The following is a 110472-nucleotide window of genomic DNA, read 5'->3' on the forward strand; positions in this document are numbered from 1 at the left end:
CGACACGTACCTGCCCACGGTGAACGGCGTCACCTACACCGTCCAGGCCTGGCGGAAGCGCTGGCTCGACCGCGGCGGCCGAATGGACGTCGTGTTCCCCGGCGCGCCCGACTACGACCCCGAGGACGGCGAGTACACCACCCGGAGCTTCGGCTTCCCGTTCTACGAGGGGTTCCGCTTCGGCCTGCCGGGCGTGCCGGACGAGGTCGCCGACGCCGACGTCGTTCACGCCCACACGCCGTTCGCGCTCGGCCTCTCGGCGCTGTATCTCGCGTGCCGCATCGACGCGCCGCTGGTCGCCTCCTACCACACGCCGACCTCGGAGTACGCCGACTACATCGCCAACGGCCGGCCGGCCGACGCCCTCGAAGGCGTCGCGCGCCGGTACGAGCGCTGGTACCTGAACCGCGCACGGGCCGTCGTCGTTCCGAGCGAACCGGCGCGCGAGCACCTCCGCGACATCGGCATCGACGCGCCCGTGTCGGTCGTCCCGAACGGCGTCGACACCGAGTTCTTCAGCCGGGTGGCGGACGACCGCGAGTTCCGCGAGCGGTACGGCCTCCCGGACGGCCCGCTCGTCGGCTACACCGGCCGTCACGGGTTCGAGAAGGATCTGACCGAGATCCCGGCGGCGCTCGCGCGGGCCGACACCGACGCGACGTTAGTGGTCGGGGGCGACGGCCCGGCGCGCGGCGCGCTCGAGGCGGCCGCCGCCGACCACGGGCTCGACGCACGCTTCCTCGGGTTCCTCCCCCGCGAGGACCTGCCGGCGTTCTACTCCGCGCTCGACGCGTTCCTCTTCCCGTCGCCCGTCGAGACGCAGGGGCTCGTCGCGCTGGAGGCGAACGCCTGCGGGACGCCCGTCGTCGGCGTGAACGACGGCGCGCTCGCGGACACGGTCGTCGACGGCCGTACCGGCCACCACTTCGCCCGCGAGGACACGGCGGACTTCGCGGCCGCCATCGAGCGCACGCTCGCGGCGACGGACTCGCTCTCGGAGGCGTGTCTCGACAGGCGCGAGGAGACGAGCGTCGAACACGCGGTCGACCGGCTCGCCGAGGTGTACGACGACCTGTGACGTCCGACGAGTCGGGTCGCTGACGGACCGTCACTGCCGATGAAAACTGCATCGGTGGGTCGCCGAACGACTCGCGTCGCCCGGCCGGACCCCGTCTAGTCGTCCTCGATGGCCTGGGCGATGCGCTGGAGCTGTCGGGTCGCGTCGCGCACTTCGTCGCGGAGCTGTCGCACTTCCCGCACCAGTTCCTCGTTGCCCGCCGACTCCTCCTCGCCGCCGGGACCGCCCATCCCCGGCGGGCCGCCCATGCCGCCACCCATGCCCCCGCCACCGCCCATCATGCCGCCCATCATCTGGGCGAACGGGTTGCCGCCGCCCATGCCGCCCGGGCCGCCCTCGCCCATCATCTCCTCGGGCGAGGGACCCTCGCCGTCCTCGCGCTCCTGCTCGCGTCGCTCCCGGATCTCCTCGACGCGCTCGCGGAACGACTTCTCCTCGCTCTCGGCTTCCTCGCTTCCGGTGGGCTCCCCGTCGTCGGTCGGCTCGGTTGACTCGTCCTCACTCATGGGAACCGGTTCGGCCCCGGCTCCGAAAAGGGTTGTCTCTCGGGAGGGGTCCAGCCGGCGCGGATCCGGTCCCGACTCCCCTCCAGCCGGCATCGCCACAAACCGTGCGTTCTTATTTCGTCGTCCCTGAGGTGGCGGCGTGTTCACCGACCGGTCCGACGCCCTCGCGAACGAGCGCCCCCACCGCGGCTACGGGGTCGCGGTGACCCCCGGCGAACGGGGCCCCTGCGCGCTCGTCACGGGCTACGGGCCGGCGAACCGCCTCCTCTCCTGGCGCGACGGGGCGCTCCGCGACGTCGCCTCCCCCGCCGTCGCCGACGAGGGACGACACGCCATCGGCGTCGCCGCCGCCGACCTCGACGCCGACGGGCTGGAGGAGCTGTACGTCCACAACACGGACGAGTACGGCGGCCACACCCGCGACACGGACCTGCTGCTGGATCCGGTCGAGTGCCCGCCCGACGGCGACGGCATCCGCTGGCGCGACCTGTACGGGCTCGGGATCAACGCCGACCGGGGGAACTTCCGGGCCGGCCGCTCGGTCGCCGCGATGGACCGCTACGGCACCGGCCGGTACGGGATCTTCGTCGCCTCCTACGACGCCCCGTCCCGCTTCTACGAACTGGGTGACGACGGCGAGTTGACCGACATGGCCGCCGCCGTCGGGCTCGACATGAACGGCTGCGGGCGCTCGCTGCTCGCGGGTCCCATCGTCTCCGACAGCATGGACCTGTTCGTCGGCGTCGAGCGCGGCCCGAACCGGCTGTTCCGGAACGGCTCGGGTCACTACGAGGAGGTCGCCGCCGAGGTCGGCGTCGCCGACGCGGGGACGGACGCCCGGGGCGTCACGATGGCGGACGGCGGCCTCGCTTACGGCACCTGGGAGGGACCGAACCGCATCTTCGAGCCGCAGGGCGACGGCACGTTCGTCGACGCCGCGCCGCCGGCGTTCGCCGAGCCGACGCGCGTCCGGACGCTCGCCTGCGCCGACTTCGACAACGACGGCCGGGAGGAACTGTTCGTCCACAACATGGGCTCGCAGAACCGGCTGTTCCGGCGCGAGGGCGGGGCCGACGACGGCCCCGACGGCACCGACGGCGAGTGGACGCGAATCCATCCCGGCCCGGCCGAGGAACCCCGCGGGCTCGGCACCGGGGCGGCGGTCGCGGACTTCGACGGCGACGGCACCGTCGAACTGCTGCTCGTCCACGGCGAACTCGCCGCCCAGCCGCTCTCGCTGTACGCCGCCGAGAACGACGACGACTGGCTCCGGGTGCGGCCGACGACCCAGTACGGCGCGCCGGCCCGCGGCGCGTCGGTCACGCTGGAGACGGACGAGTGGAACCGGACGCGGATCATCTGTGCCGGCTCGGGGTATCTCTGCCAGATGGAGCCGGTGGCCCACTTCGGGCTCGGCGACGCGGCCCCCGAGCGCCTGACGGTGCGCTGGCCGGACGGCCGCGAGGCGACGATGGAGCGACCCGCGGAACGGGCCGAACACGAGGTTCCACACCCGATGGCTCCGAGATTCTGAGTCGGGGACGAACCAACCATCCTGACGTGCGGTCGGTGCGCGGCGGCCGCCCCCCGTGGGCGGCCGAATCGCGCGAGGGATGAGAGAGCGACGGCGAGCGGAGCGAGCCGAGCGAACGAATCGGCTGGGGAGGCGTGTGGCTGTGCCGTGCGGTCGCGATGGGTGGACTGAAAGGGGCCGGCTGGCTACGCTCCCGCGGCACGCTCTGCGCTCCTCGTTCTCTGCGGTCGCTGCGGTGCTTGAGGCGCCGGGGATCGCGTAGCCAGCCGGGGGCTTTCCAGGCGGTCTTCATAGCCAGACCTACTCATCCAGAGTTGCCAACCACGGAACGGACGAAACGCGGACCGCTTTTCACCCACGCCATCGCACAGTTCGATAATGACCGAGCGACTCGGAAAGGCCGACCGCACGCTGTTCGAGGGGGCCATCTTCCCCAACCTGGGCGCGGACCGGGACGACGTCGCGCTCGGCCCGGCCCACGGCGTCGACTTCGGCGTCCTCGACGTCGGCGGGCGGGCGCTCGTAACCGCGACCGATCCCATCTCACTGCTTTCCGAACTCGGCTACGCGCGCGCCGGGCGCTTCGCGCTGTCGTTCGCGCTCGGGGACGTCGCCGTCTCCGGGGTCGCCCCCTCCCACATCGCCCCCTCGTTCGCGCTCCCGACGTCGATGACCGACGGGGAGTTCGAGGAGCTGTGGACCGCCATGAGCGACGAGTGTGCCGAACTCGGCGTTTCGGTGCTCACGGGCCACACCGCGCGGTACCCCGGCGCGGCGCTCCCGTGGGTCGGCGCGATGACCGTGATGGGCGTCGGCGACCACGGGGACGTGATCCGGCCCGACGGCGCGCGCCCGGGCGACAGGCTGCTCGTCACGCGGGGGCCGGGAATCGAGACGGCCGGGGTGCTCTCGACGCTGTACCCCGAGGCGTTCGACGGCCTGAACGAGGCGACGCTCCGCGAGGCGCAGGCGTGTCTCGACCGGACGAGCGTCGTCCGCGACGCGCTCGCCGCGGCCGACGCGGGACGCGAGGTGACCGGCGGTGGCGGGACTGGCGGTGACGGGACCGTCGGAAACGGGAACACTGGCGGCTCGTCCGCCGCCGACCCCGTCGGCGTCACCGCGATGCATGACGCGACGGAGGGCGGCCTGCGCGGCGCGCTCTGTGAACTCGCCGACGCTGCGGGCGTCCGCATCGACGTCGATTCCGAGCGGACGCCCGAGAACCCGGCCGCACTGGCTGCCTGCGAGACGCTCGGGCTGGACCCGTGGGCCTGTACGACCTCCGGGACGCTGCTGGTCGCCGTCCGGCCCGACGCAGTTGATTCAGTTCTCGCCGCGCTCGAGTCCCGGGGAACACCGGTCGGCGTCGCGGGCGAGATTCGACGGGGTGAGGGCGTGTTCCTGGACGGTGAGCGCGTGGAAGCGCCCGCGGAGGACGAGTCCTGGGCGGCATACGAGGCGCTCTCCGGGGAATCCGGGCGCGAGTGAGCGACGGGTTTCCGCGGATCTGCGCCGGCGGTCGGTGGCGAACGGGACACATGCGTCCCCAGACGCGGCGCCGCTCAGAACCGATCCCAGACCGCTCGGGCGGTCCCGGCGGGATCGGATATCGACCGCCGAGCGGCGGGGAGCAGGTCGTACTTCACGCCCCGGACGCCCACGATGCCGAGTCCCGCGACGAGCAGTCCCGCGCCGACGATGCCGGGAACGCTCCCGAGCCCCTGCGTGAAGTCGGGTGCGACGACGGCGAGCAGGCTCACGAGCGCCACGAGCGCCAGGCCGACCTTCAGGAGGGCGTCCGAGATTCGCTTCCACCGGCCTGGTCGGTACTCGTCGGCGAGTTCGACCGCGACGTGCTCTCGCCGCTCCTCGCGGGTCCGTAGCGGCACCCGTTCGAGCGTCGCCGTGTCGTCGGCGTCCACCTCCGCGCGCCGGTCGCGGGCGGCTTCGACCACGGACTCCCGGTCGACGTCGTGGAGGGCTCGGATGCGTTCGACCGTGAGGGTCGCGTCCGCCAGCCGCGCCCGAAGTTCCGCTTGCGAGTGCTCCTGGAACGCCAGTTCGAACTGTCGGTCGGGATACTCGACGAGGAGTTCGAAGTCGTCGACTCCCGCCGAGACCCGGGCCCGAATCTTCCGCTCGTCTCGTCGGCGTTTGGCTCCGTCGACGCCTTCGAACGCGGAGCGAAGGCGGTCGCGCTGAGTTCGGGTCAGGATCGAGGGGACCGGATCAGCCATGGGTGCGTCCAGTCGAGTCGCATATTTCACTCTACTGTTCGGCCTGACGCGACCGAACCCCGGGCGATCAACGGGCCCGACCGGACGCTTCAGGCCCCCGGGTGTATGGTCGTACACGATCTCGAATACTTCCCGTGTACGGCCGAACACGGCCGAAAACTGGAGATAACTGTCTCCGGGATCTATCCCGGTTCCGGCGGGAGGACGATCCGCCGATGTCAGAACTTCATGACCGACTCGAGATGCTGGGGGCAAGCGCCGAGCGCGGGTCGCGGGCCCGGGCGTTCGCCGGCGCGCTCCTGCTCACGATCGTCGGATCGGTGCTATCGCTCGTCGTTTACATGCTGTTCCGACCGGCCGTGACGGGGCTCTTGGAGCCGTCGTTTCCGGCGCTCGGGGCCCTCGTGCTCACCAAGGGATCACAGGTCGGGTTCGCCCTCATCGTCGGTGCGTACCTCGGACTCACGCGACGCTGGGACGAGTACGTTCAGCTGCGGTGGCCGAGCCTGCACGACCTGCTGTGGGTCGTTCTCGGGACCGCCGGCCTCGACCTCATGGCCGAAGCGAGCCAGCTCGTTCTCCCGCTTCTCGGGCTCTCCATCGGGCTGTTGTCCGGAACCGGTTCCGGCGGACTGGACGTCGGGCTCGAAACGTGGCCGGTGCTGTGGCCGCTCGTCTTTCTCGCCCTGTACCTGCTTCCCGCACTCGCCGAGGAAGGGTTCATCCGCGGCATCGTTCAGGGACGGCTCCGTGACACGTTTCATCCCGTCTGGGAGGTGGTGCTCGGCGCGGGGCTGTTCGCGCTCATGCACGGGCTGTACGGGGTCGGCCGGGGTCCGGAGTTCCTCGCGGCGTATCTGGTCCTGCTCTTCGGTCAGGGGCTGGCGTTCTGTCTGACGTACGAGCGAACGCGAAACCTGCTCGTCGTCGCCGCGGTCCACGCCCTCTCGTGGACCGAGTTCGATGCTCTCTTCTTCGGGCTCTTCTGAGAGCGACGTGATCCGCAAGCCGTCTTACGGACCGCGTCGTCGCGCTCCGTGGGTCGGCAGGGTTGGGCTCCGGGCCGGCGGTTCCATCCCTCCGGTTTCGTCGACTCCTCGGTACTGTGGCAGCCGCTCCGGGTCGAAACCGTCCCCGGACTCCACGTCAGGTCATCTCACCCGCCGTCGAACGCTTCACGGTTGTCGTTCGTCCCGGTCGGCGCGCGGGTCAGATCCCGAACCAGCGGAGCCCCGCACCGAGGAGGGCGACGAGTCCGCCGGCGACGAACGTCCCGGGGATGGGGAGCACGAACAGTCCGATGCCGACGAGGACGACGAGTGTGGAGGCGCGCATCGGACGTGCATCGCGTTCTCGACCGATAGGACTGGTGGCCAGTTGGTGACACCGCCAAGCAGGTCGCGGCGTGTGGGGCCACTGCGCGTGAGGGCGACTGGGGTCGCACGTCTCGGCACGTCACGGAAATCGAGGAAAATACAAAATTCCAGTATATTCCTTATCATTTTCATATCCGTTCGGGCGGCTGTCACTGTTCGAAGGGAGAGAACCCACGAGATGACTGAAATCTGGCGTTAAAAGGGCCAATGATGGTGTTCCTCAGATCGGGTTCCCTTTCCACGCGAGATCGAGCATGTGGTCGATCGAATCACGGATATCCTCGATTGATGCTCTCAAGGCACCTGATTAGGGGCCTCAGGAGTCGTCACCCGCAGCCAACCGGATCACGGCGTAAAGATACCGAAACTGTGGATATTCACAAACAGTATAGATTATTATACTTCTTCCGGCTCCCGTCTGAGCGGTTCCGGAGCCCCGACCGAACTCCCGGCGGGACGACGAGGAGACGCGTACGTTTATCCTCGCTACCCCCGCAGCTACCCCATGGCACCGGAGATCACGCGGATCGAGAGCACGGAGTTCGCCTACGAGCTGGCGGACGTCGGCACCGACGGCCTCGGGTTCAACCTCGCGTACGAACCGGGCGCGACCGTCAGGCGAAAGCTGTTCGCCGTGCGGGTCGAGACAGACGTCGGCATCACCGGCGAGTACGTCGGTGGTAACTCCCCGGCGGCGGCCCAGTACAACACGGTCGCGGACTACCTCGTCGGGCGCAACCCGCTCGCGCGCGAGCGCCACTGGAGCGAACTCAAGCGCGCGCTCCGCAAGTACGACCGGATGGGCATCGGCCCCATCGACGTCGCGCTGTGGGACTTCGCGGGGAAGTACTACGACGCGCCAATCCACGAACTGCTCGGCACCTACCGGGAGTCGATCCCAGCCTACGCCTCGACGTACCACGCCGACGACGACGGCGGCCTGGATTCGCCCGGCGCGTACGCTGACTTCGCCGAGCAGTGCCGCGACATGGGCTACGGGGGATTCAAGATTCACGGCTGGGGCGGCGAGCAGGGCGGCGTCGACGTCGACCGCGAGGTGGAGACGGTCCACGCCGTCGGCGACGCCGTCGGCGACGAGCTGGACCTGATGCTCGACCCCGCCTGCGAGTACGAGACGTTCGCCGACGCGCTCACCGTCGGCCGAGCCTGCGACGAGGAGGGGTTCTTCTGGTACGAGGACCCGTACCGCGACGGCGGCACCAGCCAGCACGCCCACCGACGGCTCGCCGAGCGGCTCGACACGCCGCTGCTCCTGACCGAACACGTCCGGGGCATCGAGGCGCACGCCGACTTCGTGGCGAGCGGCGCGACCGACTTCGTGCGCGCGGATCCCGAGTACGACGGAGGGATCACCGGCGCGATGAAGCTCTCGCGGATCGCCGAGGGGTTCGGACTCGACGTTGAGTACCACGCGCCCGGGCCGGCACAGCGACACTGTCTCGCCGCGACGCGGAACGCCAACTACTACGAACTCGCGCTCGTCCACCCTGACTGTGACAACACCCAGCCCCCGGTGTACGCCGACGGCTACTCCGATCAGCTCGACGCCGTCGACGCGGACGGACACGTCACCGTCCCCCACGGGCCGGGGCTCGGCGTGACGTACGACTGGGACGTGATCGAGGCGAACCGGACCGGGAGGCGGGTGTACGAGTAGGGGGGAACGGCGGGACGCCGCGTCAGGAGTACGTGACGTTGAGCTCGATGACGTTCACGGTCTCCTTCAGCCGCTGGGCGAGTTCGTCCTCGAGGTACTCGCCCCGAACGCGGTTCGTGGGGCCCGACACGCTGACGGCACCGAGCACGCGCCCGTTGTTGCTGAGGATGGGCGCCGCGACACAGCGGAGCCCCCGGAGCCGCTCCTCCTCGTCGAACGCCAGCCCGCGGTCCCGGATCTCACGGAGTTCGGTGAACAGGCTGTCGCGGTCGACGATGGTGTTGGGGGTGAACCGTTCGAGGCCGTGGGTCGCGATGATCTCCTCGACCCGTTCTTCCGGGAGGTGAGCGAGGATGGCCTTCCCCAGCCCAGTGCTGTGGAGCGGGACGCGGGTGCCGACGTGGGCCTCGACCATGACGGCGTCCTCGCCGCGTGCCCGGTGGAGGTACGACCCACGGCCGTGTTCCTCGATCATCAGGTTGGCGAGTTCCCCGGTCGAGCGCGCGAGCTTGTCGACCTCGGGGTTCGCGATCTCGAAGATGTTGAGCCGCTGGCGCGCGTACGCGCCGTACTCCAGGAACCTGATGCCGACGCGGTAGGTGGAGCCGTCCTTGACGACGAGCTCCTCCTGGTGGAGCGTGCTGAGGTAGTTGTGGACGGTGCTCTTGGGCATGTCGAAGTGGCGGGCCAGCTCCGTGCTCCCGGCCCCGTCGAGTTCGATCAGCGCGTCGAGGATGTCGAACGCCGTCTCGATCGACTTCACGGCGTTCTTCGCTTCCTTCGCCATGCACCGACCTGCACAGCACGGGAGATAAGTCTTTGTTCAGCATCGCCCGACGCTCAACCTCACATCCGGCATTGACACCGCGATGCCGAACGAACTCGCCGGGTGAGGGCGGAGTAGGTCCCCGTACGTGAACCGTCCCGCATTTCGAGCGTCGACCCAGAATCGCAACCGGACGTTCAGAAATGACGGACGAATTTACTTACAGAAGTAGGACTGTAATACCACCGCGGAGGGCGGCCGCATGTGCCCTTTTTCGGAACCGTGTTCCGTTCTCCAGCGGCGGCGTTCGTTCACTACTGTGGAACGACTCCGCCGGATTCGACGACGTGGGCGGGTGTAAAGACGACTAAAAGGCGAGTTCCCGAGATGACCCGACGGGCGAGATTCGGCTCGGCCTTCCGAGTGGACGCTCGCAGTAACTGCCGAGGAGCGACCTCGTGGCGCAAGTGGACCTGATCGGGAAACCGCGTGGACGAACGAGGGGGACGCGACCGGGCGGACGGGACCGCGACTCAGACCGAGACGACCGGGTTGACCAGCGTCCCGACGTTCTCGATGTCGATCCGGACCTCGTCGCCGGCGGTCAGGCTGAACTCCTCGGGCGGGACGAGCCCCGTCCCCGTCATCAGGACCGCCGTCTCCGGCACCGAGTTGTGGTCACGGTAGTACGTCGCCAGCTCCTCGGGCGAGCGGACCATCCGCGCGGTCGAGGTCGAGTCGCTGAACACCGTCTCGCCGTCCCGGAGGATCTCCATCGACATCACGAGGTCGGCGGGATCGCCCACGGACGCCGGTGAGACGACGCACGGTCCGACCGAACAGCAGCGGTCGTAGATCTTCGCCTGCGGCAGGTACAGCGGGTTCTCGCCCTCGATGTCGCGGCTGCTGACGTCGTTACCGACGGTGTAGCCGACGATCTCGCCGTGGTGTAACACGACGGCGAGTTCGGGTTCGGGCGCGTTCCAGTCCGAGTCGCCCCGAACGCCGACGGCCTCCCCGGGGCCGACGGTCCTGCTCGGGGTCGCCTTGAAGAAGATCTCGGGACGCTCGGCGTCGTAGACGTTCATGTAGATCTCGGCCATCGAGCTCTCCTGTTCGCGCGCCTTCTCGCTGATCTCGTAGGTGACGCCCGCCGCCCAGACTTCGTCGGCCCGGACCGGACACAGCAGGTCGGACGCGAGGTCGCCCCGGGGGAGTTGCTCGGCTCCGGCGAGTCGGCGGCGCGCGATGTCGTCGACGGGCTCGCCGGCGAGGGAGGCGGCTCCCGCGAGGTCCCGAAACCCGGTGAGTCCGGGGTGGGTCGACGTGAGATCATACACCCCGTCGCCGTCGTCGACGACGAGTCTCCGGACTGCCCCCTCAGCTGCGAGCTGGTAGTACCGCATACAGGAGACTCCAAGCAGTCGTATAAATAAATAGTGGTCAGTGGTCCGGCCGCTGTCAGGTACGGCCGGAACCGCTCGTGCCGGCAGCGACGCCGGCCTGACACGTGGATGGGGGTCCGACCGCCGAACTCGGGTCCGGCCACCGAAAGACCCAATATCGCGGGTGGGGCAGGTGATGGTATGCCAGAACGTGACGGAAACTTCATCGACGGCGCGTGGACACAGGCGGAGTCGGGCGAGACGTTCGAGGTCGTGAACCCGGCACGGACCGACGAGGTCGTCTCGACGTTCCCGCTCTCGGACGAGTCGGACGCGGCGCGAGCGGTCGAGGCCGCCCGTGCGGCGGCCGACGACTGGGCGAACACGCCCGGCCCGGCCCGCGGGAAGATTCTCCGCGAGGCCGGGTCGCTGCTGGAGGACCGACGCGAGGACCTGGTTCAGTTGTTGACCCGCGAGGAGGGGAAGACCCACGACGAGGCGCGGCCGGAGGTGGTCCGGACCGTGGACATCTTCTACCACTACGCGGAGAAGGCGGCCGACTACGGCGGCACGGTCAAGGCCGCGAACTCGTCGCGGAAGACGCTCCACACCCGGAAGGAGCCGCTCGGCGTCGCCGCGCTGATCACCCCCTGGAACTACCCCATCGCCATCCCGGCGTGGAAGCTCGCGCCCGCGCTCGCGGCCGGGAACACGGTCGTCATCAAGCCGGCCACCCAGGCACCGACGGTCGCGGCCGAAGTGGTCGGCGCGCTCGAGGAGGCGGGGCTCCCCGACGGCGTGGTGAACCTCGTCACCGGCCCGGGCAGCGCCGTCGGCGAGGCGTTCACGACCCACCCCGAGGTCGACGCGGTCTCGTTCACGGGGAGCGGCGTCGTCGGCACCGAGGTGTACCGCGGCGCAACCGCCGAGGGCAAGCGCGCGCAGGCCGAGATGGGCGGGAAGAACCCGACCGTCGTGATGCCGAGCGCCGACCTCGACGAGGCGGTCTCCATCGTGGGCGCCGGCGCGTTCGGCGTGACCGGCCAGGCGTGTACCGCCTGCTCGCGGGCCATCGTCCACGCCGACGTCTACGACGAGTTCGTCGCGGGCATCGTCGACTACGCCGAGTCGCTCTCGGTCGGCGCGGGCGACGAGGGCAACGACATGGGGCCACAGATCAGCGAGGGCGAGCTGGAGGGGACCCTCGACTACGTCGACGTGGCGAAGACGGAGGGCGCGACCCTGGCGACCGGCGGCGAGCGGCTCGAGGACGGCGAACACGCTGACGGCTTCTTCGTCGAGCCGACGGTGTTCGCCGACGTGGACAACGACAGCCGGCTCGCCCAGGAGGAGGTGTTCGGGCCGGTGCTCGCGGTGATCCGGGCCGAGGACTTCGAGGAGGCCGTGACCGCCGCGAACGACACCCGGTACGGGCTCTCGACCAGCATCGTCACCGACAGCCACGCCGAGGCGAACGAGTTCGTCGACCGCGCCGAGGCGGGCGTCGTCAAGGTGAACGAGAAGACGACCGGGCTGGAACTCCACGTCCCGTTCGGCGGGGTGAAGGAGTCCTCGACCAACACGTTCCGCGAACAGGGCGACGCGGGGCTCGACTTCTTCACCACGACGAAGACGGTGTACCGGAACTACTGACCGGCACCGAACCCTCCCGTTTCCGGCGATCCGTTGCCTACTACTCCTTCCCGCTCCGTTCGGAGTCCAGCACGGCCAGCATCCCGTTGAGGTAGCCGACCGCGTGGGCCCGTCCCCTGTGTTCCCAGTCCGTGTCGCCCTCCACGTGGGGGACGTGATCCGGGATGACGAGGCCGTCGAAGCCGACGTCCAGCAGCGCGCGCAACACCGCCACCGAGTCGTAGTTCCCCTCGTCGAGGAACGTCTCGTTGAACGACGGCACCGACCCCTCGACGTCCCGGAAGTGGACGTAGAACAGCTTATCCCGCTCGCCGAACTGCCGGATGACCTCGATCACGTCCTCGCCCATCTCCGACCAGCAGCCGAGACAGAACTCCAGCCCGTGGTTCGGGCTGTCGACGACGTTCATCGCGCGCTCGAACGCCTCGAAGCTCCGGAACAACTGTGGGACGCCGCCGAGCGATTCCACCGGCGGATCGTTGGGATGGAGACAGAGCCGCACGCCCGCCTCCTCGGCCACCGGGACGAGTTCGCGGACGAAGTACTCGTAGTTCTCCCAGAGTTCGGCCTCGGAGTACTCCCTGTCGTGGGTGAGTTCGTCGTCGACCGCCGCGAGGTCGAACCCGGTCGCGGTCGCGCCGCCCCTGACCGGGACGGTCGTGTTCCGCCAGACGCCCGAGGGCATCCAGTGGTAGCCGAACGTCGGGATGCCCGCGCGCCCCATGTTGCGGACGGTGCGCTTCATCGAGGCCAGTTGCTCCTCCTTGCCCGGCAGGCCCAGCATGAGCTTGTCGTAAAACGAGACGGGCACGTTCTCGATGGCGTTGAGCGTGAGCCCCTCGGCCTCGACGCGCTCGCGGAGCGCGACGAGTTCCGCCTCGGACCACTCGCCATCGTCGCCCAGCGGCGGCGTCTCGTCGTCGGGCAGGTGCGGATAGTCCGGCGAGTACTGGTACATGTTGAGCAGGACGTCCGTGACGCCGAGTTGCCGGCAGAAGCGGAGTTTCTCCGGCGTCGGATTCATGAACTGTCCGAGCCCCACCCGCATCGGGGGTGACGGCGACTCGGTCGTCGGTGACTCCGCGACGTCGCTGTCCGAACTGGTCGGTCGGCCCATGCCCGTCCCTCGCCGCACGGGGGGATAACAGTTTCCGGCGGTCCGGGGCCGGTCCGCCGGCACATTCATAAGAAATATGACGTAATAGTTAACCCCCCGCGTTTCCACGCCATCAGTGTAGGGAAACTACAATGGAGACATTCGAATCCAACGACGAGCACATCTTCGTCCGACTCGACCCCGGCGACTACGCGCTGGAGTCCATCACGGAGGCATGCGCGAAACACGACGTCGACTCCGGCGTCGTCGTCTCGGGCATCGGCACGTTCCGCAACCTGAACATCCACTACGTCCCGACGACGGACTTCCCCTCGGAGAAGTCCGAGCGCAACACGTTCCTCGACCTCGACGGCGCGTGGGAGGTCGGCACCATCGACGGCGCGATCGCGGACGGCGACCCGCACCTCCACGTCATCGCCTACAACGGCGAGGAGACGCTGGCGGGCCACCTCGAGAACGAGTGTGAGGTTCACATCCTCAGCGAACTCGTCATCCGTCGAATCGACGGCCCCGCGCTGACCCGGCGGCCGAACGAGAAGAACGTCGGCACCCTGCAGCGCCGGTAGGGCCGACGAACCAACTGTCCCACTTTCACTCATGCCCGAGTATCCAAAGGTAACAGTCGACGGCAAGACCGCCGTGGTCATCGGCGGAACGAGCGGCATCGGCGAGGCCATCGCGCTCGCGTTCGCGGAGGACGGGGCCGACGTGGTGGCGACGAGCAGGCGGGCCGACGCGGTGGCCGACACCGCCGAGCGGGTCCGGGACCACGGCGCGCGGACCGTCGAGACGACGTGTGACGTGACCGACCGCGACTCCATCGAGGCGATGCGCGACGCGGTCCTCGAGGAGTTCGGTTCGGTGGACGTGCTCGTCAACTCGGCGGGCGTCGCGGCCCGGACCGAGTTCCTCGACCTCACCGTCGAGGACTGGAACAGGGTCATCGACGTCGACCTCAACGGGACGTTCCACGCCTGCCAGTTGTTCGGCCGCGTGATGGATGAGGGGAGCATCATCAACGTCTCCTCGATGTCGGCGGACCTCGCGCGCGAACGGCTACTGCCGTACTGTGCGGCCAAGTCCGGCGTGAACGCGCTCACGCGCTGTGCCTCGCGGGAACTGGCGCCGGACGTCCGCGTGAACGCCATCGCGCCCGGCTTCGTGATGACGCCGCTCACCGAGGAGGAGTACAGCGAGGGCTCGGAACTCCGGCGCGGCATCGACGAGCGCGCGGTGCTCGGCCGCGTCGCCGAGCGGGAGGAGATCACCGGCACCGCCGTCTACCTGGCTTCGGACGCGTCGAGCTACACGACCGGGGAGGTGCTGTTCGTCGACGGCGGCTTCACCAGGAACGCGCTCTGATCGGCGCCGGGACCGCGACCCGGACCGCCGGTCGGCGTGACCATCGAGCCGGGAACGACCACGATTACTCCCTCCGAATTTCGGCGTCAGAGCCCTCACGACGCCGATTCCCTCCAAACACGATGAATATTACAGATAGATATATATGGGGTGGTGGTCAACGGAGAATCGGAGCTATGGCACGAGGTAGCAATCCGAACGGTAGTGGTAGAGCCATGCGTCGTCGCAGATTCCTGGCGGGTGCGGGGGCGACGGGCGTCGCGCTGACCGCCGGCTGTGCCGGCGACGGCGGGAACGGCGGCGACGGAACACCGACCGACTCGTCCGACGGGGGCGGCGGCAACGGAACGACGATGGGCGACTCGAACGGGAACCGCTGGGACGGCGTCACCGTCGTCTACTGGAACCGGTTCCACAACAACTCCGGCCAGGCGGCCGAGGCCATCAGAGGCGCGATCAGCAGCTTCGAGGAGGAGACCGGCGCGACCGTCGAGGTCGACTACTCCTCGGGCGAACCGGGCCAGCGGTGGCTCACCCTGGCGCGCGAGGGGGAGCGGCCCCACATCATGGACCAGGTGTCCGGGCAGGTCGGCCCGTTCGCGGAACTCGGCATCGCCAAGCCGTTCAGCGAGTACAGTCACCTGTTTAGCGACGAGCTGATCGAGCACACGTCGTGGTTCATGGACGTCCTGGGCGAACAGGCGTACGCCGGGTTCGGCGGGCAGGCCTACGAGTTCAAGTTCAGCAGCGAGTCCGCGCGGCTGTTTCTCGCCCGACGCGACCACCTGGAGGCGGCCGGGCTCAGCCCGGAGGACGACTTCCCGCCGACCGACTTCGAACACAGCGTCGAGATCGCCCAGACCATGCAGGAGGACGGTCCGGGCAACTACGGCTGGCAGATCTACGGGTCGAGCGGCGACGTGACCGACACGTGTACCGAGGACTGGCCGGTCGCCCAGGCGGGACAGGCCGGTAAGATCCTGAACGAGGACTGGTCGGACACCCAGATCGACGACGAGCCGATCAAGCAGACGTACGAGAACTTCGTCTCCCTGCACACCGAGTATGAACTCTCGAGCCCGGGGACGGTGTCCCAGTCCGACGAGGACGGCACGCAGTTGCTCATTCAGGGCGAGGCGAGCATGACACAGGTCCCGTCCGCGACGTACGCGGACCTGCTCGCCAACGCGGAGGACCAGGTCATGGACGGCAACTTCGTCTTCGGCGCGCCGTGGAAGGGCGAGTCGGGTGCGCGGGGCATCATCGGCGGCGACGGCGTCGTCTTCGTGAACCCGCCGGACGGCGCGGACCAGAACGAGTGGGACGAGGCACAGGAGGCCGCGGCGGACCTCCTCGAGAACTACCTCTACCACTCGGTGGACTTCCAGCGGCGGATGTTCAGCACCATCGGCGGCGGCCCGCTCCGCGACGACGTCTCCACGGAGGACATCATGGGCGCGGTCGACGACCCGACCGGGTACGAACAGACGAACATCATCGAGGCGTCCGAGCTGGGGACGTTCGACCAGGAGGACTACTACCTGCAGGAGGCCGCGCCGTTCTTCGGCCAGATCCAGCAGGGGATCATGCCCGGCTACATCCAGCAGGCGCTGCAGGGACAGATCACCGCGCGGGACGCGCTGGACCAGGCCGCCGAGGAGGCGCGCGCCCAGTTCTTCTGACCTGCGACGGCTCAGGGGGAAACAGTTATTCCCCTCCGATTTCTCCTTCTTCATATCGCCATGCTAGGTGTGACCACTAACCTGTCGGTTTTCCGGCAGCGTGCAATCAACGCGAAGCAAGTCCTGCGGCGGGACTGGCTCACGTACAGCATGCTGCTCCCGGTGCTCGTCATCATGGGCACGCTCGTCTGGGGATCGCTGCTCGACGGCATCTGGATGAGCTTCCACGAGTTCGACTTCCTCGGGCGGCGCGTCTGGGTCGGCCTCGACAACTACGCGTACGTCCTGGGCTGGGACACGTTCTGGACGTCGCTGAAGGCGACGATCATCTTCGGCACCGTCACGTTCTCCCAGCTGCTCATCGCGCTGATCGCCGCCGTCGCCGTCAAGCACGCGCGGTTCCGTGATTACCTGAGCGCACTGTTCGTGATACCGTACACGATTCCGGGACTGGTCTCCGGGACGATGTGGGTGTTCATCCTCCACCCCGACCTGGGACCGATCTTCCCGCTCCTGGTCGATTACGGGATCATCAACGAGACGATCTATTGGGGGACGAGCGGCGACACGGCGATGGCCGTCATCATGTTCGCGGCGACGTGGGCGTACTGGCCCCTCGCGTTCATCATCCTCACGGCCTCGCTCGACGGGATTCCCGAGGAACACTACGAGACCGCGCGGGTGTACGGCGCGAGCAAGGTGCAGGCGTTCTTCCACATCACGCTGCCCCAGATGAAGGGTGCCATCCTCATCGCGGTCAGCCTGCGGACCATCTACAACCTCACGAAGGTGAGCCAGCCGCTCCAGATCACCGGCGGCGGTCCGGGGTTCGACACGTCCGTGCTCGGCATCCTCGTCTACCGGTTCACCGAGGGGTCCCAGCGCTTCGGGCTCGCGATGACGGTGGGCGTGATCCTCGTCATCGTCACGATGATGTTCGTGATCCCCTACATCCGCTCGTTCGAGCGTGACACCAACACGGGTGGTGTGGCATGAGGCTGAGCGTCGACACGCTGACCGGCGCACGGTTCGACCTCGAGGACCTCGTCTTCAGGTCCTCAGTGTACCTGGTCATCGCCGGGCTGGCCGCGCTCGTGCTCATCCCCCTGGTCATCGTCGTCGCCGTGGCGTTCACGCCGTCGAGCGAACTGTTCGAGAACCCGGCGGTCTGGTTGCCGTCCGAGCCGACGACCCAGTACTGGAGCGAGGGGTTCGTCGAACTCCAGGAGGGGCTGATCCACAGCTTCGTCATCTCCGTCGGGACCGCCGTCATCGCGCTGTTCGTGACGATCCCGGGCGCGTACGTGTTCGGTCGCAAGGAGTTCTTCGGCAAGCGCTTCGTCTTCTACGCGATCATCCTCTCGCTGCTGTTCCCCTCGATCGTGCTCGTCGTGCCGGTGACGGCACGGTGGCTCGAGTGGGGGCTGTACAACTCCTACCACGGGCTCTGGATCGCGTTCCAGATCTTCATCACCCCCTTCGCCATCTGGATCCTCCGGGACTACTTCAGCAAGCTCCCGGAGAACCTTGAGGAGGCCGCACAGGTGTACGGCTGCACCGAGTTCGGCGCGTTCGTGCGCGTCATCCTCCCCATCGCGCGCCCGGCGCTCATCGCGGTCGGGTTCCTGGCGTTTCTGAACGGCTGGAACGAGTTCCTGTTCGCCAACCTGCTCACGACGAGCAGCGGGGTCCAGCCCGCCATCGTCGTGCTCTACTCGACGCTCCACGGCGGGCAGGGCGAGAGCATCGCCTGGGGCATCCTGATGGCCGAGGCCATCATCATCGGCACGCCGCCCGCGGTCCTCTACTTCGTCGCCCAGCGCGGGCTCAGGGGGACGTTCGGCGCGTAGTCGCTCCCGACTTCCCCGGCCGGCACGACCCTCCCGCGGTTTTCCACGACCACGTCACGAGTCGACGAGTGGCCCGACTCCGCGAGGTCTCGCTCACGACTCGACGGGGCTCGCCACTCCGATCCGGTCATGCAAAGAGTTAACAGTCCCCGATTAGTCTCTCCATCAAGGTAGTACGGAGATGAGCGAGGCCACAACTGACGGACGGCGACCCGAAGCGAAGCGAGAGCCAGACCGGTCAGCGGAGCCGGTCATCAGCATCAGAGACCTCAGAAAGACGTTCGACGGGGGCGAGATCATCGCCTGTGAGGACATCGAGCTCGACATCTACCGGGAGGACTTCGTGGTCCTCCTCGGCCCCTCGGGCTGCGGGAAGACGACGACGCTGCGGTGTATCTCCGGGCTGGAGATTCCCGACGGCGGCCAGCTTCTCATCGACGGCGTGGACATGACCGGCGTCAAGCCGAAGGACCGAAACCTGGCGTTCGTGTTCCAGAGCATCGCGCTGTTCCCACACAAGGACGTCCGGGGGAACCTCCGGTTCGGGCTCGACATGTCGACGGACCTCTCGAAGGCGGAGAAGAACGAGCGCGTCGAGGAGATCGCCGCGATGCTCGGCATCGAGGATAAGCTCGACCGGAAGCCGGCGGACCTCTCGGGCGGCCAGCAACAGCGCGTGAGCCTCGGGCGCGCGATGGTGATGGAGCCGGCGGCGTTCCTGCTCGACGAGCCGTTCTCCGCGCTCGACGCCAACCTCCGCAAGCACATGCAGACCGAAGTGAAGGAGCTCCAGCGCCGGCTGGAGACGCCGATGGTGTTCGTCACCCACGACCAGGAGGAGGCGATGGCCATCGGGGACAAGATCGTCATCATGGACGACGGGCTCATCCAGCAGGTCGGGACGCCCTACGAGGTGTTCAACGAGCCGACGAACCGGTTCGTCGCCGACTTCATCGGCTCGCCTTCGGTCAACATGTTCGAGAGCGAACTCGTCCGGACGGACGAGGGGCTGACCCTCAGCAACGACCTGTTCACGCTCCCCGTCGAAGACGAGGTCGGCGGCACGGCGGAACCTGGCGCGGTCACCTTCGGCGTCCGCCCCCAGTACGTCCACGTCGCGGAGGAGGGCGAGGGTCTGTTCACCGGCGACGTGACGCTCGTCGAACCCCAGGGCGACCGCGACACGGTGTACTTCGACGTGGACGGGCGGGAGGTGCGAGCGGTCGTCCCGCAGAACTCCGTGAGCGCCGGCCGAACCGACGTCGCCCTCGACGTCGACCGGGACAAGTTCTGGGTGTTCGACGCGGAGGGAGACCGGCTGTTCTGAACGCGGCGGGCGACCGATTCGTTCGGGGGACGTTCCGCCGGTGGGAAAGTATAAACCAGCACTCGCCCTCTACGACGACGGAGGACGGAACCATTCAGCTTTCACTCATACTCCCGCCGGAACCGGACGAGCGCTGGGACCTCGCAAAACAGTTGGGCGTGACGACCGCGGTCGTTCACCCCCTCGAGATCGGCGACGGGACCCGGTTCTGGGACTTCGACACGCTCCAGAAACTGACGAACTGGTTCGAGGGCGCCGGCCTCGAGGTCGGCGTCATCGAGGGTAGCGTCCCGCTCACCGAGACGACGAAACTCGGCCTGCCCGGCCGCGACGACGAGATCGAGACGTTCCAGCAGTTCCTCCGGAACTGCGGGGAGCTCGGGATTCCGGTCGTCTGCTACGACTGGTTCGTCGGCGTCCGCTGGGCGCGCACGAGCGCGCACGTCCCCTCCCGCGGCGGGTCACTCACGACCGAGTTCGACGCCGAGCGGATGCAGGGCGGCCCGCCCGTTCGGGCCTCCGGGGTCACCAGGGAGGAACTCTGGGAGAACCTCGAGTACTTCCTCGAACGGGTCGTGCCGGTCGCCGAGGAGGCGGGCGTCAAACTCGGTCTCCACCCCGACGACCCGCCCCGCGAGGAGATCCGGGGCATCCCTAGAATCGTCACGAGCGTCGAAGCGTACGACCGCGTGCTCGACGTGGTGGACAGCGAGTACAACGGCGTCACGTTCTGTCAGGGGAACTTCGCCGCGATGGGCGTCGACGTCCCGGCGGCGATCCGGCACTTCGGCGACCGGATCAACTTCGTCCACTTCCGCGACGTCGAGGGCGACGCCGATAGGTTCGTCGAGACGTGGCACGACGACGGCCCGACCGACATGCTCGCCGCGATGCGCGCGTACCGCGTGGTCGGCTTCGACGGGCCGATCCGCCCCGACCACGTTCCGACGATGGCCGGCGAGTCCAACAGCAACCCCGGCTACGAGACGCTCGGGCGGCTGTTCGCCATCGGATACATGAAGGGGCTGCTCGAACAGACCGAGTCGTGACGGGCGTTGGGGGGACCTGTTGGCGTGGTGCTGTCCCACGAAGCTCCAAGCTTGGCGCTAAGTTCGTGTCAGAAGAGAGTTCTTCTCCACTCTCCTCGAACCTCTGTCCTTTTTGCCGTCGGTCGGCTGCGGTCGGAGCGTGGATCGACGTGTTCGAACTCTGACCGGCCGTCACGTGGGCACGATGGCCGAGTAATCGACTGTTAGCGGTCCGATACCGGCGATTTGATCCGTAACGATCGATCGCGGGACGGGTTCAGGGCCGCTCGGTTGCTGCGCCGTCGTTTCTCGAAGGCGACCCATTGACGAGCGGCGAGTTGCTGATCGAGTTCGCGTTTCGTTCGGACTCGCGGCCACTTAGACGTCCTCTCCCGGCGGTTTCGAGTCGTCGGAGCGCGGAGTTCGTCGATCGGATGCTCGACTGGCAAGAATCCAACCATATTGTAAACCGATATACCTACTGAATTGGTAGATGCTCTCCGGGCCGGTCGCGGAACTTGCGTGTGCCCCGGCGAGAACGAACTAGTTGGGGGATCAGATCAGCCCGGACCGACTCAGGCGCCCGCCATTTCTCGGCAGGACTCCGCGCACTCGCGGACGACGTCCGCACAGATCTGGCAGTGGTCCTGCTCGTGGCGATCGCACTCCTCGGCGCACTCCTCACAGACGCCGGCACAGACCTCGGCGAGGCCGGTGCTGTAGTTCGAATCGCGCGCCATGAACCGGGCGTGGAGCGTCGCCACGTCCGCGACGTCCCGACAGAGTCGGATGCACTCGGCCATCCCCTCGCCCTCGTCGATGCACTCGTCGGCACACCACTCGCAGACCTCGGCGGCCTCGAAGCAGTTCTCCAGGCACTCCCGTTCCCTCTCGCTCAGGTGGTCGATGTTGGACGCGGTTTCGGCAAGGGACATTGCGGTCGGTCGTTTCGTTGCCGGATTGGTTATCGTGGTCGCTGTAAATACAAGCCTCTATGGCTGGGACCGTGGACGACTGTGCTTCTCCAGAGTTGTAGCTGGGGCGTTGGCTTCGAAACGAGTGGTAACCGCATGGGCGCTGCAGGATTTGAACCCGCGACAGCCTGGTCCGAAGCCAGGTACTCTGTCCAAGCTGAGCTAAGCGCCCTGTACGTTCGGTAGCGCCGGACCGCTTTTAACTCCCGCGCTTCGCCGCCACCCGGAAACGAAGCGAACACGCCACGATCGACCGCCACGTGTCGCGTCATTTATGCCGGACCCGGCTGGATTCCGTCACGACATGGGGGACAGGACGGCGTTCGCGACGGGGCTGCTCGAACTCACCCGGCCGGGGAACGCAGTCGCGGCGGGGGCGCTGACGTTCATCGGCGCGTTCGTCGGCGGAGGGCTTCGGGCCACCAGCGTCGCCCTCGCCGTCGCCGCCACCGTGTTCGCCGTCGCCGCCGGCAACGCCGCCAACGATTACTTCGACCGGGACATCGACCGCGTGAACAGGCCCGACCGGCCGATCCCCAGCGGTCGGGTCTCGCCGCGAGGAGCCGCGGTCTTCTCGGCCGTGCTGTTCCTCGGCGCGGTCGTCGCGGCGGTCACGCTGCCCGTGCTGGCGCTCGGGATCGCCGTCGTGAATCTGGTCGCGCTCGTCGCCTACACGGAGCTGTTCAAGGGGCTCCCGGGAGTCGGCAACGCCGTCGTCGCGTACCTCACCGGGAGCACGTTCCTCTTTGGTGCCGCCGCGGTCGAGTCGCTCGGCCCGGACGTCTGGGTGCTGTTCGGGCTGGCGGCCGTGGCGACGTTCGCGCGGGAACTCGTGAAGGACGTCGAGGACGTCTCGGGCGACCGGGAGGAGGGGCTCCGGACGCTCCCCATCGTCGCCGGCGAGCGGGCGACGCTCACACTCGCCGTCGTCGTCATGGCACTCGGCGCGGGGGCCAGCGTCCTCCCGTACGCACGCGGGACGTTCGGACTCGCGTACCTCGCGCTCGTGATCCCCGCCGACGGCGTGATGGTCGGCGCGACCGCCCTGGGGTTCAGGGATCCGGGGACCGCCCAGCGCTGGCTCAAGCGCGGGACGTACCTCGCGGCCGCCGCGTTCGTCCTCGGGCGGATAGCGGTGCTCGGCTGAGTGTGGAGCGGACGGTCACGGCGGTCGCAACCGGATGGGATTCAATCAAAAAGAATAATACCGGCTCACGGCATGGACCTAGCGACTGATGACTCCCTGCGAGACGTTCCGTCTTGCGAGCCCTCCGTGGACCCGTCGCGGCCCGGGGGTGGGAGTCCCCCATGTATGAGGTTTCGACGCTGGGATCCAGCATCGAACCCGGATCGAACGTCCTCTTCACCGGCCCGCCGCTGAGCGGCAAGCGCGAACTGGCCCTCGACGTGCTCGCGGAAGGGACCGAACGGGGGGAGGGCGCGATCATGGTGACGACGAAGGACAGCGCGGACAGGCTCCTGAAACGGTTCGGCAAGCGCGTGAGCCACGACGGGAAGCCGGTCGCGGTCGTCGACACGGTGACCCGCCAGCAGGGCGTCGGGGACGTCCGGGACGACGACCGCATCAAGTACACGTCCTCGCCGGTCGACCTCACCGGGGTCGGCATCAAGCTCTCCGAGTTCCTCGAGAACTTCCACGCGGAGCGTGGCATCGAGCGGAACCGGGTGATGCTCCACTCGCTCTCGACGCTTCTGATGTACACCGACCTCCAGACCGTGTTTCGGTTCCTCCACGTGTTCACCGGCCGCATCCAGAGCGTCGACGGCCTCGGCGTCTACTGCATCGACTCGACGGCCCACGAGGAACGGGAGATGAACACGCTGAAACAGCTGTTCGACGGCATCGTCGAGACGTCCGAGGACGCCGAGCCCGCGGTGCGGATCGCGGACGCCTGAGGCGACGCCGACGCGCCGATGCCGGTTTCCCCCGCCCTTCGGCCGTGCGCCCGACGGGCGCTCCCGCCGAACGCTTAACGCCCGGGCGGGCCAATCGCCCGGCATGCCAGTGACCGACGACGAGGGGCTCCGCGAACTGCTTTCGATGGACCCCGTCGCCGTAGTCGGCTGTTCGAGCACGCCGGGAAAGGCCGCCCACGACATCCCTGCGTACCTCCAGCGGCACGGCTACGAGGTGATCCCGGTGAACCCGTACGCCGACGAGATTCTCGGCCGCGAGGCGTACGACTCGCTGGCCGACGTCGAGGCGGACGTCGAACTCGTCGACGTGTTCCGGCCCAGCGACGAGGTCGCGGGGATACTCGATCAGGTGCTCGACCGAAAGGAGTCCCGCGGTGACGTTCGGGGCGTCTGGCTTCAACTCGACATCACCGACGACGAGGCGCTCGCGCGGGCGGAGGAGGCGGGCCTCACCACCACGCAGGACAGATGCATGAAAGTCGAGCACGGCCGGTTACTGGGCTGACCGGCACCGGACGCGACGGCCGAACCGACGACGCGTCGCCGGTAGGCCCCCGGGTTCCGGTCCGTTACCCGGTCCACTCCTCGAACGATCGATAGACGCCCTTCGAGAGGTACCGCTCGCTCGAATCGGCAAACACCGTCACGACCGCGTCGTGGGGCGCGTCCACCTCGCCGGATTCGATCTCGCGTGCGACCTCGCGGGCGGCCAGCGAGTTCGCCCCCGAACTCGACGCGACGAGGTGGCCCTCCTCGCCCGCGAGTCGGGCCATCTCGCCGTGGATCGCCTCGTCCGAGATGGTCTTGAGGTCGTCGACGAGGTCGGGGTCGAACAGCTCGTTGGTGGCGACGTCGTGGGTACCGATTCCCTCGGTCTTGTACTCGCCCTCCTCGGCGTCCTCGCCGAAGAAGTCGCCGTACGTTGACCCCTCGGGCTGGACGGCGACGACGTGGGTGTCGGGGTTCCGTTCGAGCGCGTACTCGGCCATCCCCATCAGCGTCCCGCCCGTGCCACAGCCGGCGACGATGGCCCCGACCTCCCCGTCGAGCGCCTCGAACGCCTCCGGCGCGGTCGTCTCGTAGTGTGCCTCGGCGTTCAGCGGGTTCTCGAACTGCTGGGGGACGACCGCGTCGTCCAGTTCCTCGGCCAGCGCGTGGGCGCGCTCGATGGCGCCGGCCATCCCGTCCTCGCTCGGGGTGTTGATCACCTCCGCGCCGAGCGCGCGCATGAGCTGCTGTTTCTCGACGCTGAAGCGCTCGGGCACGACGAACACCGCGTCGACGTCGAGTTGCCCCGCGGCGACGGCGAAGCCGATGCCGGTGTTTCCCGCGGTCGGTTCGATGACGGTTCCGCCCGGATTCAGCGTTCCCGCCTCGAGCATCGCCCGAACCATGTACTCGCCGATGCGGTCCTTCACGGACGCGCCGGGGTTGAACGACTCCAGCTTCGCGTGGACCGGAACTGACTCGGGGGAGGCGTGGACGCGGACGAGCGGCGTCTCGCCGACCGCCTCCAGCACCGAATCGAGCGGCTCCCGGTGTGTGGTCATGTACTGGCAAAGATTGCCAGGGGTTACGTATCTTGCTATCCGGGGGCGAGGTCGCCCTCGCCGGGACCGACTCGGCGAACCGGTCGCGCGGCGTCTCCGATCAGGCGGCCGACCCGTCCGATTCGGTCCCCGCGTCGTCCGAGGCGGCGTCATCGGCCGAACTCTCGTCGGTCGCCGCGACCTCCTCGACGACGGCATCCGGGTCGATGCCCCGCTCCTCGGCGAGCGCGACGACGAGCGCGCGCTGCTCGGCCAGTTCGCCCTCGACCCGCTCGACGCGCTGCTCGGTGGTGGAGACGGTGTCGCGCATCCGGTCGACCTCCTCGCGCATCTCGTTCACCCTCGCGTACAGTTTCTCGGCGGTGTCGGCGACCGTCTGGATCTTCTTGGCCGTGCTTCCCAGTCCCATGGCCGGTCTATGCGACCCGCACGCCCTGTGTCTTGTGGTGTGCGGTTCGACGGGAACGAACCCACGTGCTTTTGCTCCCCGTCGCCGACCACCCGCCATGACGACGAGCCGCGACCCTCGATTCCTCCTGACGAACGACGACGGCATCGGGACGGTCGGCTTCCGGGCCCTCTACGACGCGCTCTCGTCAGTCGGCGAGGTGATCGCGGTCGCCCCCGCCGACGACCGGAGCGCGGTCGGCCGCTCGATGTCCCACGGCGTGAGCGTCGAGGAACACGAACTCGGCTACGCCATCGAGGGCACGCCGGCCGACTGTACGGTCGCCGGACTCGAATCGCTCTGTCCCGACGTGGACATGGTCGTCTCCGGGTGCAACAAGGGCGCGAACCTCGGGTCGTACGTCCTCGGCCGCTCGGGAACCGTCTCCGCGGCCGTCGAGGCGGCGTTCTTCGACGTGCCCGCCATCGCCATCTCGCTGTACATCCCCGCGGGGACCGGCGAGTCGTACCGGGAGTTCGAGGTGACCGAAAGCGACTACGCCGAGGCGACGCGCGCGGCGCGCTATCTCGCCGAGCACGCCGAGGACGCGGGCGTGTTCGACACCGCGGAGTACCTGAACGTGAACGCGCCCTGGCCGGACGAGTCGCCCGCGAGGATGGTCGTCACGCGACCCTCGACGCTGTACGACATGACCGCCGAGCGCGACGGGGACCACATCGCGCTACACGACCGAACCTGGGACGTGATGAAGCGGGGGACGGTCCCGGACCCGGTCGGCACCGACCGGCGGGCGATCGCGGACGGACACGTCTCCGTCTCGCCGCTGACGGCCCCGCACACGACCCGGCACCACGACGAACTCGACCGGCTCGCGGACTCGTACGCGTCGGAAGCCGGGGACTGACCGCGATCGGTCCTGATGGTTGACCTCCTCGTCCGCCGGAGTGGACACGTTTATGCGAGGCGGGTCGGAACCGTCGGTCACCATGAGTCCGTTCCTCCTCGCCCAGTCGGAGGCGCCGCGCCTGCCCGTCACGGAGACGGCAGCAGTCGTCCTGATCGCCAGCCTGCTCCTCACGGTCGGCTGGCTCGTGTACTTCTACCGCTGACACCCGAGTCGACCGCTGCCAACGGGAGTCCCGGTCACGTCGACCGGGACCGTCCGCCTCAGTTCTCGACCGGATCGACACGCTCGCGGAGCCACGCCGCCGCGCGCTCGGCCTCGCCCCGCTCGCCGGCGGTCAGCTTCACCCTGACGTGTTCGCCCGGGTACGAGCCGACGGAGACGTCGAACGCCTCGCGGAGCGCCCCTAGGCGGTCGACCAGCGTGGACTCGGGTTCGTCGACCGCGACGAACTCCGTGTAGGTCACCTGCCCCGAGAACTCGGAGGCGACGCCGTCGAACATCGCCTCCATCTCGTCGGGGACGCCCGGGAAGACGTACACGGATTCGAGCACGCAGCCCGGCGCGACGCCCGCCCCGTTGTGCAACGGCCGGGCGCCCGCGGGGAGCGCCGCCGTCCCGTCGTTCAACTCGGCCGCCGCGTAGCCGCCGTGTTCGGTGAGCCAGTCGAGCGCCTCGGCGTTCTCGACGAGGTCGCGGCCGAAGGCGGCCGCCACGCCGGCCATCGTCACGTCGTCGTGGGTCGGGCCGATGCCGCCGGTGACGAGGACGGCGTCGTACTCGGCCCGGTACTCGTTGACGACGCGGGCGATGTCCGCGAGCCGGTCGGGGACCGTCGTGACGCGCTCGACCGACACGCCCCGCTCGTTGAGCCGGCCGGAAAGCCACGTGGCGTTCGTGTTCTCGGTGTCGCCCATGAGGAGTTCGTCCCCCACGGTGACGATGGCCGCGTTCATGGACCGGGGAACGGACGAGGGAGGCATAAGTTCGCGGGGACCGTCGGCGGAGAACCGCGGATGCTGGCGGTCAGCCGGTGGACCGGCGGCGACTCAGCGGCGTCCCGGCGGCGGGTCGCGCCCGTCGTCGTCGCCGACGTCGACGTCGAGCCCCATCTCCTCGCGGGTCTCCCGGAGCTCCCTGATCTGTCGCCGGTAGTACGCGACGCCCACGATGGCCAGCGCGCCGAACACCGCGAGCAGCCCGCCGAACAGCGAGAGGTCCCGCTCGAGGTAGAACTGCACGAGGACGGTGTCGGTCGCCACCTCGTCCCAGGTGACGTGGACGCGGTCCTGAGCGTCGGTCCGCGTCTCCGCGCCGCCGGGCGAGACCCGACCGAACACCGGGACGGAGACGTCCCTGTCGGGCGGCAGGACGACCTCGTAGGAGCCCTCGACGTACGTCGGGACGACGAAGCGTTTCGGCGTGCTCTCGGCGGTGAACGCGACCTGGCCGCCCGCCACCGGGGTGCGAATCGTCACCTCGTCGCGCGTCTCCCGGACGCTCCCGCGCTCGGCGAGCGTCGAGCCGTCGATGACCGTGCCGTTGGGGTAGCGATAGCGGACCGCACGAACGTCGAGCGGGTTCCTGCCGCCCAGCCCGTCGTTCCGGTAGAGAACGAGTTCCGAACCGTTCACCCGGTAGACGCCCTGGAACGTGGAGTCGGCGCGGACGGTGACGTGGACGTCGACGCTCTCGTTCCAGGCGTAGCCGTCGCCGGCCGGCTCCTGGTCGAGCCGCTCTGCCGGGACCGAGTCGTCGCCGAAGAAGCCGAGACAGCCGGAGAGGAGGAGCATGCCCACGAGCGCGAGCAGCGCGAGGACCCGGCGTCGCCTCATGGAATGACGGCTTTGAGTTCGGCGGGGAGATACCCCCCGATGGCCGCCAGCAACCCCGGCGGGTCGGTTCCCTCGGTGCAGACGATGCTCTGTTCGAGCAGGCCGAGTCGCTCCACCGTGACGATGTCCTGCGCGTGGCCCGCCCGGTTCACCGTCGCCCGGACCTCGCCGCGGGTCGCGCTGTTGACGTTCACGCGGCCGTCGCCGCGCGTCCAGTCGTACAGCCGGTCGCGCTCGGCGTCCGCGAGTTCGTGGTCGCCGTCCCCGTCGTAGACGAACCGGAGCGCGAGGTGCTGGACGAGTCCGAAGCGGTCGCGAATCTGGGCGGGCGAGCCGGCACCGAGTCCGATGCCGGCGACGGGGATTCGGATCTCCCGGCCGGCGTCGAGGACGAACCCCTCCTCGTCCCAGCTCTCGAGGGTGCCGCGGTACGTCTCGCCGTCGGTGAAGTGGTCGGTCACCTCGCCCCACCGCTCGCGGAGGAGGTTCCGTGCGACCGTCGCGTCCGGGCCGTCGACCGTGACCGAGACGAAGTCGTCGTGGCGGACACCCACGTCGGACTCGACGTCGAGCTCGCCCAGGTCGTTGGCGACGAGCGAGGCCATCCCGTCGAGGGCCCTGTCGCGCGCGTCGCCGGTCACGTAGCACTTCGTCGCCAGGACGACCATTACGCGCCTGCCCCGGCGTCGTCGTGCTCGACGTTGAGCTCCTCGCGGAGCTGGTCGATGCGCCACTCCATCGCCTCGACGAGGCGGCTGTTCTCCATCGACTCCAGCGGTGAGCCACACTCGGGACACTCGAAGCCGAACTCCATCGCCTCCTCGAACTCGAAGCGGATGGAGTCGACCTCACAGAGGTAGAACTGGTGGTCCTCCTCGTAGGACTCCCGCTGTTCGAGCCCCTCCAGCAGCCGGTACATCTCCTCCTCCAGGTTCTCGGGGATGTTGTCGTACTGGAACGTCCAGAGGTACGTGAGCCAGCCCGAGTCCTCGTCGCGGACGCGGCGGTACGACGCGAGGTCGTTCTCGTAGAGGATGAACAGCGCCCGGCGGACGTCGTTCAGCTCCAGTCCGAGTTCCTCCGCGAGTTCCTCGTCGGTGACCTCCCCGTCCGGCGGCGCCGCGGCGACGGGCATGCCGGTGGGGCCGACGAGTTCGTGGAGGTACTTCTGGATGACCGGGTCCTCCAGGAGTTCCTCAAAAGCCATTGGGGGAAAACGGGGGTGGATTCATTTAAAGGAACCGGATAGGGCGGCCCGGGCCGGCCACAGTTATGGCCCACGAGCCCAACCCACACGGCGTGCCCCCCGACACGCCGCCGGTTCCCGTCGAACGGCTCGCGGAGGGTGACTGGCGCGAACTGGAGCGGGCCGCGTGGCGGCCGTTCGACGTCGGCTTGCTCGCCGTCGATGCGACCCGGGTGGTGTACGAGGACGCGACCCTCCGGAACCGGATCCGCGAATCGACGGGGATCGACGGCTCCTGGCGCTTCTTTCTGGCCGCCCGGCTAGAACTCTCACCGACGCCACCCGGGTCACGCGCGCTGACCGCGCTCGTCACCGACAGGGCGCTTTCCGGCTTCGTCGACGTGCTCGCGGAACGGGGGTTCGCGGACGTTCGGCGGGCCGCGTCGTGGGACGAGCCGGCCACTCGACCGGTGGCGGAACAGGGCGACGACCGCGAGCCCTCGGACGCGCCGGTCGAGTACGTCGCTCGCTGTACCGTCGACGGCGTCTCGCTCCGCGCGACGGCGCTCGCCCTCGTCCGCCCGGTCGAGGGCGGCTACGTCCTCGCCGGTGGTGCCTATCCGACGGGCGTGCGCGACGCTCCCGACGGGGTGGGAGCCGACGCGATCGAACGTGAACTCGATCCCGCCCGGTTCCGATCCGAACTCCTGGCGCTCGTTCGGGCTACCTGCTGATCCCGAGCCGCTCCTGGACGGTCGGGATCAGCTCACCCGGGTCCACCTCGCCCAGCGCCTCGTCGGCGAGCGCGAGCTGTTGGCGGGGACGACCGACGCCCTCGGGGACCCGTCTCGTCTCGACGATGTCGGCGCTCGCCAGCCGTTCCTTCGCCCGCGCGACCTCGGTCCGGCTCGAGAAGTTCACCTCGCGGGCCCACTCGCCGAGTTCGATGGAGAACAGTTCGTGACGGGCTCCGACGAGGGTACAGACGCCGACCGGGTCGAGCACGTCGTCCTCACGGACGGCCTCGGCGCCGTCGAGCGCGCCCGACAGGGTTCTCGCCGCGTCCGGCCAGCGGTCCCGAAAGGTGTCGAGGAGGACGTCGCGCGCGGGGACCTCGGGGCGGTAGTCGGCGGCTTCCGCCCACCGGATCTCGAACGCCTCGCGGAACGCCGCCGTCACCTCGTCGTCGCTCGTCGAGAGCGAACTCATCGTGGAGTCGGCCCGGACGTGGACCCAGGCCCGTCCGTCACCGAGCGTCAGGCTCTCGGCGATGTCGGGGGCGGTTCGAACGACGAGTCTGTCGCCGTCGATGGCCTCGGCGGCGGCCGTCGCGGTCCGGAACTCGTCGAACAGGTCCTCGGCGTCGGCCGGCGTCAGGAACAGCCTCGCCGTCTCCTTCCCGGTTCGCACCGAGCGGGCAACCGACCGCGCGAGCCGCGGGGGTGGGGAGACGAACAGCGGATCACGCGCGGTTGCGAGGAGCGTCTCGGCGACGGAGGGCGTCGCCTCGAGCGAGCGAGCGGGCATGGGGGAGGATGGACGACGGGCCGACTTTAATTTTCACTATCCGTTCCGGGCGAAAGTGAGATAGCCCGTGTGACCGACCCCGGCGGTGCTGGGCCGCGTGCCGCGGTCGTCGACGTGGAGCTCCCGCTGGATCGTCTCCAGCGTCTCGACGCCGAGCAGTCCGACCGCGTCCGCCGCCTCCTCCGCCCGCCGCGCGTCCTCCACGAACGGGGCGTAAACGGCGCAGTAGCCGCCGCTGGTGAGCAGTTCCGGCGCGTGTTCGACCACGGTCGCCGCGTCGGCCGTGTCGAGCGTGAGGAGGTCGAACTCCTCCCCGGAGAGCGCGTCGAGGTCCTCGAGCACGTCGCCCCCGCGAACCTCGACGCGGTCGTCGACGCCCGCGAGCGCCATGTTGTCGCGGGCGACCTCCGCGAATTCGGGGTCCCGTTCGTAGGTGGTCACTGCGGCTCCCAGCCGGCCGAGATACGCCGAGAGCACGCCGGTTCCGGTGCCGGCGTCGAGCACGCGGTCGCCCGACTGCGCGCCGACGTGGCCCACGACCAGTCCGACGTCGCGGGGCATCATCGGCGCGCCGGTGCGCTCGAAGTGGTTGAACAGGTCCGGACCACGGAGCGCGCGAACGGTGAACGGTTCCTCGAGATGCGTCTCGATGATCTGGCCGGGGTCCGGGTCGTCCGGAACGGTCAACACGCCGAGGTCGGTCTGGAGCTCCTCGCCCGGCGTGCGGAGGTACTCGCGGTCCGAGTCCGCGTGAACGAGGAGGACGGCCGCGTGGCTCACTCCAGCCGGGAGATCGCCGCCGCGAGGTCGCCGTCCTCGGCCTCGAGGGCCTCCCGGGCCGCGTCGGTGCTTACGCCCGCCCGCTGTGCGACGATCTCCACGTCGTCCGCGGGAATCTCGTCGGCCTCGCCGCCCGAGTCGTCGCCGGATTCGATGGCGGCGTCACCGCCGTCGCCGCCCTTGCCGACCGCGCGGGACTCAGGGGAGCCGACGACCTGGTAGGTCTGCTGGCCCTGGGCGTCCATCCGCGTGACTTGGGCGTCCCCGAACACGAGCTCCTCGTCGGCCGTCCGGATGATCACCTCCTCGGCGTCGAGTTCGGTCACGTCGATGCCCATCTGTTTCATCATCTGTTCCATCTTCCGTGGGTTCATGCCGCCGCCTCCGAACATGCCAGGAGCGTCGGCGTGCCGGAGCAAAAGCGTGGCGACGTGCCTCGCTGGTGGGACTCGTTGGCACGCGCTCGGCCCCGTCGGCTACGAGTCGCCGCCGCGACCCCTCGTTTCATGCGGGGGCCGGCCCACCCCCCTGGCATGCAACTGGCCGAACGGACGTGGCCCGAGCTGGGCGAGTACGTCGCCGGCGAGTCGGTGGCGGTCGTGCCGCTCGGCTCCACCGAGCAGCACGGTCCGCACCTGCCGCTGGCGACCGACGCGCTCATCGCCGAGGCGCTGGCGCGGGAGGCGGCCGACCGGACCGGGTTCCTCTGTACCCCGCCGGTCCGGATCGCCGTCTCGGAACACCACCGGCAGTTCCACGGGACGATGTGGGTCGAGCCCGACGTGTTCCGCGACTACGTCGAGAGTTTCTCGCGGAACCTCACGTACCACGGCGTGGACCGGATGGTGTTCGTGAACGCCCACGGCGGCAACACCCAGCACCTCCGCGAGGTGGGCCGACGGCTCAGGCGCGACCGGACCGCCTACGCGGTCGAGTGGATGTGGGACGAGTCGATCCCTGAACTGGTGCGGGAGTCGTTCGCCCACAACGGCCCCCACGGCGGCCCGAAGGAGACCGCGATGATCCAGCACATCGCGCCCGACCTCGTCCGCGAGGGGGAACTGGAAGCGGCGCGCGACGGCGGCGTCGTCGACCTCCCGGCGGCGACGACGGGCCGGTTCGGCGCGCGGACGTACTACGACAGCTCGGACAACTCGCCCAACGGCGTGTTCGGCGACCAGACGGACGCGACCGCGGAGATCGGCGCGGAGCTGTTCGAGGCCGCGAGCGAGCAGCTCGTGAAGCTGTTGGGGTGGCTCGACGACCAGCCGTTCTCGGATCTCATGCCCGAACCGCACGTCGACCCGCAGCCGGGGAGCCGACGTCCGGAGCGCTAGCGGATCGCTGACTGGCGGCGTCCTCGTCACGTCGGCGACGGGTGTTTTCCCCGGCGCGTTCGATCCCGTCCGACGCGACGCCGCGCACCCGCGAACGCCGGACGGCAGTTCTCAGCGCACACGGCCGTTGGTCGCGGTCCGGTATTTGAACCTACGTGTCGACGGGGTCCGAGCGGTCGCCGGTTTCCTCGACCTTCGTCGAGACGGCGAGTCCGGAGCCGACGGGGAGGACGAGCGTCTCGAACGCCGGGTCGTCGCGGACGGCGTCGAGATAGCAGGCGACCCCGCGTGAGGGCTCGTCGTCGATGTCGATCGCGCGGGGTTCGCCCTCCATGTGTGCCAGCAGCGAGTGGAAGTCGATGGGGCCGTACATGATGTTGTCCGCGACGACGACGCCGCCCTCCGCGACCTTCGGCGCGACCGAGTGGAAGGCGTCCTCGTAGCGCTCCTTCTGGTGGTCGACGAGGACGACGTCGAACGGGCCGTCGTACCGCTCGACAGCGGCCAGCGCGTCGCCGTGCTCGAACTGACAGCAGTCGGCCAGGCCGGCCTCGGTCAGGAACTCCTCGCCCCGTTCGAGTTCGTCCTCGTCGAACTCGGTGAGCACGACCCGGTCGGCCCCGCCCCGCAGGAACCACGACGCCGAGTAGCCGAAGCCGGAGCCGAACTCGAACACCGTTTCCGCGCCCGTGAGCCTGGCGACCATGCGGAGGACGCCGCCCGCGTCCGGGCCGATGTTCGGGAACCGCCGTTCGCGGGCCAGCGCTGCCATTCGCTCCTGTACCTCGGTGTGTTCCGGCCCGGCGGCGCGGACGAACCGGGTCGCCTCGTCCGAGAGCACCATGTCCCGGGGGACGGGGGGCGGGACCGTGAGCCTTCGGGTCACACCCCCGAAAGCCATTCGTAGCGCCTCTCGGACGGGAGCGTATGGACGGCGGTCGCATCGAGGAGGTGACGAGCGACGAGGGCTGGGACCGGGCGCTGCCGGTGCTCCAGGAACTGTGGAGCGACGCCGACGAGTCGTTCGTCCGGTCGTGGCGCGACGAGGAGGACTACCGGCTGTTCGGGCGATACGTGGACGGGGGGCTGGTCGGCGTGGTGGGCGTCTCCGTCCAGCGCGTCGTTCACCACGCCAGACACGCATGGATTCACGACCTCGTCGTCACCGAGTCGCGCCGGGGAGCGGGTCACGGCGCGGCGCTGCTCTCGTTCGTGGAGTCGTGGGCGCGCGACCGGGACTGCGAGTACGTCGCCCTCGCGAACCGACTGGGGAACGAATCGGCGCTCGACTTCTACGAGGCGGAGGGGATGGAGGCGTGGGGGTACGTCGTCGAGACGGAGCTGTAGGACGGCGCGACCGGCGGGCTGGCACGGTTCACAGTGCGGGAGCGGCCAGATAGCCGCCGATGACGAGCAGCACGACCCCGACCACGGACGCGAGTCTGAGGAACGTCTCCGCGTCGTGGGCGGCGGTTCGGACCTTGCCGACGTCCAGCGCGGACCTGATTTTGCTCGCGCCGACCTCGACGAGGCCGGTCATGACGAGCCAGAGCGCCAGCATCGTGAGCACGAGGTGGCCGCGACCGGTGCCGAACAGCAACTCGCTCCCGTAGACGGTCGCGGCCATGTGGCCGCCGGTGGCGACGAACACCAGCGCCGCGACCCGCGTGATGGTCGTCAGCCCGGAGGAGATCGACCCGAGCGCGTCGGGGTCGAGGCCCCCGCCCTTCGCGAGCGGGACGACCTTCCAGGTGGCGAGCAGGACCGCGCCGACCCAGACGCCGGCGAACAGCGTGTGCAGGACGTAGGCTCCCGTGAGTGCGAGCGGCATGGTCGGCGACTCGGGTGGTCACCGCATAAATCCCGGCAGGACGGCCCGGACGGGGGGAGGGTCAGGTCGGTGGCGTGACGGCTCCACGAGGCCCGTCCGTGACGCGACGTGGAGGCTTTAAGACGAGCGCGACCGACCCATCAGGTGATGTTTGACCCCGACGACCTGGAGGAAATCCGCTCGGAGAAGCGGCGGTGGGAGGAGGAGACCCGCGAGCCCACCGTCGAGCGGTTCGGGGAGCGCGAGGAGCGGTTCACAACCGACACCGGCGGCCAGGACGTCGACCCGCTGTACACGCCCGACGACGTCGCGGACCTCGACTACGAGGCGGACCTCGGCTTCCCGGGCGAGGAGCCGTACACCCGGGGCGTCTACCCGACGATGCACCGGGGGCGGCTCTGGACGATGCGCCAGTACGCCGGCATGGGCACCGCCGCGGAGACGAACGAGCGGTTCAACTACCTCATCGACCAGGGCTCCTCGGGGCTCTCGATGGCGTTCGACCTGCCGACCCAGATGGGCTACGACTCCGACGCGGACATGGCCGCCGGCGAGGTCGGGAAATCGGGCGTCGCAATCGACTCGCTGGAGGACTTCGAGCGCGTGTTCGACGGCATCCCGCTCGACGAGGTGTCGACCTCGATGACGATCAACGCGCCCGCATCGGTGCTGCTCGCGATGTACGTCGCCGTCGGCGACCGGCAGGGAGTCGACCGCGAGGAGCTCCGGGGCACCATCCAGAACGACATCATGAAGGAGTACATCGCGCGGAACCTCTACATCTACCCGCCCGCGGAGTCGATGCGGCTCATCACCGACATCTTCGAGTTCTGCGCGAACGAGACGCCGAAGTTCAACACCATCTCCATCTCCGGGTACCACATCCGGGAGGCCGGGTCGACGGCGGCCCAGGAGATCGCGTTCACGCTCGGCAACGGCATCGAGTACGTCCAGGCGGCCGTCGACGCCGGCCTCGACGTCGACGAGTTCGCCCCGCAGCTCTCCTTCTTCTTCAACGCCCACAACAACATCCTGGAGGAGGTGGCGAAGTTCCGCGCCGCCCGCCGGATGTGGGCGACGATCATGGCGGAGCGCTTCGGCGCGGAGAACCCGAAGTCGAAGCAGCTGAAGTTCCACACCCAGACCGCCGGCTCGATGCTGACGGCCCAGCAGATCGAGAACAACGTCGTCCGGGTCGGCTACCAGGCGCTCGCCGCGGTGCTGGGCGGCACCCAGAGCCTCCACACGAACGGGAAGGACGAGGCGCTCTCGCTCCCGACCGAGAAATCCGTGCGGACGGCGCTCCGGACCCAGCAGATCCTCGCCCACGAGTCGGGCGCGGCCGACACCATCGACCCGCTCGCCGGGAGCTACTACGTCGAGAGCCTCACGGACGGCATCGAGGAGGAGGCGTTCGACATCCTCGACGAGGTCGACCGCCGGGGCGGGATGCTCGACGCCGTACAGAACCAGTGGGTCCAGCGCCAGATCCAGGACACGGCGTTCGAGCGCCAGCGCGAGATCGAGGAAGGCGAGCGCGTCATCGTCGGCGTCAACGAGTACGAGGTCGAGGAGGACGAACCGCAGGTGGACCTGGAGGACGTCTCCGAGGAGGAGCAGCGGGCGCAGGTCGAGCGCGTGCAGGACCTCCGCGAGTCGCGCGATTCGGAGGAGGCGGAGGCGGCGCTGGCGGCGCTCCGTGACGCGGCGACCGGGGACGCGAACCTGATGCCGTACATCGTCGACGCGGTGAAGGCGTACGCGACGGTCGGCGAGATCTGCAACGTGCTCCGCAAGGAGTTCGGGGAGTACCAGCCCGGTTCGGTGTAGGGGAGTTGGCTCCAGAACGAGAGTCCGCCGTTCATCACCATTCGAGGATGGCCGGTCGGCCGTCTGGACGCACGGCACTGTTGCTGGCTCACCTGAAACCGCAGCCACGTCCTCCCCGGCCGATTCGCTCGCGGTCGGCGCAGGCGCGGACCGACAAGCACCACGGGAGCGAACGTAGTGTGCGGCGAGGAGCGTGGTTCGAACGGCGCTCGCACCGTTCGTCAGTACGGGAAACCGACGGGTTCCCGTCAGCGGTCGGATTCCGTCTGAATCCGACAGCATCACGAAAACCTTCGATTTTCGAACGAAAGCGGCCGGACCGAGGCGTGCGTCACGACGACCAACCAAACCACGAAACCTGCGAAAACCGACGACTGGCAGCCACGAAATCCCGAAAATCGACCTCCACGATACCACAAACCGAAAACACGACGAGGATTGGGGATTCCTGCAGCGGACGAAACCGCTTTCTCGGGGGCGCGTCACGTCCACCCATGGACGACGAGACGCGCGCCCTGCTCGACGTGCTAGTTGCCGACGCCAGGGAATCGACCGCAGACATCGCCCGCCAGACGGGCCTCTCGGCGGACGAGGTGGACGCGCGTCTCGACGAACTCGAAGCGGCGGGCGTGCTGCGCGGCTACACGGCGGTCGTCGACTGGGACAGCACCGACGCCGACCGGGTCGCCGCGGTCGTCGAGGTGAACGTCGAACTCGACCGGGAGACCGACTACGAGGACATCGCACGCCGCATCGCCGAGTCGCCGACCGTCGACTCGCTCCGGCTCGTCTCGGGCGACTACGACTTCGCGCTCGACGTGAGCGCCGACACGATGCAGGCCGTCTCCCGATTCGTCGCCGACGAGGTCGCGCCGCTGCCGGCGGTGACGAAGACGGTCACCCACTACGTGATGGAGACGTACAAGGAACGCGGGGTCGTCTTCGACGAGCGCGACGACGACGACCGGCTCTCAGTGACCCCATGAGCGACCGGAGTGATTCCCCGGACACGCCGGCCAGCGGGGCTTCAGGGGCTTCGGAGACCGGCAGCCGCGAGACGGACGACCCGGGGAAGGCCGACCGCTTCACGCCAGCGGAGCGCGTCGAGGCGGTGCCGCCCTCGGGCATCCGCGCGTTCTTCGAGGTCGCCGAATCCCGCGAGGACGTGATCTCGCTGGGCGTCGGCGAACCGGACTTCACCGCGCCGTGGGCCGCCCGGTCGGCGGCGATCGAGTCGCTGGAGCGCGGCCGCACGAGCTACACGGCAAACCGCGGGATGCCGGCGCTCCGACGCGCCATCGCGCGCCACGTCGAGCGCTACGACCTCGCCTACGACCCGCAGGAGGAGATCCTCGTCACCACCGGCGCGAGCGAGGCCGTCGACCTCGCGTTCCGCGCGCTCGTCGACCCCGGGGACGTCGTCGCGCTCCCGACGCCGACGTACGTCTCCTACCGGCCCGGCGTGACGTTCGCCGGCGGCGACCCGCTCCCCGTCCCCACCCACCACGAGGACGACTGGTCGCTGACGCCGGACGCGCTCGCGGCGGCCGGCGCCGACGAGGCGGACGTGCTCGTGCTCTGTTACCCGAACAACCCGACCGGCGCGACGATGACGGGGGAGGAACTCGCCGCAGTCGCCGAGTTCTGTCTCGAACACGACCTGCTGGTCGTCTCCGACGAGATCTACGCCGCGCTCACCTACGAGGGCGAGCACACCTCCATCGCCACGCTGCCCGGGATGCGCGAGCGGACCGTCGTCGTCAACGGCTTCTCGAAGGCGTACGCGATGACGGGGCTCAGGCTCGGCTACGCGCTCGCGCCGCCGACCGCCTCGGCGGCGATGACGAAGGTCCACCAGTACGGGATGCTCTCCGCGCCGACGACGGCACAGCACGCCGCGATCCGGGCGCTGGAGGACTGTGACGACGACGTCGTCGAGATGCGCCGCGAGTACGACCGTCGCCGGCGGTACCTCACCGCGCGCCTGCGGGAACTCGGCGTCGCGGTCGCCGAGCCCGGCGGCGCGTTCTACGCGTTCCCACGGGTCGCCGACGTCGCGCCCGACGGCGACGACGAGGCGTTCGCCACGGAGCTGCTCGAGACGACCGGCGTCGCTGCGGTGCCGGGCAGCGCGTTCGGAGACGGCGGCGCGGGGCACCTCCGGCTCTCGTACGCGACCGGGATGGACGACCTGAAGGAGGCGATGGCGCGGCTCGAAACGTTCCTCGCGGACCGCTGAATCGGATCGTTCCTCCGGATTCCTCGATTCGAACCGTACCACGGGGTCCGCCGTGAGGTCCGCCGGCCAGGGCTCGACGGGTCCGGGAGAAACGTCTCGCCCGCCGTCAGGGGTTTCAGGGAGTTTAGGTAGTCGGGTGTGTGATGTGTCCGCATGGAGTTCGCACTCTCCGAGGAGCAACGACAGCTACGCGACGAGGTCCGGCGATTCGCGGAGAACGAGGTCGCGCCCGTGGCGAGCGAGCACGACCGGGAGGAGTCGTACCCGTACGAGGTGATGGAGGAGGCCGCGAAGATGGGGCTCACCGGCCCCCACATCCCGGTCGAGTACGGCGGCGTCGGCTACGACTCGCTCGAGACGGCCATCATCACCGAGGAACTGTTCGCGGTCGATCCCGGCGTCGGGCTCTGTATCACCTCGGCCGCCTTCGGCGCGGAGGCCATCATGGGGTTCGGGACCGACGAGCAGAAGGAGGAGTACCTGACGCCCATCACCGAGGGCGAAACCGTCATGGGCGCGGCCATCAGCGAACCGCAGGCCGGCTCGGACGTCACCGGCATCACCACGCGCGCCGAGAAGGACGGCGACGAGTGGGTCATCAACGGCAACAAGATGTGGATCACGAACGGATCGGTCGGGGACTACTTCGTCGTGATGTGCGAGACCGACCCCGACCAGGAGGACCGCTACATGGGCTACTCCCAGATCATCGTCGAGTCCGACCGCGACGGGTTCGACGCCGACAAGATCACCGGGAAGATGGGCATCCGCGCGAGCGACACCGCCGAACTCATCTTCGACGACGTGCGCGTCCCCGAGGAGAACCTCGTCGGCTCGCGCGGCATGGGGTTCCTCCAGCTCATGCAGTTCTTCGACGAGACGCGGACGGCCGTCGCCGCACAGGGCGTAGGCATCGCGAAGGGCGCGGCCGAGCGCGCGCTGGAGTACACGGAGGAACGCGAGCAGTTCGGTCGCCCCATCTCGGAGTTCCAGGCCGTCAAACACGAACTCGCCGAGCAGTTCACGAACCTCCGCGCCGCCCGAAACCTCACCTACGAGGCCGCGTGGGCCGTCGAGAACGAGCCGGACGATCTGACCCGGCTCGCGTCGATGGCCAAGGAGTTCGCCTCCCGGACGGCCGTCGAATCGGCGGACACCGCGGTCCAGCTCCACGGCGGGGCCGGCTTCGTCAACGACCACGACGTCGAGCGGCTCTACCGCGACGCGAAGATCACCCAGATCTACGAGGGAACGACCCAGATACAGAAGAACATCATCGCGCGCGAACTGCTCGACGAAGGGTTCTGATCAGAATCCGAACTCCGTCCCTTCCCCGCCGCTTCCGTCGCCGGTGCCGTCGGCTCGCCCGATGTCCCGGAACGCGCCCTCGAAGTCGTCGTGCTCGTCGAAGTTCGCCACCGAGTCGTCGAGGTTCTCACGCAGGTCCCTGAGCTGTGCGTCGAGGTAGTCGTACTCCTCGGACTCCTCCAGGGCCGCACGCCCCTTCTCGGACTCGAGAACCGCCTTCTTCGAGGCGAGCGCGAAGTACGTCTGAACGTCGCTGTCGTACTCGCTGCGTCGGAACAGCCCCTCGACCGTCTCCGTGAGCGCGCCGCGCGTGACCGGCTTCACGAGGTAGTCGTCAAAGCCCATGGCGACGATGTCGAAGTCCGGTTCGACCGCGGTCACCATCGCGACGCGACACTCGATTCCCCGCTCCCGGACCGCGACGAGCACCTCGTCGCCCGACAGGCCCGGCATCCGTCGGTCGAGCAGCACGATGTCGACGTCCTCGTCGAGCTGTTCGAGCGCCTCGTGACCGCCGTAAGCGGTCCGTACCTCGTACTCGTCGCCGAGCCACGCGGCGTACAGGTCCGCGAGGTCGGGCTCGTCTTCGACGACCAGGACGACAGGGAGGTCTTCACTCATGCTACAGTGTTCCGTGTTGTCCCCACCTGACGGAGCAGTCCTTATGAATATACCCCTTGGCCGGTGGCGGCGTCCCCACCCTCGACTCCGTTCGTCCGTCAGGTAGCCGCCACGTAACCATCGCCTGGCGGTCGTTCCCCCCAACACTTAATCGTGTCCCGTCTGACTCCGGCAGAAATTGCGCGCCGTCCGGCGTGCGGAACCGACCCGGCCCGCCCCGGTTCACTCGCCGGGGCTGTAGTTGGGTGCCTCGTCCGTGATGGTCACGTCGTGGGGGTGGCCCTCGGTCTGGCCGGCCTGGGAGACGCGGACGAACTCGGCGCGCTCCTTGAACCCCGACAGCGTCTCGGCGCCGACGTAGCCCATCCCCGAGCGCATCCCGCCGACGAGCTGGTGGAGCTCCGAGGCGAGGCTCCCCTTGTACGGCGTCGCGGCCTCGACGCCCTCGGGGACGAACTCCTCGTCCTCCTCGGCGTCCTTCAGGTAGCGGTCGCCCCCGCCCTCGCTCATCGCGCCGACCGAGCCCATCCCGCGGTACTGCTTGTAGCGCTTGCCGTTCATCGTGATGACCCGGCCCGGGGCCTCGTCGGTGCCCGCGAAGTAGGAGCCCAGCATCACCGCGTCCGCGCCCGCGGCGACCGCCTTGATGGCGTCGCCGGAGTAGCGGATGCCGCCATCCGCGATGACGGGGACGCCGTGTTCGCTGGCCACGTCCGCGACCTGCGCGACGGCCGTGATCTGGGGCATGCCCGCCCCGGAGACGACGCGCGTGGTACAGATGGAGCCGGGGCCGATGCCGACCTTCAGGCCGTCCGCGAAGTCGACGGCCGCCTCGGCGGCCTCCCGCGTCCCGACGTTCCCGACGACGACGTCGGCCGCGACGGTCTCCTTGATCGCCCGCGCCGACTCGAGCACGTTGAGGTTGTGCGCGTGGGCGCAGTCGATGAACAGCACGTCCGCGCCCGCCTCGTCGGCCGCGACGGCCCGCTCCTCCTCGAACGGCCCGACCGCGACGCCGACGAGCAGCGCGCCCGCCTCGTCACGGGCGGCGTCGCCGTGTTCGCGGCGCTGGAGGACGCCCTGCATCGTGACGAGCCCGACGAGCCGGTTCCCCTCGTCGACGACGGGGACGCGCTCGATCTTGTGCTCGTACATGAGCTCGAGCGCCTCACGCGCGGAGACGTCCTCGGGCGCGGTGATGACCTCGTCGGTCATCGCCTCCCGGACCGCGTCGGACTCGCCGACCTCCAGGTACGGCCGGATGTCGGTGCCCGAGATGATGCCCAGCACGGCGTCGTCGTCGTCGACCACCGGCGCGCCCGAGACGCCCGCCCGCTCCATCATCTCGTCCACGTCGCGGACGGTCTGGTCGGGCGCGGCCGTGACGACGTTCTCGCGGCGGATGACGAGTTCGTCCGCGCGCTTGACGCGCTCGACCTCCGCCGCCGTCTCCTCGACGGTCATGTTTCGATGGAGGACGCCGAGGCCGCCCTCGCGGGCCATCTCGGCCGCCAGATCGCTCTCGGTGACCGTGTCCATCGCGGCCGACAGCACCGGGATCGTCAGTTCGACGTTGCGGGAGACGCGCGTGGACACGTCCGCCTCGTCGGGTTCGACGCGGCTCTCCTTGGGTCGGAGCAGCACGTCGTCGAACGTCAACGCCTCGGGCACCGCCAGCTTCTCGGAGAAGACCCCACCTGTTGAACCGTCGTTCGCCATGTTATCGGTGGGGCGCTCCGTCCCAAAAACGTTCCGAGGACCCGTGCTCCCGCCATCCGCTGACACGCTACTCGCTCACATGCACGACCGACGTCGCTCGAACTGCCACCTGAACCGGCCGCTCGAACGTGCCGCCGGCCCGGACCGCTCGAACTGCCACCGGGACGGGCCCCACGCCGGTCGCAATGGTTGCCCCAACCGACGCCCGACACCGATCATCTCGAGGCGATGGGCTATAATTGACGTGGATTCGTAGGCGAATCACCCGTCTCGGGTGCCTACCTTCGTGACCCATGCGCTCGAATCCCACACAACGCTTATTGTCACGACGTGGGTTTGAACGATCATGGACTTCGTGTCCCACTACGGTGCACGCACTGCCGGCCAGACGAGCATCCGCGCGGCGCTCGTGACAGCCTTCCGGCAGGCGACGAAACCGACGGTGGAACGCGGAGCCGCGGGCTTCCGCTGGCCGCTCCGGTTCGAATTCGGCTCGAACCCCCACGCGGAGTCGCCCGATCGCTACCACCGCGCCGCCGGTGAGGCGCACGGCTATCGCTAGATGAGTACGTCACGACACCCGATCGCGCTCCGGCTTGAGCGACGCGTCGGCGGCCCCACGCGGCTGCTCGCCACCGTCATGGGCCTCCCGCTCATCGACGGCATCTTCCCCGCGCTCGTCATCGCGGGGGCGCTGACGGTCCCGTTCGGCATCGTCGAGACCGGGCTGCTCATCTTCGGCGGCTCGGCCACGATGGCGGTCGTCCTCGCCGAGATGGAGGGAACGCCGCGCGAGAAGGCCCTCTCCATCCTGCTACTCGGCGCGGTGCTCGTTCCCGTGGCCGTCGCCGAGGCCGCGCTGGCCCAGACCATCCAGAGCCTGCTCACCGACACGTTCCACCGCTTCGCGGGCCTGGTCATCCTCGCCATCGCGGCCAAGACCGCGAGCGCGGAGGTCGGCGAGTACCTCCCGCGGCCGGGGGCGATCATCGCGCTCGGGCTCGTTGCGAGTTTCGACCCGAGCGGCGCACGGCTCACCCTCCTGCTCGACCCCGGGCTGCTCGTCCGCGCCGGGGCGGCCGCCGGGGTCGGCGTCGGCTTCGCGCTCGCGGTCGCGCTCGCGGGCGACCACCTGCGCGACCGCGTCGACATCGACCGCTTCCGGTTCGGCTCGGCGGTCGCGCTCGGGATGCTGGCGCTCTCGGTGCTCGGCCTGCTACCGACCGAACAGCCGGTCGCGCTCGGCGTGCTCTGCGTGACGGCCGTGTTCTCCTACGAGCCGAGTTCCGACGTCGCGTCCGCCGGCTCCTCGGACGACGCCGACGGGGCGACCGGCGACGGTACGAGCGGGGACGGGGCATCGGAGCCAGCACCCGCAGCCGACCACGGTGGCGAGTCGGCTCCCGCCTCGGCCCCGGACCTCGCGGCCGGCGCCGTGTCCGGATCCGCGACGGACGGCGGCTCGTCGGCCGGGATCGACCCGGTCGACGGCGACGACGCGGACGGGAGCGTGTCGGACCCCGAGGACGGCCCCAACCGCGCTCCCTGGCTGTAGCGTCCCGCCGACCGCGGGCTTTACTTCGACCGCCCCGCTTGCACCGACATGAGCAATCGCGTCGTCGAGGGGCGGATGGTCACGCCCGAGAAACTGGCCGAACTCGTCGAGGGCGAGTCGGTGATGGAAGCCGAGGACATCGCGGACGCCGACCGGCAGTGTCCCGACTGCGGCGGCGACGTCATCTCGGTCGGATACATGCCCTCGGTCACGGAGTTCGTGACCGCCTACAAGTGTCAGGAGTGCCCCTGGGGCGAGACGGATCGCTGACCGAATCGAAATCCCTTTAGGCGATTCCGGGGAAGAAACTGATGCGAGGGGTCGTGGCCAAGCCAGGCATGGCGACTGACTCCAGAGGCTGACCGCCCGGTGACGAACTCCAGACTGATATACCGAGCGTCCGACTGATCATCGGCCGCGACGACGACCCTCTGGAGGACCGAGGCGCGACAACCGGAGATATCAGTCGATCGGGGGTTCAAATCCCTCCGACCCCACTTCTCACGCGGCGTTTTCACGGTGAGTGACCCGCTCGTCTCTGCCGTGCCAACCACTTCCAGTTCCACCACACCTCCGGCGCAGTTCTATGCCCCGTACCGACCACGTACCGACCAGCGATGTCGAAACGGAAGAAACACGGCGCGTTCACCCACCTCGAAGGCGAACTCGCGTGGACCATCGCGGAGCACCGAACCCCGTCGGACGCCATCGAGACGACGCGGAAACTCGTGGAGGCAGACGAGAGCGAGCACGAACTCCTCGGCCTCTCTCCGGACTGCGAGCGGGCGATCTTCTGGGACGACGCGCTCCGTGGCGTCAGAACCGCCGGGTTCGACGCCGACGGCGTCGAGGAGTTGAGCGCGGCGGACACGGACGGCCCGCGCCGGAAGGGCGAGTACCTGCAGCGCGAGGGCGTCGCGGACTGGGCGTGGGTCCACCCGCGCCACCGGTGGCTCCGGAACCCCGTCTGAGCGGTCCGTCCCACTACCACGGCCTACCGCACGAACCAGCAGACGGCCCGCCGGTCGTTTGTCGGGCTTACCCGGCACCCTCGAACGCCTCCGTCGGGGTTACTCGAGGAAACGCGAGCATTCGAAAATCTCGGCGAAACCACCCGACGACATGGCTGTTCATACTTAATCGGCTTCGTACTGACCCCGTTCGTGTCGTCGGTCACCGCCCCGGAGTCGGGGCCGACAGAAACCCATGACCCGACACAGTCACTCACGGCCGTCTCCGCTCGGCCCGCTGCTCGCGCTCACACTCGCCTGCCTCCTCGCGACGAGTGCGTTCGCGGGCACCGCGGCCGCCGCGGGGACGACGAACGGGACGAACCCGCAGACGGGGGCACAGCAGTTCGAACCGAACAACAGCTTCGACACGGCGACGGAGATCACGCCGGGCACCTACGAGGGGCTGAACGTCACCACGTTCGACGTCGACGTCTACGAGATCGAGCTGACGGCGAACGAGTCGATGTCGGCGTCGATCAACTTCACGCACGAGGAGGGCGACCTCGAACTCTACCTCGTCGGGCCGAACGAGACGATCCTGCTCAGGAACGAGTCGGCGACCGACGGCGAGTCGTTCTCGTACGTGCCCGAGCGAAACGGCACCTTCTACCTGGTCGTGACCGGATTCCAGGGCCAGACGAACGAGTACGAACTGACGTACCGTAACGACGCGTCGCCGTTCGCGGGCGTCGAGGACGAGTTCGAGCCGAACGACGACCTCCCGAACGCGACCGCGATCGACCCCGGGTCGTACGATAACCTCACCATCACCACCGGCGACGTCGACGTGTTCGCGGTCGAGGTCGCCCAGGGCGAGATGCTCTCGTCCTCGATCAACTTCTCGCACGAGCGCGGCGACCTGGACCTCTTCCTCACGGACGAGAACGCGTCGGTTCTGCAGGTCAGCAACTCGGTGACCGACGGCGAATCGATCTCGTACGCCCCGAACGAGTCGGGAACGTACTACCTCGTCGTCTACGGCTTCGCCGGCGCGACCGGCCCCTACGACCTCTCGGTGTCGGTGACGGCGGCCGCGAACGACACCGGGACGGAAACGGCGACGGCCGAATCGGGGACGGAGACGGCTACGGAACCCGGAACGACCACGCCGACCGGGAACGCCACGACCACCGAGCCCCCGACGGGCACCGAGACGCCCGCGGGGACGGACGCTGCGACGAGTACGGAAACCGAAACGGGAACGGAAACGCCACCCACGACGGAGACGGAAACGCCGCCCGCGACGGAGACGGCGACGAACACGGAGCCCGGGACGGACACGGAGACTGACGCGGGCACCGAAAACGGGACGAACACGGGTACCGATACGGCCTCCGTGTTCCGGGGCTGATCCCGATTTCGGACCAACGAGGCGGATCGCCGACGGGCCCCCTTCGGACCCCTTTCCGCGCCGTCGATCTTCCGTTCCCCATGCTGTCGAGGTTTTTCCGCGGCGCGGACGAGGGGCCGCTCAGTCGTCCGTGAACTCCGCGGACAGCGGATCGAGGTGGTCGATCCCAACGACCGCCACGACGTCCCCCTCGTCGCGGAGGTCGGCGAGTCGCGCGGCCATGTGCTCCTCCCGCGTCTCGTTTCGGAGGTCGCAGGCGCGGGAGGCGCGACAGGAGCCGAACGCGTTCAGCATGGCCTGCGACCGTCTGATCTGTGTCCGTTCGTCGTCGGCCTGGACCTCGGGGGCGTCCTGCCAGTCGCTCTCGTGGACGACCGGCGAGTCCACCTCCAGGCGAAGCCCGGTTGAGGCCGCGACTCCCGCGCCGAGTCGGCAGACGGCCGCGCGCCTGGTCGCGGTCGAGAGGCCGCGGATCACCGTCCGCGCAGTCGAGAGTGCGGGTCGTTCCGACCAGAGCCGACGGGCCATCCGGCCCGCGAACCGGACGCTCGGGCCGTCGATGCCGACGACGCGGTCGACGCCCCCGGCCGTCCCCGGACGCGCCGCCTGGATCGCAGCGCTCATCTCTCCGCCGAACGCCGGCGGCGTCCGCGCGTCCCGCGCGTACTGTTCGAAGAGGCCGACCGCGAGCGGCGGGAGTTCGAGCGCCAGCACGTCCGGGTCGACGGACTCGATCACCGTCCGTACGCGGAACGTACTGGCCGGGTGGTCGTGGACCACCCCGACGAGGACGACGTCGCCGTCGGTCGTGGAACTCGGACGGCGACTGACGTGCTCGCCGTCGACTCGTGGGTCGTTGAATTCGATCATCGGACTCCCCCGGTTAACGGGGTCTTACCGGGCGAAACTGCGGCGTGGAGATAAGTGTTGGCTCCGCGGGTTGCCGTGGACGACAGCCGGTGCGATATCGGTCACCAGTCGGCCAATGACCGGACTGCATCCCTCTCCATACGGACCCGGAACGGCACCCGTCACGACATCACCTCTCCCCCGTACCCACCCGGCCCCGCCGCTTCCGTGCCGAGCGTCTGATCTGTGACGTGGGTGCGACGGCGTGACGGTATGAACCGCTTACCGGGCCCTCGAATCGACCCGTCGCGATCGAGTGTCGTCTGTCCATCGTTTCGAGTGGTGCCGGGACACGTCCGGATCCAGCGCCGGGTTCGGGTCGACTTCTCACCACTGGAGCGGTCTGACCGCCCCCGAGGGACGGACCTTGGGGAGCGGTCGGATCGACTCCGCGTCGACTTCGCCGCGGAGATACCTCACGCCGCGGCCAGTCAGTTCCCAGACGTCGGCCCGACGGCAGTCCATCAGCGGGGCGATCAGATCCGCGTGTGCGAGGACGTGACATCGCTCGGCGAGCCGCGATTCGGACGTCTCGAACCCGGGACACCGTGCCATCGTCCTCGCGGTCGCCCACCCCTCGTCTGCGAGGTGCTCGAGGATGCGTTCGTCCAGCGTCTCCATCCACGTTCCCATCCGTCGAACGACCATCGGGAGGGCTGGTGTCGTCATCGTACAAGAACTTCTGCGTCGGTCCCGGCTCAGACGTTGCCGTCCGCCGACGCGGACTCGCCGCCACTGTCACCCTCCGCGTCCACCTGCTCGGCGTCGAACTCCTCGTTCAGATAGTCCCGGCCGCGCTGGGTGATGACGTACACGCCGTTGCCCAGGTTGTCGAGGAACCCGTGTTCGGTCAGCTTCCTGCACCTGTTCCCGATGTGCTGTGCCCCGTACGGGATGCGGTCGTCGTTCGCGATGTCGGAGGGGAGGGTCGGCCCGTTCTCCGAGACGTATTCCAGGATCCTGTCGTCCAGCAAAACCATCCACCGGGCCGACTTCCTCATGGTGTTTCCGCGTCCGTACAGGGTATTATCCATCAGGAATAGGATACTACAACACCTTGGAAAGAACTATAGTTATCTATACAGTATTATCGTATGTTCATGAATCCGATGGCGGACGGCTCGAGTCACTCGGCCTCCGGCGAGTGGGCGGCGGTTCGTGCCACCCCCGGCCGCCGACGGTTCGTGCCCACCCACAGATGATTCCCGGAGCACACACGAGCGGGCCCGCCCGTACGGACCCAACAGGAACACGAGAGGACCGCCACCGCGTCAACCGAACCGAAGGGACGGCCACCGGTGCCGACGTACCCCGAGGTCCCGGACCGGCCGCCGGTGTCCGGGAGGCTAACCGGTGAACGTTCCCCGCACCCTCTCGGCGCTCGAGTGGGACGTCCTCTGGATGCTATCGAAACGCGGTCCGCTGAAAGGCATCGCCATCCGGCAGGAGCTGATCGACTACTACGGCGAGGAGGTGAGCCACGCGGAGGTGTATCCGAGCCTCGACGCTCTGGCCGACCTCGAACTCGTGCGGGAGGTAGCGACCGACGGCCGGCCGCGCGAGTACAAGCTCACCGAGGAGGGGCGTCGCACGCTCGCACGGCGACAGATCTGGCAGGAAGGGCTGAGCAGTTCGAACAACGGCCCGTGATCGCAGGTTCGTCGACCGTCGTCCACGATCGCACGTCACTGCGAACCCCACGGTGAATCACGTCAACCGTGTGAGCGCCGGGGGCGACTACGCGAACTCCACCAGCGTCCCCTCGTACCGGCAGTCCTCCAGCGCGTGCTTCGCGCGGATGCCGGCCTCGTGGGCCGTCGTGCCGCGTCCGACGCCGACCTTCAACTGGACGTCGGCCTCGGAGGAGACGTGGTCGATGGCGTCGCGGTACTCGTCGACGCCCAGTTCCGGGCAGACCGAGATGACGTTGTCGCCGCCGACGAAAAAGGAGAGCGCGCCGTGGGCCTCGCGCATGTAGCGCATGAGGCTGGCGTACGCCTGCTCGATGCTAATGAACGAATCGAACTCGTTGAGCCGGTCGGTGTACTTGCCGGTCGCGTCGTTCACGTCGAAGTGGGCGATCCGGAGGTCGCCCGCGCCGGGGTCGCCGACGAACTCGCCGTCGAGCGCCTCCGCGCGGTCGGCCGACTGCGCGCTCCCGGCGTTCTGGACGAGTTCGGTCGCGGTTTCGAGCGCCTCGATGGGCGACTCGTCCACGCCGGTTCCGAGGCTGATGGTCACGGGATACCGGTTTCCGATGGACTCCTGGAGGAGTTCGTGGTCGGACCGGTCGAGGCCGTTCGTCACGGCGACCATGTTGTCGAAGCGGGTGAAGAACGCGTAGCCGTCACGGGAGCCGACGAACTGCGCGAGGTCGGCGAACAGCCGGGACTGGAGCGTCTGGAGGTCCATCTCCCGGCGGGGCTCCGGCGTCACGGTCCACGGCCCGTAGTTGTCGATCTGAACGAGCGTGAGCTGCGTCGCGGTCACTGTACCGACGCTCCGGAGCCCCGACACATACGCGTTACCGTTCACGGTTTCGTGATGGGGTCGGTGTGGCCGGACCCGTCCCGGACCCGAACGTGCGCCGCCGAATCGTGACGAACTCCCGATATCACGCGTGAGTCTGTCTGACAAAGGTTTATGTGCAACAGCGTGGTACAAATTGACATGGAAGAGCGCGATTCACCGTACGTCTTTCGCGACGAAACCGAGGGCCGCGTCGGCGACCGGGACCCCAACCCGGACGGGCACGACGTGGTCATCATCGAGGGTCGCGCGATGACGTACCGCGCCTACCGCGGGAACGAGTAACCCCGCCGAGCGGGCGGCTGTGACGTTTTCGCGGCGCGAAGAAGCGGTGAGCGGTGCGACCGTCCCACCGGTCGGGTTCGGGGACGTCGCCGCCGGCAGCCTCAGAAGGCGTCGCCGGTGGCCGAGATGTCCGCGTGGAGCCCCTCGCGGAGCGCCGAGTGGACGTGACAGATGTCCTCGCCGTGTGCGACGATCGTCTCGAGCGTGTCGTCGTCGACGTCTGCCTCGACGTAGATGTCGAAGCTGATGCCCGTGAGGTCGTCGTCGTCGTCAAGATCGGCCTCGGCGTCGATCTGGACCTTGCCGAGTTCTTCGTGGCCCTCCTTCTGGCCGCCGACGCGGAACGCCGGCAGGTAACAGGACGCGTAGTCCGCGACGAGCACCTGGTTCGGCGTCGGTCCCTCCTCGCCCGTGGCGTCGACGGTCAGATCGAAGTCGCCGAGCTGGCTGGTGCTCACGAAGCCCTCCTCGCTGACTGTTGAGGTCTCGATGTCGGTCATAATGCGTCCGGTTCGTTCGGTCGCGAGGGGCCTAAACCTTGCCGAACCGGTATGGACGACCGACCGAGTCGGGACGGACCGGCCGTGCCGTAATTACTCCAGCGTGAACGACTCGTCGCCGCCGAGCACGTGGACCTCGGCGTCGCTGCCGGTCGCTTTCACCTCGCTCACGAACTGCTCGGTGTCGATCTCGATGGGCGGGAAACTGTCGTAGTGCATCGGGAAGGCGTGGTCGACGTCGAGCCAGTCGACCGCGATGGCCGCCTGTGCCGGCCCCATCGTGAAGTGGTCGCCACAGGGGACGGCGGCCGCGTCGGGTTCGAGGAACGGGCCGATGACGTCCTTCATCTCGGACATCAGGGCGGTGTCGCCCGCGTGGTAGAACGCCGTCGCGTCCGCGTCCGACTCCTGGGTCGGCTTCGTGTCGGAGATGACGTAGCCCGCGGGCATGCCGCCGGAGGTGCCGTAGCCGGTGTCGATGCCGTTCGAGTGGTCCGCCCGGACCATCGTGACGAACGCGTCCCCGAGTTCGACCGTGCCGCCGAGGTTCATCCCGGTCGAGTCGTCGACGCCGTACTCGTCGGCGAGATAGCCGGTTAGCTCCGGCGTGCCGACGAAGTGGGCGTCGCGGAAGCGGTCGCAGTCGGCGATGTGGTCGGCGTGTCCGTGCGTCAGGAGGACGTGGTCGGGGTCCAGCTCCTCCGGGTCCGTCTCGGTGTACGGGTTGTCGAAGAACGGGTCGATGAGCAGGTCCGTGCCGTCGACCGAGACCGACCAGGTTGAGTGGCCGTGCCAGGTGAGTTCCATTGTCGCCATGACGGGTGGGAGTTCGGCTGACGGCCACATAAAATCGGTCGCCGACCTGACGGCGATCGGGTCGATGCTCGGCCGGTCCTCGCCCGCCTCGCCGGACTCCAAACGGCTAAACCCGGACCGGCCGACGTGCCACCATGCGACGCGCACGAATCCGCGACCCGTCCGGCGCGGTCCGACGCGGCCGGTACGAGAACGGCACGGTAGAGGCGGCGGGAGAGACGTTCGACGTGAGCGACCCGGCGGTTGACCTGCTCGCCCCCTGTGAGCCGACCAAGATCGTCTGTGTCGGCCGGAACTACGCCGCACACGCCGACGAGCGGGACGAGGAAGTGCCCGACCGGCCGATGCTGTTCCTGAAGCCGCCGAACTGCGTCGCGCCGCCCGGCTCGACCGTTCCGCTTCCGGCCGGCAAGGAGCAGGTGGAACACGAGGCCGAACTGGCCGTCGTCGTCGGCGAGCAGGCCAGGAACGTCGCCGCCGTGGACGCCTGGGACGTCGTCGAGGGCATCACCTGCATGAACGACGTGTCGAACCGGGACGACCAGGACCGCGAGCGGAACTGGGTCCGGGGGAAGGCGTTCGACGCCAGCGCCCCGCTGGGCCCGGTCGTCGCCGACGCTGAGGACGTGCCCGCGGACGCGGCCGTCGAACTCCGCCTGAACGGCGAGCGCAGACAGCACGGCACCCGGGACCAGTTCATCTTCGACGTGCCGACGCTGATCGAGGAGGTCACGACGTACCTGACGCTCGAACCCGGCGACGCCGTCTCCACGGGCACGCCGGCCGGCGTCGGCCCGCTCGCCGACGGCGACCGCGTCGAGGTCGAGGTCGAGGGCGTCGGGGTCCTCGCACACGACGTCAGTCGGAACTGAGACTCCAGGGCTCGGAACTCGCCCGCGCCCCGACTCCGCGATTTCCAGACGCGTCCCGCTCAGATCCCGGACACCAGATCCCTGAGCACCGCCCGCGGGTCGTCCGCCTTCGCCACGCCGCTGGCGAGCAGCACGCCGGACGCGCCGAGGTCGGCGGCGGCCGCCACGTCCTCGCCGTTCGAGACGCCGGCACCACAGAACAGCTCGACGTCCTCGTCGACGGCGGCGACGGCGGCCGCGGAGTCCTCGACGATGGCCGGGTCCGCCGAGGCGACGGAGACGTCGCCGCCGATGAGTTCCGGCGGTTCGACCGCGACCGCGTCGGGACCGAGCGCGGCCGCCGCGGCGGCCTGGTCGGGGTTGTTCGCACAGACGACCGTCTCCAGCCCCGTCCGCCGGGCGGCCGCGAGCGAGCCGTCGACGTCCGCCAGTTTGATGCGCCTCTCGGAGTGGTTGAGGAGCGTCCCGGCCGCGCCGGCGTCGGCGACGGCCTCGGCGAGCGTCGAGCCGGTGTGGCTCCCGTGGCCGACCGGCGAGACGTGCTGGGCCCACGTTTCGACCCCGGTGGCGGCGACGCTGGACAGCCGTGCGGCCTGCGGCGCGACGGTGATTCGGGCGCCGGACTCGGCCGCGACGTCGGCGACGGCTTCGGCGACGTCGACCGCGTCACAGGGGTACGCCTTCAGGTTGACGAGGATGAACATATCTGGGTCGGGGGTCGGTCGGGAGAAAGGCGTGGCGGTTGCGGCGGCGTTACCGGTGGGGGGCGTGGCGGCGGCAGTTCGTGACCGTCGGGGTCAGTTCTCGTTCCGCTTTACCACGTCGCCGAGCGTCATCGATCCGGACGACTCCGAGGACCACTCGGACTCGTCGGTGTCCTCGCCCTCCACGAGCGAGATGTCGAGCGCCTTCTCCAGTTTCCGCTGGACGTCGTCGCTCGGCAGGATCTCGCCGCGCTCGAGCTTCCGGATGACGCTGGCCTTCTCGTTCAGTTCCTTCGCGAGCTCCTCCTGGCTCAGGCCGGCCTGCTCGCGCGCGGTTCGAAGTCGGTCGTCGTAGTCGGTCGCCACCGTGTCCATCTCGTCGAACATGTCGCGCCGGCGGCGCGTCGACGACGAGGACGAACTCGAGGAGGACGAGGAGGAGGACGAAGACGACCCGCCCGAGGAGGACGACGTCGAGTACTTCGTCGAGGCGGACGACCCGCCGGCGTCCTGCGTGACCGCCGTCCCGAAGTCCGAACAGTCGTCACAGAGCTCCAACTCGGCACCTTCGACCTTCGTGGTGGTGAGCGAGGGCTTCTCGGCGCCACACATCTCACACTGGGGCATACCAGACCGTAGCGCGCTCCCACTGATAAAACGTGCGCCCCGCGGGTTCGTCGACGGGAATCTCCTGCCCGGTCGCCGACTTTCGAGGTGATTACCGGATACGGTCGCGTACAAGCCGGAAACTGGAGTTCTTTTTACAGCATGACTATCAGAATGTTTCAGATAGATTCAGTATAAAACAAACCGTTTCGAGACCCGTATGCCCGAAAACACTGCGATGGCGGCGTTCCTGGCGGAGCACCCGAAGCTGATCGGCGCACTGTTCACGATGACGCTGTTGCTGTCACAGGCCGGTGCGGTCGCGGCGAACGGAAGCTCTACTGCTGGTCCGTAAGTTCGGCCAGCCGTCGGCCCGTTACCTCGTCGCTCCACCGTATCTCGGTCGCGACTTCGATGGGAGACCTGGCCATGGTGAAGGCCCCGTCGAGCTCCGGGACGGGAATCGGGACCGGTTCCCCCCGTCCGGAGCCGATGAACCGTTCCTCGTCGTCCCCGAAGTGGCCCATCGACATCGTTCCCAGATCGAACGACGACGTCGGATAGCACCGTGGCGTGGCCAGCACCCGGTCGCCGTCCGGGTCGTCCTCCAGTTCGATCAGCATCGCCGCCCCCGTCGCACACTGGCACAGCTGGACCCGCGGGTCCCCGACGATCGTGTACGCGCTCCCCGCGAACGGGCCCCGACCGACGACGTCCAGGGCCGCGTCCAGCGGGAACCCCACGTCGAGCAGCCGTGCCAGGTCGCGGCCGACGCGCGTGGCCAGCGAGTTCGGGAGCTCGGTCAGCGACACGACGCCGCCGAGCGCGCCCGCCTCGACGAGCGCCATCCCCTGTCGGTAGGACGTACAGGCGTTCAACAGGAACGCGTCGACGCCGGTTTCCTCGAGCGCTTCGAGGTCGAGGAAGCCGTCGGGACACTTCACGCCGCGCTCGTCGACGTGGCCGACGTAGTGGAAGAAGTCGTGGTCCTCGGCCAGCAGGTCGGCCAGCTCCCCGACCGTGAGCTCGCTGTCCTGTCGAACGTCGAACGCGACGTGATCCCGGAAGCCGTACACCTCGTCGGCCTCCTCCGCCATCCGGTCGTCGTTGCAAACGACGGTGACGTCGATGGTCAGGTCCGCAGAGAGCGTCCGGTCGAGCCGGCTGCGGTACGATTCGACCGTCGGTTTCGACGCGCGCATCGGGTAGCCCGGACCGACCCACGCGAGCGACGTGCTGTCGGCGGGGCGCGGCGAGACGACGGCGTTCCCCTCGTCGGTGACGTTCTGTGTCGGCCCCCTGAGCCAGGGGCGCGACTCCGACCTGTCGCCGGCGCTCCGTGTGAACGCCGGCTCCTCGTCGCTGCGGACGAACTCGTCGAGCGGACCGCTCCCGTTCCCGCCGGGGACCGTCGGCGCCGGCGGCGGTGAGCGGATCGTCGAGAGGTCCGACGCGAGGAACGGGAGGATCGCGGCGTTCTCCGCGACCGGCTTCACGTCCGTCGTCTGGGGCCAGTCGATCGCCCCCTCGGTCGCCGACGTCGGCACGTCCAGATACGCGGCGGTTCGGTCCGCGAGGCTCGCGTCGTACCACGTCCGCCACGGCGGGTCCAGGCTCTCCGAGAGCGCCCGGTGGACCTGCAGGTCCACGTCGTAAAGCCCCGCCTCGCAGGCTCTCGTGGCACAGTCGAGCGTGAAACAGTGCCGAAGGATCGCGCCGAGTTCATGCGCCAGCCCCTCGCGGTCGGCCGGAAGCCGTCGGGTCGTCCCGCCCGCGGAGAGATACGGGTCGTCGCTCTCGACGATGCTCGCGGCGAGATAGTAGGCGACCGGTGCCGCCGAGAACAGCGGGCCGTACTCGAAGGGAACGCCGAGCGTCACCCCCGTCCCAGCGCGTTCCACCAGCGACGGGACGTCGAGCGAATCGCCGGTCTCGATCAGCGGCGGGTGGCCACGGAGCGTGGGGAACGACCGTTCCGGCGAGGTCGTCGCCAGCGCCGAACCGAAGGTGGACAGCGCCGCGGCGACGTCCGCGGGCTCCTCGGTCACGGTGATCGTTCCGGCCGGGGTCTCGTGGCGCGAGCGCGCGCCGATCCGGACCGCGGCGGGACCGTCGTCGAGGGAGACGGTCGGATAGCGGCCGTCGTAGTCGACGGACGCGGGGCCCTCGATCGAGAGGTACGCCTTCACGGGTGCGGTCGACAGTTCGAGGACGTGCTTTCCGGCCGGAACGGCGACGGAGCCGTTCGCCGTCAGCGTCTCGACCAGCGAGTTGTCCGGGGTCCGGACGTACACGTCCGCCGTACACAGCGGCGTGACGTGCCGTGTCTTCGCCTCCCAGCAGCCGTCGACGGGCGTCGGGAACGCGTTCCCGGCATCGACGCGGACCGGACGGTCGTCGTCCCCGTCGAGCCTGAACGGCAGTTTGACCTCCTCGATCCTGTCCGTGATCTCGTATCCGGCCGCACCGTCGGCCGGGACGATCGAGAGGGCGTCCGTCGGTTCGTCCGCTGTCTCGTTCACGCGACTCACCCGAGCGGATGCCAGCCGGTCGATCCCCACCCGTCGATGTGCCAGCGCTCGTCGGGGACGACCGCGCGGTCCCGGAGCCTGAGCTCCACGACGACGTCCAGCCGGTCGGCGAGCTGGGTCACGACGGCGTCGACGACCGGGTCCGAGCGGACGTCACCCTCACCGTCGGCTGCCGACCGTCGGGGCAGGTGGAACTGCGCCATGCCGTCCCGCTTCCCGACCGCGGACGTGACGTCCCGCAGCAGCGCGCCCGCCGCCGCCTCGCCCAGCGCCGCACGGATGCCGTCGACGCGGAACAGGCAGACGCGAAGCCGCATCCCGTCGTCCCGACCGCGTTCCTCGCTCCCGTTTTCGCCGACCGCGTCGCCGTCCTCCGCGTCGGCCACGGTCGCGATCGCGTCCAGAAACCGCGAGCGAAACGTTCCGTCACCGTCAGGCGGGACTCCCCGGTCGCCGGCCGGGGACCCGGAGGCGGCGGCCGGGTCGCGGAGGGGGTCGTCCATCCGGACGACCGCAGCGCCGTCCTCGGCCGCGGTGACCCCGCCGGGGAACCACGCGTCCGGGCGCGGCGCGTCGTGGGTCAGCCCGAGCACCCGCCGGCGCGGGTACGACGGGTCGCCGAAGTACCGCGCGGCCGCCACCCGATGTGCGTCGGTCGGCACGTCGCCCGTGACCAGCAGGCGACAGCCGTCATCGAGCGCGTCGAGCGCCTCCCCCAGCGAGGGGTCGGCTCCCGTCGTCCGGCTCCCGGACCCACCGAGCGATTCGACGGGCCCGGCGTCGGCCCGTTGTCCGTTCATGAACGTCCGGTCCCGTCGTGAGAACAAAAACGTTCGCCCAGCCGACGGTTCCCCTCCTCACGGCAGGATCGAGAGCCGGCCGGTCGGATCTGCCACGGCCGGGTAGGCGGACCCGGAGCTCACTCGATGTCCGACCACGCGCCCCAGAATCGCTGGAGCGCGGTCAGGTGTCCGACGACCGCGAACAGCACCAGCAGCAGCGAAACGACGCCGAGGCCCGCCACGAGCGGCCCGGGAACCACCGCGGCGACGACGCCGGCGAGGCCCACGAGCGCCAGCCGATCCGCCCGGCCGAGCAGGCCGCCGTACTCCCGGCCGATGCCGACCGCCTGGATCTGCGTGCCGAGATACGAGGTCATCAGCACGCCCGTCACCGCGGCGAGCCCGAGCCCGTATCTGCCGACGCCGGCCGCGAGCCCGACCAGGACGGCGATGTCGGCGTAGCGGTCCAGCACGTGATCGAGCAGGTCGCCCCCCGAGGATGCGACGCCCTGCTCGCGCGCGAGCGCGCCGTCCACGAGGTCGAGCCAGCCGTTGAGGAAGACGAGCAGCGATCCGGCGACGTACCACGGCGGCTCGGCGACGCCGAAAGCGACGCCGGCGGCGATCGCACAGCCGAAGGCGACGACGCTCACGGCGTCGGGCGAGAGGCCGAGCGCGTCGGCGACCCGGACGAACGGGGAGAGCCCGCGGTCGGCGACGTGGCGGAACCGGTCCAGCGTCATCGGTACTCCAGGAAGTCAACCTCGCCCGCGGAGGGGTCGCGCTCGCCGGCAGCGACGGCGGCCAGTTCGGCGGCGACCGCCTCGGGCGTCCGGTCGGTCGTGTCGATCTCGTACACCGCGTCCGCGCCGTGCTCCGCGACGGCCTCGCCGAGCACGACGTCGAGCGCCTCGCTCTCGCGGTTCTCCGCGGCCTTCGCCTCGGGTTCGCCGCGCTCGCGGAGCCGCCGTTCGAGTTCGTCCGGTCGGCACCGGAGGACCGCCACCCGGTTGGCCTCGAACCGGTGTGCGAGGTGCGACTCCAGTACGCCGTCCCAGTCGCCGAGGTGCTCCCGGCAGGCGTCGAGGTCCACGACGAGCGTGTCGCGCTCCCCGTCGCGCTCGCTCCAGAGGCCCGCCTCGCGGACGACGTCGTTCAGGTGGACGACCTCGCGGTCGAGCGCCGCCGTCGCGCTCGTCTTTCCCGTCCCGGGCGTCCCGGTGACCGCGAGCCTCACGCTTCCGCCTCCAGGTCGGCCGCCGCGTCGACCTCGGCGACGACCTCGTTGAGCGTCTCGACCGCCCGCCTCGTCTCCGACTCGGTCCCGCAGGACACCCGGATGCACCCCGGCAGGCCGAACGATGACGTGTCGCGGACGATGACGCCCCGCTCCTTGGCGGCCTCCGCGACCGCCGTTCCGTCGCCGACGTCGGCGAGGACGAAGTTGGCCGCGCTGTCGTAGGTGCGTGCCTCGAGGTTCTCCGTGATGTGCTCGCGCGCCCACCGGGCCGACTCGACGGACCGCTCGACGTGCTCGCCGTCGTCCAGCGCGGCGTCGGCCGCCGCCAGCGCGACGGCACTGGCCGCGAAGGGAGTGTTCACGCGTGCGAACGCGTCGGCCCACTCCGGGGGCACCACGGCGTAGCCGATCCGCAGTCCCGCGAGGCCGTACGCCTTCGAGAACGTCCGGGTGACCGCGAGGTTCTCGTGCCCGGCGAGCAGATCGATCGCCGAGGCGGACTCGGAGAACTCGACGTACGCCTCGTCGACGACGACGAGCGTGTGGTCCGCGACGCCGTCGAGCAGCGCGAGCAACTCCTCGCGCGGGAGTTCCGAGCCGGTCGGGTTGTGCGGCGTCGTGACGTGGATCATCCGCTCGCCGTCGTAGGCGTCGAGCACGCCGTCGGCGGTCTGGGCGAACCCGTCGGACTTCGAGAGCGGGTACGTGCCGACGGTCCCGTGGTGGTAGCGCGCGCTCATCCCGTAGTACGAGAAGCCGGGTTCGGGCGCGAGCACCCGGTCGTCGGGTTCGAGCATCGCGCGGGAGAGGTAGTCCAGCGCGCCGTCCGCGCCGGGGGTCACCCACACCTGTTCCGGGTCGACACCGCGCCGGTCCGCCAGTTTCTCGGTGAGGTCCGCGTGGGCGGCCGTCGGGTAGACGCCGGCCTCGCCGGCCGCCTCGCGGATGGCCTCGACGGCCTTCGGCGAGGGACCGTGGGGGTTCTCGTTCGAGGAGAGCTTCACCAGGTCGTCGGGGTCGAGCCCGAGCTCCCTGGCGACCTCCTCGACGCCCCGCCCCGGGTCGTAGGGGGCGTTCGCGGAGAGGTCTCGCGGTCGCATACGCGAGGGGAGTGGCCGGCGCTTCTTAAGGGTGCCCACAGCGGCGGTCGCGGACGTGGTTCGGATGAGGTGTGCTGGCTGATTCTGGACGCGCTACGCACGACGAGACGGTCGGATGGCGCGCGGCGTTCACGAGAGCGTTGCTCTCGTGAGCTCACGGGACGCACGGCGTCTCGTGAACGGCCAAGCGGAGCGCGGCCGCTCGTGCGAGGGACGAGCATCGCAGGCTCGCGAGCGCAGCGAGCGAGCCGAGACGCGCAGGAGGCTGTTCACGCGAGCGGAGTCGTTCGAAAATCGAAGATTTCGTGATGACGAAAGACGTTCTGGCGTCTTTCGAACCACGAGGGTGACTTCCGAGGAGCGTGCTCCGAGGTAAAGCACAGGAGGCTGGGGAAGGAGAGGTTCGGGGCGGTGCGGTTGCGCGGGTGGGACTGAAAGGGGCCGCGGCGGTCGGCGAACCCCGAACTCGCAAGCACCACAGCGCGACCGCAGGGAGCGCGAGGAGCGCAGCGCGGTTCGCGGGAGCCGAGCGCCGCGGGGGGTTTCGAGGCAGGGTCGCGACAACCGGATAGACTCTCGATCGAGTGCTTCCAGGCGAACCAGAACTACTCCTGGACGCGACAAATCCGAACCAACGTTCAAATACGATGGCGACCCAGCCGCCCCGTGACCTGAACGAGGCCCCGGCGCGTCAGCGGGTGCGCGGCGACTCGCGCCGGGGACGGACGACGCCGCCTGTCAGCCCCGCAAGAGCGACTGCCTTACCCATCCACCCCGCCGGAGCCGCCCACGTCCGCGGCTCGTCGTTCGGCCTCCGCCACGACGGACGGCTTTCCGACGAAGGCGACGCGAACGAGGTCCCCGTCGTATTTCACCGTCACGTCGCCGCGCTCGTGGAGCCACGACAGCAGCGGCTGTGCGTCGCTGCAGTTCGGAACCGCGAACTCGACGTGTTCGGTCGGCAGCGCGTCCGCCAGAGCCGCCAGCAGTTCGTCGATCCCCCCTCCAGCTAGCGCGCTCACCGCGACCGGCTCCCGGGTCTGGAGTGCCGACCGGCGTACGAGGTCGCGGCGCTCAGCCAGCGCGTCGTCGTCGAGTCGGTCGACCTTGTTGAGGACCGGAATGATCGGTCCCCGTGCCTCCGCGGCGAGCACCTCCGTCGTCACCGAGAGCCGTCGCTGCAGCGACTCTGTATCCGCGCTCGCGTCGACCACGGCGAGCACCGCGTCCGCGTCGGCGACCTCGCCGAGCGTCGTCGAAAAGGAGCTCACGAGGTCGTGCGGGAGGTCGTCCACGAGGCCGACCGTGTCGGTGACGAGCGTCCGTCGCCCGCCGAGGGTCGCGCGCCGGGTCGTCGTCTCGAGCGTCTCGAACAGTCGGTCCGCCACCTCGGCGGTACCCACGACGTCGCCGTGTTCCGGCTCGCCGCCTTCGATCGAGAGGTCGTCGGAGAGCCGGTGGAGCAGCGTCGACTTCCCGGCGTTCGTGTAGCCCGCGAGCGCGACGAGGTCGAACCCCTCCTCGCGGCGTTCCGCTCGGCGGTCCGCGGCCTCGGTCCGTGCGTCCGCGAGTTTCCCGTCGATGGCGTCGATGCGCCGTTCCAGGTCTAGCACCGGCGACCCCTTCTCGGTCGCCTCGTTGAGCAGCGACCGTTCGGTCGTCTGTCGGAGCCGCGGAAGCTCGTACTCCAGTCTCGCTCGTTCGACCTGGAGGTTCGCGACCCGGTTTCCGGCACCCTCGGCGAAGATTTCGAGGACGAGCCGGTAGCGGTCGACCAGCGCCGTCTCGTCGGGGAGGAGTTCGACGAGCGAGCCGTACTGGCCGGGGTCGAGCGTCCCGTCGAAGACGACGAGGTCGGCGTCGACGTCGCCCGCGACGGCCGCCAGTTCCTCGGCCTTCCCGCGGCCGAGGCCGTACGTGCTGTCCTCCCGTCGGTTCTGTGTCACCGCCGCGACCACCTCACAGCCGGCGGCCTCGGCGAGTCGGCGAATCTCGTCAGTGTTCGGTACCGCGTCGTCGTCGCGGGCGGCGACTACCGCGCGTCCGTCCCGCAGTGGTTCTCCTGCTTGCATCGGTCAGTGACCATCGCGTCGCGTTGCCGCGCCGACGGGACCGCGGCCGAGCGACGGGCGGTCGAAGCGTCCGTGTAACTATCGGCTGAAAGCCACCGCGAACAGACGTGCTGACCGCTCGCGGTCCCGTCACCGCGTCGGGTCAGGACGGGTCGAAAAGGGTCTCCATCGACAGGTAGATCGCCCGCCCCCGGTGTAAACGTTGGTACGGTGTGAGAGGAGTGCGCACGGTCGATTCACCCGCCTTCGGAACCCGTCCGTCAGCCGCGCGGCTCGACGACGTAGTGGGACTCGCCCTGCGCGACCAGGTCGGCGTCCTCCCGGAGCGTCACGAGGTAACCGGTCGGACTCCGTTCGAGTTCGTGTTCGGCGGTGACGCGGACGAGGTTGCCGATGAGCTGTGCGGACGGCGGTTTCTGGGCGGCCGCACAGTCGTAGACGGTGAGCAGTTCCTTCCCGTCGTCGGCCTCGTAGACGATGAGCCGGGCGTGCGGTGCGAGCCGCCAGCGGCCGTCGCCGGCCGAGGGGAGTTTCAGCGTCATTCCGCGCTCGTGAGTCCGGCCCGGTTCTCGATCTCCGCGACGACCTCGGTCAGTTCCTGCCCGTCGACGTTGTCGCCGTACACCCGGTCGACGAGATCTGGCAGGGCGTACGCGTACTCGCCGCGGGACCGATGTTCGATCACGCCCGCCCGTCGGAGGGTCTTGTTGCGACTGTACGCGAAGCGCCGGTCGCCCGACCCGCCCGAGGCGAGGTGGGCCTCCTCGGCCGTCGCACGGCCGGTCCCCCGGTAGTAGGCGAGCATCGCCCGCGTCACGTCGTCGAGCGAGCGGACCGCGCGTGCGAACCCCTCGACGACCGCCTCCCGACGCCGGAGTTCGGTCCCCTCCGCGAAGGAGGCGAGTTCGGCGTGCCGGTCGAACCCGGACCGGGACCGGGCGTCCGCGATGTCGACCCCCTCGGTGGGGGGAACCGCCTCCGGCGTCGCGGCTTCGACCGCGGTGTCGTTCGCCTCGACGGTCGAAGCAGCCCCGTCCGCGCTCGTGTCCGCGCCGCTCCCGTTCGAGCGGTGCCGGGTCGACGAGTCCCCGTTCGGTGCGACGCCGCTTGCGACCTCCTCCACCGTCGGCTCGCCGTCCGCTGTCCTGACGTTCCCGTCGACGTCGCGTGTTTCGCCGGCAGCACCCGTCCCGTCGGCGGCGTGCGTCTCGCCGTCGGCTGTCGAGAGCGTTCGCTGCTCGCCGCCCGCTCCACCGTCGTCGGCGACGCGCCCGCGTTCCGCGTCCGCGGCCTCGCGTGTGAGGTTTCGACCGCCGCCGCCGCGATACGGGGCCTCGGCCTTCCGGAGCAGCGCCTGTGCGAACGTATCGGCCATCGAGGACATGTCCTTGGCCTCCTCCAGTTCGCGTTCGAGCTGGGTGATCCGCTGGCGCTTCTTGTCGAGTTCCCGTCTGAGATCGGCGATCTCGGACTCGCGCCGTTCGCGCTCGTCCGTGATGCCCTGGAGTTCCGAGACCAGGTCGCCCGAGACGGACTTGAGGTCGGGCCGTTCGAAGTCCTCCAGCCCGGGAGTCGCGCCGGCGTCGAAGGTCCGCTTCCGGTGGAACTGCACCCGACGGATCGACTCGGCCCAGTCGGTCATCATGAACGCCTCGCCGTCGTCCATGTCCTCGATGGCCTCGCCGTAGTCGCTCCCCAGAATCCTGGAGACGACCTTCGTGTCGTTGTCCCAGGTAAGCCGGTGCCAGCAGAGCCAGTCGCACTGGGTGATGAAGTCCTTCTTCACGTCGGCCGGTCGCTGGGAGATGCCGACGATGCCGAGGCCGTGTTTCCGCCCGCGCTTGCCGATCTTGATGAGCGTCTTGCCGGTCTCGTCCATCCCGGCGCCCTCCGGGATGTACTCGTGGCACTCCTCGACCAGCATGAGGAACGGCTTCTTCAGCTTCTTCTCCTTGGCGAACAGCTGTCTGGCGGTCTCCTTGATGATGGCCGACGCCTCGTCCTCGTCGAGATAGCCCGACACGTCGAGGATGATGGGGACGTTCTGTTCGAGCGCGAGGCTCGCGAGTTTCCCCGCGTGCTCCTCGGACACCTGGATGTCGCACTCCTCGTCCGCGCCGGCGTGGAGGATCTCGAACTCCTGTTTCAGCCCGTAGTACTCGCCGTCCGAGTCGACGATGAGCACCGGGAAGTTGTTCGACAGGAGGTTCTCGATGACGACCGACGCCGTGTTGGACTTCCCGCTCCCGGACTTCCCGGTGATGAACCCGCGCCCGGTGAGGATCTCGACGACCGGAAGCGAGATGGGGGTGCCGGCCGCGAGGTCCGACTCGCCGCCGACGCCCTCGCTCACGTCGGCGACGGTGATGGTCTCCTCGCTCATTGTCCGTACCGAACCGGTCTCCGGCCATAAGTCCCTCCCCGATGTCTGACGGACGTCACGCGGTCGGGACGGTTGCCCACCCTCTCCCTGCCGCGACGACGTTCACCACCGGGGCGTCACCGTCAGCCGGCGGCCCGGACGGCGTCCAGCGCGAGCCGCCACTCGTCGGCGATCTCGTCGACGCGCGACTTCTCGTCCTCGACGTCCTGCTGGTCCCGGAGCCAGTAGAGGTCGGTGTAGAACGTCACGAGCGCTTCGACCTCCGCGTCGCTCAGTCGGCCGATCTCGCCCGCGTTCGTCTCGTAGACGACCGGCTCCTCGACGGTCGCGGCCAGTTCCTCGTACCGGCCCGCCTCGCTCAACTCCTCGACGTATGACAGCGCCGCGAGCTCCGTTTCGAACGCCAGCCTGAGTCGCTCGACCGCCGCGCGCCGTCGGCGCACGAACAGGAAGTAGGATCCGGCGATGGTCGCGACCGCACCGATGAGGCTGCCGACGACGAAGCCGGCGAGCGGTCCGGCCATACGGACGATTGCGGCCGCGAACTGAAACTCGTGGCGGCCGTTCGTCGCTCGCGCCCCCGACTCACTCGAACTCGCCGAGCGAGACCTGCCCGTTCGGCGACCGGCGCCGGCGTTCGCGCTCGCCCGGGTCGGCGTCGACGTCGGGGTCCACGACGCCGGCTTCCTCGGCCCAGTCGTCGAGCGTCGGGTCGGCCGAGCCGCCCCCTCGATCCTCGCGCCGGTCGCCGTCCGGGCTTCCGGGGGTCGAATCGCCCGGTTCACCGGACTCCCCGGACCGGCCGGCCTCCACGGTTTCGTCGGTCTCGCCGCCCTCGTAGCCGCCGAGCGTCGCCTGCTCGCCGGCGCCGAAGGAGAGGTTCGAGACCCGGACGCCGAGCTTGCGGACCGTCTCGCCGTCGAACTCGGAGAGGAGGTCGAGCGCGACCTCCCGAACGAGTTCCGGGTCGTCGACCGGCCCAGAGAGCGACTCGGCGCGGGTGTTCACGTCGTAGGGGGTCGTGACGGCCTTGATGCCGATGGTGCGGTACATCGCGTCACGCGAGCGGGCGCGTTCGGCCACGTCGGCCGCGAGCGCCCGGACGACCTCGGCCTTCTCCTCGTCGTCGTCGGTCCGTTCCGAGACCGCCGACTCGCGCGAGAGGCTCTTGGGACGGCCCGTCGGCGTCACCTCCCGGTCGTCGCGGCCGCGGGCGCGGTCGTACAGTTCCCGCCCGCGCTCGCCGAAGCGATCGGTCAGGTCCGACGGGTCGGCGTCGGCGAGGTCGCCCGCGGTCCCGATGCCCGCGTCCGCGAGCGTCCGGGCGGTCACCGGGCCGACGCCGTGGATGTCCTCGACCGGAAGCGGGGCGAGGAACGACTCGATCTCGCCCGGTGCGACGACCGTCAGGCCGTCGGGCTTGTCGAAGTCCGAGGCGATCTTCGCTGTCGCCATGTTCGGCGCGACGCCGACGCTGGCGACCACGCCCGCCTCGCGCTCGATGCGGTCCTTCACGTGCCGTGCGAACCCCTCGGCCAGCGTCCGGTCGCCGTCCGGCGCGTCGATCCAGGCGGTTCGCTCGGTCACGTCGAGGTACGCCTCGTCGATGCTGACCTCCCGAACCGTCTCCGCGCAGTCGTGCAGGACCTCCTTCACCGCCGCGGCGACCCGCTTGTAGAACTCCATGTCCACGGGGCGGTAGTAGCCCGCCTCCGCCGGGTCGGGCGCGTCGGGGTCGTCGGCGTCGGCGTTCGCCATGCGGGGGAGTCGCTCCAGCGCGCCCGAGATGGGCTGGGCCGACTCGACGCCGAACTCGCGCGCCTCGTAGCTCGAGGTGGCGACGGCGCCGATCGTCTCGCCGGCCTCGTAGCCCATCCCCACGACCACCGGCTCGCCGCGAAGCTGGGGCTCGCGGAGCCGTTCGCACGAGGCGTAAAAGCAGTCCATGTCCACGTGCAACACGACGCGCTCCCCGCCGTCGTCGGTCGGCGCCCCGGGAAGCGTCCCCTCCATACCTCCTGGTAGCCACTTGGTCGTGGTTAAGCTTCGCCTCCCGGGGTGAATGTAGTCGAATCCTGCGGGTTCCGGTTCTCGCGTTCGGAACGTTCGGGTCCCCGCGTCCGGCGGGGACGGGTTCCTGCTCGCGTCCCACCGGTGACATTATGTCCGTCGCGGTAACAGTTCACCCATGGCCCTCCTCCGACCGTTCAGGGAGTCGCTCGGCGCGATCGCACGCAACCCCGTCATCCTCGCGATGACCGGGCTGCTCGCGCTCGTTCAGGTTCCACAGTTCGCGGCACAGACGCTCGGCCCTCTGGTCTCGGCCGTCGTCTCGATCGGGTTCTCGCTCCTGTACATCGTGGCGATCCCGTACATCCAGGGCGGACTGTTCGGCATGGCGGACGAAGCGCTCGACGGGCGGACGAGCCTCGGACGGTTCCACAGCGCGGGCAAGGACCACTACGTCTCGCTGCTCGTCGCCTACCTGCTCGTGTTCGCGCTCTCGCTCGTGATCGGCGGCGGCCTGTTCCTCGTCGGCTTCGTCGGTCTGTTCGCCGTCGTCGGCGCGAACCTCAGCACCGCGGCGACCGTCGCGATCGGCCTCGTCGTCGCGCTGCTGCTGCTCGTGTACGTCGTCGCGTTCGCGTTCGTACAGTTCTACGGACAGGCCATCGTCCTCGAGGACCTGGGCGGGATCGACGGCCTGCGACGGAGCGTCGGGACGGTCAGGTCGAACCTCCTCTCGGTGTTCCTCTACACCGTCGTCGTCATGGTGTTCAGCGGCGGGTTCGGGCTGGTCGCCGGCGGCGCGTCGCTCGTGTTCTCCCCCCAGCCGACGCCCGGCCTCCCGATCCCCAAGGCGTCGCTCCCGATCATGGCCGCGGGCGCGCTGCTCCTGATCGTGCTCACGGCGCTGTTCTCGGCGATCTTCCTCGTGTTCTCGGTCGCGTTCTACCGCGACCTCCGCGGCGGGACGGTCGCCGCGAACGCCGGCCGGGACGGCGACGCCGGGATCCCGTCGCTGTAACCTGGCTCCGGCAGCGTCCCGGCACCTCCGATACCGCGATACGACTCGGGGGCGTTGGTTTCCCCGCTCGACTAGCCGTCGGGCGCGTCTTCGAAAGAGGGTGACTCCCTGTGGGTCAGCGATCGTTCATCCGCGTCGCGGCTTCGTACCCACAGCGGGTACATTCGGCGACGCGGTAGGGCTCACGGGAGAACGACGCGTTCTCGCCCGAGCCCTCGGTCCGGATCTCGATCCCGACCTCGTGGGGAGTGTCCGCACCGCACTGGCTGCACGATTCGGTCAACGTCCCGTCCTCGCGTAGCGCGTGTGACACGGTGTTCACCCTTTCTGGCCTACGGCATCGGTCGTAATAAGCGCGGGGTTCCCGGGAGTCGGGCGGTTACTTCAGTCGTTCCTGCAGCACGGACGGGTGAGCCGCCGTCACGCCCTCGATGTGACCGATCTCCTCGCTGATGGTGCGACCGAGTTCGTCGCCGTCCGCGGCGTGGACCTCGGCCATGAACATGTGATCGCCCGAGGAGGTGTAGAGCGACTCGACCGACTCGAGCGCCTTCAGTTCGCGGGTCGCTTCGACGTATCGTTCGCTGTCGACCTCGATCCCGACGAGGGCGATCGTCTTGCCCGACAGCTTCTTCGGGTCGACGTCCGCCGAGTAGCCGACGATGACGCCGTCGTCCTCCAGCTGGTTGATGTACTTTCGGACGGTCGGCTTCGACACCTCCGCCCGCTCGGCGATCTCGGCGTAGGAGGCCTGCGCATCCTGTTCGAGAACCTCGAGGATGCGGTCGGCCGTGGAGGTGGTGCTCATTGCCGGTACTTTTGCGTCGATGAAAAAATACCTTGCGAAGCGGAAAGCAGTTTGGCCGCCCACCGATAGGGAGCGGCCCCGAGCGGGTCGAGGTGCCCCGGTCGGGCGAATGGGGGCGCCAGGTCGCTACTTGTGCTTGTCGATGAAGCGGTCGTACGAGCGCTCCCACTCGTAGTCGTCGTCGAAGTAGCGCTCCGCGAGCGGCTCCTCGGGGAGCTCGCCGAGTTCGCGCTTCTCCTGCTGGTAGGACGGGCGGTCGTCCTCGCGGTAGTAGATGCCGGTGAGCACCTCGCCCTCGTACAGTTTGTCCTCGGTCTCGCGCATCAACTCCTGAGCGTCGGCCCGGTTCGTCGGGTCGAAGTCGTAATCGTCGGAGTCGTTGATGTCGGTGTACGGGACGTACTGGCGGGCGTCCTTGTTCCAGGTCGGACACTGGGTGAGGAAGTCCACGTGGGCGAACCCGTCGTGGTTCATCGCCTCGACCAGGATGTCGCGCGCCTGGTTCGGGTTCACCGCGGCCGTCCGGGCCACGAACGACGCGCCCGAGGTGAGCGCGAGCGAGAGCGGGCGGATCGGCGTCTTGGCCGACCCGTGGGGCTGGGTCTTCGACTTGTGTCCCTTCGGGCTGGTGGGGGAGGTCTGGCCCTTCGTGAGCCCGAAGATCTCGTTGTTGAACACGATGTAGGTCATGTCGTGGTTCTCCCGGGCGGTGTGCATGAAGTGGTTCCCGCCGATGCCGTACCCGTCGCCGTCGCCGCCGGCGGCGATGACCTCCAGTTCGGGGTTCGCCAGCGCGGCCGCACGCGCCACGGGCAGTGAACGCCCGTGGATCGTGTGGAAGCCGTAGCTGTCGAGGTAGCTGTTCAGCTTGCCCGAGCAGCCGATACCCGTTACGAGGAGCGTCTCCTCGGGAGAGCGGCCCACCTCGGGCAGCGCCTGTTTCAGGGACTTGAGCACGCCGAAGTCGCCACAGCCCGGACACCACGTGGCCTGGGGCTCGACGGACGGCGTGTACTCGTCCCGGTCGATCTCGCGTTCCTCGCCGATCGCGCTGAATGCACTCATTGGTCAGTCACCTGCCGCCGGAACGAACTTGGTTTCGTGGCCGGGGAGCTCCCCGTCCTCGACGATGCTGGTCTCGAAGCCCTCCACGATCTCGGCGGGCTCGAAGGGGTTACCGTTGTACTTCAACAGCGAGTGCAGCTTCTCGCCGTAGCGGCCCAGTTCCTTCTGGGTCAGCCCACGGAACTGCGCGGAGGCGTTCATCTCGACGACGAGCACCTCGTCGACGCTTTCGACGAACGCCTCGACGGCCTCGACCGGGTACGGCGCGAGTTCGCCGACCGAGAGCGTCTTGACGCCGTGGCCGTTCGCGTTCAGCCGGTCGACCGCCTCCTCGACGGTGCCCTGCTGGCTGCCGAACGTGAGGATGCCGTACTCGGCCTCCTCGGGCCCGTGCGGCGAGAGCAGCGAGTTCTCGTCCAGGTCCGCGCGGATCGCATCCATCTTCTCGAACCGCCGGTTCACCTGCGAGACGCGGTTGTCCGGGTCCTCGCTGATGTGCCCGGCCGGGTTGTGTTCGTTGCCGGTGACGAGGTAGCGCCCGCCCTTCTGGCCCGGGATGGACCGGGGCGAAACGCCGTCCTCGACGTCGTGCTGGAACCGGTGGAACTTCCCGTCCTCCGTGTGGGGCTCGTCCGCGAGTTCCGCCTCGGTGAGCGTCTTCCCCATCGAGGGGTTCGGCTCGCGGTCGAAGGTCGATGCGGGGACGTTCGTCAGCTCGCCTGAGAGCTTCTGGTCGTAGATGACGACCGAGGGGATCTGGTAATCGTACGCCAGCCGGAACGCGGTCCGGGCGTGGTCGTACGCTTCCTCGACGGTCCCCGGTGCGAGGACGACGCGGTGGGAGTCGCCCTGCGAGGTGTACAGGACGTGCTCCAGGTCGGCCTGCTCGGGCTTGGTCGGCATCCCGGTCGAGGGACCGGCACGCATCGCTTCGACGAGCACGAGCGGCGTCTCGGTGATCTCCGCGAGCCCGAGCGGCTCGGACATCAGCGCGAAGCCGCCGCCCGAGGAGCCGGACATCGCCTTCGCTCCGGCGTGGGACGCACCCACGGCGAGCGCCGCCGCGGCGATCTCGTCTTCCACCTGCTCGGAGATCCCCCCCAGTTCCGGGAGGTTCTGGCTCATGATGGTGAACACCTCGGTCCACGGCGTCATCGGGTAGCCGGCGATGAACCGGCACCCTTCGTCGATCGCGCCGTAGGCGATGGCGTCCGAACCGGACATGAGCAGCTGTTCCTCCTCGTGTTCTCCCTGGGGGACGTCGATCCCCGGGGCGTCCACGTCGTACTCCTCGCTCACCTGTTCGTAGGCAGTCTCGAGGATGTCGACGTTCGGTTCGAGGATCTTCTCGGGCATCGCGTCGGCCATCAGCTCCTGGATCCACTCGAGCTCGATGCCGGCGATGGCACAGGTCGCGCCGACGCCCGCCGTGTTCCGCATGACTTCACGACCCTTCTCGCGGGCGAGCCCGCGCAGGTCGAGCGGGTAGACGTGCCAGTCGTTCTCCTCGGCACGCTCCTCGAAGTCCGGGATGTCGGCCGGGTCGAGCAGCCCCTCGTCGTAGATGATGACGCCACCCTCCCGGAGTTCGTCCAGGTTCTCCGAGAGTGGTTTCACCTCCTCGTTGCCGTAGTACGCCCCCTCCTGGGGATTTCGGGCGAACGAGTCGCCCAGCGCCAGGAGGAAGTTGTACCCGTCACCGCGGGACTTCACCGGGTCCGCGGAGGCTCGTACCTCGACGTAGGTGTGGCCGCCGCGGATCCGGGACGGATAGTGACGGTGCGTGAATACGTGGAGCCCCGCACGCATCAGGGCTTTCGCGAAGTTCTGGCTGGTCGAGGCGATGCCGTCGCCGGAGCCGCCCGCGATCCGCCAGATGAGTTCGTCGTCTGCCATAGTTAGGTCTGGGCCCTCCAGTAGGCCTAGTATCTGGTGGTTGCCTGCCCCGACTGAAAGGCCTTGCTATGGGTTCGCAAGGAACGTTCGTGAGGGTTAGCGATCGTTCACGTCCACTCTTTGACCGGCTGGCTTGGGTCGATACTGAGGACGGATCAACTGGCTGTCCGCTACCTTACGTTTAAATCGGATTGCGAACCAGATTCGGTAGTCACTTGGAGTGCTGCCCGGACTCGGTTCGAGCCTCGAGACGGGTCGGATCCGGAGTCGAATTCGTGCCCGAGCCGAGTCCGACCGCGCGAATGAGTCCGGACTCTCGACCAGCGCACCGACTGAACTCACTGAACAGGATAAAACAACTAATCAGATAGAGGATAATTTTTCCCTTGATAAGTTAAGATTTATAACTGATACCGAATCAGACTCCGCCACCGAATGAAGTATCGTCCGATCCTGATGGTGCTGGTGATCGTCGTCGCCGGTGTTCCGTCGAACGTCGCGTCGCTGTCGAACGACCCGCCCGTCGTGGATGCCGGGCTGGATCAATCGGTCGAACTCGGTGAGACCGTCTTCCTCGACGGGGGTGGATCGTTCGATCCGAACGGGGAGATCGCGTCGTATCGCTGGCGAATCGAGGCCCCGGACGGGTCCACGGCTCGGCCTGCCGACCCGACGTCGGTTCGAACCCGATTCGAGGCGACCCAGGAGGGACGGTATTACGTGACCCTCACCGTCACGGACGCGGACGGTCGTTCCCGGAATGACACGCTCTACGTGGACGTTCGCGAGAGCGAGTCGGATGAGGGTTCGGGCGATAACGACTCGGCTCCGACCACGAACTCCCCGCCGACCGGGAGTATCACCGGACCGGATTCGGTCGTTCAGGGGGAGACTGCGACCTTCTCCGCGGACGCTTACGACGACGGTCGAATCGAGTCCTATGCGTGGAGTACGGGAGAAGCATCCGGCCGCGACGCGCGGCGCACGTTCGACGAGCCTGCTGGGTCACGCGTCGTCGTGTCCGTACTGCTCACCGATGATGACGGCGCGACGAACCGACTCAGCAAGTCGGTTACGATCCTCGAGGACGACCCTGGTGACACGAGCGACACGTCCCCGAACGAGCCACCGTCGGCCGAAATCGACGGCCCCAGTCGGATCGCGGTCGATGAGTCGGCTACCTTCCTCCTCACCGCTAGCGACCCGGACGGAACGGTCGTCAGCCGGTCGTGGACGTCGCCTGCATCAGCTTCCGGGTCGACGGTCACGCATTCGTTCGACTCCCCCGGAGAGTACACGATTTCCGCGACAGTGACCGACGAGGACGGGAGCTCGGCCACCGCGACACACCAGGTCGAGGTGTACGGTGCGGGGGAACCGGTCGTCTCGATTTTCGGGCCGGATACGGCGCCTGCCGGATCGACCCAGTCGTACACGTTGGAGGCCTACGATCCGGACGGTGGCGAACTCACGATATCGTGGGACCCTGCACAGACGCAACTCGAACGAGACGCGACGAGGTTCCGGAACCACGTCTCAATGGACTCGCCACCGGGCGATACGGCTACCGTCTCGGTACGGGTTAGTGACGATGAAGGGAACTCTGTTACCGTGGAGAAGCGGACTAGAGTAACTCAAACGACAAGAGTTACTTCTCGAAAAAACACTACTCCAATAGTTGGTGATATTCGATCATACTATTATCTCGACGATTCTACTCAACAATCGGACACGGATACGATCGAGGGTGGGACCTACGCCTTCTCCGCAGACATTACGAGCGGGACCCCGGGACCCGTTTCTGTCGAGTGGGAATTTAACGATAGTACTACTATCACAAAATCATTGGGTGAATTAAATGGAACACGAACTTCGAGTATCGAACATCAGTTCGTCTCCGAGAAGGGATCGGTACGTTCTATCGCTCTCTGGGTAGAGGCGACTGACGAAAACGGTAACAGTAGTAGACAGAAATGGACGAGCAGAGTCAACACGATCGCAACCCATTCAAATATTTCGTTTAAAGCCTCTGGAGGCGGTGAGACGGTAGGTTCGGGGGGAACCCTCGAAGTTACAGTGGGGTCTGAGGTCGTTTTCGACCTTTTCTCGTATCAGCACTATAAGATTGAAATGGGTGACGGAGTAGTGGTCACGGGGCCTGACTCGACTGAGTGGCAGGAAGTTACACACGTTTACGACGAGGTCGGAACGCATTCGGTTCAATTGACCTCCATTCAGGGGTCCGATGGATACGCGCTCAAACGGGTCAAGGTAAAGGTAACCCGAAACTCCTACACCGAGTATCGATACAAGGTCTCCAACGATCAGCACGAGAAGACTATCGCACCATCACGGCCACCGGGAAATGACTGGAACAAGGTGGAAATTAACCACGCAGAGAGGTATCTGACGGGCCAGACGTACACCCACCAGGGAAGTCAAGCCGACCATCTCGATCTGGGTGACAACTGGATCGTCACCGACTCATATACGGAACAGCGGCAACGGACTGATCATCAGGTCGCTAGATCGGACCCGGACGGTAGCGGTGAGACTTGGACGCTCACGGACTCGAACGTCCGTCAGGAGACGAGGACGGTCTACGAGAACCAGTACCGGTGGTACGAAGACAAGTATGGCGTGCCGGGATGGTCCCAGACCGGGGAGACGCGAACCGATCTCGTCGTTGTCGGAGATGGTCACGATCACGACCGAACTCGGCACGAAGAGACGACCCGGGGTTCATGTGCGGATCGACGTCTTGACCCCACTCCCGGCGGCGGCTTCGGCGTGGTCTGTGTCGAATGGAACTACAATACTCGGGTCTGGTACTCGGGACACGATCACGACGGGAGGACCTACTACGATACCGACTACCGCTATCACAGGGAGGTTAAACAGACGAAGGACGTCTGGCTGCACAGGTACAGCCGTACAACGACCGAGGCTGTTCCGGTTACGGTGTTTAGCGAAACTGCAAGTCGAAACTACTGGGTCTGGAAGCGACTTATCAATTCGAAATATTCAACAGAATACTCCTTAACTAAACCAAGGAAAGGAGCTTACGTTGATGGTACGCTTGAAAGTGTGGTGGTTAACTGTGGTGGAAAAGGTGGGCACCATGATGACCTGATGTGTTGAGGATCTATAATAAATTTAATAAGTATATGTGGGAATTTAGAACAAGAGTGAGCTGCGAACACGCTCTGGACAAAATTTGGGGTGACATATCGTGAGTGAACATAGCAAAGACGGGAGAAACGGTAAAAATTCTCCCAATGGAAAGTTCCAGCATTCGGACACTGGTTGTCGTTTGGCATTGGCAGCGATGTTGCTGAGTCTGATGCTGGTCCTTTCAGGTTGTAGTGCGGTTGCCAATTATGCGGAGGGAACCGACAGAAGTTCTCCATCTCCAACACCGACTGATTTACCCTATTCCACACAGTCTGGATTCGGCCAGCCGGATGAATCAATTTCTACCCCTCGACCACTCCAGAACAAAACGCCTCGTAGTGATATTAACGTGAGTTTGGTGGAGGAATCACTTGTTACTGAACTAAATACATATCGAACCCGAAAAAACCTGGGCCAGCTAGTCTCTGATCCTCGTTTAGCTATCATTGCAAGGAACCACTCTCATGATATGGCTAAGCAGGGGTTCTTTTCGCATACCAATCCGGACGGACTAACGAGCGAAGATAGAGCTAGGCGGAACAGTTATAATTGTGGAATCTCCGCGGAAAATATACACCACGATGGATGGAAGACGGGAAATCTCTCAACTGAAGATGAACTTGCTGAAGAAACAATTGGTGCGTTCATTCAATCGCCGCCTCATAATCAGGCGATGCTCATCATCGACCTCACAACAGTAGGTATCGGAATCTATGTTACTAGTGATAGGCATGTGTATGTAACAATGATGCTTTGCGGCAGTTGACTTAATTAATACGAATATATAAGTAATATTGGCTGGCCAGAGCAGGTGTGAGAAATTCAACCCGCCGCAAGTTCCTGGCAGGATTTCTTTGCACCACTATGACAGCCCTGAGCGGCTGCACCAAATTACTCGAAGAAAGCAACTCACAACCGGACCGGACTCGAAACCCGAACGAAACCTACACCACGGCCCAGAAGACGACCACCTTCTCACACAAGGGAACGCGGACGCCGTTTCCCGGTGTCGAATCGATCTACGCCGGTGGACCGGGTGGCACCCTCGTCATCACCTACTTCGACTACTCACACGACGCTTCGCTCAGGTGGTGGCGCGAGGAGTACCCCGAACTCAGGGACCTTATCGAGGACGGGAAACTGCGACTGACACTCATGATGTTTCCAAAGCCCGTGGACCGCTGGTCGGTGATGCTCCCTGCCGCACTGTTTCAGGTCCGTGCGGAGACCGATCGGGAAGCCGCGTGGGCGTTCCATGAGTCGCTCGTTTCGGCCGAAGAGTACTCGCTGGACCTGATCGAGCGGACCGCAGCCGATGCCGGGGCCGACCCGGAGTCGGTAACCGCGGCCGCACGGCAACGACGCCGGCGGAATCAGATGTTCGCCGACAAGGCGATGGGCGAGGACAGCGGCGTCGAGTTGCTCCCGGCGATGCGCTGGGGATTCGAGTCGATCGGGGGCACCTCGGCGGCCGACGTTCGATCGTTCATCAAAGAGCAGAACTCGTAGACGCTTCACTCGGGGGGCGACGTCACTTCACTCCGAACCGGAAATATCACCTCTGGGCAGCTGACCTCTCAGAAGCGTTCGTCGGCCAGCCGCTCCGCGTGCTCGCTCGACTCCGCGACGATCCAGCGGACCTTCGCCGCCTCACCGTACGCGAGTTCCTCCTTTAGCTCGTCGCGCAGCACACCGACTCCGTAGCCGAGTGATTCGCCCGACTCGTCGCCAAGTTCGTACACGCCGTACCGTTCCGGAGCGGTGCCGACGGCGGCCCGGTCGAACTCGCGCCACTGCTTGTGGAGGCTCATCTGTCCCCGCCCTCCCCCGTCCCCTCACGCGACTCCGCGTCGACGAACTCGTAACTCTGTTCGCCCCAGTCGTCCTCGACGAAGGCGAACACCCGTCCGCGGGCAACCGCCGGATCGGCATCCAGTTCCGTGCGCTGGCCGCCCGGTCGCCGGGCAGTCACGCCCGGAAACAGTTCCTCCTCGTCGCCCTCCCCCAGGATGACCCGGCCGACGCCGGTGTCCGCGAGGATGTCGTCGTGCGTCTTCAGATCGTTCACGTACAGCAGGACGCCCTCCGACTCGGTCGGGTCCGTGACGAGGACGTGCGTCTGCTTTCCCGGCTGGGTCGTGAGCGACCCTTCGACGGTCTGGGGGACGCCGTGATAGAACGTGACCCGGCCGTCGAGGTACTCGACCTCGACGCCCTCCTCGCGCAGGGCGACCGAGACGGTCGCGGGGGCGACGTCGCTCCGGTTCGGCGCGCTCATGGGCGACCGTACTGGCGGCGGGGGAATAAGCCCCGCGACAGCGGTCGTGCCCGTCCGTCACGCGCGGCTCTCGAGGCGGCGGGGTGGGCTTTGGCCTGGCCGGCGACGGGCAGTGCTCAGGTCGAACGGCGGCGAACGGTGTGACGACCGCCACACTCAAACCCGGTCCGCACGCCGTTCCCTCATGGAGGGCCGCGCGACCGCGCCAGGGGCCGGGACCGTCGTCAACGCGCTCGCAACCGGCGTCGGATCGGCGTTCGCACTCGACATCGAGACGACGGCGACCGTCAGTCTCGACGCCGAGGCCGACGCCGTAACCGGGGAAATCGCGGACGACCCCGACGGGGAAACGACCCTCATCGAGCGTTGCGTCGAGCGCGTCGTGACGGAGTACGGGACGGACGAGGGCGGCACGGTGCGGACCGAGAGCGAGGTGCCGATGGCCGCGGGGTTGAAATCCTCGAGCGCCGCCGCAAACGCGGCGGTGCTGGCGACCCTGGACGCGCTGGGCTGGGAGGTCGCCGACGACCCCGACGCTGACGTGACCAGAACCGACGCCTGTCGGCTCGGCGTGGCCGCAGCACGCGACGCGGGCGTCACCGTCACGGGAGCGTTCGACGACGCCTCGGCGAGCATGCTCGGCGGCGTCACCGTGACGGACAACGGCGCCGACGACCTGCTCGACCGATCGTCGTTCGAGCACGACGCGCTCGTCTGGACGCCGCCGGAACGGGCCTACAGCGCCGACGCCGACGTGGAGCGCTGCGAGCGAGTCGCGCCGATGGCCGACCTCGCGGCTGACCTCGCCCTCGGTGGCGACCACAAGCGGGCGATGACCGTCAACGGCCTCGCGTTCTCGGCGGCGCTGGATTTCCCGACCGATCCCGCCGTCGAGGCGATGCCGAACTGTGCGGGCGTCTCGCTGTCGGGCACCGGTCCGAGCGTCGTGGCCGTCGGCTCGGTCGCGGGACTGGACCGCGTCGAGGAGCAGTGGGCGAAACGAGCGGGCGAGACGATCAGGACGCGAACGCGGAACACGGGGGCCAGAGTCTCATGAACGATACGCAGAATCCGGACGAGATGGAACTGGACGAGCTCCGCAAGGAGATCGAGGACATCGACCGCGAACTGGTCGAACTCATCGCACGGCGAACGTACGTCGCCGACACGATCGCGGGCGTGAAAGCCCAGCGTGACCTCCCGACGACCGACGAGGATCAGGAGCAGCGCGTGATGGACCGGGCCGGTGAGAACGCTGAACGGTTCGACGTCGACGCGAACCTGGTGAAGGCCATCTTCCGGCTTCTCATCGAGTTGAACAAGGTCGAGCAGCGCGAGAGCAGGTAGTTAACCGGCACGCGACCACGCGGTCGATTGCCGGTCGAAATTCGTGGAAGGTGGCGAGCCCCCGGCTCAGGATGGCGGCTCCGATTCGAGGGGGCCGAAGCGACTGGCGACTCCGTAGAGGAGAACGGCCACGGTGCTGATGACCAGCCCGATACTGAAGAGGATCGTGAGGAGTTCGCGGGGGGACTGAACGATGAACTGCCTCCCGACCGCGACGGAGTAGAGGCGGAACACGACGCCGTCGAACGCGAACGCGGCCAGGAACCCACCGATACTGACACACCCGATACCGAGAGTCCACCGTAATCGCGCCGGTACCGTGAGGGACCGACGTGTGCCATCAGCGTACGTGACGCCCATGGCGAGCAACACGACGGGAGGCGCAACGACCAGAGGGTGAAGGGACACGTGTCCGAACTCGAATCAGCCCCTGATAAATGTCGCACACTGGACGAACGGCGTGAATCGCGGCATTCCAACCCGGATCGGCCGCAGTTTCACTCGACGTGTCGCCGGCTGCGGAGGTCACCTCAGTCCGTCCAGCGTCTGTGGACGCGCTCGGTGACGTTCGGATACTCGTCCCGCAGCGTCTCGACGTCGGTCTGGCCGCCGACGTTGACGACGTGGACCTCGCCCCGCCGTCCGGGGTAGGCGTCCTGGAAGTCGTAGACGACCCCGACAACGGTGGTCCCGTCCGGGACGTCCTCGCTGCCCACGAGAAACCCGACCTGCCTGTCGACGTTGTACTCGACGAGGTTGTTGATCGCGTCCTCGCGGGGGAGATCCGACGGAAGCGACTCGACGCCCGCTTCCAGGTGCGGTTCCAGCAGGTCAAGGCAGTGTTCGATCCCCGCGGGCTCGGAGATCCCGTCGGTCAGATCGTCGTAGGCGGCAGTGACGGCGCCACACCCGGTGTGTCCGACGACGACGACGGTGTCGGTGTGGGTGTGTGCGACGGGATAGAGAACGTCGCCGGAGACGACCGGTCCCGAGTCGGTCCGCTGTACGACCCGATTGCCGATGTTGCTACACGTGAAGACGCGGCCGGGCCGGTCGTTGCCCCACATGTGATCCTGGAGCACGCGTGAGTCCGAACAGCAGACGGTGACCGCGTCCGGCCGCTGGGAGTCCTGCACGTCGTCGAACCGCGACTCGAACTCCCCGAGGTGGTCCGAGTTCCCCTCCAGCATCTCGACTAGCGTTTCGAGCATACGTCGTGAGAACGAGAACGACTCCCCGACCTATACGTTTTGGTCGTCCGGTTCGGGGCGGTCACCACTGGCGGAGGTGAGTCGGCTCGGCGTCGAACTGGCTCGTGGACTCAGAACTCGGCGTGGCGGAGCCACTCGACCGCCGTCATGACGAACCAGCCCATCCAGACCGAGAAGGCGACGAGGGCGGCGGCGTAGTAGGCCACCTCCGACCCCACCGCGGCCGCGACGCCGAAGGCGAGCACGACGATGGCGAGCGCGAGGAGGTGGTGACGCCACTCGCCCGGGGAGTCTGACGCCTCGACGCGCGCCGGCGGCTTCGACACGGCGGGGATTGGCCACCGACGACCAAATAGCTGCGGCCGGGTTCGGGAGGAGCGCCGCGTTCCCCGCCGAGGACATTATATTACCTAATATGCTATTCAGTCTCTAAGGAACACCCAAAGCAACGCTCAAATACCGTCGATTGATAGCCGGTGTCACGATGACGGACTCCACCATGAAAGACGTGAGCCACACGCCGCCACACGGCGTCTCGGCCGACGCCGTGTGGGAACGAGGCGGGGAGAACGAACCGACACCCGAAGCCGACGCGGACGCGGCCGACCGGACGCCCGCGGACGACTGATTTTGCGCCCACTCACGGACGATACTCACGGACCCGCCGAGCCGTAACCGACGCCTCCTGGACCCGCCGGCGACGTGAATTCCGGCCGGCCCGCTCCCCGCGGCGACTCGGTTCCGCCCCGCGACCGTGATTTTCATCGGCGATAGTCGCGGCGACGCCCTTTACTCCCGGCGACTGGAGCAACGCGTATGATTCGCGTCGACGGGCTACGGAAGGTGTACGGCGACTTCGCCGCCGTGCAGGGGAGCACCTTCACGGTCGAACCGGGGGAGATATTCGGCGTCGTCGGGCCGAACGGGGCCGGGAAGACGACGACGCTCAAGAGCGTCGCGGGGCTCATCGAGCCGACCGAGGGGACCGCGACGGTCGCGGGGTCGCCCGCCGGCGACCCGACGACCCGATCGGAGCTCGGCTTCCTCCCCGAGGAGTCGCCGCTGTACGAGGACATGACCGCCCGCTCGTACCTCCACTTCTTCGCCGACCTGTACGACGTCCCGACCGACGTGGCGACCGAGCGCATCGAGTCGGCGCTCGACGACCTCGAACTCGACCACCGGGACCGACGCCTCGGCGACGTCTCGAAGGGGATGAAGCGGAAAGTCGCAATCGCGCGCTCGCTCGTCAACGACCCGGACGTGCTGGTGTACGACGAGCCGGCATCGGGGCTCGACCCGCTGACGACGAACTACGTGCTGGAGTTCACCCGCGAACTCGCCGCGTCGGGCAAGACCGTGCTGTTCTCGGCGCACAACCTCCACCACGTCGAGTCGATCTGTGACCGCGTCGTGATCATGAACGAGGGCGAGATCGTCGCCCGCGGCACGGTCGAGGAGATCCGGGCCGAGTACGGCGAGACGACGTACCGGGTCTTCACCACCGTCCCGGTCGAGGACGCCGAACCCGACGGCGACCGGCACGTCGTCTCCGTCGAGTCGATGGACGCGGTCGAGGCGGTCCGGGACCGGGCCACGGCGGCCGGCGGCGACGTCGTCGACATTCGGACCAGGGAGTCGACGCTGGAGGAGATCTTCCTCGACGTCGCGGAGCAGCCGATGCCGGGACGGAGTCGCGTCGTCACGGACGACGAGGCCGGCGTGGAGGAGGCCGGGACCGCGGACGAGGACGAGGGCGGGAGCGGGCCCGAGGACGGGGAGCGACGGCAGACGCCGAGGGCGGGCGAGTGAGGCTCGACCCCCGCGGAATCGCCCGCATCGCCCGCTGGGAGGTCTCCCGCACGGCGGGCGTCGTCGACCGACGGACGGCCGTGCTCGGGCTCGTCGCGGTCCTGCTCGCCGGCGGCGTCGCCGGCGCGGCCGCGGCGGGGGGCGGCGTCGGGCTCGATCGCGACATCTACCGCGTGGCGGTCCCGGCCGACAGCCCGTATCACGACCCCGTCGCGTCGTCCACGCCGCTCGAAGCGGTCGCGCCCGGCACCGCCGGCGCCGACGTGATCGTGACCGACGGGGACACCGACGACGCGCGGGCGGTGGTCACTGCGGGTGACACGCCGCGAGCCGGTGCCGCGCTGGCGACGTTCCGTGACGCGGTCGAGGCGCACAACGACGGGCTGATGGCGCTGGAGGGGAACCGCTCCGCCGCGTACCCCGTGTCGGTCACGCTGTCGTACGTCGAACGCGACTCCGAGCGGATCGGCGGCGGTGGCGGCGACGGCGGCGGAGCTGGCGGCTCAGGTTCCGGCGACGAGGGTGGCGGCTCCGGCGGTGACGCTGGCGGTTCGACGGGCGGGGGCGCGAGCGGGGACTCGGGTGGCGGCTTCGGCGTCCCGGACTTCACCGGCGGCGGCCTGTTCGGCGGCCAGTCGACCGGCTCGCCGGCCGACATCGCGCCGCCGTTCCCGTTCGCGTCCCTGGTCCTGGCGTTCGCGTTCCTCGTCCCGATGAACTTCGTCATCCAGGCGTACGGCTCCAGCGTGCTGAACGAGCGCGTCAACCGACGGGGGGAACTCCTGCTCGTCGCGCCGGTGAGCCCGCTCGACATCGTGGCCGGCAAGACGCTGCCGTACGTCGCCGTCTCCCTGCTCGCGACGACGGTCATCGCGCTCGCCGTCGGCGGCGGCGTGCTCTCGGTCGCGGCCGTGTTCCCCATCGCGCTGGCGTTCCTCGCGGCGACGTTCGTCGGCGCGATGTTCGCCCGGTCGTTCAAGGAGCTCACCTTCGTCACCGTCACCGTCTCGGTGTTCCTGACGACGTACGCGTTCGTCCCGGCCATCTTCACGAACGTCACGCCCATCGCGCTCATCTCGCCGCTCACGCTCGTGGTCCGGGACCTCCAGCCGGCGGCGGACCCGACCGGGCTCGGCGAGTACCTGTTCTCGGCCGGGCCGTTCTACGTCACCTCGGGCATCCTGTTCCTGATCGGCACCGGCGTCTACCGCGAGGAGGACATGTTCACCCAGCGGGCCGTCCCGCTGAAGTTCCTCGACTCGCTGGCGGTCCGGCTCCACCGCGGGCGCGACGTCGCCGTCCTCGCCGCGCTCTCGCTCCCGTTCGTGTTCGTGCTCGAACTGCTCGCGGTCGCGGTGCTGTTCGTGCTTCCCCAGGAACTGGCCGTGATCGCGCTGCTGGTCGTCGTGGCGGTCGTCGAGGAGGTGGCAAAGAGCGTCGCCATCTTCGCCGGCTTCCACCAGTCGCGCTTCCGGCCCACGCTCGGGACGGCGGTGAAACTCGGCGCGCTCGCGGGGCTGGGGTTCTTCCTCGCCGAGAAGGCGACCGCCATCGTCCAGCTCGTCGGGCTCGACACGGTCCCGGTGGGACAGGCAGCCTTTGCCCCCGCGGGCGTCGGCGTCGTCGGCACCGCCGGGCTGCTCGCGGCACCGCTCGTGTTGCACGCCGTCACGGCGATCGTCGCGGCGCTGGGCGCGACCCGCGGGAAGCGAGCGTACGCCGCGACGCTCGCGGTTGCGATGGCGATCCACTTCGCCTACGACTACACGGTGGTGACGACCCTTGGCTGACCGGCCGAACCCGGAGCCGTCCGCCCGCGTCGCCACCGACGGCGATCGAACGGAATCGGACGACGGGACCGCCGGCAGCGACGCGCGGCTCACCATCGCGCGCCGGGAACTGGCGTCGCTCCGGAGCGAGAAGACCATCGTGCTCGCGCTGCTCATCCAGCTGTTCGTCGCGGCGTTCTCCTCGTTCCTCGTCGTGGGCCTCGTCTCGCTGTACGACCCCGGGGCGGGCGAGGGGATCACCGTCGAGACGGCGGTCGCCGGCGACGACGCCCGACAGCTCCTGGCGGCGGTCGGCGAGGCGGACGCGATGGAGGGCCGGCTGTACGACTCGACCGGGGCGGCGGCGGACGCGTTCGCCGACCGCCGGGTCGACGCGGCGCTGCTCGTGACGGAGACGCCGGGGAACCGGTACGAGGTCCGGGTGCTGGTGCCCGACGGGAACGTCGGCACGACGGTCGTCGTGACCCAGGCACGGCAGGCGCTCCGCGCGTTCGAGCGCACCGAGCGCGGCCAGCGGGAGGCGTATCTCGAATCCCAGACTCTCGCGCTCCCGCACGGGTCGAACGCCTCGCCGTACTTCGGCTTCACCTACACGGTGCTGGTCCCGCTACTGTTGTTCCTCCCGGTGTTCATCGCCGGGTCGGTGACGGTCGACTCGCTCACCGAGGAGCTCGAACGCGGGACGCTCGAACTGCTCCGCGTCGCGCCGGTGACGATGACCGACATCGTGGAGGGGAAACTGCTGGCTGCGGCCGGGCTGGCACCGCTCCAGGCGGCGCTCTGGCTGGCGCTGCTCTCGTTCAACGGGACCGCCATCGCGCCGGGCACGTCGGCATTCGAGACGGCAGTCGGCGTCGCCGGCCTGCTCGCGCTCGTCGCGGCCGCGGCGGCCATCGTGACGTCGATGGGCGCGACGCTCGCGCTCGTCGCGCCGGACCGCCGGGCCGCACAGACGGTGTACTCGGTCGGCGTCCTCGGCCTGTTCGGCGCGGCGGCGCTCTCGCCCGTCAATCCGGCGAACGTCGGCGCGCGGCTGGCGGTCGGGAGCGCGGACGCGGCGACGTTCCTGACCGTCGGCGCGCTGGTCGTCGGCGGCGTGGCCGCGCTTCTGGGCGCACGGCACGTGGTCGGTCGGTACTCGCCAGCGTAGGCGAAGGGGATCGAACCGGTCCCGGAGACGGCGGACGCGGGATCCCGGCGTCGACGCCTATCGGGCCAGCGTCTCGACGACCGTCTCCTCGGCACAGACCAGGTTGTACGCGCCCTCGTCGTCGTTCCAGAGGACGAGGACGTTCTCGAACGAGAGCACGGCACCGTAGGAGGCCGCCCGGAGGTCCTCGTTCAGCATCGACTCGCCCGTCAGCACCGCGTAGTGTTCCACCCGCTCGGACCCGTCGCCCAGCTTGAACAGCGGGTTCGCGTCCGGCCCCGCGAGGTTCGCCGAGAGCTTCACGGCCAGCAGGTTCACCCGGTCCGTGACGTGGTCCCCGGAGTCGGCCATCCGGGCGTGTCGCTCCTCGCTGGCGACGACCGGGACCCGGCGTTCGCCGTCGGTCCGGAGCACCGCGTACGAGAACTTCACGTCGGCGTTCACGAACTCTCCCGGCTCGTCCCCGGGGCCGCGCGGGGCCGCGTCGTCGAGGCGACGCTGGAACGCCGGCACCGCGAGGTCGGGTCGCTCCTCGAACGACCAGCCGCGGTCCGAGGGCGCCTCCCCCGGCCAGAGCCGGAGGTCGGGCGCGTAGACGGTCACGTCGGACTCGGGAGTGGCGACCGCCCGCTCCACCGAGCGCATCCCGGTCGAGGTGTTCAGGTCAGCCGGCGCCAGCAGGGCGCACGCGCCGTCGGCGGCGAGCGCGTCGAGGTAGTTCGCCACGACGGCTTCCGGATCGGCGAGTTCCGAGAGCACGTTGCCGAAGAGCACCAGATCCACGTCGCCGACGGACTCCGGGTCGAACTCCTCTGCAGTCTTGCGGTGGATGGTGGCCCGAAAGTTCCGGCGCGTCTCGCCGAGCAGGTCCGCCAGCACGTCCGCGTTCGCGCTCGGTTCGACCGCGTGGTAGTCCACGACCGCGTCGTCCGGGAGGTAGTCGTGGAGGCCGAGCGCCGGGCCGCCGGTGCCCGCGCCGACGTCGAGCACGCGGAGCCGACGGGGGAGCAGGCCCCGCGCGGCGAGCGTGTCGAGGACGTAGCCGACCGCGGCGTAGAAGTCCGGCAGGTGGTAGATCGCGTAGCCGAGCGCGGCGTCGGCGTCGTAGGTCACCTCGCGGCCGCGGTAGTAGTCCTCCTTAAGGCGTTCGATGACCCCGCGGAGCACGTCCCCACTCTCGCCTTCGTGCCAGCCCGGCCCGTAGCGCTCGACCAGCAGGTCCGCCAGGGCGTCGGCGTACGCCCCGGGGAACGCCCCGGGGTCCCAGCCCGGCGGATCGACCGGCCCCTCGGCCGCGGGCACGAACGTCCCGTCCACACGCTCGAACAGGCCGAGGTCGAACGCCTCCTCGCGGAGCGCCTGCCGAACGACCGCCGGGTGCGGCTGGTCGGGGAGGTACTCGAAGATTTCCTCGGGGTCGACGGGCCGGGCGTTCCGGAGGTACTTCGCCGTGTCGCGGAGCGCCTCCCTGTCGACGCTCATTCGCCGCTCCCGCGGTCCGTGTCCGCGCCGGGGTCCGGGTCCGCGTCGGGGTCAGCGTCCGCGCCGGCTTCGGCGGTCCGCTCCCGCGGGTCGCCGCCGACGGACGTCCGAGCCCTTTCGAACAGCGCCGTGAACTCCTCGGGGTCCGCGTCGGCGAGTTGCCGGGCCGCAGCCGCGACCGCATCCGCGCCGCCGAACGCCTCGCGGATGTCCCCGTACACGCGCGAATCGCCCTCGGTCACGGTGCCGGCGAGCTCCGCGAGCGGCTCCGAGACGGGCGTGTGGAACTCCTCGGGCACGTCTTCGGCCGCGAGCGCGTACGCGAGGACGGCCGTGTGGGCCCCGGTCTGGACGGCCTCCATCGCCCCGTCGTGTTCGGCGGCGGTCGTCTCGAACACGTCGTTGCCCGCGTCGGCGAGCGCCTCGCGGACCCGCCCGACGACCGGCCCCGCCTCGCCCGGAACGAACGCGACCCGTCCGGGACCGCGGGGCGGCGCGAACAGCGGGTGGAAGCTGGCGTACTCGCCCTCGGCGTGTCTGGCCATCGCCGCCAGCGGGTCGGCCATCGCGCCGGAGACGTCGATCAGCGCGCCGCTCGCGGCGCTGGCGGCGTGGGACTCGACCGCGTCGGCGACGGCGGGTATCGGCACCGCGAGCGCGACGCAGTCGAACGCCTCGTCGGTGTCGAGCGGGACGACCCGCCCGTCGACCAGTTCGTCGGCCGCGTCCATCGCGGCCTGGGGGTTCGCGTCGGCGAACGCGACCCGGTCGACGGCCGGGCGGAGCGTCCGCGCGAGCCAGCGCCCAATCTCGCCCGCGCCCACGACGAACAGTCTCATGGCCTCGGCTACCCGGAGACGGGGTGAAAACGTGTCGGTCCCCACCCCGCCGTTCGTGGGGGCGTCCGTGTGCCCGTGGCGGTCATCCAGCGTCGCGGGGGCCGTCTCGATTGGCTCTCTCGATCGGTCCGGATCGAACAGTCCCCGACGGCACACGCTTATCGTCGTTCCGCGTGAGCCTCATCCGAGGTGACACGCCCCGCCTCGGCGGGGACGAGAGAACGATGCGCCAGGAAATCCAGCGGAACCGAGCCGAATCGTTTCGGGAACGACACAGCGACGCCGCGGACGGACCGCTCGTGCTGCCGAACGCCTGGGACGCGGCGAGCGCCATCGTCTACGAGACGCTCGGCTTCGCCGCCGTCGGCAGCTCCAGCGCCGGCGTCGCCGCCTCGCTCGGGCTCCCCGACGGTGAGGTGGTGGGCCGGGACGAGATGCTCGCCGCGGTCGGGCGGATGGCCGACGCGGTCGACCTCCCGGTGAGCGCGGACGTCGAGGCCGGCTACGGCGACGGCCCGGAGGCGGTGGCGGAAACGGTCCGACTCACCATCGAGGCCGGTGCCGTCGGCGTGAACTTGGAGGACGGCACCGGCGACCCCGACGACCCGCTCGTCGACGTGGAGACGCATGCGGCGAAGATCCGCGCGGCCCGCGAGGCGGCCGAGGAAGCCGGCATCCCGCTCGCCATCAACGGCCGGACGGACGTCTTCTGGAGCGAGGTCGGCGACGGGGCGGACCGCGTCGCGCGCACCGTCGAACGCGCGAACGCCTACCGGGAGGCCGGGAGCGACTGCCTGTTCGTCCCCGGCGTGACCGACCCCGAGGAAATAGAAGCGCTCGTGGACGGCATCGACGGGCCGATCAACGTGCTCGGCGGCCCGGGCGCGCCCTCCGTTCCCGAACTCGGCAACCTCGGCGTGGCGCGCGTCAGCGTCGGGTCCGGGCCGATGCGAGCCACGCTCGTACACCTCCGGGACGTCGGCGAGGAACTCCGCGAGGACGGGACCTACGGCGGCATGGAGAACGCGATCCCGTACGGGGATCTCGCCGAACTGCTCCGCGGTCGGGTCGACCACGGCGCCGACGAGTAGCCCGGTCGGGACGACCACGGCACCGACGGCTGACACGACCGACCTACTCCAGTTCCAGTTCGACCGGGTAGTCGGTGAAGTTCTCGTGGCCGTCCTCGGTCACCACGGCGATGTCCTCGATGCGGACGCCGCCGACCGCGGGGTCGTACAGCCCCGGCTCGATGGTGACGACGTGGCCCGGCTTCAGTTCCTCCCCCCGCGGGTTGAGGGCAGGCCCCTCGTGGACGTCGAGGCCGACGCCGTGGCCCGTCGAGTGGATGAACCCGGTCTCGGTCGTCGGATCCGAGCGGAGCGTCGCGTACCCGGCGTCCTCGTACACGTCACAGACGGCGTCGTGGACGTCCCTGCCGGTCGCACCCGGTTCGAGCGCGTCGAAGGCGGCGTCCTTCGCCTCGCGGGTCACCTCGAACCGCCGCCGGACCTCCGCGTCCGCCTCGCCCTTCACGAACGTCCGCGTCATGTCGGCGTGGTACTTCGAGGCTTTCTCCCGCGGGAAGACGTCGATGATGATCGTCTCGTCGGCTTCGAGGGGACCGCTCCCGCGATCGTGGGGGTCCGCGGCGTCCGCGCCGCAGGCGACGATCGTCTCGTCGAGCGCGCAGCCGTGTCGGAGCAGCGTCACCTCGATCTCCTCCTGGACGCGCTCGCTCGTCAGGAGCTCGCCGTCGACGGTGAGCGTGCCATCGTCGTCGACGTCGGCCGACCGGAGCAGCGCCTCGGCCGCGCCCATCGCGGCCTCGTTCGCGCGCTGGGCGCGCTTCACGTTGTCGACCTCCTCGGGCGTCTTCGTCGCCCGGACGGAGCCGACGACGTCGTCGTGGTCGACATCGACCGAGACGCCCGCCTCGCGGAGCGCGTCGGCCAGGCCGAGCGGGAACCGGTCGGGAACGAGCACGGCGTCGACGTCGAGGTCGGCGAGGAACGCGGCGTCCGTCCGGGCGGCGCCCGCCACCTCGCCGTGTTCCTCGACGTTCTCGTGGTGGTCGTACTCGGCGAGCCGTGCGACCGTGTCGGCGCGCGACTCCGCTCTCGCGCGGCCGTACTCCAGTCCCGAGACGAGCATCGCCAGCGTCTCGCCGGTGTACACGGTGAAGAACGGGTCGGGCGCGTCGAACCCCGAGAGGTACAGCTGGTTCGAGTCGTCGCCGGCGGCGTCGATGCAGTAGGCGTCCGCGGCCGTCTCCGAGAGCAGTGCGTCGAGCGAGGAGAGGTCCGGGTCCATACGTTCGGCAACTCCGCCGCCGGTGAAAGCCGTTGTCCATCCGGACTCCTCTCCCCCGGCCTTCGGGCACAAGGCTTGAGTTTTCGCGGCGAGTTGTTGAATCGATGGCCACCGTGGCCGCGTTCACGGTCCCGGCCGGGGAGTTCCCGCTCGGGAGCGTGTTCGAGGGCGTTCCCGGCGTGACCGTCGAACTCGAGCGGGTCGTCCCGACCGGCGGCGACGTCGTCCCGTACTTCTGGGTCCGGGGAGCCGACGGGGACGACGTCGAGAGGCGGTTCCGCGAGCACCCGGGGGCGAGCGACATCCGGCTCATCGACGCCGTGGGCGACGAGCAGCTGTTGCGATGTTCGTGGACCCCCGAACACGTCGGCGTGTTGCGCGCGATCGAGGAGACCGGCGTCACGCTGCTCTCCGGGACGGGAACGAGCGACCGGTGGACGTTCGAGGTCCGCGCCGACGACAGGGAGACGCTCTCCCGATTCCAGGCGTTCGCGCTGGAGCACGACCTCCCGCTGACGCTGACGACGATCCAGGAGCTCCCGGCGACCGCGGGCGAGGCGAACGACGTGCTGACGGGGCCACAACGGGAGGCGCTGGTGCTCGCGTTCGAACGCGGCTACTTCGATCCGACCAGACGGGTGACCCTGGAGCAGCTAGCGGCCGAACTCGGGATCACCCGGCAGTCGCTCGCCGGCCGGCTCCGGCGGGCCCACCGCAACCTCATCGAACACGTGCTCGTCGCCGGATGACTAAAGTGGACTACATAGTCAGTGGCCAGACGGATACCCCGGGTCGCCGTCACGGCCGGTAGGATGCACGACTGCCGAGACGTCTCGACTCCGGGCCCTGCAAGCCGCGAGTACGGGGCGGGGCTCTGTCGGTTCGACGAGTTCCAGTTCCACGCGGAGACGAACAGCTACCAAGCCACTTTCGATTCGGGGACCGTCCCCGCGTCCATCGCCGTCATCGACGCGCTCTCGCTCGTTCTCGACAGGCCGGCCGAGGAACTCCCCTCGCTCGGTTCGAGCGTCGACCTCGAGGCGCTCGACGCCCTTCTCACGCCGAGCCTCCCGGACGTTCCGGGGACGACGAGCATCACCTTCGCGTATCACGGCTGGGACGTGACCGTCGACGACGCCGGCGGACTGACGGCCGACGGCGCGCTGCCGGAGGAAGTGGACGCCGGAGACGGCATCGACGCGACGGAGGCGGTCGGGGTGGAGACCGGCCTCGACGTCGAAACGGACCTCGATGTGGAGACCGGCCTCGACGCGACCGACGGCGTGGACGGACGCCCGGGCGATGGCGTCGACGCCGAGGACGGGTTCGATGCCGGCTCCGACGCGGGGGCGACGGGAAGCCCCGACTGAGCCGGAGACGTCGCCGCCACCGGTACACACTTGCCGCCGGGAGCGCAGCGACGGACATGGACGTTCACCTCTCGCCGTCGCGGGTTCGGGGCCGTGCGCGCGCACCGCCCTCGAAGAGCTACACCCACCGGGCGCTGCTCGCGGCCGGCTACGGCGACGGGACCGTCGTACGCGACCCGCTCGACAGCGCCGACCCGCACGCGACCGGCCGCGCGGTGACGGCGTTCGGCGGGTCGGTAGAATGGGACGAGGACGGATCGGCCGCCCGCGTCGAGGGGTTCGACGGCCGGCCGGAGACGCCCGAGGACGTGATCGACTGTGGCAACTCCGGCACGACGATGCGGCTCGTCACGGCCGCCGCGGGGCTGGCCGAGGACCTGGTCGTGCTGACCGGCGACGGCTCGCTCCGCTCCCGGCCGCAGGGACCGCTCCTCGACGCGGTCGCGTCGCTGGGCGGACGCGCCGAGTCGACGAGGCGCAACGGGCAGGCACCGCTGGTCGTGGGCGACGGGATGGCCGGCGGCGAGGTGTCGATTCCGGGCGACGTCTCCTCCCAGTTCGTCACCGCGCTGTTGATGGCCGGCGCGGTGACCGACGACGGGGTCGCGGTCGACCTGGAGACCGAACTGAAGTCCGCGCCCTACGTCGAGATCACGCGCGAGGTGCTCGCGGACTTCGGCGTCGACTCGGAGCGGACCGGGACCGGCTTCCGGGTTCCGGGCGGCCAGTCGTATCGCGCCGACGAGTACGCCGTGCCCGGCGACTTCTCCTCGATGTCGTACCTGCTGGCGGCCGGCGCGGTCGCGGCCGCCGACGGTGAATCGGTCGTCGTCGAGGGCGCTCGCCCGAGCGCGCAGGGCGACTCTGCGATCGTGGACGTGATCGAACGGATGGGCGCCGGGATCGACTGGGACCGCGAGGCGGGCGAGATCACGGTCCGCCGCTCGTCGCTCTCGGGCGTCACCGTCGACGTCGGCGACACGCCGGACCTGCTCCCGACGATCGCGGTCCTCGGGGCGGTGGCGGACGGCGACACCCGCATCGGCAACGCCGAGCACGTCCGCTACAAGGAGACCGACCGGGTGAGCGCGATGGCCGAGGAACTGGAGACGCTCGGCGCGAGCGTCACGGAGGAACCCGACTCGCTCACCGTCCACGGCGACGACTCGGCCCTGCGTGGCGGGACGGTCGACGGGCGCGGCGACCACCGACTCGTGATGGCGCTCGCCGTCGCGGGCCTCGTCGCCGAGGGAGAAACGACCGTCCGCGGCGCGGAACACGTCGAGGTGTCGTTCCCCGGGTTCTTCGAGACGCTGGCCGAACTGGGGGCGTCGGTCCGGCGGGACTGACGCGCCCGACCGAGCGTCGATCGGGCGTCCAGCAGCGTCGGCCCGGACGGCCGACGCGGGACGCCCACCGGAGCCAGCACCGTTTTCGGCGTGCCCGCCGAGGTGCCAGCATGGACACCGACCCGTTCGTGTTCGACTTTCGGCCCGGCGCGATCCACTACGGGCGCGGCAGCGTCGCCGGCCTGGGCGACGTGCTCGCTGACGCCGGCCGTGACCGCGGACTCGTCGTCTGCGGCTCCAACGTCGGCGCGAACCGCGACCTGATGGACCCGATCGAGGCCGGACTCGGGGAGCGACTCGCCGGCGTGTTCGACGGAACGACCCCCGACAAGCGCGTCGCCACCGCCGTCCGCGTCGCGGACCGGGCCGACGAACTCGACGCCGACGCGCTCGTCCCGGTCGGCGGCGGATCCAGTCTCGACGTGGCGACGGTCGCCAGCGCCCTCCGCGCGGACGGCCGGACGCTCGGCGACGTCCGGGACGAGGTGGAAGCGACCGGTGGCATCGCGCTCCCCGAGGACGAGGACGCGTTGACGCCGCTGGTGCCGGTGCCGACGACGCTCGCCGGCGCGGACATGTCGGTCATCGCGGGCGTCACCGTGGACCTGGGCGGGGAGGTCGTCAGCACCGGCGTCGGCGGCGAGGCGCTGATGCCGGCGGCGTTCTGTTATGACCCGGCGCTGTTCGAGACGACGCCCGCGGGCGTGCTCGCCGGCTCCGCGATGAACGGCTTCGACAAGGCCGTCGAGACGCTCTACTCGCGCAACCGTTCGGCCATCACGGACGCGACCGCGACGCGCGCAATCGACGCGCTGCTCGATGGGCTCCCGGCCATGCTCGACTCGGCGGACGCGATGGACCGCGCGGTCGCGGGCATCGTCCTGGCACAGTACGGCGTCTCGCGACCCGGCTCGATGACGCTGAACGTCCTGCACGCGTTCGGCCACGGACTCCGGGACGCGTTCGGCATCCAGCAGGGCGTCGCCCACGCGGTCGTCGCGCCCAGCGTCCTGCGGGACCTGCTCGAGTCCGACGCCGACACCGAGGCGCTGCGCGACGCCTTCGACGCTGCCGGCGCGGCCGGCGTGGTCGACGCCGTCGCCCGGCTCCGGGACGAACTGGACCTCCCGACTCGGCTCTCCGCGGTCGAGGGCGTCCGCGAGGACGGGCTCGCGGAGGCGGCCCGCGTGACGGCGACGGACTCGCTGCTCGCGAACGCCCCGGAGGGGTACGAACTCGACGCGGGTGCGACCGAACGGCTGCTCCGGGACGCCTGGTGAGCGGGCGACAGGTTGCAACCTGGCCCGTTCCCGGCGCGGTCGAAACGGCGTGGAACGATCCCCGAGTTGACGAACGCCTATGCCGCGGGGCCGCGTAGAACGGCCCATGAGCGAGCAGCCCGCCCGCCCCCCGTCGTCAGTTCCCGGCCCCGACGGAACGCCCCTCCTCGGCTCGTTTCTCGACGTCAGGCGCGACTCGTTCGGCTTCAGGGAGCGGCTGGCGAGCGAGCACGGCGGCCTGGCCAGGTACACGGTGCTCGGAACCGACGTGTTCCTGCTCACGGACCCGGACCTGGTCGAGCAGGTGCTCGTCCAGGACAACCAGCGCTACGTGAAGGGCGAGCTGTTCCAGCAGCAGCTCGCCCCCGTGCTCGGGAACGGCCTGCTGAACAGCGAAGGGGAGTTCTGGCGTCGCCAGCGCCACCTCATCCAGCCGGCGTTCACGCCCGATCGGATCGCCGAGTACGCCGGGATGATGACCGACAGCACGCGCCGCGCGACCGCGAACTGGGAGGACGGCGACGTCCGGGACGTGCACGGCGAGACGATGGCGCTGACGCTCGACATCGTCGCGACCGCGCTCATGGGCGTCGACATCCGGGACCGGACGCCCGCGGTCGGGGCCGCGCTCGACACCGTGATGGAGGCAGCCGCCGGGTCGCTGCTCGACCTGCTGCCGCCCTGGGTGCCGACGCCGGCCAGACAGTCCGTCGACGAGGCGGTGGCGACGCTGGACCGCATCGTCGACGAGATCATCGCCGAAAAGCGGGGTGACCCCGGCGATGACGTCGTCTCGGCGCTGTTGCGCGCCGAGGACGAGGAGGGGGAGTCGATGAGCGACGAGCAGGTGCGCGACGAGGTGAAGACGCTGCTGCTGGCGGGCCACGAGACGACCGCGCTCTCGCTCACGTTCACGCTCCACCTGCTGGCGCGACACCCCGAGGTCGAACGACGGCTGCTGGCCGAACTCGACGCAAAGCTCGACGGCGAGACGCCGACGCTCGGGGCCGTCGGCGACCTCCCGTACCTGGAGCAGGTCGTCCAGGAGTCGATGCGCTTGCTGCCGCCCGTCCACGGCATCCTGCGGGAGCCGACCGAGGACGTCACGCTCGGCGGCTATCGGATCCCGGCGGGGTCGACGCTCTCGATCAGCCAGTGGGTCGTCCACCGCGACTCCGACGTCTACGACGACCCGGAGTCGTTCCGGCCGGAGCGCTGGACCGACGAGCTGGAGGCCGACCTTCCCAGACTTGGCTACTTCCCGTTCTCGGCCGGCCCCCGTCGCTGCATCGGCGACCGGTTCGCCATGCTGGAGGCGAAGCTCGTGCTCGCCACGCTCCTCCAGTCCTACCGGTTCGAACTCGTCGGCTCGGGGGAACTGGACCTGATCGCGAGCATCACCTCGCGCCCGTCCGATCCCGTCAGGATGCGGATCCGGGAGCGGGCCGTCGGGGCGACCGGCCGCCGAACCGACGAGGCCGTGCCCGCGGAGGACTGAGGCCGGTAGCTGGGTCGGTTCCGCGAGGGCCGGGATCCGGGGTCCGATCCTTCGATTGCGCCGAGTGGAAGCTTGAAATGGTCCGCCGCCCGAGCCGAAGGTAATGAACGGCAACGAGTTCGGCCGGCTCTTCCGGGTCACCACCTACGGTGAGAGCCACGGCGACGCGATGGGGTGTACCGTTTCGGGGGTGCCGGCCGGCGTCGAACTGGACGAGGAGACGATCCAGCGCGACCTCGACCGCCGCAAGCCCGGGCAGTCGATGATCACGACCAGCCGCGGCGAGCCCGACGAGGTGACGATCAACTCCGGGCTCCAGGACGGCTACACGACGGGCACGCCGGTCGGGATGGTCATCCAGAACAAGGACGCCCGCTCGGGCAAGTACGAGCCGTTCGTCACCGCGCCGCGGCCCTCGCACGGCGACTTCACCTACTCCGCGAAGTTCGGGACGCGCAACTGGGGCGGCGGCGGCCGCTCCTCGGCGCGCGAGACGGTGAACTGGGTCGCCGCCGGTGCGGTGGCGAAGGCGGTGCTCGACGGGAGCGAGTACGACGTCGAGATCAAGGCCCACGTCAACCAGATCGGCGACGTCGAGGCCCCGGAGGTGAGCTTCGCGGAGATGCTGGAGCACTCGGAGGAGAACGAGGTGCGGTGTGGCCACCCGGAGACGGCCGAACGGATGCGCGAACGCATCGACGAGTACCAGGAGGCGGGCGACTCCATCGGCGGCGCGATCGCGTTCGAGGCTCGCGGGGTCCCGCGCGGGCTCGGCGCGCCGCGCTTCGACTCGGTGCCCTCGCGGCTCGGCCGCGCGATGATGGCCATCCCGGCCACGACGGCGTTCGAGTTCGGCCTCGGGCGCGACGCGCGGGAGGTCGCGGGCCACGAGCGGAACGAGAACTGGGAGTTCGACGACGGCGAGGGTCACGACGAAACCGTCAGCGACGAGGGCGACCCGGTGCCGGTCGGCAACGATCACGGCGGGCTTCAGGGCGGCATCACCACCGGCGAACCGATCTACGGCGAGGTGTCGTTCCACGCGCCGACGTCGATTCCGAAGGAGCAGACGACCGTCGACTGGGAGACGGGCGAGGAGAAGGAGATCCAGGTCGTCGGCCGCCACGACCCGGTGTTGCCCCCGCGGGGCGTGCCGGTGGTCGAGGCGATGTTGTGGTGTACGGTGCTCGACTTCATGCTGCTGGGGGGGCGGATCAATCCGGATCGACTGGATGGGGATGTGGGGGAGTACGACACGGAGTACCATCCGAGCAGTCCGGAGTGAGCCTGCGACCGAAGTAGAACCGGCGTGGGGCGCCAGCAGGACGAAGTATCCCCGCTCCGAAACGTGCCACGATGTACGACGAGGTCCTCCTGCCGACCGACGGAAGCGACGGCACCGAGGCCGCGCTGGCACACGCCGAAGCGCTCGGCCTGGCGTTCGACGCGAGAGTCCACGTCCTGTTCGTCGCCGACACGAACCGCGACAGCGTCGCCACGCTCGCGGGGGGCGAGACGACGGACGTGTTGAGCGAGAAGGGCCACGAGATCGTCGAGGAGACGTCGGCCGCGCTGGACCCGGCCGTCGACAGGGTGACGGAGGTGCTCCAGGGCGACCCCCACGGGACCATCGTCGACTACGCCGACGAGTACGGCGTGGACCTCGTGGTGATGGCGACCCACGGCCGGCGGGGGCTCGACCGGTTCCTGCTCGGCAGCGTCACCGAGCGGGTGGTTCGGACCGCGAACGTGCCCGTGATGACGGTTCGGCTGGACGAGGAGTAGGCGGGAGATCGACGGCCTGGGGGGATCGAGAATCGGCGTGAGTCCGTGAGCGCACGACGCGGGAGGTTCGGAGGGCGTGGAGACCGAGCCGACTCTGGCCCGTTCTCCGGCGGGACGCTCGGTGGGGACGGCCGGTTACTGGAGGTACGAGGGCTCCTCGGCGTCGCAGTTCTCCTCGTGCTGGCGGGCGTCGTCGGGGTCGTCCAGCAGGAGCCCGCACCGCTCGCACTGGTACCACGTCATGTCGTCCCGCTCGGTCTCGGTGACCATACTCGGACGTTGGACCGCGTCGGTAAATCGCTACCGGCGACTCGTCCGCCGGCGCGCCCCTCGGCTCAAAAGTCGGGGAGGTCCTCGGGCGCGTCGAACTCGCTCTCCCAGTCGACGTACTCCTCTTTCAGCACCTCACAGACGACCTGCCCGAACTCGGTGAGCCCGGCGTTGATGGCCGACACCTGCGACCACGAGTCGAGCCCCGGGTGCAGGTCGCGCTCCTTCCAGTCCTCGGGGATGCCGGGCGCGTGATAGCCCACCCGGTCGGCGAAGTCGTCCCAGAAGAAGTCGAATCGGGCGACGAGATCGAGCGCCTCGACGATCATCCACTCGGTCTCGTCGAGGTCCGCGCCGGCCGCCCACTGGTCGAACGCCTCCGCCCAGGCCCCCTCGCGGAGGAACGCCTCCAGTTCCTCGCGCCGGTAGTTCTCCCCGCCGACCTCCGTGTCGTCGTAGCTGCTCGGGTCCACCGCGTTCAACTCCGGCGGCTCCGGCGGCTCCACGTCGAGGCTCATGCGGGACCGTTTCCCGTCGCCCGGCAAAGACCTGCCGCAGGAACGTGAGCGACCGCCGGGCGGAACGCGAGAGTGTTCCCGCGGGAACGGACGTCCTCCCGTGAGAGCGTCGGAGTTAACCGAGCGCGGACGAAGCGATGCCCATGCCCAATCGGAGGGAGTTCCTCGCCGCCGCTGGCACCGCGGCCGCCGGCGGCCTCGCGGGCTGCGTGCGGGTCGGGAGTTCGGCCGGCTCGTCCGGGGAGAGCGCGACGCCCGACACGACCACCGTTTACGAGGCGACGCTCCCCTCGGTGGTCGGCGTGCTCGTCTACGGACCGAACGGTCCCGTCGCGGAGGGGTCGGGGTTCGTCGGTCCCGACGGCGTCGTGATCACGAACGAGCACGTCGTCGCCGACGCGACTGACGTCCGACTCAGGTTCGAGGGCAACGAGTGGCGCGGGGCGACCGTCGTCGGCACGGACGCCTACAGCGACCTCGCGGTCCTGCGCCCTGCCGAGCGCCCCGAATCGGCGACCCCGCTCCCGTTCGTCGACACCGACCCGGAGCCGCCGGTCGGCACGGACGTCCTCGCGATCGGCTCGCCGTACGGCTTCGACGGCTCCGCCTCGGAGGGGATCATCAGCGGCGTCGACCGACTGCTCCCCGCGCCCAACGAGTTCCAGATCGCCGACGCCGTCCAGACGGACGCCGCGCTGAACCCCGGAAACAGCGGCGGGCCGCTCGTCACGCTCGACGGCGACGTCGTCGGCGTGGTCAGTTCGGCCGGCGGCGAGAACGTCGGCTTCGCCATCTCGGCCGCGCTCGCGACGCGGGTCGTCCCGGCGCTGGCCGCGGAGGGTCGGTACGACCACCCGTACATGGGAACGAGCCTGCTGGAGGTCACGCCCGCTGTCGCCGAGACGTACGACCTCGCGGACGTCGGCGGCGTCGTCGTCGCCGAGGTGCTGGCGGGCGGGCCGTCGGAAGGGGTCCTCCGGGGAGCGGACGCCGAGACGGTGACGGACGGCGTCGCCGTGCCGACCGGCGGCGACGTGATCCGGGGGCTGAACGGCGACGACGTCGAGACGATGGCGGACCTCTCGAACACGCTCGCGCTCGACACCGGCCCCGACGAGACGGTTCCGGTCACGGTGTTGCGCGAGGATGAGGAGCTGACCGTCGACCTCACGCTCGGCGCGCGACCGCAGCCCTCCTGACGGTCGGTCCGTCGACGCCCCGGCGGTCGTCCCGGTCGGCACGTCCGACGAACTCATCCCGGTCGGTTCGGAACGCTCCGCGCTTCAGTCGTCGTCAGCCGCGACGGTCTCCCCGTCGAACGCGAAGCCGGAGTCCCCGCTCGTTCCCCCGCGCCCCGCTTCCTCGGCCACGCTGTCCCCGTTCACCTCGCGCTCGTGCTCAGTCTCGAACTGCTCGGTGAGGCTCCGCAGTTCGGTGGCGCGCTCGGAGACCCGTGCCACCTCGCCGCTCACCTGATCGAGCGACGCGCTCTGCTCCTCGGCGGCCGCGGAGACGGTGTCGGCCTCGGCCGCGGTCTCCTCGCTCACGGTCGCCACGTCCTCGGCGAGCGTGGCGACTTCCTCGGCCGAGGCGGCCTGGTCGTCGGCGGCCCTGCTGATCGACTGGACGCCGTCGTTGGCCGACTCCACGGCGTCCACGACGTCCTCCAGCGCGGAGAGGCCCGCTTCGATGGTCTCTGTGCCGTCCGCGACCCGCTCGCGCATCCCCTCGATGTCCGCGACGGCGTCGTCGGTCGAGTCCTGCACCTGCTCGACCAGGCCCGCGATCCTGGCGGTCGCCTCCCGCGTCTCGGTTGCGAGCGACTTGACCTCCTCGGCGACGACCGCGAACCCCTCGCCCGCCTCGCCCGCACGGGCGGCCTCGATGCTCGCGTTCAGCGCGAGCACGTTCGTCTGTTCCGCGATGCCGTCGATGAGTTCGACGATCTCGCCGATCTCCTCGACCTCGGACTCAAGCCCGCCCACGGCGTCCGCCGTCTCCTCGCTCGCGGACTCGATCGCCGCCATCTCGTCGACGGCCGCGTCCGCGAGCGCCGTCCCCTCCTCGCCCGTCTCGACTGCTTCCGTCGACTGCTCCGCGACCTCGCCGGCGGTGGCCGCGACCTCCTCGACGGCCGCAGAGAGCTGTCCCATCTCCGAGGTGACCTCCGAGAGGTGCTCGGACTGCTCTGCCGCGCCGGCCGAGATCTCGTCGGTCGCGCTCGCCACCTCGCGGCTCGCCTGCTCGGCCTCCGCGACGCCCTCGCTCGCCTCCGTGCTCGACCGCGCAACCTCGTCGGCGACGCTGTCGACGCGACCGACCGTGCGCTCGAGGTCCGCGAGCATCCCGTTGCACGCGTGGGCGACCGAGCGCATCGCTTCGTTGTCGGTCTCGGCGGGCAGCCGCACCGTGAGGTCGCCGTCGGCGGCCGCGTCGAGTCGGTCGCCGTACGCGGCGGCGACGCGTTCGAGCTCCTCGTTCGTCGCCTCCATCTCCGCGATTAGCGAGCGCAGGTCGGCCCGCATCGACAGCAGCGACTCGCCGAGCTCGCCGGGCACGTCCTCGTCGAACGCGGCCGCGTCGAACTCCTTCCGGGCCACCGCGTCGGCCTGTGCGGACGCCGAATCGAGGTACTCGGTCACGTCGACGATGGCGTTGCGAACGTCGCCGACCTCGTCGATGCGGTCCGTCCGGGTCGCGTCGACGTCCGTCTCCCCGTTCGCGAGCGCCTCGGCGCGCCCGGCGAGCCCCCGGAGCGTCACCCCGGTCGTCCGGCCCATCGTCACGCCCAGCACGACGAACCCGAGCAGCGACAGGCCGATGACGATCAGGAACCCGCGCCGGACGTCCGTGGCAAGCGCGTACGCGCTCGATTTGGGAACCGTCGTGACGACGACCCAGTCGGTCCCCTCGACCGGAGCGTAGGCCGTGACGACGTCGCTGCCGTCCGCCTCGTGAACGCCGGATTCACCCGAAGACGCGGCGTTCACTGCGGGCGCTTCCGTACCGCCCGGGTAGGTGCTTCCCGCACGGTCGACGTCGGAGGCGAACTGGACGGTCGCGGTCCGGCCGTCGACGACGCGCGTGAACCGTTCGGTCCCGGCCGACCGCAGCGCCGCGTCACGGGCGGTCGCGTTCACGGTCATCACGACCGCGTTCGTGGTGCCGGGCACGTAGCTGGCGAACGCCACCTTCCGTTGATCGTCGTCGCCGAAGACGCTCGAAACGGCCGTCCCGACGGGGGAGAGCCCGACCAGGGACTGGCTCCCGGTCTCCTCCCAGACCACGCCGTCGAGCGTCGTGCCGACCGCGGCCTCGTCGCTGCTCACGTTGACCCGCATCGTCTCGGCGTCGACGTAGTGGAGCGCCGCCACGTCGCCGGGGAGCCGGTTCACCTCGGTGCCGAACAGCGTCTTCATCCCCGTGTCGTCGCGCCCCTTCGCCATGTCGGAGACGAGCCGCGTCGTCTGGCGGTGCTCCTCGACCCAGCCGCCGAGGTCCGCCGCGTTCAACTCGGCGCTCGAACGGAGGTCGTCGTGGGTCCGCTCGCGGAGGTCCGACGCGACCTGTCCCTGCATCGCCGCGCCCACGCCGGCGACGACGACCAGCGTCAGGAGGGTCACCGCCGCGAACTTCCGCAGGTACGAGCGGCGGATCGCGTCCGGAACGAGTGTCATACCGAGGCTCGCGGAAGCCGCAAGTTAAACTCGCGGCCGCAGTTCTCGTCGGTGAGAACGGCGTTCCGGGACGCCCGTTCGGTCGCCCGGAGACCGCCGGGTCGGCCTGATCGGGAGTTCTTGCCGTCGGGCCGATCCAACTCCCGGTCCGGTCAGCCCTCGAGCCGGTCCGCAACGTTCTCCAGCTGGGTCCGCCGCTCCTCGACGGCGACCCGCCGGAGTTCCGACTCGTTCTCGCTCGGGCACTCGAGCGAGGGGACGGGCGTCGGGCGGCCGTCGTCGTCGAGCGCGACGAACGTGAAAAACGAGGAGGTGGTCACGCGCTCATCGCCGGTCCGCGGGTTCTCGGCGCGGACGTCGACTTTCACGTCCACGCTCGTCCGGCCGGTGTTGAACACGTACGCCTCGACGACGGCGACCTCGCCCAGATCGATCGGCGAGATGAAGTCGACGTGGTCCATCGACGCGGTGACGACCTGTTCGGAGGCGAAGCGCATCCCGGCGATGGCCCCGCAGATGTCCATCCAGTGGAGCACCGTCCCCCCGAGCGCGCGGCCGAGGTAGTTCGTGTCGTTCGGCAACAGGAGTTCGGTCATCTCGGTGTACGACTCGGCGAGCGCCACCCCGTCGCGTCCGTCCGTCATGGCTCGGCGTTCGACCCCTCGGCGTATGAACCCCGGCGTTGGGTCGCCGGTGTGTCGTGATGGCTCGCCACGGAACCGACTCCGTTGCCCTCCCGGCTCACTCCGTCCGCAGTTCCTCGACGCTCTCCTCGACCTCCCGGACGCGCTGGCGGCCCTCGGCGGCGGTGTCGGCGACGGCATCGAGCCGGTCCTCCAGCGTCTCGATCTCCGAGACCGCGTCCTCGACCATCGCGGCGACCTCCTCGGCCGAGGCGGCCTGGTCGTCGGTCGCCTCCGCGACCTGCGCGGCCCCGTCGGCCGTCTCCTCGACCGCCGCCGAGATCTCGGAGAGCGCCTCGGTCACGCCGTCGATGCGCTCGATGGCGGCCGACACCTCGTCGGTCGTCGCGTCGAGCAGCCTGGCGGTCTCGTGGCTCCGCTCTTGCATGTCGCCGACGAGGTCGTCGACGCGCTCGGCGTGCTCGCGGCTCTCCTCGGCGAGCGACTTGACCTCCTCGGCGACGACCGCGAACCCCTCGCCCGCCTCGCCCGCCCTGGCGGCCTCGATGCTCGCGTTCAGCGCCAGCATGTTCGTCTGCTCGGCGATGCCGTCGATGAGTTCGACCACCTCGCCGACCTCGTCGGCCCGGTCGGTCAGGTCGTCGACCGCGCCCGCGACCTCGTCGGTCGCGTCCTCGACGCCGGCCATCGCGTCGGCGACGTCGGTGGCCGCGTCGTCGCCCTCCTCCACGAGGTCGCGCGTCCGGTCGCTGGCGACGGTCACCTGCTCGGCGCTGGCGGCGATCTCCTCGACGCTGGCGCTCTGGTCGGTCATCTCCCCCGCGATCTCCCGCATCCGCTCGGCCTGCTTGGCCGCGAACTCGTCGGCGTCGTCAGCGAACTCCGCGACCTCGTCGACGGCGTCCGCGAGGTCGGCGGTGCGTTCCCGGATCGCGCCGCTCACCCGCGACTGGAGGCGTTCGAGGTCGCGCTGTCGCCTGACGTGGTCGGTCACGTCCGCGGCGACCGAGAACGCCCCGACCGGTTCGCCGTCCGGCGCGGTGAGCGGGACCGCGTACACCTGCAGCGCCTTGTCGCTCCCCGGGATCTCGCGGACGTCGTCCTCGGCGACCGTCTCCCCGAGCCGCGAGACTTTTTCGGCCAGCGTCTCCTCGGTTCCCTCGGTGCCGAGCACCTCGTGGGCGTTGTTGCCGACTGCCTCCGCCTCGCTGATGCCGACCATCTCGGTGTGGGCCTCGTTCCAGTGGGTGATCTGCCCGCCGTCGTCGACGACGAGCGCGCTCTCGGGGAGCGCCGCGACGAGCCCGTCGAACATGTCGCGCCAGAACGCCGCTTCCAGTCGGTCGCGCTCGGCCGGCCCGGCAGGGTCCGCGCGTTCGAGATACGACTCGGCGAGCCGTTCGGCTCCGTCCGTCGTCGGCCGGCCTCCGCCGGGTACGTGTCTCCCGGCGGATCCGCCCTCGGTGTCGCTCATGTCGTCGGCGGATACACCTCGGCCGTGTTATAGCTTCCCGGGCAATTATTCGTCCTGATTCTGGGGCCGCCGCTTCCCGCCGTTCCCGCCTCAGCGCCCGCGTTCCTCGTCCCCGAACTCGTCGCCGCCGCTCATCTCGATCGACTCGGGCGACTGGCCGGCCGCGTCGACGACCTCGTCGCCGACGAGGATGGGGCACTCGAACCGCGTGGCGAGCGCGATGGCGTCGCTCGGGCGGGCGTCGAAGACGAACGACTCCGGCTCGCCGTCCTCGTAGCGTTCCGCGTCGACCTTGCCGTAGAACGTGCCGTCGGTGATGTCGTCGATGCGGACCGAGTCGACCGCGCCGCCGAACTCGGTGAGCATCTCCACGAGGAGGTCGTGGGTGAGCGGGCGGTCGAAGACGCCGCCGTCCATCGCCAGGCGGATCGACTGGGCCTGATCGCGCGTCACGAAGATCGGGAGCACTTCCCCGCGAACCCGTAACACGACCGCGGGAACCTCCTCGCCGTCGGGGCCGACGCCGACGCCGATGCCGGCGACCTCCGCCTCGTGGTCCATGCGAGTACGTTCGGGCGGCGGGTAGGAATACCTACCGCGTGCTCCGTTGGGATCGTTCTCAAAAGGGGGCCGTGCCAGTCGTCCTCTGAAGTGATTTGACCGTCGCTTCGACCGCCTCGAAAGCCCCCGCGGTTATCGACTCGGTGCGGCCGCTGCGCTCCTCGCATCACTCGCTTCGCTCGTTCGCTGTGCTTCTCGTCCCTCGCACGAGCGGTCTCGCTACGCTCGACCGCCGCGCCACGTGGATTGCCCAACCGATGCGGTCGGCGCGTGCCGGCGGGCCTCCGTGCCCGCCGGGTGCGCGCGAGGGATGAGCGAGGAGCGCAGCGACGAGCGAATCGGCTGGGGAGGCGTGTGGCTGTGCAGTGGCGGGGCGGGTGGGACTGAAAGGGGCCGCGGGGGCTTTCGAGGCAGTCGATGCACCCACCGAACCAACGACCGAGCCGAGACGGTCGAACCGACCGAAGAACCACCGGAATCACCCCGACGACCGACTCCGACACACGTAAACGGGGTCGGAGGGAAGACGCCGCCAATGAACGAGGACACCGACGACGGCGTCCCCGCGCCGCCGGAGCCGTCCGGGTCGGCCGGCGAGGGGAGCGTCCGCGTCGTCGGCACCGCCCACGTCTCCGAGGAGTCGGTCACCGAGGTCGAGGAGACCATCGAGGCGGAGCGGCCCGACGTCGTCGCGGTCGAACTCGACGAGGGACGCTACCGTCAGATGAAGGGCGAGACGCCCGACGACCTCGACCCGGGCGACCTGCTCCAGGGCAACACCGTCTTCCAGTTCCTCGCCTACTGGATGCTCTCGTACGTCCAGACGCGGATGGGCGACCGGTTCGACGTCGAACCCGGCGCGGAGATGATGGCCGCCGTCGAGACCGCAGAGGAGTTCGGCCTCGGCGTCGCGCTGGTCGACCGCGACATCCAGACCACCATCCAGCGGTTCTGGGCCCGGATGTCGGTCCTGGAGAAGGCCCGAATGGTCGGCGCACTGGCGTTCGGCGTCACCGACCCCAGGATCGCCGGCGTCGCCGTCGGGCTGGTCGTCGGCCTGCTGCTCGGTCCCGTCCTCGCGCTGTTCGGCGGGGCCGTCGGGCTCACCGACGCGCTGCTGGCGCAGGTGGCGACCGGCGCGTTCGCGGGCGTCGTTGTCGGCGTTCTGGCGAGCTATCTCGCGGCGGAACTCGGGCTGGACTCGACGACGGGCCTCTTCGGCAGCGTCGCCGCCGGCGCGGTCGGCGGCTCGGTCGTGTTCGTCACGGGCGCGGGCGCCGGTGCGGTCACCGGGCTGCTCTCGCCGTTCGTCGTCGGCGCGATCGGCAGCCTCGTCCTGGGCCTCGTCGTCGGAATCGGCGTCGGACTGCTCGCCGCGGCGACGATGAGCCTGACCGGCATCGGGCTGGCGAGCGAGGAGGAACTGGAGGAGATGGAGGGGTTCGACCCGGCCGAACTCACCGACACCGACGTGGTGAGCGCGATGATGGAGGAGTTCCGCCAGTTCTCCCCGGGCGGCGCGGAGGCGCTCATCGACGAGCGCGACGCGTTCATCGCCCACCGGCTCGTCGGCCTCCGGGAGGCCGGCTTCTCGGTCGTCGCCGTCGTCGGCGCGGGCCACCGCGAGGGGATCGAACGCTACCTCGCGGACCCGGCGACCATCCCCCCGATGGAGTCGATCACGGGGACGGCGAAATCCCGCGGCGTCCCCTGGGGGAAGGTCGTCGGCTACGGCGTCACCGTGGCGTTCCTCGCGTTCTTCCTCCTGCTGGCGATGGCGGGGGTCCGGAACGAACAGCTCCTCACGCTGTTTGCCGCGTGGTTCCTCATCAACGGCGTGTTCGCGGCCGGGCTGGCGAAGGCGGCCGGCGCGCGCTGGAGTTCCGCGGGCGTCGGCGGGCTGGTCGCCTGGATGACCTCCATCAACCCCGCGCTCGCGCCCGGCTGGTTCACCGGCTACATGGAACTGCGCCACCTGACCGTCAACGTCGCCGACATCGGCCGGCTGAACGAACTGCTCGCCGACGAAACGCGCCCCATCGGCGACGTCCTGCGCGACATGCTCGACGTGCCGCTGTTCAAGCTCATCGTCATCGTGGCGATGACGAACATCGGGAGCATCATCGCCACCGTGCTGTTCGGGCTGTACGTGCTCCCGCAGTTCTCCAGCAGCTTCGACGCCGGCGTCACACGGCTCATGCTGGAGGGGGCACGCGAGAGCGCCCGCATCGTCTGGACGACGGTCCGGGGGGTGCTCGCGTGAACGGGCTCTCGTTTTCCGCCCCGGAGCGCCGGGACCTGCTCGTCGCGTGGCTGGCGCTCGGACTCGCGTTCGCGCTCTTCTTCATCGGCGGCGGCCCGGCGGTCATCGCGGCGCTCTCCTCCGGGGGCCTCGGGGGGCTCGCCACGGCGTTCGTGATCAGCCTGCTCACGGCGGGCGTCGGCTTCCTGCTGCACGAACTCGCCCACAAGGTCGTCGCGGTACGATACGGCCAGCGGGCGGCGTTCCGAGCCGACTACGGCATGCTGTTTCTCGCCGTCGTCTCGGCGCTCGCGGGGTTCCTCTTTGCCGCGCCGGGCGCGGTCCACCACCAGGGACGGATCACGAAGCGCGAACACGGGCTCATCGCGCTCGCCGGGCCGGCCGTCAACGTGGTTCTCGGAACGCTGTTCCTCCCGATCCTGCTGCTCGCCCCCTCGGGGAGCGGACCGCTCGCGCTGATCGGCTCGTACGGCGTCGCGGTGAACTACCTGCTCGGCGCGTTCAACCTCATCCCCTTCGGCCCGCTCGACGGCGCGACCGTCCGCTCGTGGAGCACCCCGATCTGGTTCGTCAGCTTCCTCGTCTGTGCGGCGCTCGCGGTGTTCTTCGGGTTCGCCGCGCTGCCGTAGGGGTGCGATGGCGGCCCGCCGCACGTTGCCACCATGGGCCAAACCTAACCAACTGGTTCCCGTAGAGGCCCCCATGGAGAGCGTGAACCCGGCGACCGGCGAGACGGTCGGCAGCTACGAGGAACCGAGCGACGGGGAGGTCGAGGCGGCGCTCGAAACGGCGACCGAGACGTTCGAATCCTGGCGCGGGACCACCGTCCAGCACCGGGCCGACCTGCTGGTGGACGCGGGCGACCTGCTCCGCGAGCGCGTCGACGAGTACGCCGAACTGATGACCCGCGAGATGGGCAAACCCGTCTCACAGGCTCGGGCCGAGGTGCGAAAGTGCGCGACGCTGTGTGACTACTACGCCGAGCGCGCGGACGAACAGCTCGCGGACGAGGTGATCGGTAGCGAGTCCGACGCCCACACGCTCGTCTCTTACGAACCGCTCGGGCCGGTGCTCGCGGTGATGCCCTGGAACTTCCCGTTCTGGCAGGTGTTCCGCTTTGCCGTGCCGAACCTCGCCGCCGGCAACGTCGGCCTCCTGAAACACGCCTCGAACGTCCCCGGCTGTGCGCGCGCCATCGAGGAAGTGTTCCACGACGCGGGGTTCCCCGAGGGGTCGTTTCGGACGCTGCTCGTCGGCTCCGGGGAGATCGACGCCATCCTCGAGGACGAGCGTGTCCGGGCGGCGACGCTCACCGGGAGCGTGGGCGCCGGCCGCGCCGTCGCCGAGAAGGCGGGCGCGGAACTGAAGAAGACGGTGCTCGAACTCGGCGGCAGCGACCCGTTCGTCGTCCTTGACGACGCCCCCATGGACCGCACGGTGGGGAGCGCCGTCTACGGTCGCTGTCAGAACAACGGCGAGTCCTGCATCGCCGCCAAGCGGTTCATCGTCGCCGACGAGGTGTACGACGAGTTCCTCGACCGGTTCGTCGCGGAGATGGCGGACCTGACGATCGGTGACCCGCTCGAGGAAGGCACCGACATCGGGCCGATGGCCCAGCAGGGACTCATGGAAGAACTGCACGAGCAGGTCGAGGCCACCGTGGCCGCCGGCGCGACGGTCCACACCGGCGGCGAGCCGATGGACCGGGAGGGATCGTACTACCCGCCGACGGTGCTCTCGGACGTCCCCCCCGGCTCGCCCGCGGACACCGAGGAACTGTTCGGTCCGGTCGCCTCGGTCTGGCGGGTCGAGAGCGAGGCGGAGGCCGTCGAACTGGCGAACGACTCGCGGTTCGGCCTCGGCGCAAGCGTCTGGACCGACGACCCCGAACGGGGGGAACGGGTCGCCAGGCAGTTGGAGGCCGGCTGCTGTTTCGTCAACGAGATCGTGAAGTCCGACCCGCGGCTCCCGTTCGGCGGCGTGAAGGAGTCGGGGTACGGCCGCGAACTCTCCCGACACGGCATCCGGGAGTTCCTCAACCGGAAGACGGTCTGGGTCCAGCACGGGGACTCCTCGACCGGACTCGACTCCCTGTCGGAATGACGGTCGCGGACCTGGTCGTCGACTGTCTCGAGGCGGAGGGCGTCGAGTACGTGTTCGGGCTGCCGGGCGAGGAACTGGAGGACCTGCTGTTCGCGCTCGAGGACTCGTCGGTGACGTTCGTCCCGACGCGCCACGAGCAGGGCGCGGCGTTCATGGCGAACGTCCACGGGCGGCTGACCGGCGAGGCGGGCGTCTGTCTCGCCACGCTCGGCCCGGGCGCGACGAACCTCATCACCGGCGTCGCCGACGCGCAACTGGACAAGGCGCCACTGGTCGCCATCACCGGACAGGGCGGGCGCGAACGGCTCCACAAGGAGAGCCACCAGCGGCTCGACGTCGTCCACGCGTTCGAGCCGCTCGTGAAGTGGAACGCACAGCTCTCGGACCCGGCCGCGACGACCGAGACGGTCCGCAAGGCGTTCAAGGTGGCCGAACACGAGAAGCCCGGCGCGACACACGTCGAGGTGCCCGAGGACGTCGCTGGCGAGGCGGTCGATGGCGAACCGCTGGCCGACCACGGCCCGGTCGCGCGACCGGCGCCCGACGACGAGGCACTCGCCTCGGCCGTCGAGACGCTCGAGGGAGCAGAGCGACCGCTCGTGCTGGCCGGGAACGGCGCGGTCCGGACGAACGCGGCCAGCGCGCTCCGCTCGTTCGTCGACGCGACTGGGATGCCGGTCGTGGCGACGTACATGGGAAAGGGCGCCATCTCGGACCGCGACGAGCGCTCGCTGATGACGCTCGACTCCGGGCCGGAGTCGGCCGCGGGCGGCGCCGTCGAGCGGGCCGACTGCGTGCTCGCGATCGGCTACGACATCGCCGAGCACGACCCGTCGGGCTGGAACCCCGGCGGCGAGAAGACGGTCGTCCACGTCGACGCCGAACCCGCCGAGGTGTACGCCGACTACACGCCCGAGGTGGAACTGCTCGCCGACCCGACTGCGGCGCTGGACCGGCTGGCCGACAGCATCGACAGCCAGTGGGACGCCTGGTGCGTCGACGCCCACGAGACGGTGTACGAGCACGCGACGCGGACGCCCGACCCCGGGGACACGGTGTCGGTGAGCAACACGCTCCCGATCCTGCGGGAGGCGATGGCCGACAGCGACGTGCTCGTCTCGGACGTGGGCAGCCACAAGCTCGCCATCGCGCGCGAGTTCCCGACGTACGAACCGGGCAGGTGCGTCATCTCGAACGGCCTCGCGAGCATGGGCATCGCGGTCCCTGGCGGCCTCGCCGCCGACCTCGCGCTGGAGGACGACGTGGTCGTGGCGACGGGCGACGGCGGGTTCCTGATGAACGCCGCGGAACTGGAGACGGCGACGCGGCTCGGCTGTTCGTTCACGGTCGTCGTCTACCGCGACGGCGAGTACGGCGTCGTCGCCGAACACCAGGAGCAGCATCGCGGCGAGTCGGTCGGCGTCCGCTTCGACAACCCCGACCTCGTCGCGTTCGCGGAGAGTTTCGGCGTCGATGCGACCCGGGCGGAGTCGCTCGACGAGTTCGGCGACGCCGTCGACGCGACCGAGTCGGACGAGCTTTCCCTGATCGAGGTCGTCCTGTCGGACCCGCCGGACCGGCGGGCGTGACGGCGAGTCCCGGCGGGGCGACCAGACGCCGTGCGGACGGCGCGCGGCGGCCAAGCGAAGCGCGGCCGCTCGTGCGAGGGACGAGAAGCGCAGCGAACGAGCGAAGCGAGTGAGTGAGCATCGCAGGAGGCTGGGGAGGGCGAGGTCCGGTGGCGGCGCGGGGTGGGACTGAAAGGGGCCGCGGCTGTCGGCGAACCCCGACCCCTCAAGCACCGCAGGAACGAGGCCGAAGGCCGAGTGACGAGGAGCGCAGCGTGGGTCGCGGGAGCCGACAGCCGCGGGGGCTTTCGAGACAGGCTGAGCGACCGACGGAGAACACACATTCCGGTTCACAGCGTAGCGGGTCGGAGGGCTTTTGCCCCGCCGCACCGCCCCCGAGAGCATGGGAGACGACGGCGGGAACGGAGACGCCGAGAACGCCGAGGAAACCGACACTGACGTCGAGGAACTCACCTACGCCGGCGCTGGCGTGGACATCGACGCCAGCGAGGCCGCGACCGCGGCGCTCGTCGGCGCGGCGAACGCCGGCGACGACACGGAAACCGAGAGCGACTACGCGGGCCTGCTCGACATCGGCGACCGCTACCTCGCGCTGGCGACCGACGGCGTCGGGACGAAGCTGCTCGTCGCGGAGGCGCTGGGCGACTACTCGACGGTCGGCATCGACTGCATCGCCATGAACGCGAACGACCTCGTCGCCGCCGGCGTTCGCCCGGTCGCGTTCGTCGACTACCTCGCGGTCGACGACCCGGACGAGGCGTTCGCCGAGCAGGTCGGCGAGGGGCTCCGCGCCGGCGCCGAGGCGGCCGACCTCGCGCTGGTCGGCGGCGAGACGGCGGTGATGCCCGAGGTCGTGAAGGGGCTCGACCTGGCGGGCACCTGCGCGGGGCTCGCCCGGAAGGACGCCGTCTTCGCCGGCGAGGCGGAGGCGGGCGACGCGCTCGTCGGGTGGGAATCCTCGGGCATCCACTCGAACGGGCTGACGCTGGCCCGCGAGGCGGTGACGCGGGAGGGCGACTACACCGACCCGTGTCCGTTCGAGGGCTACGACACCGTGGGCGCGGCGCTGCTCGAACCGACGCGGCTCTACATGGACCTGCTCGACCCGATGCGCGAGCACGGCGTCCGCGCTGCCGCGCACGTGACCGGCGGCGGGTGGACGAACCTCGACCGCCTCGGCACGTTCCGCTACGAGATCGACGACCCGTGGCCGGTCCAGCCCGTGTTCGACCTCGTGCAGGAGCGGGGCAACGTGAGCGACGGGGAGATGCACCGGACGTTCAACATGGGGACCGGCTTCGTCGCGGCGCTGGACCCGGACGCCGCCGAGTCGCTTGCGGTCGCGACCGACGGTCGGGTGATCGGTCGCGTCGAGGAGGGCGACGGCGTGTCGATTCGCGGCATGAAGCTGTAAGCGGTCTGTCCCGTGAGGAGACTGTCCGCGAGTCAGGGCGTCACGACGAGCTTGCCGACCGCCTCGCGGTCTTCCATCGCCGCGAAGGCCGCACCCGTCTCCTCGAGCGGGAACGTCTCGTCCACGACCGGCGAGAGGTCGCCCCCGGCGACGAGTTCGACGAGCCGCCGCAGGTCGTGCTGGGTCCCCATCGTGCTCCCGACGATCCGCTTGTGTCGGAGGAACAGGTCGGCCACCCTGACCGTCGACGTGCCGCCGGCCGTTCGGCCACAGACGGCCATGGTGCCGCCGCGGCGGAGGACGGCCTGGCCGAGTCCGGTGAACTCGCCGCCGAGGTGGTTGATGACGGCGTCGACCTTCCCGTCCGCCTCGACGCGTTCGCGGATCTCGCCCGCGTCGACCGATCGGATCCCGCGGTCGAGCCCCAGGTCGCGCACCCGGTCGAGCTTCGCCGCGGACGAGGACGTGCCGACGCTGCGCGCCCCGAGGACGTCACAGAGCTGGACGGCGGCCAGTCCGACGCCCCCGGTCGCGCCGGGGACGAACACGCGGTCGCCCGGGCCGACGTCGGCCCGCCGGAGCATCCGGAACGCGGTCACGTACGCCGTCGGCAACGCGGCCGCGGTCGCCGCCGCCACGCCGTCGGGGAGGGGGAGCAGCCGGTCG

Annotated in this window: 115 protein-coding genes and 2 tRNA genes (2 of these 117 only partly in view); 59 read left to right on the forward strand and 58 right to left on the reverse strand. The window is 69.2% G+C overall.

The window, feature by feature from the left end:
- Positions 1 to 1078, forward strand: partial view of a glycosyltransferase gene (locus tag RJT50_RS05900; RefSeq protein ID WP_313694971.1) — the 3' portion only. The gene continues 23 nt to the left of window position 1, outside the view; 1078 of the gene's 1101 nt are visible here — the last part of the coding sequence; the start codon falls outside the window, past its left edge; its stop codon occupies positions 1076 to 1078.
- Positions 1079 to 1173: 95 nt separating this feature from the next.
- Here the strand turns inward: RJT50_RS05900 and RJT50_RS05905 are convergent, their stop codons facing one another.
- Positions 1174 to 1584 carry a hypothetical protein gene (locus RJT50_RS05905; protein ID WP_313694973.1) on the reverse strand — a complete coding sequence of 137 codons (411 nt, stop codon included), beginning with the start codon at positions 1582 to 1584 and terminating at the stop codon, positions 1174 to 1176.
- Positions 1585 to 1723: 139 nt separating this feature from the next.
- On the opposite strand from RJT50_RS05905, the gene RJT50_RS05910 reads away from it, so the two are divergent.
- Positions 1724 to 3118, forward strand: a complete 1395-nt coding sequence (locus RJT50_RS05910; RefSeq protein ID WP_313694975.1) for a CRTAC1 family protein — start codon at positions 1724 to 1726, stop codon at positions 3116 to 3118.
- 378 nt (positions 3119 to 3496) lie between these two features.
- Complete coding sequence (locus RJT50_RS05915) at positions 3497 to 4609, forward strand: AIR synthase family protein (protein WP_313694976.1); 1113 nt, start codon at positions 3497 to 3499, stop codon at positions 4607 to 4609.
- 74 nt (positions 4610 to 4683) lie between these two features.
- Here the strand turns inward: RJT50_RS05915 and RJT50_RS05920 are convergent, their stop codons facing one another.
- Positions 4684 to 5358 (reverse strand): ABC transporter permease, encoded by a 675-nt coding sequence (locus RJT50_RS05920; protein WP_313694978.1) that lies wholly within the window; start codon positions 5356 to 5358, stop codon positions 4684 to 4686.
- Between the two features lie 215 nt (positions 5359 to 5573).
- On the opposite strand from RJT50_RS05920, the gene RJT50_RS05925 reads away from it, so the two are divergent.
- Positions 5574 to 6347, forward strand: coding sequence for a CPBP family intramembrane glutamic endopeptidase (locus RJT50_RS05925; protein ID WP_313694981.1), 774 nt, complete (start codon positions 5574 to 5576; stop codon positions 6345 to 6347).
- A 220-nt stretch (positions 6348 to 6567) separates the two neighbouring features.
- Here the strand turns inward: RJT50_RS05925 and RJT50_RS05930 are convergent, their stop codons facing one another.
- Positions 6568 to 6693 carry a hypothetical protein gene (locus RJT50_RS05930; protein ID WP_313694983.1) on the reverse strand — a complete coding sequence of 42 codons (126 nt, stop codon included), beginning with the start codon at positions 6691 to 6693 and terminating at the stop codon, positions 6568 to 6570.
- A gap of 546 nt (positions 6694 to 7239) precedes the next feature.
- Here RJT50_RS05930 and RJT50_RS05935 point away from each other — a divergent pair.
- The gene (locus RJT50_RS05935) at positions 7240 to 8412 is read left to right on the forward strand and encodes an enolase C-terminal domain-like protein (RefSeq protein WP_313694985.1); all 1173 of its coding nucleotides are present in this window, start codon (positions 7240 to 7242) and stop codon (positions 8410 to 8412) included.
- A gap of 22 nt (positions 8413 to 8434) precedes the next feature.
- Here RJT50_RS05935 and RJT50_RS05940 read toward each other — a convergent pair whose 3' ends face one another.
- Both RJT50_RS05940 and RJT50_RS05945 read right to left on the reverse strand, forming a co-directional pair.
- Positions 8435 to 9199, reverse strand: coding sequence for an IclR family transcriptional regulator (locus RJT50_RS05940; protein WP_313694986.1), 765 nt, complete (start codon positions 9197 to 9199; stop codon positions 8435 to 8437).
- Between the two features lie 512 nt (positions 9200 to 9711).
- The gene (locus tag RJT50_RS05945; RefSeq protein WP_313694988.1) at positions 9712 to 10584 is read right to left on the reverse strand and encodes a fumarylacetoacetate hydrolase family protein; all 873 of its coding nucleotides are present in this window, start codon (positions 10582 to 10584) and stop codon (positions 9712 to 9714) included.
- A 180-nt stretch (positions 10585 to 10764) separates the two neighbouring features.
- On the opposite strand from RJT50_RS05945, the gene xacF reads away from it, so the two are divergent.
- On the forward strand, positions 10765 to 12216 hold the full coding sequence (gene xacF / locus RJT50_RS05950; RefSeq protein ID WP_313694990.1) for a 2,5-dioxovalerate dehydrogenase: 1452 nt from the start codon (positions 10765 to 10767) through the stop codon (positions 12214 to 12216).
- 40 nt (positions 12217 to 12256) lie between these two features.
- Here xacF and RJT50_RS05955 read toward each other — a convergent pair whose 3' ends face one another.
- The gene (locus RJT50_RS05955) at positions 12257 to 13333 is read right to left on the reverse strand and encodes a mannonate dehydratase (protein ID WP_313694993.1); all 1077 of its coding nucleotides are present in this window, start codon (positions 13331 to 13333) and stop codon (positions 12257 to 12259) included.
- Positions 13334 to 13464: 131 nt separating this feature from the next.
- Between RJT50_RS05955 and RJT50_RS05960 the strand changes: the two genes are divergently transcribed.
- From RJT50_RS05960 to RJT50_RS05990, 7 genes are all read left to right on the forward strand, one after another.
- A complete protein-coding gene (locus RJT50_RS05960) occupies positions 13465 to 13899 on the forward strand; it encodes a PPC domain-containing DNA-binding protein (protein WP_313694995.1) in 435 nt (144 codons plus the stop codon).
- A 31-nt stretch (positions 13900 to 13930) separates the two neighbouring features.
- Positions 13931 to 14695: an SDR family NAD(P)-dependent oxidoreductase gene (locus tag RJT50_RS05965; protein WP_313694997.1), complete on the forward strand. Its 765-nt coding sequence runs from the start codon at positions 13931 to 13933 to the stop codon at positions 14693 to 14695.
- A gap of 215 nt (positions 14696 to 14910) precedes the next feature.
- Positions 14911 to 16377: an extracellular solute-binding protein gene (locus RJT50_RS05970; protein WP_313694999.1), complete on the forward strand. Its 1467-nt coding sequence runs from the start codon at positions 14911 to 14913 to the stop codon at positions 16375 to 16377.
- A 60-nt stretch (positions 16378 to 16437) separates the two neighbouring features.
- The gene (locus RJT50_RS05975) at positions 16438 to 17373 is read left to right on the forward strand and encodes a carbohydrate ABC transporter permease (RefSeq protein WP_313695001.1); all 936 of its coding nucleotides are present in this window, start codon (positions 16438 to 16440) and stop codon (positions 17371 to 17373) included.
- Complete coding sequence (locus RJT50_RS05980; RefSeq protein WP_313695003.1) at positions 17370 to 18227, forward strand: carbohydrate ABC transporter permease; 858 nt, start codon at positions 17370 to 17372, stop codon at positions 18225 to 18227. Before RJT50_RS05975 ends, RJT50_RS05980 begins: the two co-directional genes overlap by 4 nt.
- Before the next feature lie 181 nt (positions 18228 to 18408).
- Complete coding sequence (locus tag RJT50_RS05985) at positions 18409 to 19554, forward strand: ABC transporter ATP-binding protein (protein ID WP_313695005.1); 1146 nt, start codon at positions 18409 to 18411, stop codon at positions 19552 to 19554.
- A gap of 92 nt (positions 19555 to 19646) precedes the next feature.
- On the forward strand, positions 19647 to 20603 hold the full coding sequence (locus RJT50_RS05990) for a mannonate dehydratase (protein WP_425499722.1): 957 nt from the start codon (positions 19647 to 19649) through the stop codon (positions 20601 to 20603).
- Between the two features lie 554 nt (positions 20604 to 21157).
- Here RJT50_RS05990 and RJT50_RS05995 read toward each other — a convergent pair.
- Together RJT50_RS05995 and RJT50_RS06000 are read right to left on the reverse strand one after the other, a co-directional pair.
- On the reverse strand, positions 21158 to 21517 hold the full coding sequence (locus tag RJT50_RS05995) for a four-helix bundle copper-binding protein (RefSeq protein WP_313695008.1): 360 nt from the start codon (positions 21515 to 21517) through the stop codon (positions 21158 to 21160).
- Between the two features lie 136 nt (positions 21518 to 21653).
- A tRNA-Arg gene (locus RJT50_RS06000) sits at positions 21654 to 21728 on the reverse strand.
- Positions 21729 to 21860: 132 nt separating this feature from the next.
- Between RJT50_RS06000 and RJT50_RS06005 the strand changes: the two genes are divergently transcribed.
- The 3 genes from RJT50_RS06005 to RJT50_RS06015 all read left to right on the forward strand — a co-directional run bounded on the left by RJT50_RS06005 (position 21861) and on the right by RJT50_RS06015 (position 23999).
- Positions 21861 to 22703 carry a geranylgeranylglycerol-phosphate geranylgeranyltransferase gene (locus RJT50_RS06005; protein WP_313695009.1) on the forward strand — a complete coding sequence of 281 codons (843 nt, stop codon included), beginning with the start codon at positions 21861 to 21863 and terminating at the stop codon, positions 22701 to 22703.
- Between the two features lie 161 nt (positions 22704 to 22864).
- Positions 22865 to 23473: an RAD55 family ATPase gene (locus RJT50_RS06010; RefSeq protein WP_313695011.1), complete on the forward strand. Its 609-nt coding sequence runs from the start codon at positions 22865 to 22867 to the stop codon at positions 23471 to 23473.
- A gap of 103 nt (positions 23474 to 23576) precedes the next feature.
- The gene (locus RJT50_RS06015) at positions 23577 to 23999 is read left to right on the forward strand and encodes a CoA-binding protein (RefSeq protein WP_313695012.1); all 423 of its coding nucleotides are present in this window, start codon (positions 23577 to 23579) and stop codon (positions 23997 to 23999) included.
- A gap of 64 nt (positions 24000 to 24063) precedes the next feature.
- Here the strand turns inward: RJT50_RS06015 and RJT50_RS06020 are convergent, their stop codons facing one another.
- Together RJT50_RS06020 and RJT50_RS06025 are read right to left on the reverse strand one after the other, a co-directional pair.
- On the reverse strand, positions 24064 to 25044 hold the full coding sequence (locus RJT50_RS06020) for a PLP-dependent cysteine synthase family protein (protein ID WP_313695013.1): 981 nt from the start codon (positions 25042 to 25044) through the stop codon (positions 24064 to 24066).
- Positions 25045 to 25144: 100 nt separating this feature from the next.
- Positions 25145 to 25453 (reverse strand): DUF5798 family protein, encoded by a 309-nt coding sequence (locus tag RJT50_RS06025; protein WP_313695015.1) that lies wholly within the window; start codon positions 25451 to 25453, stop codon positions 25145 to 25147.
- Between the two features lie 97 nt (positions 25454 to 25550).
- On the opposite strand from RJT50_RS06025, the gene surE reads away from it, so the two are divergent.
- Positions 25551 to 26357: a 5'/3'-nucleotidase SurE gene (gene surE / locus RJT50_RS06030; RefSeq protein WP_313695018.1), complete on the forward strand. Its 807-nt coding sequence runs from the start codon at positions 25551 to 25553 to the stop codon at positions 26355 to 26357.
- Between the two features lie 82 nt (positions 26358 to 26439).
- On the forward strand, positions 26440 to 26562 hold the full coding sequence (locus RJT50_RS06035) for a hypothetical protein (RefSeq protein ID WP_313695020.1): 123 nt from the start codon (positions 26440 to 26442) through the stop codon (positions 26560 to 26562).
- A gap of 58 nt (positions 26563 to 26620) precedes the next feature.
- Here RJT50_RS06035 and RJT50_RS06040 read toward each other — a convergent pair whose 3' ends face one another.
- The 4 genes from RJT50_RS06040 to RJT50_RS06055 all read right to left on the reverse strand — a co-directional run bounded on the left by RJT50_RS06040 (position 26621) and on the right by RJT50_RS06055 (position 29399).
- Positions 26621 to 27313: a competence/damage-inducible protein A gene (locus RJT50_RS06040; protein WP_313695022.1), complete on the reverse strand. Its 693-nt coding sequence runs from the start codon at positions 27311 to 27313 to the stop codon at positions 26621 to 26623.
- 93 nt (positions 27314 to 27406) lie between these two features.
- Positions 27407 to 28192 carry a DUF5803 family protein gene (locus RJT50_RS06045; protein ID WP_313695023.1) on the reverse strand — a complete coding sequence of 262 codons (786 nt, stop codon included), beginning with the start codon at positions 28190 to 28192 and terminating at the stop codon, positions 27407 to 27409.
- Positions 28189 to 28860, reverse strand: coding sequence for a DUF2110 family protein (locus tag RJT50_RS06050; protein WP_313695024.1), 672 nt, complete (start codon positions 28858 to 28860; stop codon positions 28189 to 28191). Before RJT50_RS06050 ends, RJT50_RS06045 begins: the two co-directional genes overlap by 4 nt.
- Positions 28860 to 29399 (reverse strand): transcription factor, encoded by a 540-nt coding sequence (locus tag RJT50_RS06055; protein ID WP_313695025.1) that lies wholly within the window; start codon positions 29397 to 29399, stop codon positions 28860 to 28862. Before RJT50_RS06055 ends, RJT50_RS06050 begins: the two co-directional genes overlap by 1 nt.
- 92 nt (positions 29400 to 29491) lie before the next feature.
- Between RJT50_RS06055 and RJT50_RS06060 the strand changes: the two genes are divergently transcribed.
- Entirely contained in the window at positions 29492 to 30112 is a 621-nt protein-coding gene (locus RJT50_RS06060) for a DUF6517 family protein (RefSeq protein ID WP_313695028.1), read from the forward strand.
- On the opposite strand, the gene RJT50_RS06065 is transcribed toward RJT50_RS06060, so the two are convergent.
- The 3 genes from RJT50_RS06065 to RJT50_RS06075 are packed head-to-tail and all read right to left on the reverse strand — an operon-like array spanning position 30102 to position 32077.
- Positions 30102 to 30905 (reverse strand): transcriptional regulator TbsP domain-containing protein, encoded by an 804-nt coding sequence (locus RJT50_RS06065; RefSeq protein WP_313695030.1) that lies wholly within the window; start codon positions 30903 to 30905, stop codon positions 30102 to 30104. The two genes, RJT50_RS06060 and RJT50_RS06065, sit on opposite strands and share 11 nt — an antisense overlap.
- 36 nt (positions 30906 to 30941) lie before the next feature.
- A complete protein-coding gene (locus RJT50_RS06070; RefSeq protein ID WP_313695032.1) occupies positions 30942 to 31685 on the reverse strand; it encodes a methyltransferase domain-containing protein in 744 nt (247 codons plus the stop codon).
- Complete coding sequence (locus RJT50_RS06075) at positions 31682 to 32077, reverse strand: nascent polypeptide-associated complex protein (RefSeq protein WP_313695033.1); 396 nt, start codon at positions 32075 to 32077, stop codon at positions 31682 to 31684. Before RJT50_RS06075 ends, RJT50_RS06070 begins: the two co-directional genes overlap by 4 nt.
- Positions 32078 to 32218: 141 nt before the next feature.
- On the opposite strand from RJT50_RS06075, the gene RJT50_RS06080 reads away from it, so the two are divergent.
- Positions 32219 to 33022 carry a creatininase family protein gene (locus RJT50_RS06080; protein ID WP_313695035.1) on the forward strand — a complete coding sequence of 268 codons (804 nt, stop codon included), beginning with the start codon at positions 32219 to 32221 and terminating at the stop codon, positions 33020 to 33022.
- A gap of 151 nt (positions 33023 to 33173) precedes the next feature.
- Here RJT50_RS06080 and RJT50_RS06085 read toward each other — a convergent pair whose 3' ends face one another.
- Positions 33174 to 33866, reverse strand: a complete 693-nt coding sequence (locus RJT50_RS06085; protein WP_313695038.1) for an O-methyltransferase — start codon at positions 33864 to 33866, stop codon at positions 33174 to 33176.
- An 83-nt stretch (positions 33867 to 33949) separates the two neighbouring features.
- On the opposite strand from RJT50_RS06085, the gene RJT50_RS06090 reads away from it, so the two are divergent.
- Positions 33950 to 34369 carry a GNAT family N-acetyltransferase gene (locus tag RJT50_RS06090; protein ID WP_313695041.1) on the forward strand — a complete coding sequence of 140 codons (420 nt, stop codon included), beginning with the start codon at positions 33950 to 33952 and terminating at the stop codon, positions 34367 to 34369.
- A 28-nt stretch (positions 34370 to 34397) separates the two neighbouring features.
- Here the strand turns inward: RJT50_RS06090 and RJT50_RS06095 are convergent, their stop codons facing one another.
- Complete coding sequence (locus tag RJT50_RS06095) at positions 34398 to 34853, reverse strand: transporter (protein WP_313695044.1); 456 nt, start codon at positions 34851 to 34853, stop codon at positions 34398 to 34400.
- Between the two features lie 147 nt (positions 34854 to 35000).
- Here RJT50_RS06095 and RJT50_RS06100 point away from each other — a divergent pair, with 147 nt between their 5' ends.
- The 4 genes from RJT50_RS06100 (at position 35001) to RJT50_RS06115 (ending at position 40230) form a co-directional block, all read left to right on the forward strand.
- On the forward strand, positions 35001 to 36683 hold the full coding sequence (locus RJT50_RS06100) for an acyl-CoA mutase large subunit family protein (protein ID WP_313695047.1): 1683 nt from the start codon (positions 35001 to 35003) through the stop codon (positions 36681 to 36683).
- A gap of 494 nt (positions 36684 to 37177) precedes the next feature.
- Positions 37178 to 37669: an Lrp/AsnC family transcriptional regulator gene (locus RJT50_RS06105; protein ID WP_313695049.1), complete on the forward strand. Its 492-nt coding sequence runs from the start codon at positions 37178 to 37180 to the stop codon at positions 37667 to 37669.
- Entirely contained in the window at positions 37666 to 38922 is a 1257-nt protein-coding gene (locus tag RJT50_RS06110; protein WP_313695052.1) for a pyridoxal phosphate-dependent aminotransferase, read from the forward strand. The genes RJT50_RS06105 and RJT50_RS06110 overlap by 4 nt, the downstream gene beginning before the upstream one ends.
- A gap of 153 nt (positions 38923 to 39075) precedes the next feature.
- Positions 39076 to 40230 carry an acyl-CoA dehydrogenase family protein gene (locus RJT50_RS06115; RefSeq protein ID WP_313695055.1) on the forward strand — a complete coding sequence of 385 codons (1155 nt, stop codon included), beginning with the start codon at positions 39076 to 39078 and terminating at the stop codon, positions 40228 to 40230.
- Here RJT50_RS06115 and RJT50_RS06120 read toward each other — a convergent pair whose 3' ends face one another.
- Together RJT50_RS06120 and guaB are read right to left on the reverse strand one after the other, a co-directional pair.
- Positions 40231 to 40851, reverse strand: coding sequence for a HalX domain-containing protein (locus RJT50_RS06120; protein ID WP_313695057.1), 621 nt, complete (start codon positions 40849 to 40851; stop codon positions 40231 to 40233).
- Between the two features lie 222 nt (positions 40852 to 41073).
- On the reverse strand, positions 41074 to 42570 hold the full coding sequence (gene guaB, locus RJT50_RS06125) for an IMP dehydrogenase (RefSeq protein WP_313695059.1): 1497 nt from the start codon (positions 42568 to 42570) through the stop codon (positions 41074 to 41076).
- Positions 42571 to 42916: 346 nt separating this feature from the next.
- Here guaB and RJT50_RS06130 point away from each other — a divergent pair, with 346 nt between their 5' ends.
- The 6 genes from RJT50_RS06130 to RJT50_RS06155 all read left to right on the forward strand — a co-directional run bounded on the left by RJT50_RS06130 (position 42917) and on the right by RJT50_RS06155 (position 46489).
- The gene (locus RJT50_RS06130; protein WP_313695062.1) at positions 42917 to 43132 is read left to right on the forward strand and encodes a hypothetical protein; all 216 of its coding nucleotides are present in this window, start codon (positions 42917 to 42919) and stop codon (positions 43130 to 43132) included.
- The gene (locus tag RJT50_RS06135; RefSeq protein ID WP_313695064.1) at positions 43133 to 44125 is read left to right on the forward strand and encodes a DUF5794 domain-containing protein; all 993 of its coding nucleotides are present in this window, start codon (positions 43133 to 43135) and stop codon (positions 44123 to 44125) included.
- Between the two features lie 48 nt (positions 44126 to 44173).
- The gene (locus RJT50_RS06140; protein ID WP_313695066.1) at positions 44174 to 44395 is read left to right on the forward strand and encodes a DUF5795 family protein; all 222 of its coding nucleotides are present in this window, start codon (positions 44174 to 44176) and stop codon (positions 44393 to 44395) included.
- A gap of 47 nt (positions 44396 to 44442) precedes the next feature.
- Positions 44443 to 44622, forward strand: a tRNA-Trp gene (locus tag RJT50_RS06145).
- Positions 44623 to 44742: 120 nt separating this feature from the next.
- Positions 44743 to 45096 (forward strand): hypothetical protein, encoded by a 354-nt coding sequence (locus RJT50_RS06150; RefSeq protein ID WP_313695067.1) that lies wholly within the window; start codon positions 44743 to 44745, stop codon positions 45094 to 45096.
- A gap of 235 nt (positions 45097 to 45331) precedes the next feature.
- Complete coding sequence (locus RJT50_RS06155; protein ID WP_313695069.1) at positions 45332 to 46489, forward strand: PPC domain-containing protein; 1158 nt, start codon at positions 45332 to 45334, stop codon at positions 46487 to 46489.
- A 120-nt stretch (positions 46490 to 46609) separates the two neighbouring features.
- Here the strand turns inward: RJT50_RS06155 and RJT50_RS06160 are convergent, their stop codons facing one another.
- The 3 genes from RJT50_RS06160 to RJT50_RS06170 all read right to left on the reverse strand — a co-directional run bounded on the left by RJT50_RS06160 (position 46610) and on the right by RJT50_RS06170 (position 48399).
- A complete protein-coding gene (locus tag RJT50_RS06160) occupies positions 46610 to 47359 on the reverse strand; it encodes a hypothetical protein (protein WP_313695071.1) in 750 nt (249 codons plus the stop codon).
- Between the two features lie 366 nt (positions 47360 to 47725).
- Positions 47726 to 48067 (reverse strand): repressor phrH2, encoded by a 342-nt coding sequence (locus RJT50_RS06165; protein ID WP_313695074.1) that lies wholly within the window; start codon positions 48065 to 48067, stop codon positions 47726 to 47728.
- Between the two features lie 29 nt (positions 48068 to 48096).
- On the reverse strand, positions 48097 to 48399 hold the full coding sequence (locus RJT50_RS06170) for a MarR family transcriptional regulator (RefSeq protein WP_313695076.1): 303 nt from the start codon (positions 48397 to 48399) through the stop codon (positions 48097 to 48099).
- Between the two features lie 352 nt (positions 48400 to 48751).
- Here RJT50_RS06170 and RJT50_RS06175 point away from each other — a divergent pair, with 352 nt between their 5' ends.
- Positions 48752 to 49048 (forward strand): PadR family transcriptional regulator, encoded by a 297-nt coding sequence (locus tag RJT50_RS06175; RefSeq protein WP_313695078.1) that lies wholly within the window; start codon positions 48752 to 48754, stop codon positions 49046 to 49048.
- Positions 49049 to 49135: 87 nt separating this feature from the next.
- On the opposite strand, the gene RJT50_RS06180 is transcribed toward RJT50_RS06175, so the two are convergent.
- Complete coding sequence (locus tag RJT50_RS06180) at positions 49136 to 49888, reverse strand: GTP cyclohydrolase III (RefSeq protein WP_313695081.1); 753 nt, start codon at positions 49886 to 49888, stop codon at positions 49136 to 49138.
- A gap of 180 nt (positions 49889 to 50068) precedes the next feature.
- Here RJT50_RS06180 and RJT50_RS06185 point away from each other — a divergent pair, with 180 nt between their 5' ends.
- Entirely contained in the window at positions 50069 to 50212 is a 144-nt protein-coding gene (locus tag RJT50_RS06185; protein WP_313695082.1) for a hypothetical protein, read from the forward strand.
- Positions 50213 to 50313: 101 nt separating this feature from the next.
- Here the strand turns inward: RJT50_RS06185 and RJT50_RS06190 are convergent, their stop codons facing one another.
- Together RJT50_RS06190 and RJT50_RS06195 are read right to left on the reverse strand one after the other, a co-directional pair.
- A complete protein-coding gene (locus tag RJT50_RS06190; RefSeq protein WP_313695083.1) occupies positions 50314 to 50712 on the reverse strand; it encodes an OsmC family protein in 399 nt (132 codons plus the stop codon).
- Between the two features lie 93 nt (positions 50713 to 50805).
- A complete protein-coding gene (locus RJT50_RS06195; RefSeq protein WP_313695936.1) occupies positions 50806 to 51519 on the reverse strand; it encodes a metal-dependent hydrolase in 714 nt (237 codons plus the stop codon).
- Between the two features lie 143 nt (positions 51520 to 51662).
- Between RJT50_RS06195 and RJT50_RS06200 the strand changes: the two genes are divergently transcribed.
- Positions 51663 to 52400 carry a fumarylacetoacetate hydrolase family protein gene (locus tag RJT50_RS06200; RefSeq protein WP_313695084.1) on the forward strand — a complete coding sequence of 246 codons (738 nt, stop codon included), beginning with the start codon at positions 51663 to 51665 and terminating at the stop codon, positions 52398 to 52400.
- A 59-nt stretch (positions 52401 to 52459) separates the two neighbouring features.
- Here the strand turns inward: RJT50_RS06200 and tpiA are convergent, their stop codons facing one another.
- Together tpiA and RJT50_RS06210 are read right to left on the reverse strand one after the other, a co-directional pair.
- Positions 52460 to 53104: a triose-phosphate isomerase gene (tpiA, locus tag RJT50_RS06205; protein WP_313695086.1), complete on the reverse strand. Its 645-nt coding sequence runs from the start codon at positions 53102 to 53104 to the stop codon at positions 52460 to 52462.
- A gap of 93 nt (positions 53105 to 53197) precedes the next feature.
- The gene (locus RJT50_RS06210; RefSeq protein WP_313695087.1) at positions 53198 to 53731 is read right to left on the reverse strand and encodes a multiprotein bridging factor aMBF1; all 534 of its coding nucleotides are present in this window, start codon (positions 53729 to 53731) and stop codon (positions 53198 to 53200) included.
- A 199-nt stretch (positions 53732 to 53930) separates the two neighbouring features.
- Between RJT50_RS06210 and RJT50_RS06215 the strand changes: the two genes are divergently transcribed.
- Positions 53931 to 54065 carry a DUF7503 family protein gene (locus RJT50_RS06215; protein WP_313695089.1) on the forward strand — a complete coding sequence of 45 codons (135 nt, stop codon included), beginning with the start codon at positions 53931 to 53933 and terminating at the stop codon, positions 54063 to 54065.
- Here RJT50_RS06215 and RJT50_RS06220 read toward each other — a convergent pair.
- From RJT50_RS06220 to dinB, 10 genes are all read right to left on the reverse strand, one after another.
- Positions 54049 to 56232, reverse strand: a complete 2184-nt coding sequence (locus RJT50_RS06220) for a hypothetical protein (RefSeq protein WP_313695091.1) — start codon at positions 56230 to 56232, stop codon at positions 54049 to 54051. The genes RJT50_RS06215 and RJT50_RS06220 overlap by 17 nt on opposite strands.
- Before the next feature lie 5 nt (positions 56233 to 56237).
- Positions 56238 to 57041, reverse strand: coding sequence for a DUF7504 family protein (locus tag RJT50_RS06225; RefSeq protein WP_313695094.1), 804 nt, complete (start codon positions 57039 to 57041; stop codon positions 56238 to 56240).
- A 119-nt stretch (positions 57042 to 57160) separates the two neighbouring features.
- A complete protein-coding gene (locus RJT50_RS06230; protein WP_313695096.1) occupies positions 57161 to 57766 on the reverse strand; it encodes a CDP-alcohol phosphatidyltransferase family protein in 606 nt (201 codons plus the stop codon).
- The gene (locus RJT50_RS06235) at positions 57763 to 58260 is read right to left on the reverse strand and encodes an adenylate kinase family protein (protein WP_313695099.1); all 498 of its coding nucleotides are present in this window, start codon (positions 58258 to 58260) and stop codon (positions 57763 to 57765) included. The genes RJT50_RS06230 and RJT50_RS06235 overlap by 4 nt, the downstream gene beginning before the upstream one ends.
- A complete protein-coding gene (gene hisC, locus RJT50_RS06240) occupies positions 58257 to 59363 on the reverse strand; it encodes a histidinol-phosphate transaminase (RefSeq protein WP_313695102.1) in 1107 nt (368 codons plus the stop codon). The genes RJT50_RS06235 and hisC overlap by 4 nt, the downstream gene beginning before the upstream one ends.
- A 761-nt stretch (positions 59364 to 60124) precedes the next feature.
- Positions 60125 to 61435: a GTPase HflX gene (gene hflX / locus RJT50_RS06245; protein ID WP_313695105.1), complete on the reverse strand. Its 1311-nt coding sequence runs from the start codon at positions 61433 to 61435 to the stop codon at positions 60125 to 60127.
- Positions 61436 to 61695: 260 nt separating this feature from the next.
- The gene (locus tag RJT50_RS06250) at positions 61696 to 61977 is read right to left on the reverse strand and encodes a hypothetical protein (RefSeq protein ID WP_313695108.1); all 282 of its coding nucleotides are present in this window, start codon (positions 61975 to 61977) and stop codon (positions 61696 to 61698) included.
- The gene (locus tag RJT50_RS06255; RefSeq protein WP_313695110.1) at positions 61974 to 63818 is read right to left on the reverse strand and encodes a helicase HerA domain-containing protein; all 1845 of its coding nucleotides are present in this window, start codon (positions 63816 to 63818) and stop codon (positions 61974 to 61976) included. Before RJT50_RS06255 ends, RJT50_RS06250 begins: the two co-directional genes overlap by 4 nt.
- Positions 63819 to 63940: 122 nt before the next feature.
- A complete protein-coding gene (locus RJT50_RS06260; RefSeq protein ID WP_313695112.1) occupies positions 63941 to 64342 on the reverse strand; it encodes a hypothetical protein in 402 nt (133 codons plus the stop codon).
- A gap of 61 nt (positions 64343 to 64403) precedes the next feature.
- Positions 64404 to 65831 (reverse strand): DNA polymerase IV, encoded by a 1428-nt coding sequence (dinB, locus tag RJT50_RS06265; RefSeq protein ID WP_313695115.1) that lies wholly within the window; start codon positions 65829 to 65831, stop codon positions 64404 to 64406.
- 175 nt (positions 65832 to 66006) lie between these two features.
- Here dinB and RJT50_RS06270 point away from each other — a divergent pair, with 175 nt between their 5' ends.
- Positions 66007 to 66846, forward strand: a complete 840-nt coding sequence (locus RJT50_RS06270) for a DUF7847 domain-containing protein (RefSeq protein WP_313695118.1) — start codon at positions 66007 to 66009, stop codon at positions 66844 to 66846.
- A gap of 115 nt (positions 66847 to 66961) precedes the next feature.
- On the opposite strand, the gene RJT50_RS06275 is transcribed toward RJT50_RS06270, so the two are convergent.
- The 4 genes from RJT50_RS06275 to RJT50_RS06290 all read right to left on the reverse strand — a co-directional run bounded on the left by RJT50_RS06275 (position 66962) and on the right by RJT50_RS06290 (position 70615).
- Entirely contained in the window at positions 66962 to 67168 is a 207-nt protein-coding gene (locus tag RJT50_RS06275; RefSeq protein ID WP_425499710.1) for a DUF7835 family putative zinc beta-ribbon protein, read from the reverse strand.
- A 57-nt stretch (positions 67169 to 67225) separates the two neighbouring features.
- The gene (gene lrpA1 / locus RJT50_RS06280) at positions 67226 to 67654 is read right to left on the reverse strand and encodes an HTH-type transcriptional regulator LrpA1 (protein WP_313695121.1); all 429 of its coding nucleotides are present in this window, start codon (positions 67652 to 67654) and stop codon (positions 67226 to 67228) included.
- 126 nt (positions 67655 to 67780) lie between these two features.
- On the reverse strand, positions 67781 to 68719 hold the full coding sequence (locus RJT50_RS06285) for a thiamine pyrophosphate-dependent enzyme (protein ID WP_313695123.1): 939 nt from the start codon (positions 68717 to 68719) through the stop codon (positions 67781 to 67783).
- Positions 68720 to 68722: 3 nt separating this feature from the next.
- Positions 68723 to 70615 (reverse strand): 2-oxoacid:acceptor oxidoreductase subunit alpha, encoded by a 1893-nt coding sequence (locus RJT50_RS06290; protein ID WP_313695126.1) that lies wholly within the window; start codon positions 70613 to 70615, stop codon positions 68723 to 68725.
- Between the two features lie 435 nt (positions 70616 to 71050).
- Here RJT50_RS06290 and RJT50_RS06295 point away from each other — a divergent pair, with 435 nt between their 5' ends.
- The 3 genes from RJT50_RS06295 to RJT50_RS06305 all read left to right on the forward strand — a co-directional run bounded on the left by RJT50_RS06295 (position 71051) and on the right by RJT50_RS06305 (position 75298).
- Entirely contained in the window at positions 71051 to 73756 is a 2706-nt protein-coding gene (locus RJT50_RS06295; protein ID WP_313695128.1) for a PKD domain-containing protein, read from the forward strand.
- A 91-nt stretch (positions 73757 to 73847) separates the two neighbouring features.
- On the forward strand, positions 73848 to 74555 hold the full coding sequence (locus RJT50_RS06300; RefSeq protein WP_313695129.1) for a CAP domain-containing protein: 708 nt from the start codon (positions 73848 to 73850) through the stop codon (positions 74553 to 74555).
- 98 nt (positions 74556 to 74653) lie between these two features.
- A complete protein-coding gene (locus RJT50_RS06305; RefSeq protein ID WP_313695132.1) occupies positions 74654 to 75298 on the forward strand; it encodes a DsbA family protein in 645 nt (214 codons plus the stop codon).
- Between the two features lie 68 nt (positions 75299 to 75366).
- On the opposite strand, the gene RJT50_RS06310 is transcribed toward RJT50_RS06305, so the two are convergent.
- Both RJT50_RS06310 and RJT50_RS06315 read right to left on the reverse strand, forming a co-directional pair.
- Positions 75367 to 75600 (reverse strand): DUF7508 domain-containing protein, encoded by a 234-nt coding sequence (locus RJT50_RS06310; protein ID WP_313695134.1) that lies wholly within the window; start codon positions 75598 to 75600, stop codon positions 75367 to 75369.
- Positions 75597 to 76067: a DUF5796 family protein gene (locus RJT50_RS06315; RefSeq protein ID WP_313695135.1), complete on the reverse strand. Its 471-nt coding sequence runs from the start codon at positions 76065 to 76067 to the stop codon at positions 75597 to 75599. Before RJT50_RS06315 ends, RJT50_RS06310 begins: the two co-directional genes overlap by 4 nt.
- Positions 76068 to 76251: 184 nt before the next feature.
- Between RJT50_RS06315 and RJT50_RS06320 the strand changes: the two genes are divergently transcribed.
- Positions 76252 to 77124 carry a shikimate kinase gene (locus tag RJT50_RS06320; RefSeq protein WP_313695137.1) on the forward strand — a complete coding sequence of 291 codons (873 nt, stop codon included), beginning with the start codon at positions 76252 to 76254 and terminating at the stop codon, positions 77122 to 77124.
- On the forward strand, positions 77121 to 77414 hold the full coding sequence (locus tag RJT50_RS06325; RefSeq protein WP_313695140.1) for a chorismate mutase: 294 nt from the start codon (positions 77121 to 77123) through the stop codon (positions 77412 to 77414). The genes RJT50_RS06320 and RJT50_RS06325 overlap by 4 nt, the downstream gene beginning before the upstream one ends.
- A gap of 66 nt (positions 77415 to 77480) precedes the next feature.
- Here RJT50_RS06325 and RJT50_RS06330 read toward each other — a convergent pair whose 3' ends face one another.
- The 3 genes from RJT50_RS06330 to RJT50_RS06340 form a co-directional block, all read right to left on the reverse strand.
- The gene (locus RJT50_RS06330) at positions 77481 to 77822 is read right to left on the reverse strand and encodes a hypothetical protein (RefSeq protein WP_313695142.1); all 342 of its coding nucleotides are present in this window, start codon (positions 77820 to 77822) and stop codon (positions 77481 to 77483) included.
- Positions 77823 to 77944: 122 nt separating this feature from the next.
- Entirely contained in the window at positions 77945 to 78625 is a 681-nt protein-coding gene (locus RJT50_RS06335; RefSeq protein ID WP_313695143.1) for a carbonic anhydrase, read from the reverse strand.
- A gap of 110 nt (positions 78626 to 78735) precedes the next feature.
- Complete coding sequence (locus RJT50_RS06340; RefSeq protein WP_313695144.1) at positions 78736 to 78951, reverse strand: hypothetical protein; 216 nt, start codon at positions 78949 to 78951, stop codon at positions 78736 to 78738.
- A gap of 158 nt (positions 78952 to 79109) precedes the next feature.
- Here RJT50_RS06340 and RJT50_RS06345 point away from each other — a divergent pair, with 158 nt between their 5' ends.
- From RJT50_RS06345 to RJT50_RS06360, 4 genes are all read left to right on the forward strand, one after another.
- On the forward strand, positions 79110 to 79253 hold the full coding sequence (locus RJT50_RS06345; protein ID WP_313695146.1) for a DUF7989 family protein: 144 nt from the start codon (positions 79110 to 79112) through the stop codon (positions 79251 to 79253).
- 188 nt (positions 79254 to 79441) lie between these two features.
- Entirely contained in the window at positions 79442 to 80437 is a 996-nt protein-coding gene (locus RJT50_RS06350) for an ABC transporter ATP-binding protein (protein ID WP_313695147.1), read from the forward strand.
- The gene (locus tag RJT50_RS06355) at positions 80434 to 82227 is read left to right on the forward strand and encodes an ABC transporter permease (protein WP_313695149.1); all 1794 of its coding nucleotides are present in this window, start codon (positions 80434 to 80436) and stop codon (positions 82225 to 82227) included. The genes RJT50_RS06350 and RJT50_RS06355 overlap by 4 nt, the downstream gene beginning before the upstream one ends.
- A gap of 94 nt (positions 82228 to 82321) precedes the next feature.
- A complete protein-coding gene (locus RJT50_RS06360; protein ID WP_313695939.1) occupies positions 82322 to 83377 on the forward strand; it encodes an ABC transporter permease in 1056 nt (351 codons plus the stop codon).
- 57 nt (positions 83378 to 83434) lie between these two features.
- Here the strand turns inward: RJT50_RS06360 and RJT50_RS06365 are convergent, their stop codons facing one another.
- Positions 83435 to 84859 (reverse strand): small ribosomal subunit Rsm22 family protein, encoded by a 1425-nt coding sequence (locus RJT50_RS06365; protein WP_313695150.1) that lies wholly within the window; start codon positions 84857 to 84859, stop codon positions 83435 to 83437.
- Positions 84856 to 85698, reverse strand: coding sequence for a prephenate dehydrogenase (locus RJT50_RS06370; protein WP_313695152.1), 843 nt, complete (start codon positions 85696 to 85698; stop codon positions 84856 to 84858). The genes RJT50_RS06365 and RJT50_RS06370 overlap by 4 nt, the downstream gene beginning before the upstream one ends.
- Positions 85699 to 85922: 224 nt before the next feature.
- On the opposite strand from RJT50_RS06370, the gene RJT50_RS06375 reads away from it, so the two are divergent.
- Positions 85923 to 86789 (forward strand): isocitrate lyase/PEP mutase family protein, encoded by an 867-nt coding sequence (locus RJT50_RS06375; protein ID WP_313695154.1) that lies wholly within the window; start codon positions 85923 to 85925, stop codon positions 86787 to 86789.
- Positions 86790 to 86832: 43 nt separating this feature from the next.
- On the opposite strand, the gene RJT50_RS06380 is transcribed toward RJT50_RS06375, so the two are convergent.
- Positions 86833 to 88011 carry a M24 family metallopeptidase gene (locus RJT50_RS06380; protein ID WP_313695156.1) on the reverse strand — a complete coding sequence of 393 codons (1179 nt, stop codon included), beginning with the start codon at positions 88009 to 88011 and terminating at the stop codon, positions 86833 to 86835.
- Positions 88012 to 88115: 104 nt separating this feature from the next.
- Here RJT50_RS06380 and RJT50_RS06385 point away from each other — a divergent pair, with 104 nt between their 5' ends.
- The 7 genes from RJT50_RS06385 (at position 88116) to RJT50_RS06415 (ending at position 95293) form a co-directional block, all read left to right on the forward strand.
- Complete coding sequence (locus tag RJT50_RS06385; protein WP_313695159.1) at positions 88116 to 88760, forward strand: helix-turn-helix domain-containing protein; 645 nt, start codon at positions 88116 to 88118, stop codon at positions 88758 to 88760.
- Positions 88761 to 88823: 63 nt separating this feature from the next.
- The gene (locus RJT50_RS06390) at positions 88824 to 89381 is read left to right on the forward strand and encodes a HalOD1 output domain-containing protein (RefSeq protein ID WP_313695161.1); all 558 of its coding nucleotides are present in this window, start codon (positions 88824 to 88826) and stop codon (positions 89379 to 89381) included.
- A gap of 56 nt (positions 89382 to 89437) precedes the next feature.
- Positions 89438 to 90730: a 3-phosphoshikimate 1-carboxyvinyltransferase gene (aroA, locus tag RJT50_RS06395; protein ID WP_313695164.1), complete on the forward strand. Its 1293-nt coding sequence runs from the start codon at positions 89438 to 89440 to the stop codon at positions 90728 to 90730.
- 110 nt (positions 90731 to 90840) lie between these two features.
- On the forward strand, positions 90841 to 92010 hold the full coding sequence (locus RJT50_RS06400) for an iron-containing alcohol dehydrogenase family protein (protein ID WP_313695167.1): 1170 nt from the start codon (positions 90841 to 90843) through the stop codon (positions 92008 to 92010).
- 106 nt (positions 92011 to 92116) lie between these two features.
- Positions 92117 to 93508 carry a cytochrome P450 gene (locus RJT50_RS06405; RefSeq protein ID WP_313695170.1) on the forward strand — a complete coding sequence of 464 codons (1392 nt, stop codon included), beginning with the start codon at positions 92117 to 92119 and terminating at the stop codon, positions 93506 to 93508.
- 103 nt (positions 93509 to 93611) lie between these two features.
- Positions 93612 to 94793 carry a chorismate synthase gene (gene aroC / locus RJT50_RS06410; protein ID WP_313695172.1) on the forward strand — a complete coding sequence of 394 codons (1182 nt, stop codon included), beginning with the start codon at positions 93612 to 93614 and terminating at the stop codon, positions 94791 to 94793.
- 71 nt (positions 94794 to 94864) lie between these two features.
- Positions 94865 to 95293, forward strand: coding sequence for a universal stress protein (locus tag RJT50_RS06415; RefSeq protein ID WP_313695173.1), 429 nt, complete (start codon positions 94865 to 94867; stop codon positions 95291 to 95293).
- A gap of 135 nt (positions 95294 to 95428) precedes the next feature.
- Here RJT50_RS06415 and RJT50_RS06420 read toward each other — a convergent pair whose 3' ends face one another.
- Both RJT50_RS06420 and RJT50_RS06425 read right to left on the reverse strand, forming a co-directional pair.
- A complete protein-coding gene (locus RJT50_RS06420; protein WP_281375706.1) occupies positions 95429 to 95563 on the reverse strand; it encodes a DUF7128 family protein in 135 nt (44 codons plus the stop codon).
- 65 nt (positions 95564 to 95628) lie between these two features.
- Positions 95629 to 96081 (reverse strand): DUF7992 family protein, encoded by a 453-nt coding sequence (locus tag RJT50_RS06425; RefSeq protein WP_313695176.1) that lies wholly within the window; start codon positions 96079 to 96081, stop codon positions 95629 to 95631.
- A gap of 143 nt (positions 96082 to 96224) precedes the next feature.
- On the opposite strand from RJT50_RS06425, the gene RJT50_RS06430 reads away from it, so the two are divergent.
- Positions 96225 to 97280 carry a S1C family serine protease gene (locus tag RJT50_RS06430; RefSeq protein WP_313695179.1) on the forward strand — a complete coding sequence of 352 codons (1056 nt, stop codon included), beginning with the start codon at positions 96225 to 96227 and terminating at the stop codon, positions 97278 to 97280.
- Positions 97281 to 97364: 84 nt separating this feature from the next.
- On the opposite strand, the gene RJT50_RS06435 is transcribed toward RJT50_RS06430, so the two are convergent.
- The 4 genes from RJT50_RS06435 to RJT50_RS06450 form a co-directional block, all read right to left on the reverse strand.
- Positions 97365 to 99758: a methyl-accepting chemotaxis protein gene (locus tag RJT50_RS06435; RefSeq protein WP_313695181.1), complete on the reverse strand. Its 2394-nt coding sequence runs from the start codon at positions 99756 to 99758 to the stop codon at positions 97365 to 97367.
- Between the two features lie 152 nt (positions 99759 to 99910).
- Complete coding sequence (locus RJT50_RS06440) at positions 99911 to 100402, reverse strand: acyl-CoA thioesterase (RefSeq protein ID WP_313695183.1); 492 nt, start codon at positions 100400 to 100402, stop codon at positions 99911 to 99913.
- A 97-nt stretch (positions 100403 to 100499) separates the two neighbouring features.
- The gene (locus tag RJT50_RS06445; RefSeq protein ID WP_313695184.1) at positions 100500 to 101876 is read right to left on the reverse strand and encodes a methyl-accepting chemotaxis protein; all 1377 of its coding nucleotides are present in this window, start codon (positions 101874 to 101876) and stop codon (positions 100500 to 100502) included.
- Between the two features lie 90 nt (positions 101877 to 101966).
- Positions 101967 to 102437: a bifunctional nuclease family protein gene (locus RJT50_RS06450; RefSeq protein ID WP_313695186.1), complete on the reverse strand. Its 471-nt coding sequence runs from the start codon at positions 102435 to 102437 to the stop codon at positions 101967 to 101969.
- Between the two features lie 535 nt (positions 102438 to 102972).
- Between RJT50_RS06450 and RJT50_RS06455 the strand changes: the two genes are divergently transcribed.
- The 5 genes from RJT50_RS06455 to purM all read left to right on the forward strand — a co-directional run bounded on the left by RJT50_RS06455 (position 102973) and on the right by purM (position 109806).
- On the forward strand, positions 102973 to 104700 hold the full coding sequence (locus tag RJT50_RS06455) for a TraB/GumN family protein (protein ID WP_313695188.1): 1728 nt from the start codon (positions 102973 to 102975) through the stop codon (positions 104698 to 104700).
- Positions 104697 to 105329 (forward strand): zinc metalloprotease, encoded by a 633-nt coding sequence (locus RJT50_RS06460; protein ID WP_313695190.1) that lies wholly within the window; start codon positions 104697 to 104699, stop codon positions 105327 to 105329. Before RJT50_RS06455 ends, RJT50_RS06460 begins: the two co-directional genes overlap by 4 nt.
- Positions 105330 to 105402: 73 nt before the next feature.
- On the forward strand, positions 105403 to 106803 hold the full coding sequence (locus RJT50_RS06465; protein WP_313695191.1) for an NAD-dependent succinate-semialdehyde dehydrogenase: 1401 nt from the start codon (positions 105403 to 105405) through the stop codon (positions 106801 to 106803).
- Entirely contained in the window at positions 106800 to 108392 is a 1593-nt protein-coding gene (locus RJT50_RS06470) for an acetolactate synthase large subunit (RefSeq protein WP_313695194.1), read from the forward strand. Before RJT50_RS06465 ends, RJT50_RS06470 begins: the two co-directional genes overlap by 4 nt.
- Before the next feature lie 382 nt (positions 108393 to 108774).
- Positions 108775 to 109806 carry a phosphoribosylformylglycinamidine cyclo-ligase gene (gene purM / locus RJT50_RS06475; protein ID WP_313695195.1) on the forward strand — a complete coding sequence of 344 codons (1032 nt, stop codon included), beginning with the start codon at positions 108775 to 108777 and terminating at the stop codon, positions 109804 to 109806.
- A 32-nt stretch (positions 109807 to 109838) separates the two neighbouring features.
- Here the strand turns inward: purM and RJT50_RS06480 are convergent, their stop codons facing one another.
- Positions 109839 to 110472, reverse strand: partial view of an alcohol dehydrogenase catalytic domain-containing protein gene (locus RJT50_RS06480; protein ID WP_313695196.1) — the 3' portion only. 380 nt of this gene lie beyond the right edge of the window; 634 of the gene's 1014 nt are visible here — the last part of the coding sequence; its start codon lies beyond the right edge, outside the window; its stop codon occupies positions 109839 to 109841.

The organism is Halobaculum sp. XH14, assembly GCF_032116555.1.
GTDB lineage: Archaea > Halobacteriota > Halobacteria > Halobacteriales > Haloferacaceae > Halorarum > Halorarum halobium.

Coding starts and splice junctions, on each gene's coding strand:
- RJT50_RS05905 (WP_313694973.1), bottom strand. CDS start 1,584: ATGAGTGAGGACGAGTCAACCGAGCCGACCGACGACGGGGAGCCCACC.
- RJT50_RS05915 (WP_313694976.1), top strand. CDS start 3,497: ATGACCGAGCGACTCGGAAAGGCCGACCGCACGCTGTTCGAGGGGGCC.
- RJT50_RS05920 (WP_313694978.1), bottom strand. CDS start 5,358: ATGGCTGATCCGGTCCCCTCGATCCTGACCCGAACTCAGCGCGACCGC.
- RJT50_RS05925 (WP_313694981.1), top strand. CDS start 5,574: ATGTCAGAACTTCATGACCGACTCGAGATGCTGGGGGCAAGCGCCGAG.
- RJT50_RS05930 (WP_313694983.1), bottom strand. CDS start 6,693: ATGCGCGCCTCCACACTCGTCGTCCTCGTCGGCATCGGACTGTTCGTG.
- RJT50_RS05935 (WP_313694985.1), top strand. CDS start 7,240: ATGGCACCGGAGATCACGCGGATCGAGAGCACGGAGTTCGCCTACGAG.
- RJT50_RS05940 (WP_313694986.1), bottom strand. CDS start 9,199: ATGGCGAAGGAAGCGAAGAACGCCGTGAAGTCGATCGAGACGGCGTTC.
- RJT50_RS05945 (WP_313694988.1), bottom strand. CDS start 10,584: ATGCGGTACTACCAGCTCGCAGCTGAGGGGGCAGTCCGGAGACTCGTC.
- xacF (WP_313694990.1), top strand. CDS start 10,765: ATGCCAGAACGTGACGGAAACTTCATCGACGGCGCGTGGACACAGGCG.
- RJT50_RS05955 (WP_313694993.1), bottom strand. CDS start 13,333: ATGGGCCGACCGACCAGTTCGGACAGCGACGTCGCGGAGTCACCGACG.
- RJT50_RS05960 (WP_313694995.1), top strand. CDS start 13,465: ATGGAGACATTCGAATCCAACGACGAGCACATCTTCGTCCGACTCGAC.
- RJT50_RS05965 (WP_313694997.1), top strand. CDS start 13,931: ATGCCCGAGTATCCAAAGGTAACAGTCGACGGCAAGACCGCCGTGGTC.
- RJT50_RS05970 (WP_313694999.1), top strand. CDS start 14,911: ATGCGTCGTCGCAGATTCCTGGCGGGTGCGGGGGCGACGGGCGTCGCG.
- RJT50_RS05975 (WP_313695001.1), top strand. CDS start 16,438: ATGCTAGGTGTGACCACTAACCTGTCGGTTTTCCGGCAGCGTGCAATC.
- RJT50_RS05980 (WP_313695003.1), top strand. CDS start 17,370: ATGAGGCTGAGCGTCGACACGCTGACCGGCGCACGGTTCGACCTCGAG.
- RJT50_RS05985 (WP_313695005.1), top strand. CDS start 18,409: ATGAGCGAGGCCACAACTGACGGACGGCGACCCGAAGCGAAGCGAGAG.
- RJT50_RS05995 (WP_313695008.1), bottom strand. CDS start 21,517: ATGTCCCTTGCCGAAACCGCGTCCAACATCGACCACCTGAGCGAGAGG.
- RJT50_RS06005 (WP_313695009.1), top strand. CDS start 21,861: ATGGGGGACAGGACGGCGTTCGCGACGGGGCTGCTCGAACTCACCCGG.
- RJT50_RS06010 (WP_313695011.1), top strand. CDS start 22,865: ATGTATGAGGTTTCGACGCTGGGATCCAGCATCGAACCCGGATCGAAC.
- RJT50_RS06015 (WP_313695012.1), top strand. CDS start 23,577: ATGCCAGTGACCGACGACGAGGGGCTCCGCGAACTGCTTTCGATGGAC.
- RJT50_RS06020 (WP_313695013.1), bottom strand. CDS start 25,044: ATGACCACACACCGGGAGCCGCTCGATTCGGTGCTGGAGGCGGTCGGC.
- RJT50_RS06025 (WP_313695015.1), bottom strand. CDS start 25,453: ATGGGACTGGGAAGCACGGCCAAGAAGATCCAGACGGTCGCCGACACC.
- surE (WP_313695018.1), top strand. CDS start 25,551: ATGACGACGAGCCGCGACCCTCGATTCCTCCTGACGAACGACGACGGC.
- RJT50_RS06035 (WP_313695020.1), top strand. CDS start 26,440: ATGAGTCCGTTCCTCCTCGCCCAGTCGGAGGCGCCGCGCCTGCCCGTC.
- RJT50_RS06040 (WP_313695022.1), bottom strand. CDS start 27,313: ATGAACGCGGCCATCGTCACCGTGGGGGACGAACTCCTCATGGGCGAC.
- RJT50_RS06045 (WP_313695023.1), bottom strand. CDS start 28,192: ATGAGGCGACGCCGGGTCCTCGCGCTGCTCGCGCTCGTGGGCATGCTC.
- RJT50_RS06050 (WP_313695024.1), bottom strand. CDS start 28,860: ATGGTCGTCCTGGCGACGAAGTGCTACGTGACCGGCGACGCGCGCGAC.
- RJT50_RS06055 (WP_313695025.1), bottom strand. CDS start 29,399: ATGGCTTTTGAGGAACTCCTGGAGGACCCGGTCATCCAGAAGTACCTC.
- RJT50_RS06065 (WP_313695030.1), bottom strand. CDS start 30,905: ATGCCCGCTCGCTCGCTCGAGGCGACGCCCTCCGTCGCCGAGACGCTC.
- RJT50_RS06075 (WP_313695033.1), bottom strand. CDS start 32,077: ATGTTCGGAGGCGGCGGCATGAACCCACGGAAGATGGAACAGATGATG.
- RJT50_RS06080 (WP_313695035.1), top strand. CDS start 32,219: ATGCAACTGGCCGAACGGACGTGGCCCGAGCTGGGCGAGTACGTCGCC.
- RJT50_RS06085 (WP_313695038.1), bottom strand. CDS start 33,866: ATGGTGCTCTCGGACGAGGCGACCCGGTTCGTCCGCGCCGCCGGGCCG.
- RJT50_RS06090 (WP_313695041.1), top strand. CDS start 33,950: ATGGACGGCGGTCGCATCGAGGAGGTGACGAGCGACGAGGGCTGGGAC.
- RJT50_RS06095 (WP_313695044.1), bottom strand. CDS start 34,853: ATGCCGCTCGCACTCACGGGAGCCTACGTCCTGCACACGCTGTTCGCC.
- RJT50_RS06100 (WP_313695047.1), top strand. CDS start 35,001: ATGTTTGACCCCGACGACCTGGAGGAAATCCGCTCGGAGAAGCGGCGG.
- RJT50_RS06105 (WP_313695049.1), top strand. CDS start 37,178: ATGGACGACGAGACGCGCGCCCTGCTCGACGTGCTAGTTGCCGACGCC.
- RJT50_RS06110 (WP_313695052.1), top strand. CDS start 37,666: ATGAGCGACCGGAGTGATTCCCCGGACACGCCGGCCAGCGGGGCTTCA.
- RJT50_RS06115 (WP_313695055.1), top strand. CDS start 39,076: ATGGAGTTCGCACTCTCCGAGGAGCAACGACAGCTACGCGACGAGGTC.
- RJT50_RS06120 (WP_313695057.1), bottom strand. CDS start 40,851: ATGAGTGAAGACCTCCCTGTCGTCCTGGTCGTCGAAGACGAGCCCGAC.
- guaB (WP_313695059.1), bottom strand. CDS start 42,570: ATGGCGAACGACGGTTCAACAGGTGGGGTCTTCTCCGAGAAGCTGGCG.
- RJT50_RS06130 (WP_313695062.1), top strand. CDS start 42,917: ATGGACTTCGTGTCCCACTACGGTGCACGCACTGCCGGCCAGACGAGC.
- RJT50_RS06135 (WP_313695064.1), top strand. CDS start 43,133: ATGAGTACGTCACGACACCCGATCGCGCTCCGGCTTGAGCGACGCGTC.
- RJT50_RS06140 (WP_313695066.1), top strand. CDS start 44,174: ATGAGCAATCGCGTCGTCGAGGGGCGGATGGTCACGCCCGAGAAACTG.
- RJT50_RS06150 (WP_313695067.1), top strand. CDS start 44,743: ATGTCGAAACGGAAGAAACACGGCGCGTTCACCCACCTCGAAGGCGAA.
- RJT50_RS06155 (WP_313695069.1), top strand. CDS start 45,332: ATGACCCGACACAGTCACTCACGGCCGTCTCCGCTCGGCCCGCTGCTC.
- RJT50_RS06160 (WP_313695071.1), bottom strand. CDS start 47,359: ATGATCGAATTCAACGACCCACGAGTCGACGGCGAGCACGTCAGTCGC.
- RJT50_RS06165 (WP_313695074.1), bottom strand. CDS start 48,067: ATGACGACACCAGCCCTCCCGATGGTCGTTCGACGGATGGGAACGTGG.
- RJT50_RS06170 (WP_313695076.1), bottom strand. CDS start 48,399: ATGAGGAAGTCGGCCCGGTGGATGGTTTTGCTGGACGACAGGATCCTG.
- RJT50_RS06185 (WP_313695082.1), top strand. CDS start 50,069: ATGGAAGAGCGCGATTCACCGTACGTCTTTCGCGACGAAACCGAGGGC.
- RJT50_RS06190 (WP_313695083.1), bottom strand. CDS start 50,712: ATGACCGACATCGAGACCTCAACAGTCAGCGAGGAGGGCTTCGTGAGC.
- RJT50_RS06195 (WP_313695936.1), bottom strand. CDS start 51,519: ATGGAACTCACCTGGCACGGCCACTCAACCTGGTCGGTCTCGGTCGAC.
- RJT50_RS06200 (WP_313695084.1), top strand. CDS start 51,663: ATGCGACGCGCACGAATCCGCGACCCGTCCGGCGCGGTCCGACGCGGC.
- tpiA (WP_313695086.1), bottom strand. CDS start 53,104: ATGTTCATCCTCGTCAACCTGAAGGCGTACCCCTGTGACGCGGTCGAC.
- RJT50_RS06210 (WP_313695087.1), bottom strand. CDS start 53,731: ATGCCCCAGTGTGAGATGTGTGGCGCCGAGAAGCCCTCGCTCACCACC.
- RJT50_RS06215 (WP_313695089.1), top strand. CDS start 53,931: ATGCCCGAAAACACTGCGATGGCGGCGTTCCTGGCGGAGCACCCGAAG.
- RJT50_RS06225 (WP_313695094.1), bottom strand. CDS start 57,041: ATGAACGGACAACGGGCCGACGCCGGGCCCGTCGAATCGCTCGGTGGG.
- RJT50_RS06230 (WP_313695096.1), bottom strand. CDS start 57,766: ATGACGCTGGACCGGTTCCGCCACGTCGCCGACCGCGGGCTCTCCCCG.
- hisC (WP_313695102.1), bottom strand. CDS start 59,363: ATGCGACCGCGAGACCTCTCCGCGAACGCCCCCTACGACCCGGGGCGG.
- hflX (WP_313695105.1), bottom strand. CDS start 61,435: ATGCAAGCAGGAGAACCACTGCGGGACGGACGCGCGGTAGTCGCCGCC.
- RJT50_RS06250 (WP_313695108.1), bottom strand. CDS start 61,977: ATGACGCTGAAACTCCCCTCGGCCGGCGACGGCCGCTGGCGGCTCGCA.
- RJT50_RS06255 (WP_313695110.1), bottom strand. CDS start 63,818: ATGAGCGAGGAGACCATCACCGTCGCCGACGTGAGCGAGGGCGTCGGC.
- RJT50_RS06260 (WP_313695112.1), bottom strand. CDS start 64,342: ATGGCCGGACCGCTCGCCGGCTTCGTCGTCGGCAGCCTCATCGGTGCG.
- dinB (WP_313695115.1), bottom strand. CDS start 65,831: ATGGAGGGGACGCTTCCCGGGGCGCCGACCGACGACGGCGGGGAGCGC.
- RJT50_RS06270 (WP_313695118.1), top strand. CDS start 66,007: ATGGCCCTCCTCCGACCGTTCAGGGAGTCGCTCGGCGCGATCGCACGC.
- lrpA1 (WP_313695121.1), bottom strand. CDS start 67,654: ATGAGCACCACCTCCACGGCCGACCGCATCCTCGAGGTTCTCGAACAG.
- RJT50_RS06285 (WP_313695123.1), bottom strand. CDS start 68,719: ATGAGTGCATTCAGCGCGATCGGCGAGGAACGCGAGATCGACCGGGAC.
- RJT50_RS06290 (WP_313695126.1), bottom strand. CDS start 70,615: ATGGCAGACGACGAACTCATCTGGCGGATCGCGGGCGGCTCCGGCGAC.
- RJT50_RS06295 (WP_313695128.1), top strand. CDS start 71,051: ATGAAGTATCGTCCGATCCTGATGGTGCTGGTGATCGTCGTCGCCGGT.
- RJT50_RS06305 (WP_313695132.1), top strand. CDS start 74,654: ATGACAGCCCTGAGCGGCTGCACCAAATTACTCGAAGAAAGCAACTCA.
- RJT50_RS06310 (WP_313695134.1), bottom strand. CDS start 75,600: ATGAGCCTCCACAAGCAGTGGCGCGAGTTCGACCGGGCCGCCGTCGGC.
- RJT50_RS06315 (WP_313695135.1), bottom strand. CDS start 76,067: ATGAGCGCGCCGAACCGGAGCGACGTCGCCCCCGCGACCGTCTCGGTC.
- RJT50_RS06320 (WP_313695137.1), top strand. CDS start 76,252: ATGGAGGGCCGCGCGACCGCGCCAGGGGCCGGGACCGTCGTCAACGCG.
- RJT50_RS06325 (WP_313695140.1), top strand. CDS start 77,121: ATGAACGATACGCAGAATCCGGACGAGATGGAACTGGACGAGCTCCGC.
- RJT50_RS06335 (WP_313695143.1), bottom strand. CDS start 78,625: ATGCTCGAAACGCTAGTCGAGATGCTGGAGGGGAACTCGGACCACCTC.
- RJT50_RS06345 (WP_313695146.1), top strand. CDS start 79,110: ATGACGGACTCCACCATGAAAGACGTGAGCCACACGCCGCCACACGGC.
- RJT50_RS06350 (WP_313695147.1), top strand. CDS start 79,442: ATGATTCGCGTCGACGGGCTACGGAAGGTGTACGGCGACTTCGCCGCC.
- RJT50_RS06365 (WP_313695150.1), bottom strand. CDS start 84,859: ATGAGCGTCGACAGGGAGGCGCTCCGCGACACGGCGAAGTACCTCCGG.
- RJT50_RS06370 (WP_313695152.1), bottom strand. CDS start 85,698: ATGAGACTGTTCGTCGTGGGCGCGGGCGAGATTGGGCGCTGGCTCGCG.
- RJT50_RS06375 (WP_313695154.1), top strand. CDS start 85,923: ATGCGCCAGGAAATCCAGCGGAACCGAGCCGAATCGTTTCGGGAACGA.
- RJT50_RS06380 (WP_313695156.1), bottom strand. CDS start 88,011: ATGGACCCGGACCTCTCCTCGCTCGACGCACTGCTCTCGGAGACGGCC.
- RJT50_RS06385 (WP_313695159.1), top strand. CDS start 88,116: ATGGCCACCGTGGCCGCGTTCACGGTCCCGGCCGGGGAGTTCCCGCTC.
- RJT50_RS06390 (WP_313695161.1), top strand. CDS start 88,824: ATGCACGACTGCCGAGACGTCTCGACTCCGGGCCCTGCAAGCCGCGAG.
- aroA (WP_313695164.1), top strand. CDS start 89,438: ATGGACGTTCACCTCTCGCCGTCGCGGGTTCGGGGCCGTGCGCGCGCA.
- RJT50_RS06400 (WP_313695167.1), top strand. CDS start 90,841: ATGGACACCGACCCGTTCGTGTTCGACTTTCGGCCCGGCGCGATCCAC.
- RJT50_RS06405 (WP_313695170.1), top strand. CDS start 92,117: ATGAGCGAGCAGCCCGCCCGCCCCCCGTCGTCAGTTCCCGGCCCCGAC.
- aroC (WP_313695172.1), top strand. CDS start 93,612: ATGAACGGCAACGAGTTCGGCCGGCTCTTCCGGGTCACCACCTACGGT.
- RJT50_RS06415 (WP_313695173.1), top strand. CDS start 94,865: ATGTACGACGAGGTCCTCCTGCCGACCGACGGAAGCGACGGCACCGAG.
- RJT50_RS06420 (WP_281375706.1), bottom strand. CDS start 95,563: ATGGTCACCGAGACCGAGCGGGACGACATGACGTGGTACCAGTGCGAG.
- RJT50_RS06425 (WP_313695176.1), bottom strand. CDS start 96,081: ATGAGCCTCGACGTGGAGCCGCCGGAGCCGCCGGAGTTGAACGCGGTG.
- RJT50_RS06430 (WP_313695179.1), top strand. CDS start 96,225: ATGCCCAATCGGAGGGAGTTCCTCGCCGCCGCTGGCACCGCGGCCGCC.
- RJT50_RS06435 (WP_313695181.1), bottom strand. CDS start 99,758: ATGACACTCGTTCCGGACGCGATCCGCCGCTCGTACCTGCGGAAGTTC.
- RJT50_RS06440 (WP_313695183.1), bottom strand. CDS start 100,402: ATGACGGACGGACGCGACGGGGTGGCGCTCGCCGAGTCGTACACCGAG.
- RJT50_RS06445 (WP_313695184.1), bottom strand. CDS start 101,876: ATGAGCGACACCGAGGGCGGATCCGCCGGGAGACACGTACCCGGCGGA.
- RJT50_RS06450 (WP_313695186.1), bottom strand. CDS start 102,437: ATGGACCACGAGGCGGAGGTCGCCGGCATCGGCGTCGGCGTCGGCCCC.
- RJT50_RS06455 (WP_313695188.1), top strand. CDS start 102,973: ATGAACGAGGACACCGACGACGGCGTCCCCGCGCCGCCGGAGCCGTCC.
- RJT50_RS06465 (WP_313695191.1), top strand. CDS start 105,403: ATGGAGAGCGTGAACCCGGCGACCGGCGAGACGGTCGGCAGCTACGAG.
- RJT50_RS06470 (WP_313695194.1), top strand. CDS start 106,800: ATGACGGTCGCGGACCTGGTCGTCGACTGTCTCGAGGCGGAGGGCGTC.
- purM (WP_313695195.1), top strand. CDS start 108,775: ATGGGAGACGACGGCGGGAACGGAGACGCCGAGAACGCCGAGGAAACC.